Annotated in this window: 90 protein-coding genes, 1 other RNA gene and 1 riboswitch; of the genes, 57 read left to right on the top strand and 34 right to left on the bottom strand. The window is 44.9% G+C overall.

The window, feature by feature from the left end:
• Window positions 1–314 precede the first annotated feature (314 nt).
• From rpoN to V8G47_RS07780, 15 genes are all read left to right on the top strand, one after another.
• Window positions 315–1,655, top strand: a complete 1,341-nt coding sequence (gene rpoN, locus V8G47_RS07850) for an RNA polymerase factor sigma-54 (RefSeq protein ID WP_336199616.1) — start codon at window positions 315–317, stop codon at window positions 1,653–1,655.
• Between the two features lie 158 nt (window positions 1,656–1,813).
• Window positions 1,814–2,059 carry a glutaredoxin family protein gene (locus V8G47_RS07845; RefSeq protein ID WP_336199615.1) on the top strand — a complete coding sequence of 82 codons (246 nt, stop codon included), beginning with the start codon at window positions 1,814–1,816 and terminating at the stop codon, window positions 2,057–2,059.
• Window positions 2,060–2,208: 149 nt separating this feature from the next.
• Complete coding sequence (locus V8G47_RS07840) at window positions 2,209–3,228, top strand: sugar-binding transcriptional regulator (RefSeq protein ID WP_034764220.1); 1,020 nt, start codon at window positions 2,209–2,211, stop codon at window positions 3,226–3,228.
• Between the two features lie 55 nt (window positions 3,229–3,283).
• Window positions 3,284–4,291: a type I glyceraldehyde-3-phosphate dehydrogenase gene (gap, locus tag V8G47_RS07835; RefSeq protein ID WP_044338275.1), complete on the top strand. Its 1,008-nt coding sequence runs from the start codon at window positions 3,284–3,286 to the stop codon at window positions 4,289–4,291.
• 182 nt (window positions 4,292–4,473) lie between these two features.
• Complete coding sequence (locus tag V8G47_RS07830) at window positions 4,474–5,658, top strand: phosphoglycerate kinase (RefSeq protein WP_336199613.1); 1,185 nt, start codon at window positions 4,474–4,476, stop codon at window positions 5,656–5,658.
• Window positions 5,659–5,719: 61 nt separating this feature from the next.
• Window positions 5,720–6,484: a triose-phosphate isomerase gene (gene tpiA / locus V8G47_RS07825; protein ID WP_336199612.1), complete on the top strand. Its 765-nt coding sequence runs from the start codon at window positions 5,720–5,722 to the stop codon at window positions 6,482–6,484.
• On the top strand, window positions 6,477–8,012 hold the full coding sequence (gpmI, locus tag V8G47_RS07820) for a 2,3-bisphosphoglycerate-independent phosphoglycerate mutase (RefSeq protein ID WP_336199611.1): 1,536 nt from the start codon (window positions 6,477–6,479) through the stop codon (window positions 8,010–8,012). Before tpiA ends, gpmI begins: the two co-directional genes overlap by 8 nt.
• 13 nt (window positions 8,013–8,025) lie before the next feature.
• Complete coding sequence (gene eno, locus V8G47_RS07815; RefSeq protein ID WP_034764211.1) at window positions 8,026–9,318, top strand: phosphopyruvate hydratase; 1,293 nt, start codon at window positions 8,026–8,028, stop codon at window positions 9,316–9,318.
• Between the two features lie 139 nt (window positions 9,319–9,457).
• On the top strand, window positions 9,458–9,592 hold the full coding sequence (locus V8G47_RS07810; protein ID WP_336199610.1) for a hypothetical protein: 135 nt from the start codon (window positions 9,458–9,460) through the stop codon (window positions 9,590–9,592).
• 137 nt (window positions 9,593–9,729) lie between these two features.
• A complete protein-coding gene (secG, locus tag V8G47_RS07805) occupies window positions 9,730–9,957 on the top strand; it encodes a preprotein translocase subunit SecG (RefSeq protein ID WP_060672588.1) in 228 nt (75 codons plus the stop codon).
• Window positions 9,958–10,274: 317 nt separating this feature from the next.
• Window positions 10,275–11,021, top strand: coding sequence for an alpha/beta hydrolase (locus V8G47_RS07800; protein WP_336199609.1), 747 nt, complete (start codon window positions 10,275–10,277; stop codon window positions 11,019–11,021).
• 27 nt (window positions 11,022–11,048) lie between these two features.
• Window positions 11,049–13,388 (top strand): ribonuclease R, encoded by a 2,340-nt coding sequence (rnr, locus tag V8G47_RS07795; RefSeq protein WP_336199608.1) that lies wholly within the window; start codon window positions 11,049–11,051, stop codon window positions 13,386–13,388.
• A gap of 121 nt (window positions 13,389–13,509) precedes the next feature.
• Window positions 13,510–13,980, top strand: coding sequence for an SsrA-binding protein SmpB (smpB, locus tag V8G47_RS07790; RefSeq protein ID WP_336199607.1), 471 nt, complete (start codon window positions 13,510–13,512; stop codon window positions 13,978–13,980).
• Between the two features lie 150 nt (window positions 13,981–14,130).
• Window positions 14,131–14,494: a transfer-messenger RNA gene (ssrA, locus tag V8G47_RS07785) on the top strand.
• Window positions 14,495–14,811: 317 nt separating this feature from the next.
• Window positions 14,812–15,138 carry a four-helix bundle copper-binding protein gene (locus V8G47_RS07780; RefSeq protein ID WP_336199606.1) on the top strand — a complete coding sequence of 109 codons (327 nt, stop codon included), beginning with the start codon at window positions 14,812–14,814 and terminating at the stop codon, window positions 15,136–15,138.
• A 51-nt stretch (window positions 15,139–15,189) separates the two neighbouring features.
• Here V8G47_RS07780 and V8G47_RS07775 read toward each other — a convergent pair whose 3' ends face one another.
• Both V8G47_RS07775 and V8G47_RS07770 read right to left on the bottom strand, forming a co-directional pair.
• Entirely contained in the window at window positions 15,190–15,876 is a 687-nt protein-coding gene (locus tag V8G47_RS07775; protein ID WP_336199605.1) for a response regulator transcription factor, read from the bottom strand.
• Window positions 15,877–15,893: 17 nt separating this feature from the next.
• Window positions 15,894–17,255 carry a sensor histidine kinase gene (locus V8G47_RS07770; RefSeq protein ID WP_336199604.1) on the bottom strand — a complete coding sequence of 454 codons (1,362 nt, stop codon included), beginning with the start codon at window positions 17,253–17,255 and terminating at the stop codon, window positions 15,894–15,896.
• Between the two features lie 208 nt (window positions 17,256–17,463).
• On the opposite strand from V8G47_RS07770, the gene V8G47_RS07765 reads away from it, so the two are divergent.
• From V8G47_RS07765 to qoxD, 8 genes are all read left to right on the top strand, one after another.
• Window positions 17,464–18,054, top strand: coding sequence for a YdhK family protein (locus tag V8G47_RS07765; RefSeq protein ID WP_336199603.1), 591 nt, complete (start codon window positions 17,464–17,466; stop codon window positions 18,052–18,054).
• A gap of 237 nt (window positions 18,055–18,291) precedes the next feature.
• Window positions 18,292–18,750 carry a CopY/TcrY family copper transport repressor gene (locus V8G47_RS07760; protein WP_336199602.1) on the top strand — a complete coding sequence of 153 codons (459 nt, stop codon included), beginning with the start codon at window positions 18,292–18,294 and terminating at the stop codon, window positions 18,748–18,750.
• A gap of 24 nt (window positions 18,751–18,774) precedes the next feature.
• A complete protein-coding gene (locus tag V8G47_RS07755) occupies window positions 18,775–18,990 on the top strand; it encodes a heavy-metal-associated domain-containing protein (RefSeq protein WP_219166046.1) in 216 nt (71 codons plus the stop codon).
• 14 nt (window positions 18,991–19,004) lie between these two features.
• Window positions 19,005–21,461, top strand: coding sequence for a heavy metal translocating P-type ATPase (locus V8G47_RS07750; RefSeq protein WP_336199601.1), 2,457 nt, complete (start codon window positions 19,005–19,007; stop codon window positions 21,459–21,461).
• Between the two features lie 346 nt (window positions 21,462–21,807).
• The gene (qoxA, locus tag V8G47_RS07745) at window positions 21,808–22,830 is read left to right on the top strand and encodes a cytochrome aa3 quinol oxidase subunit II (protein ID WP_336199600.1); all 1,023 of its coding nucleotides are present in this window, start codon (window positions 21,808–21,810) and stop codon (window positions 22,828–22,830) included.
• Window positions 22,831–22,846: 16 nt separating this feature from the next.
• The gene (gene qoxB / locus V8G47_RS07740; protein ID WP_336199599.1) at window positions 22,847–24,808 is read left to right on the top strand and encodes a cytochrome aa3 quinol oxidase subunit I; all 1,962 of its coding nucleotides are present in this window, start codon (window positions 22,847–22,849) and stop codon (window positions 24,806–24,808) included.
• Between the two features lie 2 nt (window positions 24,809–24,810).
• On the top strand, window positions 24,811–25,422 hold the full coding sequence (gene qoxC / locus V8G47_RS07735; RefSeq protein ID WP_034764176.1) for a cytochrome aa3 quinol oxidase subunit III: 612 nt from the start codon (window positions 24,811–24,813) through the stop codon (window positions 25,420–25,422).
• Complete coding sequence (gene qoxD, locus V8G47_RS07730) at window positions 25,422–25,718, top strand: cytochrome aa3 quinol oxidase subunit IV (RefSeq protein ID WP_061809773.1); 297 nt, start codon at window positions 25,422–25,424, stop codon at window positions 25,716–25,718. Before qoxC ends, qoxD begins: the two co-directional genes overlap by 1 nt.
• Window positions 25,719–25,774: 56 nt before the next feature.
• Here the strand turns inward: qoxD and V8G47_RS07725 are convergent, their stop codons facing one another.
• Window positions 25,775–26,197, bottom strand: a complete 423-nt coding sequence (locus V8G47_RS07725; protein ID WP_336199598.1) for a VOC family protein — start codon at window positions 26,195–26,197, stop codon at window positions 25,775–25,777.
• A 149-nt stretch (window positions 26,198–26,346) separates the two neighbouring features.
• The gene (locus V8G47_RS07720) at window positions 26,347–26,712 is read right to left on the bottom strand and encodes a cytochrome-c oxidase (RefSeq protein WP_336199597.1); all 366 of its coding nucleotides are present in this window, start codon (window positions 26,710–26,712) and stop codon (window positions 26,347–26,349) included.
• A gap of 248 nt (window positions 26,713–26,960) precedes the next feature.
• Here V8G47_RS07720 and aspA point away from each other — a divergent pair, with 248 nt between their 5' ends.
• Window positions 26,961–28,391 (top strand): aspartate ammonia-lyase, encoded by a 1,431-nt coding sequence (gene aspA / locus V8G47_RS07715; RefSeq protein WP_336199596.1) that lies wholly within the window; start codon window positions 26,961–26,963, stop codon window positions 28,389–28,391.
• A 132-nt stretch (window positions 28,392–28,523) separates the two neighbouring features.
• Here the strand turns inward: aspA and V8G47_RS07710 are convergent, their stop codons facing one another.
• On the bottom strand, window positions 28,524–29,864 hold the full coding sequence (locus V8G47_RS07710; protein WP_336199595.1) for a DUF2254 domain-containing protein: 1,341 nt from the start codon (window positions 29,862–29,864) through the stop codon (window positions 28,524–28,526).
• A gap of 293 nt (window positions 29,865–30,157) precedes the next feature.
• Window positions 30,158–30,268: riboswitch (SAM riboswitch) on the top strand.
• Window positions 30,269–30,395: 127 nt separating this feature from the next.
• On the opposite strand from V8G47_RS07710, the gene V8G47_RS07705 reads away from it, so the two are divergent.
• Window positions 30,396–31,643 carry a homoserine dehydrogenase gene (locus V8G47_RS07705; RefSeq protein WP_336199594.1) on the top strand — a complete coding sequence of 416 codons (1,248 nt, stop codon included), beginning with the start codon at window positions 30,396–30,398 and terminating at the stop codon, window positions 31,641–31,643.
• 50 nt (window positions 31,644–31,693) lie between these two features.
• The gene (locus V8G47_RS07700) at window positions 31,694–32,890 is read left to right on the top strand and encodes an aspartate kinase (RefSeq protein WP_336199593.1); all 1,197 of its coding nucleotides are present in this window, start codon (window positions 31,694–31,696) and stop codon (window positions 32,888–32,890) included.
• A gap of 39 nt (window positions 32,891–32,929) precedes the next feature.
• Here V8G47_RS07700 and V8G47_RS07695 read toward each other — a convergent pair whose 3' ends face one another.
• Window positions 32,930–33,424 (bottom strand): L,D-transpeptidase family protein, encoded by a 495-nt coding sequence (locus V8G47_RS07695; protein WP_336199592.1) that lies wholly within the window; start codon window positions 33,422–33,424, stop codon window positions 32,930–32,932.
• A 120-nt stretch (window positions 33,425–33,544) separates the two neighbouring features.
• Complete coding sequence (locus V8G47_RS07690; protein WP_442970808.1) at window positions 33,545–34,183, bottom strand: spore coat protein; 639 nt, start codon at window positions 34,181–34,183, stop codon at window positions 33,545–33,547.
• Window positions 34,184–34,322: 139 nt separating this feature from the next.
• Here V8G47_RS07690 and V8G47_RS07685 point away from each other — a divergent pair, with 139 nt between their 5' ends.
• Window positions 34,323–34,952: a LysE family transporter gene (locus V8G47_RS07685; protein ID WP_336199591.1), complete on the top strand. Its 630-nt coding sequence runs from the start codon at window positions 34,323–34,325 to the stop codon at window positions 34,950–34,952.
• A 64-nt stretch (window positions 34,953–35,016) separates the two neighbouring features.
• Window positions 35,017–35,754, top strand: a complete 738-nt coding sequence (locus V8G47_RS07680) for a YqcI/YcgG family protein (protein WP_336199590.1) — start codon at window positions 35,017–35,019, stop codon at window positions 35,752–35,754.
• Window positions 35,755–35,758: 4 nt separating this feature from the next.
• Here V8G47_RS07680 and V8G47_RS07675 read toward each other — a convergent pair whose 3' ends face one another.
• Entirely contained in the window at window positions 35,759–37,069 is a 1,311-nt protein-coding gene (locus V8G47_RS07675) for an amino acid permease (protein ID WP_336199589.1), read from the bottom strand.
• 128 nt (window positions 37,070–37,197) lie between these two features.
• Here V8G47_RS07675 and V8G47_RS07670 point away from each other — a divergent pair, with 128 nt between their 5' ends.
• On the top strand, window positions 37,198–38,145 hold the full coding sequence (locus tag V8G47_RS07670; protein ID WP_336199588.1) for an arginine deiminase family protein: 948 nt from the start codon (window positions 37,198–37,200) through the stop codon (window positions 38,143–38,145).
• A gap of 70 nt (window positions 38,146–38,215) precedes the next feature.
• On the opposite strand, the gene V8G47_RS07665 is transcribed toward V8G47_RS07670, so the two are convergent.
• Both V8G47_RS07665 and V8G47_RS07660 read right to left on the bottom strand, forming a co-directional pair.
• On the bottom strand, window positions 38,216–39,304 hold the full coding sequence (locus V8G47_RS07665) for a GGDEF domain-containing protein (RefSeq protein WP_336199587.1): 1,089 nt from the start codon (window positions 39,302–39,304) through the stop codon (window positions 38,216–38,218).
• Window positions 39,305–39,464: 160 nt separating this feature from the next.
• The gene (locus V8G47_RS07660) at window positions 39,465–41,108 is read right to left on the bottom strand and encodes a M4 family metallopeptidase (protein ID WP_336199586.1); all 1,644 of its coding nucleotides are present in this window, start codon (window positions 41,106–41,108) and stop codon (window positions 39,465–39,467) included.
• Window positions 41,109–41,453: 345 nt separating this feature from the next.
• Here V8G47_RS07660 and V8G47_RS07655 point away from each other — a divergent pair, with 345 nt between their 5' ends.
• Window positions 41,454–42,344, top strand: a complete 891-nt coding sequence (locus V8G47_RS07655; protein ID WP_336199625.1) for a TIGR01777 family oxidoreductase — start codon at window positions 41,454–41,456, stop codon at window positions 42,342–42,344.
• A gap of 35 nt (window positions 42,345–42,379) precedes the next feature.
• Here V8G47_RS07655 and V8G47_RS07650 read toward each other — a convergent pair whose 3' ends face one another.
• Window positions 42,380–42,757 (bottom strand): winged helix-turn-helix transcriptional regulator, encoded by a 378-nt coding sequence (locus V8G47_RS07650; RefSeq protein ID WP_336199585.1) that lies wholly within the window; start codon window positions 42,755–42,757, stop codon window positions 42,380–42,382.
• A 279-nt stretch (window positions 42,758–43,036) separates the two neighbouring features.
• Here V8G47_RS07650 and V8G47_RS07645 point away from each other — a divergent pair, with 279 nt between their 5' ends.
• Window positions 43,037–44,017: a zinc-binding dehydrogenase gene (locus V8G47_RS07645; protein WP_336199584.1), complete on the top strand. Its 981-nt coding sequence runs from the start codon at window positions 43,037–43,039 to the stop codon at window positions 44,015–44,017.
• A gap of 42 nt (window positions 44,018–44,059) precedes the next feature.
• Here the strand turns inward: V8G47_RS07645 and V8G47_RS07640 are convergent, their stop codons facing one another.
• Together V8G47_RS07640 and V8G47_RS07635 are read right to left on the bottom strand one after the other, a co-directional pair.
• Window positions 44,060–44,818 (bottom strand): sugar phosphate isomerase/epimerase family protein, encoded by a 759-nt coding sequence (locus V8G47_RS07640; protein WP_336199583.1) that lies wholly within the window; start codon window positions 44,816–44,818, stop codon window positions 44,060–44,062.
• 10 nt (window positions 44,819–44,828) lie between these two features.
• The gene (locus tag V8G47_RS07635) at window positions 44,829–45,257 is read right to left on the bottom strand and encodes a MarR family winged helix-turn-helix transcriptional regulator (RefSeq protein WP_336199582.1); all 429 of its coding nucleotides are present in this window, start codon (window positions 45,255–45,257) and stop codon (window positions 44,829–44,831) included.
• 198 nt (window positions 45,258–45,455) lie between these two features.
• Here V8G47_RS07635 and V8G47_RS07630 point away from each other — a divergent pair, with 198 nt between their 5' ends.
• From V8G47_RS07630 to V8G47_RS07620, 3 genes are all read left to right on the top strand, one after another.
• Window positions 45,456–46,613 carry an MFS transporter gene (locus V8G47_RS07630; protein ID WP_442970810.1) on the top strand — a complete coding sequence of 386 codons (1,158 nt, stop codon included), beginning with the start codon at window positions 45,456–45,458 and terminating at the stop codon, window positions 46,611–46,613.
• Between the two features lie 117 nt (window positions 46,614–46,730).
• Window positions 46,731–46,886 carry a DUF1540 domain-containing protein gene (locus V8G47_RS07625; protein WP_079532121.1) on the top strand — a complete coding sequence of 52 codons (156 nt, stop codon included), beginning with the start codon at window positions 46,731–46,733 and terminating at the stop codon, window positions 46,884–46,886.
• Between the two features lie 226 nt (window positions 46,887–47,112).
• Window positions 47,113–48,567 (top strand): IS1182 family transposase, encoded by a 1,455-nt coding sequence (locus V8G47_RS07620; RefSeq protein WP_336199580.1) that lies wholly within the window; start codon window positions 47,113–47,115, stop codon window positions 48,565–48,567.
• A 136-nt stretch (window positions 48,568–48,703) separates the two neighbouring features.
• Here V8G47_RS07620 and V8G47_RS07615 read toward each other — a convergent pair whose 3' ends face one another.
• Entirely contained in the window at window positions 48,704–49,375 is a 672-nt protein-coding gene (locus V8G47_RS07615) for a 5'-methylthioadenosine/S-adenosylhomocysteine nucleosidase family protein (RefSeq protein ID WP_336199579.1), read from the bottom strand.
• A 76-nt stretch (window positions 49,376–49,451) separates the two neighbouring features.
• On the bottom strand, window positions 49,452–49,766 hold the full coding sequence (locus tag V8G47_RS07610; RefSeq protein ID WP_336199578.1) for a winged helix-turn-helix transcriptional regulator: 315 nt from the start codon (window positions 49,764–49,766) through the stop codon (window positions 49,452–49,454).
• Between the two features lie 161 nt (window positions 49,767–49,927).
• On the opposite strand from V8G47_RS07610, the gene V8G47_RS07605 reads away from it, so the two are divergent.
• Complete coding sequence (locus tag V8G47_RS07605) at window positions 49,928–50,776, top strand: VOC family protein (protein WP_336199577.1); 849 nt, start codon at window positions 49,928–49,930, stop codon at window positions 50,774–50,776.
• Between the two features lie 224 nt (window positions 50,777–51,000).
• Window positions 51,001–51,978 (top strand): LLM class flavin-dependent oxidoreductase, encoded by a 978-nt coding sequence (locus V8G47_RS07600; RefSeq protein ID WP_336199576.1) that lies wholly within the window; start codon window positions 51,001–51,003, stop codon window positions 51,976–51,978.
• A 95-nt stretch (window positions 51,979–52,073) separates the two neighbouring features.
• Here the strand turns inward: V8G47_RS07600 and V8G47_RS07595 are convergent, their stop codons facing one another.
• The 3 genes from V8G47_RS07595 to V8G47_RS07585 form a co-directional block, all read right to left on the bottom strand.
• Window positions 52,074–52,364 carry a hypothetical protein gene (locus tag V8G47_RS07595; RefSeq protein ID WP_336199575.1) on the bottom strand — a complete coding sequence of 97 codons (291 nt, stop codon included), beginning with the start codon at window positions 52,362–52,364 and terminating at the stop codon, window positions 52,074–52,076.
• A 203-nt stretch (window positions 52,365–52,567) separates the two neighbouring features.
• Window positions 52,568–53,110, bottom strand: a complete 543-nt coding sequence (locus tag V8G47_RS07590) for a DUF6944 family repetitive protein (protein WP_336199574.1) — start codon at window positions 53,108–53,110, stop codon at window positions 52,568–52,570.
• Between the two features lie 57 nt (window positions 53,111–53,167).
• Window positions 53,168–54,250, bottom strand: coding sequence for an MBL fold metallo-hydrolase (locus tag V8G47_RS07585; RefSeq protein ID WP_336199573.1), 1,083 nt, complete (start codon window positions 54,248–54,250; stop codon window positions 53,168–53,170).
• Between the two features lie 157 nt (window positions 54,251–54,407).
• Between V8G47_RS07585 and msrA the strand changes: the two genes are divergently transcribed.
• Window positions 54,408–55,526, top strand: coding sequence for a peptide-methionine (S)-S-oxide reductase MsrA (gene msrA, locus V8G47_RS07580; protein ID WP_336199572.1), 1,119 nt, complete (start codon window positions 54,408–54,410; stop codon window positions 55,524–55,526).
• Between the two features lie 46 nt (window positions 55,527–55,572).
• Here the strand turns inward: msrA and V8G47_RS07575 are convergent, their stop codons facing one another.
• Window positions 55,573–56,763, bottom strand: a complete 1,191-nt coding sequence (locus V8G47_RS07575) for an NAD(P)/FAD-dependent oxidoreductase (protein ID WP_336199571.1) — start codon at window positions 56,761–56,763, stop codon at window positions 55,573–55,575.
• A gap of 115 nt (window positions 56,764–56,878) precedes the next feature.
• A complete protein-coding gene (locus V8G47_RS07570; protein ID WP_336199570.1) occupies window positions 56,879–57,301 on the bottom strand; it encodes an organic hydroperoxide resistance protein in 423 nt (140 codons plus the stop codon).
• Window positions 57,302–57,471: 170 nt separating this feature from the next.
• Between V8G47_RS07570 and V8G47_RS07565 the strand changes: the two genes are divergently transcribed.
• Both V8G47_RS07565 and V8G47_RS07560 read left to right on the top strand, forming a co-directional pair.
• A complete protein-coding gene (locus V8G47_RS07565; RefSeq protein ID WP_336199569.1) occupies window positions 57,472–57,900 on the top strand; it encodes a MarR family winged helix-turn-helix transcriptional regulator in 429 nt (142 codons plus the stop codon).
• Window positions 57,901–57,921: 21 nt separating this feature from the next.
• Window positions 57,922–59,211 (top strand): nuclease-related domain-containing protein, encoded by a 1,290-nt coding sequence (locus V8G47_RS07560; protein WP_336199567.1) that lies wholly within the window; start codon window positions 57,922–57,924, stop codon window positions 59,209–59,211.
• Here the strand turns inward: V8G47_RS07560 and V8G47_RS07555 are convergent.
• Window positions 59,114–59,401 (bottom strand): hypothetical protein, encoded by a 288-nt coding sequence (locus V8G47_RS07555; RefSeq protein WP_336199566.1) that lies wholly within the window; start codon window positions 59,399–59,401, stop codon window positions 59,114–59,116. The two genes, V8G47_RS07560 and V8G47_RS07555, sit on opposite strands and share 98 nt — an antisense overlap.
• A 73-nt stretch (window positions 59,402–59,474) precedes the next feature.
• Window positions 59,475–60,026 carry a flavodoxin family protein gene (locus tag V8G47_RS07550; RefSeq protein WP_336199565.1) on the bottom strand — a complete coding sequence of 184 codons (552 nt, stop codon included), beginning with the start codon at window positions 60,024–60,026 and terminating at the stop codon, window positions 59,475–59,477.
• 149 nt (window positions 60,027–60,175) lie between these two features.
• Here V8G47_RS07550 and V8G47_RS07545 point away from each other — a divergent pair, with 149 nt between their 5' ends.
• Window positions 60,176–61,054, top strand: a complete 879-nt coding sequence (locus V8G47_RS07545) for a LysR family transcriptional regulator (RefSeq protein ID WP_336199564.1) — start codon at window positions 60,176–60,178, stop codon at window positions 61,052–61,054.
• A gap of 271 nt (window positions 61,055–61,325) precedes the next feature.
• Here the strand turns inward: V8G47_RS07545 and V8G47_RS07540 are convergent, their stop codons facing one another.
• Window positions 61,326–61,778: a hypothetical protein gene (locus V8G47_RS07540; RefSeq protein ID WP_336199563.1), complete on the bottom strand. Its 453-nt coding sequence runs from the start codon at window positions 61,776–61,778 to the stop codon at window positions 61,326–61,328.
• Between the two features lie 91 nt (window positions 61,779–61,869).
• On the opposite strand from V8G47_RS07540, the gene V8G47_RS07535 reads away from it, so the two are divergent.
• From V8G47_RS07535 to V8G47_RS07520, 4 genes are all read left to right on the top strand, one after another.
• Window positions 61,870–63,309 (top strand): DEAD/DEAH box helicase, encoded by a 1,440-nt coding sequence (locus V8G47_RS07535; RefSeq protein ID WP_336199624.1) that lies wholly within the window; start codon window positions 61,870–61,872, stop codon window positions 63,307–63,309.
• A 133-nt stretch (window positions 63,310–63,442) separates the two neighbouring features.
• A complete protein-coding gene (locus tag V8G47_RS07530; protein ID WP_336199562.1) occupies window positions 63,443–65,023 on the top strand; it encodes a long-chain-fatty-acid--CoA ligase in 1,581 nt (526 codons plus the stop codon).
• Window positions 65,024–65,207: 184 nt separating this feature from the next.
• Entirely contained in the window at window positions 65,208–66,065 is an 858-nt protein-coding gene (locus tag V8G47_RS07525) for a dimethylarginine dimethylaminohydrolase family protein (RefSeq protein ID WP_336199561.1), read from the top strand.
• Between the two features lie 143 nt (window positions 66,066–66,208).
• Window positions 66,209–67,588, top strand: a complete 1,380-nt coding sequence (locus tag V8G47_RS07520; protein ID WP_336199560.1) for an alkaline phosphatase — start codon at window positions 66,209–66,211, stop codon at window positions 67,586–67,588.
• 51 nt (window positions 67,589–67,639) lie between these two features.
• Here V8G47_RS07520 and V8G47_RS07515 read toward each other — a convergent pair whose 3' ends face one another.
• Entirely contained in the window at window positions 67,640–67,819 is a 180-nt protein-coding gene (locus V8G47_RS07515; RefSeq protein WP_336199559.1) for an H-type small acid-soluble spore protein, read from the bottom strand.
• A gap of 110 nt (window positions 67,820–67,929) precedes the next feature.
• Between V8G47_RS07515 and V8G47_RS07510 the strand changes: the two genes are divergently transcribed.
• Window positions 67,930–68,082 (top strand): hypothetical protein, encoded by a 153-nt coding sequence (locus V8G47_RS07510; RefSeq protein WP_336199558.1) that lies wholly within the window; start codon window positions 67,930–67,932, stop codon window positions 68,080–68,082.
• A gap of 51 nt (window positions 68,083–68,133) precedes the next feature.
• Here the strand turns inward: V8G47_RS07510 and V8G47_RS07505 are convergent, their stop codons facing one another.
• Window positions 68,134–68,274, bottom strand: coding sequence for a hypothetical protein (locus tag V8G47_RS07505; RefSeq protein WP_179126082.1), 141 nt, complete (start codon window positions 68,272–68,274; stop codon window positions 68,134–68,136).
• A 195-nt stretch (window positions 68,275–68,469) separates the two neighbouring features.
• Between V8G47_RS07505 and V8G47_RS07500 the strand changes: the two genes are divergently transcribed.
• Window positions 68,470–69,837, top strand: a complete 1,368-nt coding sequence (locus V8G47_RS07500; RefSeq protein WP_336199557.1) for an esterase/lipase family protein — start codon at window positions 68,470–68,472, stop codon at window positions 69,835–69,837.
• Window positions 69,838–69,888: 51 nt separating this feature from the next.
• On the opposite strand, the gene V8G47_RS07495 is transcribed toward V8G47_RS07500, so the two are convergent.
• Entirely contained in the window at window positions 69,889–70,203 is a 315-nt protein-coding gene (locus V8G47_RS07495; RefSeq protein ID WP_034764088.1) for a thioredoxin family protein, read from the bottom strand.
• Between the two features lie 103 nt (window positions 70,204–70,306).
• On the opposite strand from V8G47_RS07495, the gene V8G47_RS07490 reads away from it, so the two are divergent.
• Window positions 70,307–71,368, top strand: a complete 1,062-nt coding sequence (locus V8G47_RS07490; protein ID WP_336199555.1) for an oxidoreductase — start codon at window positions 70,307–70,309, stop codon at window positions 71,366–71,368.
• 42 nt (window positions 71,369–71,410) lie between these two features.
• Here the strand turns inward: V8G47_RS07490 and V8G47_RS07485 are convergent, their stop codons facing one another.
• From V8G47_RS07485 to V8G47_RS07470, 4 genes are all read right to left on the bottom strand, one after another.
• Window positions 71,411–72,517 (bottom strand): Ger(x)C family spore germination protein, encoded by a 1,107-nt coding sequence (locus tag V8G47_RS07485; protein ID WP_336199554.1) that lies wholly within the window; start codon window positions 72,515–72,517, stop codon window positions 71,411–71,413.
• The gene (locus tag V8G47_RS07480; protein WP_336199553.1) at window positions 72,514–73,620 is read right to left on the bottom strand and encodes a GerAB/ArcD/ProY family transporter; all 1,107 of its coding nucleotides are present in this window, start codon (window positions 73,618–73,620) and stop codon (window positions 72,514–72,516) included. Before V8G47_RS07480 ends, V8G47_RS07485 begins: the two co-directional genes overlap by 4 nt.
• Window positions 73,620–75,125, bottom strand: a complete 1,506-nt coding sequence (locus tag V8G47_RS07475; protein ID WP_336199552.1) for a spore germination protein — start codon at window positions 75,123–75,125, stop codon at window positions 73,620–73,622. Before V8G47_RS07475 ends, V8G47_RS07480 begins: the two co-directional genes overlap by 1 nt.
• Before the next feature lie 171 nt (window positions 75,126–75,296).
• Complete coding sequence (locus V8G47_RS07470) at window positions 75,297–76,256, bottom strand: ABC transporter substrate-binding protein (protein ID WP_336199551.1); 960 nt, start codon at window positions 76,254–76,256, stop codon at window positions 75,297–75,299.
• Between the two features lie 217 nt (window positions 76,257–76,473).
• Between V8G47_RS07470 and V8G47_RS07465 the strand changes: the two genes are divergently transcribed.
• From V8G47_RS07465 to V8G47_RS07445, 5 genes are read left to right on the top strand one after another with little or no spacing between them, the layout of a single operon-like run.
• On the top strand, window positions 76,474–77,460 hold the full coding sequence (locus V8G47_RS07465) for a FecCD family ABC transporter permease (protein ID WP_336199550.1): 987 nt from the start codon (window positions 76,474–76,476) through the stop codon (window positions 77,458–77,460).
• Window positions 77,461–77,463: 3 nt separating this feature from the next.
• Entirely contained in the window at window positions 77,464–78,519 is a 1,056-nt protein-coding gene (locus tag V8G47_RS07460; RefSeq protein ID WP_336199549.1) for a FecCD family ABC transporter permease, read from the top strand.
• A 15-nt stretch (window positions 78,520–78,534) separates the two neighbouring features.
• Window positions 78,535–79,353: an ABC transporter ATP-binding protein gene (locus V8G47_RS07455; protein WP_336199548.1), complete on the top strand. Its 819-nt coding sequence runs from the start codon at window positions 78,535–78,537 to the stop codon at window positions 79,351–79,353.
• The gene (locus V8G47_RS07450) at window positions 79,350–80,105 is read left to right on the top strand and encodes an IucA/IucC family C-terminal-domain containing protein (protein WP_336199547.1); all 756 of its coding nucleotides are present in this window, start codon (window positions 79,350–79,352) and stop codon (window positions 80,103–80,105) included. Before V8G47_RS07455 ends, V8G47_RS07450 begins: the two co-directional genes overlap by 4 nt.
• A 27-nt stretch (window positions 80,106–80,132) precedes the next feature.
• The gene (locus V8G47_RS07445) at window positions 80,133–80,396 is read left to right on the top strand and encodes a DUF2573 family protein (protein ID WP_336199546.1); all 264 of its coding nucleotides are present in this window, start codon (window positions 80,133–80,135) and stop codon (window positions 80,394–80,396) included.
• A gap of 139 nt (window positions 80,397–80,535) precedes the next feature.
• Here the strand turns inward: V8G47_RS07445 and V8G47_RS07440 are convergent, their stop codons facing one another.
• Both V8G47_RS07440 and V8G47_RS07435 read right to left on the bottom strand, forming a co-directional pair.
• A complete protein-coding gene (locus tag V8G47_RS07440; protein ID WP_336199545.1) occupies window positions 80,536–80,883 on the bottom strand; it encodes a spore coat protein in 348 nt (115 codons plus the stop codon).
• A gap of 17 nt (window positions 80,884–80,900) precedes the next feature.
• Entirely contained in the window at window positions 80,901–81,158 is a 258-nt protein-coding gene (locus tag V8G47_RS07435; protein ID WP_034764614.1) for a hypothetical protein, read from the bottom strand.
• A 325-nt stretch (window positions 81,159–81,483) separates the two neighbouring features.
• Between V8G47_RS07435 and V8G47_RS07430 the strand changes: the two genes are divergently transcribed.
• The 3 genes from V8G47_RS07430 (at window position 81,484) to V8G47_RS07420 (ending at window position 84,522) form a co-directional block, all read left to right on the top strand.
• A complete protein-coding gene (locus V8G47_RS07430) occupies window positions 81,484–82,401 on the top strand; it encodes a proline dehydrogenase (protein WP_336199544.1) in 918 nt (305 codons plus the stop codon).
• Between the two features lie 72 nt (window positions 82,402–82,473).
• Window positions 82,474–82,968: a GNAT family N-acetyltransferase gene (locus V8G47_RS07425; protein ID WP_336199543.1), complete on the top strand. Its 495-nt coding sequence runs from the start codon at window positions 82,474–82,476 to the stop codon at window positions 82,966–82,968.
• A 90-nt stretch (window positions 82,969–83,058) separates the two neighbouring features.
• Window positions 83,059–84,522 carry a potassium/proton antiporter gene (locus tag V8G47_RS07420; protein ID WP_336199542.1) on the top strand — a complete coding sequence of 488 codons (1,464 nt, stop codon included), beginning with the start codon at window positions 83,059–83,061 and terminating at the stop codon, window positions 84,520–84,522.
• Between the two features lie 68 nt (window positions 84,523–84,590).
• Here the strand turns inward: V8G47_RS07420 and V8G47_RS07415 are convergent, their stop codons facing one another.
• Together V8G47_RS07415 and V8G47_RS07410 are read right to left on the bottom strand one after the other, a co-directional pair.
• Window positions 84,591–85,217: a YczE/YyaS/YitT family protein gene (locus tag V8G47_RS07415; protein WP_336199541.1), complete on the bottom strand. Its 627-nt coding sequence runs from the start codon at window positions 85,215–85,217 to the stop codon at window positions 84,591–84,593.
• Between the two features lie 231 nt (window positions 85,218–85,448).
• Window positions 85,449–85,586 carry a YuzL family protein gene (locus tag V8G47_RS07410; protein WP_336199540.1) on the bottom strand — a complete coding sequence of 46 codons (138 nt, stop codon included), beginning with the start codon at window positions 85,584–85,586 and terminating at the stop codon, window positions 85,449–85,451.
• 432 nt (window positions 85,587–86,018) lie between these two features.
• Here V8G47_RS07410 and V8G47_RS07405 point away from each other — a divergent pair, with 432 nt between their 5' ends.
• Together V8G47_RS07405 and V8G47_RS07400 are read left to right on the top strand one after the other, a co-directional pair.
• Complete coding sequence (locus V8G47_RS07405; protein ID WP_336199539.1) at window positions 86,019–88,403, top strand: 3-hydroxyacyl-CoA dehydrogenase/enoyl-CoA hydratase family protein; 2,385 nt, start codon at window positions 86,019–86,021, stop codon at window positions 88,401–88,403.
• A 37-nt stretch (window positions 88,404–88,440) separates the two neighbouring features.
• Window positions 88,441–89,619 carry an acetyl-CoA C-acetyltransferase gene (locus V8G47_RS07400; protein ID WP_336199538.1) on the top strand — a complete coding sequence of 393 codons (1,179 nt, stop codon included), beginning with the start codon at window positions 88,441–88,443 and terminating at the stop codon, window positions 89,617–89,619.
• Window positions 89,620–89,668 lie beyond the last annotated feature (49 nt).

Here is an 89,668-nt window from a genome sequence, read left to right as displayed (position 1 = left end):
GTGAAGATCCTCCTTAGTTATGAGCGATTGGTTAGCACCTGCATCATAACGGAGGGTCTTTTTTTATGCAATAGATGAATTCTCATCTCACAGGAATAGCTCCTGCGGGAAACGCGTGAAAGTTGAGACCCCGCAGGGCAAGCCCGAGGAGGCTCAACTCACGCCCCGCGGAAAGCGAGCACCTGCAGCGGAAATCAACTACCACATTCTCTGTGAAATTTTTGGAGAATATCATATATATAATACTACCAACGAATTCCCATTAACGAACACCCAATTTTATTGTAGAATAGATAAATGGGAGGTTAGTAATCATGAATTTGAAAGCAGGACTTTTTCAAAATCAACAACTCAAACTTCAAATGACTCAACAGCTTTCTCAAGCCATCACCATCCTCCAATATTCTACGATGGAACTGAATGCTTATTTAGAAGCTAAGCAATTAGAGAATCCCCTTATACAAGTAGAACCGCCTAAACAAGACTCCCTCTATCAACGAGAACCTTATACGTATAAACGAAATGCCGGCAATCCCGAGCATACGGTGGACTGGTATGAATATGTTTCCGTGCCGACGAATACCCTTGCGGATGCTTTATCTGTTCAAATAAATTTGAAATCGCTTACTTCCTTCGATCGGAAGATACTTGATGAATTAATATGCAGCTTGGATGACAACGGTTATTTAAGGGTGGATGAACCATCCTTCATGCAAAAACATGGTTTGGAATGGGCTCAACTGGAAACCTATATTAAGAGGATTCAGGAGTTGGAACCGGCTGGGATAGGGGCGAGATCCCTGCAGGAGTGCATTTCCCTTCAGTTACAGCGAAAAGCAGATGTTCCCCCTTTGGTGAAGCAGATTGTAACCGATCATTTTCAAGCCTTTGGGGAAAAGAAGTGGAAGGCGATCGGCAAGGAGCTTGGGGTTGAACTGAAAGACATCCAGCAGGCTGCCGATTTCATCCAACAGTGCAACCCGAGGCCGGGATCGAAATACTCCCAGCATATCGCTGAATACATTATTCCCGAGCTTGTGGTGAACGTGATCGACGGGCATACCGTGACCGTATCGTTACATGATGGGACAACCGTTAACGTCACTTATAATGAAGAGTACACGGATTTCCTGAAAAATCACCCGGATAAGGAAGTCCAAACCTATCTTCAAGAGAAGGAGCAGGATTTCCGGTGGCTCCTGCAAAGTTTACGTCAGCGGAAACAGACGATCCTGAAAGTGGGGAAGATGCTTGCTGAGAAGCAGAAGTCGTTCTTTTTGGAAGGACCATCTGCAATCCAGCCCCTGACGTTAAAGCAGGTCGCCGATGAAATCGATGTACATGAATCGACGATCAGCCGTGCCGTGAAGGGGAAGTATATGCAAACCCCTTTTGGGATCTTCGAGTTGAAGTACTTCTTTACCTCAGCGATCAAATCAGTCAAACTTGAGTATTCAGAAGCGGCGTCTGCCCGGACCGTGAAAAATGAGCTTCAGAAACTGATTGATGAAGAAGACAAGAAAAAGCCTCTATCTGACCAGAAGATTGTGAATCTATTATTGGATAAAGGCTATGATGTTTCCAGAAGGACCATCGCCAAATACCGTGATCAAATGGGGATCACTTCTTCTACGATGAGGAAGAGATATGAATAGAGGATTGCATGGAGAGTGTACCAGGTACACAATGGTTGGTTTGTACCTGGTACACCGAAGCCAATTTGTACCAGGTACACGAAAGCCCGAATGTACCTGGTACAAAAATAACAACCCAACCTGACACTCCCTACAACTAAACAAAGCGAGGCAATAATATGAAGCAAGTCATTTTCTACACCCGCACACAATGTGGACTTTGTAAAGACGCAAAAATCACCCTGAAACTCCTTCAGGATGAGATGGGCTTTTCCATTGAAGAAGAGGACATCGATAAAAGCGATGACCTCACGGAACGTTTCGGACTGATGATCCCGGTCGTGGAACTGGACGGGGAAATCCTTCAGTATGGGCAGATTGATTATTTTACGCTCAGCAAGCGTTTACATGAAAAAACCCGATAGTTTCTAGTTGAATTACGATTCATACCCTGATAAAATGAAACTTGTAAGCAGGGATGAATTTTTTTTGGAGGTAGTGGGACATAATATGTCTATGTGGGACTTAATGAGTCCAACGCATCCGCGCACTTCATTTGAAGGAGCTTTTAACTATGGAATCTTTAATTGACATACAAAAGCGATTATTACCTGACCTGCTTGAAATTATGCAAAAAAGGCATCAGATTCTACGTTCCATCCGGTTCATGCAGCCTGTCGGACGCAGAAGTCTTGCTCAGAATATGGGCCTGACGGAACGCGTACTGAGAAGTGAAGTGGAGTTCCTGAATAATCAAGATCTCATTGATATCAAGACTTCCGGGATGATCATGACGGAAGATGGTATCCAGCTTTTAGAGAACCTTGAAAGCATGATGAGAGAGATTTCCGGGATCAATGTAATGGAACAGGAATTAAAATCGTTACTTAATCTTCATGAAATTGTAATCGTTCCGGGGAATAGTGATGAGTCTCCTTGGGTAAAAGAAGAATTAGGGCGTGCTTCAGCTGCTAGTATGAAACGCCGACTTAAGGGGAATACTATCATCGCTGTGACTGGAGGTTCGACGATGGCAGCCGTAGCAGAAAGGCTGACACCTGATTTCTCTGACGAAACCTTGTTCGTTCCTGCTCGGGGTGGAATCGGGGAAGATGTAAAGAACCAGGCCAACACCATATGTGCCAAGATGGCAGAGCACACAGGGACGCGTCATCGTGTTTTATATGTGCCGGATCAGGTTAGTAAAGAAGTATATAAGTCCTTCTTGAAGGAACCGATGATCAAAGAAGTCCTAAATTTGATCAAATCGGCCAACATGGTTCTCCATGGAATTGGGGATGCTATCACAATGGCAGAAAGACGAAAGACCACGGAAGAAGATTTCGAGAAAATCACCGGGGGTCACGCCGTCGGGGAAGCATTTGGTTACTATTTTGACGAAGCAGGTGAAGTGGTACATAAGGTGCCGACGATCGGCCTGCAATTAGAAGACTTAAGTCACATCGAAAACGTCATTGCCGTCGCTGGCGGCAGTTCGAAGGCAAAAGCGATTCGGGCGTATATGAAGGGTGCTCCTCATAAAACCGTGCTCATCACGGATGAAGGAGCAGCGAGAGAGCTTTTAAAAGGGTAAGCCCTTTTGAAATATAAAAAAATCATCCTTAACTATCTAAAGGAGGAAATTATTCATGGCAACAAAAATTGGTATTAACGGATTTGGACGTATCGGACGTAATGTATTCCGTGCAGCACTTAAAAATAACGACGTAGAGGTAGTAGCAGTTAATGACTTAACTGATGCAAACATGCTTGCTCACCTTTTACAATATGATACAGTTCACGGAACTCTTCAAGAGAAAGTAACTGTTGACGGTGACTACCTTGTAGTTGGCGGTAAGAAAGTAAAAGTATTGGCAGAGCGCGATCCTGCTCAACTTGGTTGGGGAGATCTTGGTGTAGATATCGTTGTTGAATCTACTGGCCGTTTCACAAAGCGTGCTGACGCTGCGAAACATATCGAAGCCGGTGCGAAGAAAGTAATCATTTCTGCTCCTGCATCTGATGAAGATATCACAGTTGTTATGGGTGTAAACGAAGATAAATACGACGCGGCCAGCCACGACGTTATCTCTAACGCATCTTGTACTACAAACTGCTTAGCGCCATTCGCGAAAGTTCTTAACGATAAATTCGGAATCAAGCGTGGAATGATGACAACCATCCACTCTTACACAAACGACCAACAAATCTTAGACTTACCACATAAAGATTACCGTCGTGCACGTGCAGCTGCTGAGAACATGATTCCAACAACTACAGGTGCTGCGAAGGCTGTATCTCTAGTTCTTCCTGAGCTTAAAGGGAAACTGAACGGTGGAGCGGTTCGTGTTCCAACTCCAAACGTTTCTCTAGTAGACTTAGTTGCTGAACTTGATAAGAACGTAACGGCTGAAGATGTGAATGCAGCTCTTAAAGAAGCTGCTGAAGGCGATCTTAAAGGAATCCTTGCTTACAGCGAAGAGCCTTTAGTATCAACTGACTACAACGGTAGCCCGGCTTCTTCTACAATCGATGCACTTTCTACAATGGTTCTAGAAGACAACATGGTAAAAGTTATCTCTTGGTACGATAACGAGAGCGGATACTCTAACCGTGTAGTAGACCTAGCTGGTTATATCGCTTCAAAAGGACTTTAATCCATAAAGTTTTGTAAATTGACATCATTAGCATGGTGATTGATGGATAAATTTTGTCCCACCATCTATAATGAAGATGTGATGAAGGGGAGCGGGGAAGATTCCCCTCTCCCTTTTCTTATTGTTGTTTCTATTTTTTTGAAAAAGATGTAGAAATTGAAAACTAAAGGAGGCCTTTTACGATGAACAAAAAGTCGATTAAAGATGTCGATGTAAGAGGGAAACGCGTATTTTGCCGTGTGGACTTCAACGTACCGATGTCTGAAGGCAAGATCACAGATGAAACCCGCATTCAAGCTGCTCTCCCTACGATCAAGTACTTGGTTGATGGCGGAGCAAAGGTCATTCTGGCTAGTCACTTAGGCCGTCCGAAAGGTGAAGTGGTGGAAGAGCTGCGTTTAACACCTGTGGCTGAAAGACTTTCCGAACTTCTGGGGAAAAACGTAGCCAAAGCAGATGAGGCATATGGTGAAGCTGTTCAATCAAAGATCAGTGACATGGTTGAAGGTGACGTTCTTGTACTGGAAAACGTTCGCTTCTACCCTGGGGAAACAAAGAATGACCCTGAGCTTGCAAAAGAATTCGCAGCGCTTGCTGACCTTTATGTGAACGATGCATTCGGTGCTGCTCACCGTGCACATGCTTCTACTGAAGGAGTGGCAAAGCACCTTCCGGCTGTAGCAGGACTACTGATGGAGAAAGAGCTTGACGTATTAGGAAAAGCCCTATCCAATCCGGAGCGCCCATTCACAGCCATCGTCGGTGGAGCAAAGGTAAAAGACAAAATCGGTGTCATTGACAACTTATTAGATAAAGTGGACAACCTGATCATCGGCGGAGGACTTGCTTACACATTCGTGAAAGCCCAAGGCCATGAGGTAGGGAAATCCCTTCTTGAAGAAGATAAAATTGATTTAGCGAAGCAATTCATGAAAAAAGCAGAAGACAAAGGCGTTAAATTCCTTATGCCTGTTGATGTAGTCGTTGCTGATGACTTCTCAAATGATGCAAATACGAAAGAAGTGGATATCGATTCAATCCCTTCAGATTGGGAAGCACTTGATATCGGACCTAAGACGAGAGCTCTATTCCAGGATACAATCAAAGATTCTAAGCTTGTGATCTGGAACGGACCGATGGGTGTATTCGAATTAGAAACATTTGCAAATGGAACGAAAGCCGTAGCGGAGGCGTTAGCCGATGCAACAGATACATATTCTGTTATCGGTGGCGGTGACTCTGCAGCAGCCGTAGAAAAATTCGGTTATGCTGACAAGATGAGTCATATTTCTACAGGTGGTGGAGCATCACTCGAATTCATGGAAGGAAAAGACCTTCCGGGAGTAGTGGCTCTTAACGATAAGTAATCGCTTCATCAAAGACCAACATCTTGCTGAACCGATATGAAAAACAGAAAGGATGAGGACAATGCGTAAACCGATTATTGCAGGTAACTGGAAAATGAACAAAACGCTTGGAGAAGCTAAATCCTTCACTGAAGAAGTAAAAGGACTTGTGCCTGATCAGGAAGTATTGGACTCTGTCATTTGTTCACCAGCCCTATTTTTAGAAACCCTGGTGACCTTGACGAAAGATTCTAAAGTGGCTGTAGGTGCTCAAAATATGCACTTTGAAGAAAACGGAGCATTCACAGGAGAAGTTAGCCCTGTAGCCCTTTCTGACTTGGGTGTACAATATGTCATCCTTGGACACTCTGAACGTCGTGAAATGTTCAACGAAACAGATGAGTCAGTGAACAAGAAGACTCTTGCTGCATTCAAACACGGTTTAACACCGATCGTTTGTGTAGGTGAAACACTTGAACAACGCGAAAACAACGAAACAAAGGAACTTGTCGGGACTCAAGTGAAAAAAGCACTTGCAGGTCTTTCTGAAGATCAAGTGAAACAAACGGTCATTGCTTATGAGCCAATCTGGGCAATCGGTACTGGTAAATCTTCTACAGCGGAAGATGCGAACGAAGTATGTTCCCACATCCGTCAAGTGGTTGCAGGAGAATTCTCTGAAACAGCTGCAGACGCCGTGCGCATTCAATACGGCGGTAGTGTAAAGCCTGCTAACATCAAGGAATACATGGCTCAATCTGATATCGATGGTGCCCTTGTAGGTGGAGCAAGCCTTGAACCACAAAGCTTCCTGCAATTGTTGGAAGGTGCTAGCAACAATGAGTAAGTCACCAGTAGCATTAATCATCCTGGACGGCTTTGCCTTCCGTGATGTGAAAGAAGGAAATGCGGTCGCTCAGGCAAACAAGCCGAACTTTGACCGCCTGTGGAATCAATATCCACATAGTCAACTGACAGCGAGTGGCGAAGCTGTGGGACTCCCTGAAGGTCAAATGGGGAACTCAGAAGTGGGTCACTTGAATATCGGTGCAGGACGTATCGTGTACCAGAGCTTGACGCGTGTGAATTTGGCCATCCGTGAAGGGGAATTCGAACAGAATACCACGTTCCTGGATGCCATCAATCATGCAAAAGAAAAAGGCACGAATCTTCATATCTTCGGACTGCTTTCGGATGGCGGAGTGCACAGCCATATCGAGCATCTTTATGCCCTTCTTGGTTTAGCGGCCAAAGAAGGAATGAAAGATGTCTATGTCCATGCCTTCCTTGACGGTCGAGACGTCGGCCCTCAAACGGCGAAGAAGTATATTGAAGACGCGGAAGCAAAAATGAAGGAAATCGGCGTAGGACAATTCGCGACGATTTCAGGTCGTTACTATTCAATGGACCGCGATAAGCGTTGGGAACGGGTGGAGAAATCCTACCGTGCCATGGTGTATGGTGAAGGCCCAAGCTATCAGGATCCAATCGAACTTGTAAACGATTCGTATGAAAATGGAATCCATGATGAATTCGTCATTCCATCTGTCATTACAAAAGAAAACGGAGAGCCGGTCGCAACGATCAAAGACGAAGATGCAGTCATTTTCTACAACTTCCGTCCGGACCGTGCCATCCAAATCTCGAATACATTTGCGAATGCAGATTTCCGTTCATTCGACCGCGGGGACAAATTCCCCAAAGATCTTCACTTTGTGTGCCTGACACGTTTCAGTGAAACGGTTGACGGTTTTGTAGCATTCAAACCGACAAACCTTGATAACACGCTTGGCGAGGTCCTTTCACAAAACGGACTGAAGCAATTGCGCATCGCTGAAACAGAGAAATATCCACACGTCACGTTCTTTATGAGCGGTGGACGTGAAGCGGAATTCCCTGGTGAGAAACGGATCCTGATCGATTCTCCTAAAGTGGCAACGTATGACTTGAAGCCTGAAATGAGTGCTTATGAAGTCACGGACGCTTTACTGGAAGAAATTCGTGAAGATCGTCAGGACGCCATCATCCTGAATTTTGCCAACCCGGATATGGTCGGTCACTCAGGTATGCTTGAGCCAACCATCAAGGCAATCGAAACGGTGGATGAGTGTCTTGGCAAGATCATTGATCTCATCACGGAAAAAGGCGGTACAGCCATCATCACTGCAGACCATGGGAATGCTGATGAAGTGGTGACGGAAGAAGGCCAACCAATGACCGCCCACACGACGAACCCAGTCCCTGTCATCGTGACAAAAGAAGGCGTGGAGCTTCGTGACGGTGGGATCCTTGGAGACCTTGCCCCGACCATGTTAGATCTATTGAATGTAAACCAACCAGACGAAATGACTGGAACATCATTAATTAAAAAATAAGGAGAGATTCTAAATGCCATTTATTACAGACGTATATGCACGTGAAGTATTGGATTCACGCGGAAACCCAACAATCGAAGTAGAAGTTTACACACAATCAGGTGCTTTCGGGCGCGCGCTTGTTCCATCTGGAGCATCAACTGGTGAATACGAAGCAGTTGAACTTCGTGACGGAGAAAAAGACCGCTACCTTGGTAAAGGGGTACAAAAAGCAGTCGATAACGTAAACAATGAAATCGCTGAAGAAATCATCGGTTACGATGTTACTGAACAAGTAGCAATCGACCAGGCGATGATCGCTCTTGACGGTACAGAAAACAAAGGTAAATTAGGTGCCAACGCAATCCTTGGTGTATCCATGGCTGTTGCACGCGCAGCTGCTGACTTCTTCGGAGTGGAATTATACCAATACCTTGGTGGATTCAACGCGAAGCAGCTTCCAGTACCAATGATGAACATCGTAAATGGTGGAGAGCATGCTGATAACAACGTAGACATCCAGGAATTCATGGTCATGCCTGTAGGAGCGCCTACTTTCAAAGAAGGTCTTCGCATGGGTGCTGAAATTTTCCATAGCCTGAAATCAGTTCTTAAATCAAAAGGCTACAACACGGCTGTTGGTGACGAAGGTGGATTCGCTCCAAACCTTAAATCCAATGAAGAAGCTCTTTCTACCATCATCGAAGCAATCGAAAAAGCAGGCTACAAGCCAGGTGAAGAAGTTCTTCTTGCAATGGACGTAGCAGCTTCTGAAATCTACAATAAAGAAGATGGTAAATATCATCTTTCTGGCGAAGGCGTTGTTCGTACGTCAGCAGAAATGGTTGATTGGTACGAAGAAATGTGTAATAAATACCCAATCATCTCAATCGAAGATGGTCTTGACGAAAATGACTGGGATGGTTTCAAACTACTGACTGACCGTATCGGTAACAAGGTTCAATTAGTAGGGGATGACCTATTCGTTACAAACACGACTAAGCTTTCTCAAGGTATCGAGCAAGGTATCGGTAACTCGATCCTGATTAAAGTGAACCAAATCGGTACACTGACTGAAACATTCGACGCGATCGAAATGGCGAAACGCGCTGGTTACACAGCCGTCATCTCTCACCGTTCTGGTGAAACAGAAGACAGCACAATCGCTGACATCGCTGTTGCAACAAACGCTGGTCAAATCAAGACAGGTGCACCATCACGTACAGACCGCGTAGCGAAATACAACCAACTTCTTCGCATCGAAGATCAATTGGCACACACAGCTCAATATCTTGGAGCGAAAACATTCTATAACGTTAATCGCTAATTAGCGATTGAAGAGATGCAGTCCCGTCTTTGACGGGGCTGTTTTTTGATATGTGTGGAGCATATTGGAGAGAATTTAGAGTGGTGTTCAGCCGTTGAGTGTTGATTTGGGGGTTATCGGAGGGTGGGAGTTTCCGGTTTTGAGTGTAATCCAGCCGGTTTGGGTGGAAATCCAGCCGTTTTCGAGGAGAATCCAGCGGGTTCAGGAGAAAATCCAGCCGATCCAGCGTCAAATCCGGCCAAAACCTCCAGAAATCCAGCTGATTAACATTTAATCCCAATATCAAGAATCGATAACCCCGACATTCCAAACCCAACTCTTTCCACAATTCAAACAATATTACCTTGTCCACTTCATCTTCCCTATGGTAAACTAGAGATAATGTTATGTTCGTATCAGGAGGTGGGACTCATGCACACAATACTCGTCACTTTACTTATTATTGTATCAATTGCACTTATTGCTCTTGTATTACTTCAGTCAGGTAAAAGTGCTGGACTTTCAGGGGCCATCTCTGGTGGTGCAGAACAACTTTTCGGGAAACAAAAAGCTCGTGGGATTGACTTAGTACTGCACAGAATCACAATCGTATTATCGGTACTATTCTTCGTACTAACCATCGCCATCGTAGCTATCTAATACGAACCAAAACCTGATCATTAAGGTCAGGTTTTTTTATTTAAACAGACAGTTCAAGCGAAATATTGGATTGTCTGCCTAATGTTTGCTAAAAATAAAGGTGAAGAGTCGTCTAAACGATCGTTTAATAGAACGAAGCCTGTAATAGCAAGCTTCCCAGCAATTAAACAAACGTTTGTATAACAAAAAATCTCGGGAAATCCGATTACATAACATAATCGTTTAAACAACTGTTTAATAGAATGGAGCCCGTTAAATCAAGGTTTCTGTCTCTTAATCAAACGTTTGTTTAAAATGAGATAAAAGGAGTCATAAAGATGAAAACAGTATTACCAAAACCATTTACATTCGAAGCGGGTCCAAGAGCTGTATTGCTGCTTCATGGATTCACTGGAAATTCAGCTGATGTCCGGATGCTAGGACGCTTCTTGGAAAAGAAGGGCTATTCATCCCACGCACCCCACTACAAAGGACACGGTGTCCCACCGGAGGAATTGGTCCATACAGGCCCTGAAGATTGGTGGCAGGATGTCATGAATGGCTATGAGCATTTAAAGAGTAAAGGATACGAAGAGATTGCGGTTGCCGGCCTTTCTCTGGGAGGGGTATTTTCTCTTAAATTAGGTTACACTGTACCTGTAAAGGGTATTGTCCCTATGTGTGCGCCAATGTATATAAAAAGTGAAGACGTGATGTATAAAGGGGTTGTCGATTACGCCCGTGAATTTAAAAAGTTTGAAGGAAAACCGGAAGACCAAATTGAAAAAGAAGTAGAAGAGTTTAAGAAAACGCCGATGAATACATTGAAGTCCCTGCAGGAATTGATTGCAGATGTGCGTGAAAACGTGGACATGATCTATTCACCGACGTTTGTGGTACAGGCAAGGCATGATCATATGATCAATACGGATTCTGCGAATATCATTTACGACAATGTGGAGTCGGATGAGAAAGAGATCAAGTGGTACGAAGAGTCCGGTCATGTCATTACATTGGATAAAGAAAAAGAGCAGCTTCATGAAGACGTCTACAATTTCCTTGAGAAATTGGATTGGACGGTTTGATGAATTCGATGATCAGGAGGGATTGTCATGGACGAAAATATTAAAGTGCATGTGGATAGGCTCCTTTCCTATATGAAGGAAGAAGCATACAAGCCATTGACGGTGCAGGAGCTTGAAGAGGCATTCGGAATTGAAGGGTCCACGAACTTCAAGGATTTTGTCAAAGCACTTGTCGTAATGGAAGAAAAGGGGCTCGTCGTACGTACAAGAAGCAACCGCTACGGCCTGCCTGAAAAAATGAATCTGGTCAGGGGGAAAATATCCGCCCATGCAAAAGGATTTGCGTTTGTGATACCGGAAGAATCCGGTATGGATGATATCTTCATCCCTCCGAACGAAACGAATAACGCCATGCATGGCGATATTGTATTAGTAAGGGTGTCAACCTCTTCTTCAGGTTCAAGAAGAGAAGGGACCGTCGTCCGGATCGTCGAACGCGGTGTCGATCAAATGGTCGGTACGTTCACGGAGAGCAAGCATTTCGGTTTTGTCATCCCCGATGATAAGAAGTTTGCCAGTGACATCTTCATCCCGAAATCTGCCCAGATGGGAGCGGCGGAAGGTCATAAGGTCGTTGTAAAGTTGACGGCATATCCTGAGGGACGAAAGAGTGCTGAAGGGGAAGTCATCGAAATCCTCGGTCATAAAAATGATCCTGGGGTCGATATTCTGTCGATCATCCATAAGCACGGAATTGACGTTGAATTTCCTGAAGAGGTCATGGATCAGGCGAATAAAGTGCCAAGTGAAATCGACGAATCGGAAATTCCGAACCGGAAAGATCTCCGCGATCAAACCATCGTCACGATCGATGGCGCAGATGCCAAGGATCTCGATGATGCCGTAACCGTGACGAAACTGGATAACGGGAACTACAAGCTTGGAGTACATATCGCAGACGTCACGTACTATGTCAAAGAGAGCTCCCCGATTGACCAGGAAGCATTCGATAGAGGAACGTCTGTCTATCTTGTAGACCGGGTCATCCCGATGATTCCGCATCGATTATCCAACGGGATTTGTTCCCTTAATCCAAAGGTTGATCGTTTAACGTTATCATGTGACATGGAAATTTCACCTGAAGGCGATGTCGTCAAACATGAAATCTTCCAGAGTGTCATTAAGACAACCGAGCGAATGACTTATTCAGATGTAAACAAGATCCTTGTCGATAAAGACGAAGAGCTCCGCACGAAATATGAGCCTTTGGTGCCGATGTTCGAAGAGATGGAGGACCTGGCACAGGTTCTACGTACCAAACGGATGAAGCGTGGAGCCATCGACTTTGATTTCAAAGAAGCGAAAGTGCTGGTGAATGAGGAAGGGGAACCGACGGATGTCGTCCTTCGTGAACGTTCAGTGGCAGAGAAGCTGATCGAAGAATTCATGCTGGTCGCCAATGAGACGGTTGCCGAGCATTTCCACTGGATGGAAGTGCCGTTCATCTACCGTATCCATGAAGATCCGAAAGAAGATAAGCTTCAACGCTTCTTCGAGTTCATCACCAATTTCGGATTGATCGTGAAAGGAACAGCTAATAGCATCCATCCCCGTGCCCTTCAGGAAATAGTCGAAGACGTACAGGGTGAACCGGAAGAAATGGTTGTTTCGACGATGATGCTTCGTTCCATGCAGCAGGCGAAATACGATCCTGAAAGTCTTGGGCACTTCGGACTCGCAACTGAGTTCTATACTCATTTCACATCGCCAATCCGTCGTTACCCTGACTTGATCGTTCACCGTTTGATCAGAACGTACTTGATCGAAGGGAAAGTGGATCAGGCCACCCGGGATAAATGGGGTGCGCAAATGGGTCATATCGCTGAGCATACATCGAGCCGTGAGCGCCGAGCAGTGGATGCTGAGCGTGAAACCGACGAATTGAAAAAAGCAGAGTACATGGAAGACAAAGTGGGAGAGGAATACGACGGAATCATCAGCTCCGTTACGAATTTCGGACTGTTTGTCGAATTGCCGAACACCATCGAAGGACTTGTCCATGTGAGTTATATGACAGACGACTACTACCGATTTGATGAGCGTCATCTCGCCATGATTGGCGAAAGGACGGCTAATGTATTCCGGATCGGTGATGAAATCACGGTGCGTGTCGTAAGCGTCAATAAAGATGAGCGCGCCATCGATTTTGAAATCGTAGGCATGAAGGGCACCCGTAAAGAGCGCGAAAACCGTGTCCGTTCGATCCGTTCCGATAATGAAAAATCGGATCGTTCGAAATCGAATCGATCTTCATCCCGTAAAAAGGACGGGGAATGGTCAACGCGTAAACCGAACAATAAGAAGAAAAAGACGAATAAGAAACACTTTGAAAATGCACCTCGAAGCAAACGTAAAAAGAAGAAATAAATGGTTCAGGAGCAATGGGATCACCTTTGCTCCTTTTCTTTTCGGAGTGTAACGATACAATTTTTGTTGAAAATATGAGATAATAATGAGTAAACTGACGGAAATGACTAGGGGGATTCCAATGCCAAAGGGAGAAGGCAAGCTTATTGCCCAAAATAATAAAGCGAGGCATGACTATGCCGTAGAAGAAACATACGAAGCGGGACTCGTGCTCCAGGGGACAGAGATCAAAGCGATCCGCGGTGGCCGGGTGAACTTAAAAGATTCCTTTGCCCGTGTGCAAAATGGGGAAATCTTTATTCACAATATGCATATCAGCCCATATGAGCAGGGAAACCGATTCAATCACGAACCGCTCAGAACACGTAAGTTACTGCTTCACAAAAAGCAAATCAATAAACTGATCGGGGATTCCAAAGAAGCAGGCTACTCGATCGTTCCTTTAAAACTGTACATCAAAAATGGTGTAGCGAAGCTTCTGATCGGGCTGGCACGTGGTAAGAAGAAGTATGATAAACGCGAAGACTTGAAACGCAAAGAAGCGAATCGTTCCATCCAGAGAGAACTGGCTCAGCGCCAAAAAGGCATGTAATACTACAGATTTCCGGAATCTGGCATTTGCAATTATCTCAGGATTTGTTATACTAGTAGATGTCGCAAGGTAATCAAGCGGCAGTAAGAACAATTGAATAAGTGACTTACACGCTGAACTTATTCTTTCCCGTTCTTCCCTTTCTATCATGGGGACGTTACGGATTCGACAGGGATAGTTCGAGCTTAGGTCGCGAGCCGTAGGGGTCGTCTACGTTAAAACGCCAAAGCCAATAATAACTGGCAAAACTAACAATAACCTAGCTTTAGCTGCGTAATAGCACTTTAGCTGTTCCTCCCTCCATCGCCTATGTGGTAGGGTAAGGGACTCACTCTTAGTAGGCTACGCCGGAGTCCACCGTCTGAGGACAAAGGAAGAGATTAATCAGACTAGCTGCACGGACGCCCGTCGATAGGCAGAAGCTGTAGCGAACTTGCGAATATATCGACTACGCTCGTAGACGCTTAAGTGGCGATGTTTCTGGACGTGGGTTCGATTCCCACCGTCTCCACCAAATACATATTTGGTGGTTTTTTATTTGTATTTTTTTTGGTGTTTATTACCTCCTCATATATATAGATATACAAGTTAAAGCCATGTTCCTTATAATCAAAAGGAACATGGCTTTTTGAGTTAACATTTTAATAAAGGGGGTTAAAACAAATAGTTCAATCCCTTAAATTTTCTTATTTACCCACTACTTTTGCAGAATTTATGCAGTTTGAACTATATCTGTTACAACCAATAAAAACATGGATTATCCGTTTAATGACATTCTTAGGGGATATAGTATAGGTGTAGAAACTAACTTATCTCAAGGAGGAGAATAACATGTCACATGAAAAGTATCAATCTGCCATCAAAGCACTACACGAGTGTATGGAAGCCTGTAACCACTGTTTCGATTCCTGTTTACAAGAAGAGGATATTAACATGATGAAAGAGTGTATCCGTTTGGATCGTGAATGTGCGGATATGTGTTCATACTTAGAACAGTCCTTGGTGAGAGGAACGCCATTTGCGGCTGAACTCGCCCAATTGTGTGCGAAGATTTGTGAAACATGCGGAGAAGAATGTAAGAAGCATGATCACGATCATTGTCAAAAATGTGCCGATGCATGCTTCAATTGTGCAGAAGAATGTAAAAAAATCGCGTAATTAAAAAGAAGTGTAGACAATCAAATTGTCTACACCTTTTTTTATGTACGTCTATATTTTCCACTGATATCCGATGCCCCAGATTGTTTTCAAATGATTTTCGATTGGGAATCCGGCTTTTTTTAATTTATCCCTCAGATTCCTGATATGTGAATCGACGGTTCTGATGTCGGTTTTGGAGTTGATATCCCACACCATCAGAAGGAGTTGTTCCCTCGTATATACGCGGTCAGTATTTTTCATCAGGGAATGCAGGATATTGTATTCTTTTAAGGTTAAGGAAAGAATTTGATTTTCATACTTTAACGTATAGGTATGTCCATCTAATGTGAAAGCTCCCCTGGTTAGTTGTTCCGAATCTTCTATTTGCTCATAACAGGTTTTTCTTCTGAAGAGGGCATTTACCCGTGCGACAAGTTCATCTTCGTCAAAAGGCTTGGTAATGTAGTCATCCGCCCCAGCATTTAACCCCTTCACGATGTCATCCTTCTCTCCCCTGGCAGTTAACATGATGATGGGAACAGTGGAAAACTTCCTGATTTTTTCACATGTATGAAAGCCATTCAGTTCCGGCATCATAATGTCTAAAATGATTAGGTCTACGGGATGGTTTTTCATATATTGAATCGCATCATAGCCATTATTCTTCTTTATACACGAATAATCGTGAGGAGTGAGATAAAGTTCCAATAGATTCAACATCTTTGTTTCGTCATCTATTAATAAAATGGTGTTCATCGTTCAACCTCCAGGAATTACATTATGATATTGATTGACGTCCCCTTTTCCGGTTCACTCTCGATCGAGATGTTTCCGCCGTGAGCTTCCACGAGCTCCTTTACGATGGATAAACCGAGACCGGAGCCTCCAAATTCCCTTGAGCGTGATTTCTCTACCCGGTGTAGTCTGTTAAATACCTTTGGAAGCTCATCAGCTGGAATCCCTATGCCTTGATCGTTGATTGTAAGAGCCAACTTGCCAGTTCCATGTTGTCGGACGATGACAGTAGTCGTTGAACCGGGCTTTGAATATTTCAAGGAGTTATCTAATAGATTCATGATGATTTGTTCCAGGCGGATCGGATCCGCCTGGAATACAAACGGGTCCTTGGCAGATAGGATTAAATCCATTTCCCGACTTTTAAAAGCAGGAGTGATCTTTTTAATGATTTTTTTGAAGAATGGGGATGATTGTATCTCTTCCAAATGAATGGAAAAGTTATTCTCATCGATTTTGGCCAATTCAAATAGGTTATCGATTAAAGTGACAATGGTTTTTGATTCTTCCTGTATGATCGTTAAATACTCTTTTCTTTCAGATTCCGGGATTTCGTCGCGAAGAGAGACATTCGTATATCCAAGAACATACGTCAACGGGGTTCTCAGCTCGTGAGAAATAGTGGCCAGAAATTCAGATCGGTCGTGTTGAATGGTCTCTAAATCATTGGCTAGAGTTTTGATGGATGTTGCCAGTTCTCCTAGTTCATCTTTCCCAAGGTGGGGCAGCTTGACCTCGAAGTTCCCTTTGCTCAATTCTTCAGTGGCTTGCTTCATTCTAATTAGTGGCCGTGTCAACATTTTGGATAGAAGAAAATGGATACCGGCTAATATGATAAGACTCATGATTCCTGCAAGAAGAAAGTGTCCATTTAGTTTACTGATTAAGTTCCGCAATGGAGAGGCGCTTTTAAACATAAAAACATAACCTTCGTTGCCATCCTTCTCAAAAGCCGTAACCGTAGCTAAATAATTCATGTCTTTCCAATTTGCTTCAATCACCCTTCCTTCGCGGGGCAAAGATCGGGGGCTATCATTAATGAGTTCTCTCATTCCTTTTGTTAGCTTCTTCGAACTGATAATAACTTGATGATGTTTATCTGTAATCACAACTTCGGTTTCGGTTTTTGATTCCATAAGCGCAATATGGTGCAAGGTATTATTTGAATAACGATCCTCTAATACATCCCGATGGCTGTTCCCCCGGGAAAGGATGGATTGAAATTCCTCCTGGATCCGGACATCAATAATATTGTCATGGAGGTATAACATTAATAAACCTTCCATGATGAATACGGCGATCGTAAAGTAAGCGGCTAACTTGATTGAAATTTTATTCATATTGGCAACCTCATTTATACATTTCTTTGTTTAGTTTAGGGGGAAAATATGAAAAAAGTGTGCACATTATCCCTTTTACTTAAATTCGCTTAATTGAGTACTCAATACGATACCCTAAAAAAGCTGTCTTGAAAATGATTGTTCTCCATATAATTTGCATATTTGCTGGGTAAAATTTTAATAGAAATGACTAGAGGAGGTACTACCTATGATACAACGTAGAAGAAAATGGTTCCTATTGATCGTTACAGCTCTGTTTCTCATGTTGAGTGCTTGTTCAAATAATCAAGATGAGAATAAAACTAACAATGGTAAAGAGACGGAGAAGTCCGAAGAAATGGATGGTATGGAACATGGTGACATGAATCACTCTGGTTCGGAAGAGGTACCAGAAGGGTTGAAAGAATCAACAACCCCCAAATATGAAGTGGGAAGCAAAGCCATCATGAAGGCTGATCATATGAAAGGGATGAAGGGTGCAGAAGCAACCATTAAAGGTGCTTACGATACGGTTGTTTACAGCGTTACCTATACACCAACCACTGGTGGAGAGACAGTGGAGGACCATAAATGGGTCATTCATGAAGAACTGAAAGACTATGGTGATCAACCGTATAAACCTGGAGAAGAGGTTGTCTTGAATGCCGATCATATGAAGGGGATGAAAGGGGCAACGGCTACCATTGACTCTGCTGAGAAAATGACGGTTTACATGGTAGACTACACACCCATTACAGGTGGAGAAGAAGTAAAGAATCATAAATGGGTGAGCGAGGACGAATTATCACCAGTTGAATAAAAAAATTAAGAGATGTCCGAATGAAAAAGGATCATCTCTTTTTTTATACGACAACTTTCGTCTTTGTACTTGATGGAAGGTTTATAGAATACCTCCAGTGGTACAGAATAAAACATTGGGCATGAGCAACAGCACATTTTAATGAATATCCAGATCAATTTTGTTGACTAAAATCGATTACAGTTGTAAACTATAAATATAAATCGATTACAGTTGTAAACGGATGGAGGGATATTATTGCCCGAAGAAAAACCGGAAATCACGGATTCTGAATGGGAAGTCATGAGGGTCGTCTGGACGCTTAAAGAAGTAACCAGCAAGGAAATAAGTTCTGTCCTGCAGGAAAAGAAAGAGTGGAAGCCGGCAACAACCAAAACATTTATTGGGCGCCTGGTCAAAAAAGGGATGCTGACAACCGAAAAAATCGGCAACCGGTTCATCTACAGGGCAGGTGTCAGTGAGGAAGATAGCCTGAAAACACTGAAGTCAGGATTATTCACTCATATATGCAGCAGGGCAGTCGGAAAGACGATTGCTGATCTGATTGAAGAAGCAACGCTGAGTCATGACGACATATCGCTGTTGGAAGCAGCTTTAAAGAAGAAGAAACAGGATGCTGTTGACGACATCGCATGCAATTGCGTTCCCGGCCAGTGTACTTGTAAGAAAGATCACGGCATGAACTGCCAACATTAAAAATATCCTAAGGAGTGTTCAAAAATGGAAAAAACGTTATTGAATGTATCAGGAATGACATGTGGAAACTGTGTGAAAAAGGTAGAAGGCGTATTAAATGAATTGGACGGAGTCGAAAAAGCGAAAGTGGATCTTGAAAATGGTGCCGCAAAGGTCAAGTATGATGAAACGAAGCAGACTCCGGACAGTTTAAGTAAAGCGGTCTCTGATGCGGGGTACGAAACAGAACCAGCGAAGTAAAGGTGGTTGGGACAATGACGGAAAAAACAGTAAGCATCGAAGGGATGACATGTGCCTCGTGTTCCCAGGCGGTTGAGAAAGCAACGATGAAACTTTCTGGTGTTCAACAAGCAAGTGTGAACCTTGCAACGGAGAAACTGAATATTGTCTATGATGAGAATGAACTCTCCCTTGAAGACATTAAAAAAGCAGTGGATGACGCAGGTTATAAAGCGGTCACGGAATTGGAAAAGAAGACCTTCAGCGTCACGGGCATGACCTGCGCATCCTGTGTGCAATCCGTGGAAAAGGCGACAGGAAAGCTCGAGGGAGTCAAGGAATCGACTGTCAATATGGCGACGGAGAAAATGGTCATAGAGTACGATCCTGCTGTCGTCACCGTGTCCGATATCAAGGGTGCGGTTTCAGATGCCGGGTACGAAGCGCATGAGGACGCTGACACAGAAGATTCTGTGGACGAAGACAGGGATAAGAAAGAAGAGCACATCCAGACGATGTGGAAACGCTTCTGGGTTTCAGCCGTCTTCACCGTTCCCCTGCTCCTGGTTTCCATGGGGCATATGCTCGGCATGCCGCTGCCCGATGCAATCGATCCGATGGTGAACCCCACTGGATTTGCATTGATACAACTTGTGCTTACCATTCCTGTCGTAGCAATGGGGAAACCATTTTTCACCGTAGGGTTTAAGACGCTTTCCAAACGCCATCCCAATATGGATTCATTGGTGGCGCTCGGAACTGGCGCTGCGTTCTTCTACAGTCTGTTTGCAAGCATCATGATCATATCAGGCAGTGAAGGCTATGCCCAGAACCTCTATTTCGAATCGGCAGCCGTCATCCTCACCCTCATTACATTGGGTAAATATTTTGAGGCTCTTTCGAAAGGGAAAACGTCTGAAGCCATCAAGAAGCTGATGGGGCTCGCCCCTAAAACGGCGACTGTCGTAAGAGATGGAGTAGAAGTCGAGATCTCAGTGGAAGAAGTGGCAGTCGGAGAGATCATCATTGTTAAGCCGGGTGAAAAAATCCCCGTCGATGGAGTGGTGACAGAAGGAAAGACCTCTGTCGATGAAGCGATGCTGACAGGGGAAAGTATCCCGGTTGAGAAATCCAGAGGTTCGAACGTGATCGGAGCAAGCATCAATAAAAATGGTACTATCCGATATGAGGCAACGAAAGTCGGGAAGGATACCGCATTATCACAGATCATCAAGCTGGTCGAAGATGCCCAGGGCTCAAAGGCTCCTATTGCTAAGATGGCAGATGTGATTTCAGGATATTTTGTACCCATCGTCATCGTTATTGCCATCCTATCCGGTCTCGCCTGGTATGTTTCAGGAGAATCAGGCCTCTTTGCCTTTACGATTGCCATTTCGATTCTAGTCATCGCCTGCCCTTGTGCCCTTGGACTCGCGACACCTACGGCGATCATGGTCGGTACTGGAAAAGGCGCTGAAAATGGCGTCCTGATTAAAAGCGGCGGAGCCCTTGAGACGACCCACAAAATAGACACCATCGTATTTGATAAAACCGGTACCATCACGGAAGGAAAGCCTGTCGTGACGGATATCGTGATGGCGGAAGGTTTTTTAGAAGAAGAACTCCTGATCCTTGCCGCTTCAGCTGAAAAGGGATCTGAACATCCTCTTGGCGAAGCGATTGTCCGGGAGGCAGAAGAGAGAGGACTGATCCTGCGTAAAACTGACTTTTTTGACGCCATTACGGGACTGGGAATTGAAGTGACGGTCGAAGGAGACGACCTCCTCCTCGGAAACCGCAAGCTGATGGACGAAAATGATGTCGATGTCGGTGAATTGGCAGAAGTATCAGATCGGCTCGCTGCCGAGGGGAAAACGCCGATGTACATTGCCGTCGAAGAAGAGATTGCCGGCATCATCGCAGTCGCCGATACGGTGAAAGAAACGAGTTTCAAAGCCATTGAAAAGCTTCACAGGATGGGACTCCAAGTGGCAATGATCACGGGAGACAACAAGCGGACAGCAGAAGCGATTGCAAGAGAAATAGGGATCGACCGCGTACTGAGTGAAGTACTGCCGGAGGACAAAGCAAATGAAGTCAAGAAGCTTCAGGAAGAAGGCAGGAAAGTGGCGATGGTCGGGGATGGAATCAACGATGCTCCGGCACTTGCACAAGCGGATATAGGAATCGCCATCGGTTCCGGTACGGATGTGGCCATGGAGTCGGCAGACATCGTCCTCATGAGAAGTGACCTCATGGATGTACCGACAGCCGTTGAATTGAGTAAAGCAACCATACGGAACATTAAACAGAACCTGTTCTGGGCCTTTGGCTATAACATTCTCGGCATACCTATTGCTATGGGGCTCCTGTATCTGTTCGGCGGACCGTTACTGAATCCTATGATCGCAGGGGCAGCCATGAGTTTCAGTTCCGTTTCGGTGTTGCTGAACGCCCTTCGCCTGAAAGGATTCAAACCATCAAATGTTTGATGTTTTATTACCAGACACGATTGTTCACTTGTGGTACATTTTTTGAAAAATATCTTATTCTTAGATAATTTTTTGTTCATATTTTCTACAGTTTTGTGAAATGAAATTGTAAAATATTCTAAATAATCAACCTATGAACCGCTCTCAACGTTATTCTCAGATAACTTTGAGAGTTATTTTTTTGTCCATTGAGCAATTCTTTCCAACATTGTTACCGTTCTGTGAATAAAATGCGTCGAAATTTCGAAAATCTGTTTAAAAATGCAGTTATGAAGGGTACCTGATTAGAGAATTTGATAGTATAGGTCTACGAGAGTAAATTCTACATAAAGGAAGGTGATTTCTTTTGTTTAATAAATTTAAACCGTATTTAATTGTTTTAATAAGTCTTATTTCGTTATTTTTCATCATTATTTTCAGTACGGACAGCGAATTGATCATCCTTGATCCCAAAGGACCGGTGGGAGCCGTTCAAAAAGATCTGATTATGTTGTCCATCTACTATATGATTGCCATTATGGTTGTTGTACTTGGATTCTTTACAATCATATTATTCAAGTATCGAAGCAGTAAAAAGAATAGTGACTATAAACCGGATATGCACGGAAGTACATTCCTTGAGATCATTTGGACGTTGATTCCTGTCCTGATCGTCATCGCATTATCCATCCCGAATACAAAGGCCCTTTATGAATTGAAGGAAGCGCCGGAAGCGACCTCTCATAAAGACCCGATCGTGATCCATGCGACGGCTGTCGATTGGAAATGGATCTTCAGTTATCCTGAAGAAGGAATTGAAACGGTAAACTATGTGAACGTTCCTGAGGATCATCCGATTCTCTTCAAAGTAACCGCGGCAGACTCCATGGCTTCCTTCTGGGTACCGCAAATCGGCGGTCAGATCTATGGTATGCCTGGAATGGTCAATGACTTATATCTGCAGGCAGATGAGCCAGGAACATATGATGGAAGAAATTCAAACTTCACTGGTGAAGGAATGACTCACCAAACGTTTGATTTTGTTGCGATGAAGCAAGGCAAATATGAAGATTGGGTAGAAGATGCTCAATCGAACGAACCGAAACTGACGGAAGATACGTATGAAAAACTGATGCTTCCTGAAACGGTTGATAAGATGACCTTTTCATCTACTCACTTAGCCTTCGTTGATCATGGTAAGAACTCCGAGTATGCCATGGCGATCCGCCAGAAGTACGGACTGGATACCACGGTAGGTGGAGCAGATAAAGATGCTGAGTCCGTTCATGGCAATATGGATATGGAAGGCCATGAAGGCATGGACCATGGCGATATGAAGAAAAAAGATGAAGATGACGACCATAAGGACGAAGGTAGTCATGAGCACTAAGAGAGGAGGACTTTAAATGTTTGAATTTATTAAGGATAATCTGATCCTTAACGATCCGTTGATTCTGGGAGCCAACATTTCGATCGTTTTCACCGTAATCGGAATCGTTGCAGTCCTCACTTATTTTAAAAAGTGGAAATGGTTGTGGAACGACTGGATCACAAGCGTTGATCATAAAAAAATCGGGATTATGTATATCCTGGCTGCACTTGTCATGCTCTTCCGCGGAGGGGTCGATGCACTCTTGATGAGGGCACAATTGACGGTGCCGAATAATTCATTTTTAACATCCGAGCATTACAATGAAATTTTTACGACTCACGGTACGATCATGATCCTGTTCATGGCGATGCCATTCTTACTTGGATTGATGAATGTGGTCGTTCCTTTGCAGATCGGTGCAAGGGACGTAGCCTTCCCTTATTTGAATAACCTGAGTTTCTGGGCATTCATGTTCGGGGCGATCCTTTTCAATATCTCATTCGTATTCGGTGGTTCACCGAATGCAGGTTGGACGAACTACGCACCGCTTGCGATTGAAGGTAGTCCTGGACCGGGTATCAACTATTACCTGCTGGGCTTACAGATATCGGGGATCGGTACGTTACTGACAGGTATCAACTTTGTCGTCACCATCATCAAGATGCGTGCACCTGGCATGACGCTTCTTCGTATGCCGATGTTCACATGGACGACGTTGATCACGGCTTTCATCATCGTGTTTGCTTTCCCGATTTTGACTGTCACATTAGCACTGATGACATTTGACCGCTTATTCGGTTCCCATTTCTTCACGCTTACGAATGGCGGCGACCCGATGCTATGGTCAAACCTTTTCTGGCTATGGGGACACCCGGAAGTATATATCGTTATTTTGCCGGCTTTCGGTATTTTCTCAGAAATCATTGCTACATTTGCAAGAAAAACATTATTTGGCTATAAATCTATGATTATCTCACTTGTAGCGATCTCAGGTTTAAGCTTCGTTGTGTGGGTCCATCACTTCTTTACGATGGGTGGAAGCGCAGCAGTGAACAGTGTATTCTCGATCTCGACGATGGCGATTGCCATACCGACGGGAATCAAGATATTCAACTGGCTGGGTACCTTATTTAAAGGTAGGATTGAATTTACGGTACCGATGTTATGGTCTGTTGCGTTCATCCCGACATTCCTGATCGGTGGGGTGACAGGGGTTATGCTTGGAATGGCTGCCGCCGATTTCCAATATCACAATAACTACTTCCTGGTTGCTCACTTCCATTACACGTTGATTGCCGGTGTCGTATTTGCCTGCTTTGCAGGACTTACTTACTGGTATCCTAAGATGTTTGGTCACAAGATGAATGAACGGATCGGCAGATGGGCTTTCTGGTTCTTCTCCATCGGTTTCAACCTTTGTTTCTTACCTCAGTTCGTATTAGGATTCGCAGGTATGCCAAGACGTGTGTACACGTATGGACCTGAAGACGGCTGGACCTCCCTGAATGTCATCTCTTCCGTCGGAGCTTTCGGAATGGGAGTCGGATTCATGATTCTCGTTTACGGTATCTATTACAGCTTCCGATTTGCCAAGAGAGAAACAACAGGTGACGCATGGGATGGACGTACCCTTGAGTGGGCGACCAGCTCAGCGATCCCGCCTCATTACAACTTTGCACATGTACCTGAAGTGAAGAGTCATGATGCATATTATGATATGAAGCAAGAAGGAAGAAAGATGGTTCCTGATAATTTTGAATACCAACCGATTCACATGCCAAGCAATGCAGGAACACCTTTCATCATGTCCGCACTATTCTTTGTCGCAGGATTTGGTTTAGTGTTCGAACTGTTCTGGATGGCGATCATAGCGCTTGTCGGTATCTTCGGATGCATGGCATTCCGTTCACTGATGTCACACAAGCAGGATGAAGGTTATTATGTAAGTGTGGAAGAAATCGAAAAGACTGAAAATCCGTATAAGAGGGAGGCGTGAGCATGGCACATAGTACGAATATAGATCCAAACACGCCGCTTGAATATCAATCCGATATCGGTAAGCTGAACATCTTCGGATTCTGGGTTTTCCTTGGCGCGGAAATCGCATTGTTTGCCACTATTTTCGCAACATTCTTCGCTCTGAAAGCCGGAACGATGGGTGGCCCGCTTCCAAGTGAAGTGTTTGATATGAAGAATACGATCATCATGACGCTTTTACTATTAATCAGTAGTTTCACGTCTGGTTTATCAATAAATGAATTAAGAAAGAGAAATGTCAAATCCATGATGGTTTGGCTGATCATCACATTATTATTTGGACTCGGATTCCTTTACATGGAAATCACCGAGTTCATCCATCTGGTCCATGAAGGAGCAGCAATGGGCACGAACGCATTCTGGTCATCCTTCTATTTACTGACCGGGACGCATGGTCTCCACGTATCAGTGGGTATCCTGTGGATTCTTCTCGTCATGTTCCAAGTGAAGAAGCGGGGATTGAATCCTGATACCGCTAAAAAACTATTTGTATCCAGCTTGTATTGGCACTTTCTGGACTTTGTCTGGATCTTCGTGTTCACAAGCGTGTACTTATTAGGGATGGTGGGATAATGTCACAACATACGAATCATAGTGGATTACCTTGGACTCAGATCATTGGATTTATCTTATCGATTGCGTTGACGTTCTTAGCCGTCTGGTTTGGACTGTATACGAATCTGGCATATGAACTGATCGTAGCGATCGTGTTCGTCCTTGCCTTCATACAGGCTGCGATCCAGCTCTTCATGTTCATGCACGTAACGGAAGGTGAAGGAAGATGGCAGGTAGGTAAGATGATGTCTGCGGCATTTATCGCCATTGTCATCGTGGCCGGATCTGTCTGGGTATTGAGCAGTATGCATTAAAATAGAAAAGAAGCTGTTGGGATTCCAGCAGCTTCTTTTTTTACGTTTGTGGATTGTTATATTTCGTGACCTTCGTAATTAAACTGCCATTGAATGCCGAATTTATCGGTGACTTGACCGTACAGCTTGCTCCAGAATGTTTCCTGAAGCTCCATATCAACCTTACCGCCTTCTTTCAACTTGTGGAAACGGTACATCAATTTTTCAGGATCATCGCTTACCAGGGCAAGGGTAATATTGTTTCCTTCTACAAAAGGCATATTTGGAAATACATCGGAAAACATGACATGACTGCCGTCGATGGTGAGTCGTGTATGTAGGACCAGGTCTTTTGCTTCTTCGGGCAGGGGGTAGTCAGGATGTGGGGGTGCCTCAGCGAACGTCATGATCTGTGGTGGTTCAGTTTCAAATACTTCAGCATAATACTCTGCCGCTGCCCGGCAATTGCCATTGAAATTCAGGTAAACATTGACCGACATGTACATCACTCCTAAAATTGAAATGGGTATTCTTCTGTATTTTACCATCTTTTACTCATATGAAATGACAAAAGATAGAAAAATCAAAAAAATAAAACTGCAAAAAAACCCCATCCTGCCAACTGGCAAAAGGGGTTTCAAGAATCGTATTAAACTTTTAATTCCCTCAGGATATTGATGCCAAACAACAATATACCGACTGTCGTCAGGACCCCGCCTGTTGCAATGACCGGCACGACCGCTTCATTGCCAAGTACCAACAGGAATAATCCGATCATCATCAGCGGCAAACCGACATTATGGAGCCAGAAATGAGCTTTGGCCAGTTTGGTGGTTGATACAGCCGGGAATAAGTGATAAATGAGACCTGCAAGCGTCAGTGCCGTCCAGCCCAATAAGTTAATGTGAACGTGAACCGGGGTCAGGCTGTAGTCATGGACCATGGACATATATAACCCGATACATACACCGATCATAAAGTATACGACTGAGATTTTAATCAGTTTGATACCCATTCAAATCCTCCTCCTTTCATTGGTAATATATGAGTAAATAGACCCGTGTAGAACGTTCTGTCATTGTGTATTGACATTAAATTTAATATATTCGTTTTCTGACAAAAGGGAGGGTCATACCAAAGCTCTGAAAGCGCTTTTTTGGAATTTTTGAAATTAATGGTTTTACCCCTAAATCGTTGCCTACTCCCTCTCTAATTGATAGAATCATCAATTAGAGAGACAATCCAAATATGGGGAGTAGAGAAATGATAAACGTCACTAGTGGATTTAGAATAGAAAAAGATTTCCTCGGGGAAAAAGAAGTACCTGAAGATGTGTATTATGGAATACAAACGTTACGGGCAGTGGAAAACTTTCCGATTACGGGATATAAAATTCATAAAGAGATGATCAATGCCCTGGCAGTCGTAAAGAAAGCGGCTGCACTTGCAAACATGGAAACGACACGTCTGTATGACGGGATCGGGCAGGCCATCGTTCAGGCATGCGATGAAATCCTGGAAGGCAAGTTTCATGAATTCTTCATCGTGGATCCAATCCAGGGAGGTGCAGGTACGTCGATCAACATGAACGCCAATGAGGTCATCGCCAATCGTGCCCTGGAACTCATGTCCCATCGTAAAGGGGAATATGGGAAGGTGAGCCCGAACAGCCATGTGAATATGTCACAGTCGACCAATGACGTATTCCCTACGGTCATCCATATTTCCACTTTGAAACTAGTAGAGAAGCTCCTCGACACGATGGAGCATATGCTGAGTGCCTTTAGACAGAAAGCCCGGGAGTTCGATCACGTCATTAAAATGGGGCGTACCCATCTTCAGGATGCTGTGCCCATTCGCCTCGGGCAGGAGTTTGAAGCTTACAGCAGAGTAGTGGAACGGGATATCAAGCGCATCGGACGCACCCGTGATCATCTTTATGAAGTGAATATGGGGGCGACGGCTGTAGGAACCGGTTTGAATGCGGACCCTGTGTATATCAAGAGTGTGGTGAAGCACCTTGCTGATATCAGCGGGCTGCCATTGACAGGGGCTGAACATCTGGTCGATGCGACCCAGAACACGGACGCGTACACAGAGGTTTCGGCAGCATTGAAGGTATGTATGACCAATATGTCCAAGATCGCCAATGATCTGCGTCTGATGGCTTCAGGACCGCGTGCCGGACTTGGTGAAATTTCACTGCCGGCAAGACAGCCGGGATCTTCCATCATGCCGGGTAAAGTGAATCCCGTCATGCCGGAACTGATCAACCAGGTAGCCTTCCAGGTGATGGGGAATGATCAGACCATTTCCCTTGCATCTGAAGCCGGTCAGCTTGAACTGAACGTGATGGAGCCTGTGCTTGTATTCAATCTTCTTCAATCCATCAGCATCATGAACAATGCGTTCAGAAGCTTTACGGACAACTGCCTTGTCGGGATAGAAGCGAATGAGACACGAATGAAAGAGTATGTGGAAAACAGCGTAGGAATCATCACGGCGGTCAATCCTCACCTGGGATATGAAGTCGTTTCCCGGATTGCCAGGGAAGCGATCCTGAAAGGGAAGTCTGTGAGAGAGCTTTGTCTCGAATATGATGTACTGACGGAAGAAGAGCTTGATCTGATCTTGAACCCATATGAAATGACGAACCCCGGTATAGCGGGTAGAGTGCTTTTTGATCGGGAATAAGGAATACGAAAAACGTTCCGTTATGAATGACGGGGCGTTTTTTTGTAGTAACTTGCCCAAGAAGAAAACACCTCCATGATCGACATTATGCAAAGAAAAAACTTCCTCCCAGAAAGAAAGGGAAGAAGCTTTTTACGTATTTTCGTTGGCTGCCGGGTAGAATTTAGCTTTGATTTTCTCATACTCCCCAAGGTTGCGGGTAAGCCGTGCCAGCTTATGGACTTCTTGCAGGAGAAAGCTTTTATCCAGTTTATAGATGATCTCTCTTTCAATATGATCAATGGTATTACAGGCGAATTCCCACAGATCCTTATGCTTCGACGGTTGAATGGATTCAGCGAGAAGGGCCAGTGCCCCCACGATTTCCGTTATGATTAAATGATTGTCTTTAGCGTAGTGTCGAATATAACCGAATCCCCGGTAAAGGTAGTAGTCGAACGGCTCTGATTGAAGAATGACGCGAATCCTGTTGTGATGATCGATCAGATAGGGACTGAAGGATAATTGATCCTCCACCGTCAGCATCAGATCGGCCATTTGGTGGATGGTGTTAGAAGCGGTTTTGGGATCGTCATTCCCCAGTGATTTAATCGCCACTTCTGCAAGTTTGTGGATCCCCATCTGCAGATCCTGGATTTCGGTCTCTTTGTGACCCATCTCAATGAATGAAAGGTATGAATCAGTGGAGATATGGTCCGTTTCGGGCCCCCATATGCTCATCAGTTCATTCCCGGCGAGTACGAAATCCCCGACTTTGTAATGAAGCTGAAGGACAACATTTTCTTCGTGTGCACGTCGGATCATCCCCTGAAAATCGACCAATTGTATATATCCAGAGCCTCTGGAAGTCACGTGAATGATATTCCTTTTCTCTTCCTCCATGATATCCCCACTATCAGCGGTACGGTGAGCTTCCAAGTCCTTCTTCAGCGTCTGGTTGATCATCACTTCCGAAACCTGCTTCATATTGTACGTAATATTATGGACCTGCATCCACGTCGATGCATGGTTAATGAAAAAGATGAACGTAAGGGCTGACAGGAACGCCAGTGCGATCGTCATGACCGGGGCAGCGACAAACATTTCCTTCTTTGAACTTCCGATAAAAAGGAAAAGGAGGAGCACATAAACGAAACTTCCGTTGAAAATGCCGAGGGCGTGCTGCGTCTGTTTGTCCGAAATGAAATCCAATAGCATCCTGGGTGAAAACTGCCCGCTGAACATCGTCAGCACGACGAGCAGGGAATTGAGAGTAAAAGCACTGAGTGTCAAGATGCCCCCTATGAGCGTGCTGACCAGTATGCGGGTGACCGAAGCATCCATACTTAACATATCAAACGTATACTGTGACACTTCCAGATAGAGATCTAAATAGAGGGTAATGGCGACCATGAGCAAGGACAGGCATATGTATATAAAGGGCATATACCAAATGGTGAGCCGGATTTCATGCATGCGCTGCCGTTTTGACATGAGCAAATATTTTTGAATGGATAAGGGGAGGATCTTTTTCAACATGATCGAAACGTGTCCTTTCTAGTAAATGGATATGGGTTAGTTTTCCCTCTCTACCTCGGTTAAAACTTCCTTTAACCAAAAAGATTAATAGAAATAGGAGTATTCCAAACTAAACCCATCGGAAATGTCCCATCAGGTTTTAGTAGAAAGAATTTTTAAAAAATAACAAAAATTCTATTGACGAGGGAGTGAATCCCCTATATAATCCAATTCATACTCAAATATCAAGTGAAAACATAACGTTATATCTCTTATCAAGAGCGGCGGAGGGATAGGCCCGATGAAGCCCGGCAACCTGCAGGATCAGTCTGTAAAGGTGCCAATTCCTACAGATTCCAAGTGGATCTGGAAGATAAGGGGAGGAGCATGATCCATTAGCCCTCTTCTTACAAGAAGAGGGCTTTTCTGTATACCCTCTTTCTTTCCACCACGCCTTCAGAAAGGAATCGTATGTGCAGGTAAAACGGGAAAAAAGGAGGCTGAATGATGTCAGCGATAAATGTTGCGCTTCTGGGCTTTGGAACAGTTGGTCAAGGGGTCTATGAAGCCATTGATACTCATCAGGAAAGATTGAAAGAAGTACTCGGTAAAGAGGTGAAAATAAGGGCAATCCTCATCAAGGATCCCTCTAAGCAAAGGGAAATCGATCCGTCCATAAGGATTACGACCGATTATAAAGACATTCTCGACATACCTGACCTTCATGCGATCTTTGAAGCCATAGTAGGAGAAGAACCGACTTATACGTATGTAACACAAGCAATCGAGAAAGGGATTCACGTCATAACGGCCAATAAAGCCATGTTCGCAAAATACGGCCCCGAGCTTCTGAAGAAAGCTTCCAATAATGGGGTGTCCCTTGGTTTCGAAGCGACCACGGCTGGAGGGATCCCGGTCATCGGCACCATCCGTCAGCTCCTGAAGGTAAATGGAATCAGAAGCATTCAAGGAATATTGAATGGGACATCCAACTTCATTCTATCCCAAATGAGGAAAAAGGGGCTTTCCTTTGACACTGCTCTAAAGCAGGCTCAAGAGAAGGGATATGCCGAAGCGGATCCGACCAGCGACATAGAGGGATATGATGCCTTTTATAAGCTTCTGATTTTAAGTCAGACCGCCTTTGGCAGGCAGCCGGACTGGAAGGATATCAGGCGGAAAGGGATCACACACTTGACGGCTGAATGGCTGCAGGCAGCCGAGTCCTTCCGTTTGCGCTTTAAGCATGTGGGATCACTGGAACGGGACGGATTCAATCGCATCAAAGGGGGAGTGGAACCGATCCTTGTCCACGACAGCCATCCCTTTTACGGGGTGGAGGATGTGGAAAATGCGATTTCACTGAAAGGGAGTCTGGTAGGGAGGATCACACTGCTGGGTCCTGGAGCGGGGAAATTTCCGACGGGAAGTGCCATGGTGGAGGATTTTCTCTCCCTGATAGAGGGGAAATACACCGTTTCTCCTGAAAAGACGGTGACGAGCGAAGATACCCAAGGAGAAAGCATCAGGCAATGGGTCCTGCGCTTCAAGGAAAAGGAGGAGTATCAAAGCTGGATTACACCGTTCACCTTAAAGGACCGCATTCAGCTTGGAAATGACCTTTACGTCTTTGTCGAAGGAAGAAAAGAAGAATTGGATTCCCTTCTTCAATCACATGAACACATTCAGGCTGTATCGATTCTAAACGAAATTCCTCTTGAAAATGAAGTGAAGGAAGGAATAGCTGTTTCATGACGCATTTAGGGAAAGCAGAAAATAGATCTGATAGAAAGTAGGGGGATCACTTGGGTATCATTGTTCAGAAATTTGGTGGAACCTCTGTAGGTTCTACGGATCGCATGAAGCGGGTGGCCGGTCAAATCTTGAAGGAAAAAGAAAAGGGGAATGATGTCGTGGTTGTCGTATCCGCGATGGCCAATACGACGGACACCCTTGTGAAACTGGCGGGGGAACTTTCTGATTATCCCGGTAAAAGAGAAATGGATATGCTCCTCGCTACAGGGGAGCAGGTCACGATTTCCCTTCTGACCATGGCCCTTCACTACAGAGGGATGGAGGCCGTGTCCCTGACAGGTCGGCAGGCGGGGATCCGGACCGATGCAGTGTTCGGCAATGCAAAGATCTCTTCCATTGATACAGGGAGGATAAAAGAGGAGTTATCCGCTGGGCGAATCGTTGTGGTGGCCGGGTTTCAAGGGGTCACCGAAGAGGGGGAGCTCACCACTTTAGGCAGGGGTGGATCAGATACGTCGGCTGCTGCACTGGCTTCAGCCCTGAATGCGGATCGATGCGACATTTATACGGATGTGGATGGGGTGTATACCTCCGATCCGAGAGTGGTCCCCCGGGCTGCCAAGATCGATGGCCTGTCCTATACTGACATGCTCCGGTTTGCCATGATGGGAGCCAATGTCCTCCATCCGAGAGCGATTAAACACGCCAAGGAACATGGAGTACCTATGATCGTCCGTTCCAGTCTAAAAGAGGGGCGGGGAACCGTCATCAGCGGGAAAGTCCAAAGAAATGATAGCATCGTGGGAGTAGCCCTCCAGGAAGAGATCTCCGTCCTTACGATCCATGGCTGTGATGGAGGGGAATCCTTGATCCTTTATGATCTTGATTCCCACCATATCGAAACAGAAAGAATCAGACACCGACAAGGGCTGGTCCTTATCATCAAAGATCAGGATGTTCCCCAGGTGAAAAAAATCGTCAGGAAATATAACCAGGCTTACTCCCATTTTGACATTAGGGAAGATGTATCGAAGGTGTGTGTGATTGGAACTATCCAGTCTTCAGGGGAAGTAAAAGAAAAGGTCACGAATGTCTTCCATGATTACCATATAGGGAAGGTGTCCGTATGGGAATCATCAGTGGGACTGAGCGCCATTGTCGATCGCACCGATGTCGAAAAGGCTGCAAGAATCCTTCATATGCACTTCGGGTTGGATTATATCGAATCCAAAAGGGCGATTTTATAATGGGAAGAAGTGTATAGTTCGCTCTATACACTTTTTTCTTTATGGGGTGATGGATACCGGGGTCCCGATCGGTACGATGTTTGACAGCTCTTCCACGTCTTTATTGTACATCCGGATGCATCCTTTGGACACGGCATTTCCTATGGAAGCGGGGTTATTCGTCCCGTGGATCCCATAGCTTTCTTTGGATAAACTCATCCACATCGTGCCAAAGGGTCCCCCTGGGTCCGGTGCTTTATTGATGATGATGAATTCGCCAATGGGCGTTTCGAAAAGGATCCTTCCGACTGCAATGGGGAACTCTTTCACTTGAGAACCATCTTTAAATAATCGGAGAATCCGATTGTTGACAGACACTTGAATTCTGTACGGATTCCCGGTAGTATCGGGAATTCCGGGGATGGTGATCGTCTGTCCCGGGTATAGCTGATCCGGATCGATGCCGGGATTGGCTTTCAGGATGTCAGGCAGTGGGGTCCTGAAATCCCTTGATATCTGATTAAGAGTTTCTCCAGTCTTGACGGTGTGGATCATTGGTATCAGACCTCCTATTTTCACCTTATCATTCTATTCTATGGTGCCAGGGGAAAAGTGGTTCAATGAGGTCACATCAAGAAAGCCTGCATCCATGAAGATGCAGGCTGTGAATTAAGATCATTGAGGCAGGTTTTGCTGCGGGACAGTCGTATAGCTCTGCAGCATGAGGGTCATATCCTGCCCATTCAATTGAGGAACCTGATAATACCCGTGCTTATTTTGGTAAAGGAAAATTTCATAACTCATTTCAATGAAATTCGGTACACTGTCTGCAACAACTCGGCGCAGCACGGGGTTCGTCATCTCAAGAGCCGTCATGGCAAGGAGTGTGGCCAGTGATTTCGTCTGACCCAGCATATATGCGGACAAGCCCTTATCCGAAAGCTCCTGGACGGATTGATTCGGTTTTTTGGGTGCACCGGGTTTGATACCATAAGTGGTCGTATGGCTTTGGGTCATTTGGTATTGTTGCGTCGGGATGATGGGGTCCTGTCCGGTCGAGAAACTTCCTACAATGGTATTATACATAGTCGTCACGAAGTCGGTCTGGCGCTTGACGATATCCTTCAATTCCGGATCCTGAATGTGTTGATCATACATTTGATATTGATCCAGCATGCTGATGATCCCTGCGATGACTTCATGTGCATCAAATAGCTCATGCCCCCCATGGTTCTGACTTTGGGTGTTCATCATATTCGGTGGCATTTGAGCGCCGGGCTGCGGCCTCCCATTGGATTGACCTTGGTTATTCATACATATTCCTCCTCTATTGGCTTCGATGATTAGAATAACCCCTCAAAATAAAATTATGTATGCCTCATTGTGATTGGCCTAATACTTCCCCGCCTGTCCGAATACAATAGGGAGAAGTCAATTTGAAGGTGGTACGGTTATGAGTATATTTATTAGCTATATCGTTTTAGGGTTATCCCTTTCTGCCCCTATGGGACCGATCAATGCCGCTCAATTGGACAAGGGGATCCGCTTCGGTTTCATACATGCCTGGCTTGTTGGAGTCGGGGGGATGGTGGCGGACGGGATCTTTATGCTCCTGATTTATTTTGGACTGGCTCAATTCATTGATATACCGTTCATTAAATTAGGTTTATGGATCTTTGGCTTTTTTATTTTGACGTATACGGGGATTGAAAGCATACAAAAGTCGGGAACCCTCACATCCTCTTCACCTCAATCGCAGAATGAGTCGAAAGGGAAATCGTTCCGTACGGGTTTCTTTATGGCGATTTCAAATCCGTTAAGCATTTTGTTCTGGCTTGGAATTTATGGATCGATTCTTGCACAGACGTCCAGGTCATATGAATCCTCGCAGCTTTTCTTGTATAGTCTGGGGATATTCCTGGGCATCACCCTGTGGGATGTGACAATGGCTTTTGTCGCGACGGGGGCAAGGAAGCTGGTGAGTCCCCTCATCCTGAGGATCATTTCCATCGTATCGGGTATCGTCCTGATGGGATTTGGGATTTATTTCGGCGTAGAGGCCTGTCGTATATTGTTTGGTTAGACAGACACCCAATGGGCGCCCTCCTAATAGGATAGATGAGTAATCGTTAGGAGGGATCGGCTACATGTTATATACAAAAAGTTGGATCGATCAACACCTGGAGGAACTTACTCCCTGGCAGCAATCTGCCTATCTCCACTTCTCGGACCTGATGTGTGATGAAGAGCACCCGTATCCGTGCGTACCGGGTAAACAAGGCTTTCAAACAGATACTTTGCGCTTCGGTTTTGCAGAAGATCCGAGAAAGGATGAAGCGACGGATAAGCTGGTCTCTTTATTAAAGCAATACGGAGGTATTTCAAGGGATACAGGGAAGTATGCATCTCTTGTCGTGTTCTTTCAATCAGAGGATATCGAGGGTTCCGTTGAATCGTATCAACAGATTTTCTGGGACTTGTTAAATCGGGTACACAGACTCGATGATACCCCTTGGCCAGATGATATCGGAAAGGATCCCCATGATCATACTTGGGAGTTTTGCTTTGACGGGGAACCTTATTTTTCCTTCTGCGCGACTCCTGCTCACATCGTCCGAAAGAGTCGTCACTTTCCTTATTTTCTTCTCGCCTTTCAGCCCCGGTGGGTATTTGACGAAATCAATTCATCTACGACATTCGGTCAGAAATTAAAGAAGGTCATACGAAAGCGGCTCGTTGAATATGATGAGGTCGATCCTCATCCCAGCCTGAAATGGTACGGACAGGAAGACAATTATGAGTGGAAGCAATATTATCTCAGCGACGATGATTCTTCCATGAGCAAATGTCCCTTTTCCCATATGCATAAGAAGATCAAGAGTTAAGGCATCAGGCTTTAACTCTTTTTTCTTTTATGAAGGCAGCCACTGCAATCAAGAAGATGAATCCAAGACTGACAAAAAAACCGACTCGGCTCACTCCGTCAAGAAGAGTGCCGCTGATGGCAAACAGAATGAGAAGCAGGGCAATGAGAGATCTAGTCAGATCCCAGGCTGTCCGGCTCATAAGTTTATGAAAGGAAGCAAGAATGAAAAGCCACGTATAAAGAAGCATCAGCCCTGCAGCGGTTGTGATATATTCAAAGAGTTTATCCGGAAGCAGCATGGCGACGACAATGGATAGAGCAACGACGAGAGTAGTCAAGCCGAATGCGGGGAGCGGGACCTCCGTTTTTCCTTTTTTGGCGAAAATACGGGGGGCATCGCCTTCTTCGGCCAGAGCCACAAGCATCGTGGTGACGGCGTATAAAGAAGCGACCATGGTAGAAAACCCGGCAATGATCAACACGGCATTGAATAGGTGGGGGACCCACGGAATGCTGTACTGATCAAGGGCGGTCAAAAAGGGACTCTCATTAGGATTGATCCTGTTTAGCGGTACCAGCTTTAAGACGAGATAGAAGGAAAGTATATAAAGGACCGTCAAAATCAAAAGCATGATGTTCCCTGACTTCGGAGCATCCTTAGGATCCTTCAGTTCCCTGGCCATCAGACCCATCACTTCAATTCCCCCAAATCCATAGAAGGCAAAAAGAAGGGCGAGCCATAAGCCTTTCCCCTCATGAGGAAGAATTTCCTTTAAGGGGGAAGGAAGACCCCGCCCCGAAGACCCGTCCCCGAGCCAGCCAAACAAGGCGGCACCGGCAATGATAATGAACATGATGATGGCAGCGGCTTTCATCACTCCGAACACATTCTCCATTTGTTCCACTTTCCGGACTCCCATCAGGATGATGACCAACCCAAGGCAGGCAAATCCGGCTGTGAATATCCAAAGAGGGATCTGTGGGAACCAAAATTGAGCGAAGAGGGCGAGAGCGGTTAACTGGCTTCCCATGATCAACATTTCTGCCGACCAATACACCCATCCATTACTGAATCCTGCCCAGGAACCGTAAGCTTGTTTAGCATATGTCCGGAATGAACCTTTTTCCGGGTGCTGTGCCGTCAGTTTAGCAAGTGCCTGGAACACCATCCAAGTTCCGATCCCGGCAACTAAATAGGCAATGAGCACAGAGGCTCCCGCTTTTTGAATCGGAATGGCAGAGCCCAGGAAATAACCGGTTCCGATGATGCAGCCCACCCCGATGAAAGAGAGCTGCCACCACGTGAGATTTGTCTGATTCGTACATTTGCTCATATCTTTTCACCTGACCTTTATCCTTCATAGTTTGACGTTGAACCTTCTGAAATATGTGAATGGGCACGGAATGATTTTTTATGAGAAAGGAGAAAGTAAGGGAGAATGAAGTGGAGGAGGCTCAGCTGATGGAAAAGATTCATCCGAATTGCTGGAACGAACATGGAGAATTGAAGACGGTGATGGTATGCTCGCCTTCATCAGTGGATGTACCGGATCAAAGAACGGCGGATTATGTTGGGTGGGAGAAGCCGGTAAACCAGGAGAAAGCAAAGGAAAACCATGAAGAGATGAAGAGAGCCATGGAGAACGTGGGGGTAACGGTCATTGATTACTCCGATCACCTTACAGATGAGGTGGGGGACTTGAATCAACAGCTCATCAACCGTGTTTTTGTAAGGGATCTCGCCTGTGTGTACGGAAATACGGTGATTCCGGGTGATGCGGGCACGACGATGAGGGCCCCCGAGTATGTTCACAGTCATGAACTATTTCAAACCTGGTTCGATGAGAAGACGTTTTCCATTGGGGATAATAACCGATTGAAGGCATTGGAGAATGGGGATGTATTTGTGTTGAACAGGGACACTGTTTTCATTAATACAGGCCTTAGATCAAGCATCGAAAGCATAGAAGCATTGAAGGGGAGGATCTTTCAGGCGGGGTTTTCGGAAATCGGGATCATCGACTTACCCCGGACGGGTGAAACGATGCATTTGGATATGAATTGCAATGTTGCAGGGGGTAATCTCCTCATTGCCAAAAGCTATATGAGGCTGTTCCCTGTCCAGATCGTCTCTGAAAAGGGGGGACGGTACGTGATGATGGAGGAGTTCATCAAGCGTCAGGGTTTTGACGTATTATGGACAGATGACATAAAGCATACGGTCGCGGATATCAATTTTCTGAATCTGGACCCGGAAACCCTCTTGATCAGCACGAAGGCCAATAAGAGCATATTAAAGGATCATCCGTCTTTAAAAGGAAAGAGATTGATTGAAGTGGATGTGAATGAACTTGAAAAAGGCGGGGGCGGGATCAGGTGTATGACGCTGCCGTTTGAACGGAGGGAATAGCTGAAATATGGTTATTGACAGGATTCAACATCTTTTCCCAGGAAATGATGTTGAATCCTGTCGATTATGATCATGGAACGGCTTGAACCATGTTGAAATCGCAAACTTTATTCCGACCTGTACGCTTAGCGAGGTAGAGGGCTTTATCTGCTTGTTCAAAAATCTCTTCCCCCGCAGGTGAAACAGTATCCGGGTAGGTGGATACTCCAACGGATATCGTAATGTGTATCGACTGCTCTTCAGTAATCATAAAGGAGTGTCGTTCCACTGCTTCCCGAAGTCTTTCCGCAATGACCATCCCGTGGCTGTGTGGACAGTCGATCAAAAGGATACTGAATTCTTCCCCTCCATTTCTGGATACGATATCGAAAGACCTGGAATGGTGGGACAATACCTTTCCGAGTCCTTTTAGCACTTCATCCCCTGCGTGGTGACCAAACGTATCATTCACATTTTTGAAATGATCAATATCGATGAGCAGCAGGGACAGTTTTTCATGTCTTTCCTGGGCATGCTTCAAAGCTTGATTATAACTTGCATCGAATTGTCGGACGTTATTGAGACTGGTGAGGAAATCTTTCGTCGCGTTCTGTTCCAGTTGATGATATTGTTCATTTGAACGTTTGATCTGCTCGGCAATAAAATAAGCGATAAAGCCGACCAGGATAGAAGTAATCGTATGATAGGGAATGATCTTCAATGTATTCAAGAACCCCATGTTGTTTTGTAACGAGATGAATATGATCATCAGGGCGGCCAGGTTCAGAATCTGAATCTTTACTAATCTCCGGTAAGGGAGAAAGCTTAATACGCTGCAGGTGATCCCGGTAACCAACATACCCATTGCAGCCACAATCGCTTCCTGCGTTACACCGAACATGATTGTTCTGGCCACTGTGATGATGAAGGCTGAAAGAAGGGCAGGAATCCAGCCGATATAGACGGCTGTGGTCACGATGGCTAAATGCCTCAGGTCCACTATACTATTGTGATCCAAGGGAATGGCAAAATACATGAGAGCCAACCCAAGAACCCCGGAGAAGGATCCAATCAATACATTCATTGGAATCGGTGATTTCCGTGGATTTCTCAACACAATCCCGGCAAAATATAAAAAGGATATTAAGATACATACGTTGATGAATAAAAGCTCTAACATGTTCATCCCTCCTTCATAAAGGACCGACACTATGACATATTACCTATATTCATTATATCGGATGAAAGGGGAGGTTGGTGAAGTATTTTCTGAGATTCGTATAAAGGACAAAAAGCCGTCCCGGGTAGGACGGCTTTTTGTCTGCTAACTGGATAGGGTCTTAATAAACCCCGACAGCATCCCATGCTGCTTTAACGGAGTTGTAAGTGGAGCTTCCACTTCCGTACAGGTCAGCTGCTGATTGAAGAAGGGCGGCACGTGCATAACTGAAATTACTAGTTGGTGTTAAGTAAACAGTCAGTGCACGATAGTAGATTTTTTCTGCTTTGGCTTTCCCGATGCTTGAGATCGTGTTATAAGCCGCTTTATTCGGGATACCGGAGTTTGTATGAACACCACCGTTATCGGAAGAAGTGTTCACATAGTTATTCATATGTTCCGGTTGTCCGTATTTAGATGGGTTTGAAAGACTGCGCAGAGCATCTCCCGAGGTACCAGGGGTGTACACATCTTCACCCATCAGGTAATCGCCGGGATCCAAGAAGTATCCAAACACATCAGAGAATGATTCGTTCAGGGCCCCGGATTGATATTGATATTGTAATCCGGCAGTGCGTTCCGTCACGGCATGTGTCAGCTCATGGGCCACGACATCCAATGCGCCTGATAGGGAAGTGAAAGTAGATCCATCCCCGTCACCATAGACCATTTGGGAACCATTCCAGAAAGCGTTATTGTAATTGTACCCATAGTGGACAGTGGAACGGATGGTCGCTCCGTTGTTGTCGAAACTGTTTCGGTTATGTGTGTTTTTATAATAGTCATAGACTTTACCCGCATATGCATGGGCATCAACGTCAGCCGCCTGCGAATAAGCAGTCCATGAGTTATTGCTGTCAACGGAATAGTACCCTGGAAGACTTGATCCATTTTGAGCCGTAAAGGTTTCAATGACACCGTTCATAGGCTTCGTCACATCAAATAAGTAATAAGTTCCGTTTGAAGAATAAGTATTAAGCGTTTTATAGTCATCTAAAACCCCGTAACCGCTTCCAGTTGTCGCTGCATCTGTCACAGCATTGAAAGCTTCGACAATCGATCCGTCTTTGGCATCCACATAAATCTGCCAGTTCGCTCCATAAGGCTCGATGAATTGAAGTTGCACTTTATAAGCAAGCGTGAACTTTCCATCCTTCTCATGAATCACGAGATCATTTTTTTCAGTTGTGTTTTCAACTTTACTGTCTTTCTTCGCATCAATGGCGAACTCGTTTTGAGCACCTTTCAAGGTGTCGGCTTTTGATAGGCCGATATGCTTCCATGCAAGATCTGTCGCGGATTTTTGATTGATTTTTGATTTTGTCTTGGTTACTTTTTTAGAAGCTTCTTTAAAAAGCTGACCCGTCGTAGCGGTCACTTCATTGTTTTTATTTGTATGGACAATGAAGATGGCTCCTTCAACAGGAACACCGTCCACTGATTGAGTGAACCGATAGTGAGACATTCCAAGATCATCTGTCGTCTTTTCAAGTAATGTCAGTTCAGAATGTGGATCGATGGCGAATAGCTCTTTATTTTCCTTCAAGAACGCTTTCACGTCTTTGTCGTTCTTTACAATACCTTTTGATAGTTTCCCAGATAAGAAGCTCGGCCCTTTTTTATCTATGTTCATGACCTTTTGATGGATGTCCATTTTCGAAGTAATAGAATCTGATGACTGGGCGAATGCGGAAGCACCCGTAAAGGAGGCGCTGAATACAAGAGAAGTACCTAGTGCTAAACTGACTAATTTCTTTTTCGACATAATTACAATTTCCCCTTTTGATCATAGATTTTGGAAATAGCTATTTCTTTTGGCCCCGGCGGCTAATTAGTAGTCTAGTAAAAAAAAGGAAGCTTGACAATGAAAAAAATGGTAATTATCAGTAAATTTGAAATATTTAGTGTTTAATAATGTCGATATATACAAAATTAGAGGTGAATTTCTACCCTTATCTATGTCATTCGCAGAAAAATATTTTTCTAGGAATATTCCACTATTTTTTGTATAAAGGGGAAACAGACAAAAAATGGTTGAATTCGTTACAGAATTTGGTATAATTAATGTGAAATAATTCACATACTTACACAAAAGAAATGAGTGGATACCGTGGAAAAGAAAATCGTCATAGCAGGGGGAACTGGCTTCATCGGCCAGTATCTTCAGAAGAAATTTCTTGAGAACGGCGATAAAGTGATCATCATTTCAAGACAGACTCCCCATGTTTCCTGGGACCGGCCCGATGAAATCGTTCAGTCATTAGAGGGTGCGGATATGCTCATCAATCTTGCAGGGAAGTCAGTCGACTGTCGGTACAATGAAAAGAATAAAGCGGACATTTTCAAATCCAGGACGGACACGACGAATATATTGGGGAAGGCCATTTTACAATGTCAGAATCCACCTCCCTTATGGATCAATTCCAGTACGGCTACGATCTATCGACATGCAGAGGACCGGCCGATGACGGAGGAAGCCGGCGATATCGGCACAGGCTTTTCCGTTGAAGTGGCAAAAGAATGGGAGAAAGCATTCTTCTCCTTTTCGTTACCCGGGACGCGACAGGCAGCTTTACGGATCGCGATCGTCCTGGGGCCGGATGGCGGTGTGATGACACCGTACAAAAATCTGGTCCGATTTGGTCTCGGAGGGGTGCAGGGACCGGGTACCCAGAAATTTAGCTGGATCCATGTAGAAGACCTGTACCGGATCATTCTTTTTTTGAATGAAGAGAAGGAGTTAAGGGGAGTGTTCAACTGTTCCTCGCCAGATACAGTCACCAATCGTGAATTCATGGCTCACCTAAGGAACGTGATGAATAAGAAGATAGGGCTCCCGACCCCGAAATGGATGCTTGAAGCAGGTGCGGTGTTCATCAAAACGGAAACCGAACTGGTCCTGAAAAGCAGATGGGTCATCCCGGAACGGTTGGAGAAAGCAGGATTTGTCTTCCAATATGATACGCTTGAAAAGGCACTGGGTCAGATCCTGGCGGAATGACGAGATGAAAGGGCTTGTGACAAGTCCTTTTCGCCTTACTGATCATTCTCCATGAAATCATACGTCGTCCAGCAGCGGTTCATCCCGATCCCTTTCTGCTCGGCATATTCATCTCCCCATTTACACATCTCAAATAACGTGCCCTGGAGTTTCTTTCCCATCTCAGTCGTCGAATATTCGACTTTCGGCGGGACTTCCTGATAAACCGTCCGCTCGACCAGTCCGTGTTCTTCCAACTCCCTTAGCTGCTGGGTAAGCATCTTCTGGGTGATATTCGGCAGGGACCGCTTCAATTCATTGAATCTCTTTACACCTTCGTTCAAATTCCATAGTATAAGAACCTTCCATTTTCCTCCGATAACATCGATCACGAGGTCGATGGCGCATTGGTATTCGGTGTTGAGTTGTTTCATATGGGTACCTCCTGGTTTATTTGTGATGTTCATTTGTGGATTCAGCTGTTGAATATAGAAGTTTTTTCAGCAGGTGAATAATCAAAGTTATTCAGCAGTTGAAATACGGATGATATTCAGCAGCTGAACTCAAACCTATCCACCCGACGCAGGCACCTCCCAGGTTTCCAAACGGTAACCAGGATACTAAATAGTGCCTACTTGTTTATCTCATTTATAGTATATATTATATACCATGTAAGCAAAATAATCATAACGCTCTTTAAGGAGATGAATATAATGAAAGCTTTATTATTGAAAGATAAAGGTTTATGGAAAGATATGCAGGTGGAGGAAACCGAAACACCTTCACCGAAAAAGGGAGAACTTCTCGTAGAGGTCCATGCCGTCGGATTGAACCCCGTTGACTACAAGACAGCCACGAATGGGATGCCTGTCTGGTCCTATCCGCATATTCTCGGTTTGGATGTGGCGGGAGTGGTGGCACAAGTCGGTGAGGGAGTAACGGATTTTAAAGAAGGAGACCGTGTCGTTTACCACGGAGATTTCACGAAAAAAGGCGGATATGCAGAATACGCAATCATCACAGCACACACGGTTTCACGCATCCCTGACAGTGTTTCCTTTGAGGATGCTGCAGCCCTTCCGACTGCGGGTTATACGGCTTACCAGGCCATTCACCGTAAACTGCCCCTAGACAACGTCGATACGATTTTGATTCATGGCGGGGCCGGTGGAGTAGGCGGGTTTGGTGTACAGCTTGCGAAACTTGCAGGGAAGACCGTCATATCGACTGCGTCCCGTCACAATCATGACTATGTGAAATCACTTGGAGCAGACTATTGTATCGACTACCGGGAAGAAGATGTTACAGCGAAGGTGATGGAAATCACAGATGGACGTGGTGTTGACGCCGTCGTGGATGCGGTCAGCAGACAGAGTGCGACAGACTCCCTGGATGCCCTGGCCTATATGGGTCACATGGTGTACATCGCCGGTGCTCCTGATTTCACCAAAATCAAATTATTCACGAAAGTCGTTTCCTATCATGAAATCGCCCTTGCAGCGGCGCATCAAACGGAAGACTTCAAAGCCCAAAAGGATTTTGCGGTTATCGGGGATGAGATGCTGGACCTGTTGGAAAAAGGGAAGCTGGACGCCATGCTGAAGGAGACGGTGACACTTGAAGAAGTGCCGGAAGCCCTCAGCCGCTTATCCGAGCGCCACGTGAAAGGCAAGATTGTAGCGAAACTTAAATAATGTGAGAAAGGAGAGCCAATTTACCCGGCTCTCCTTTTTATCTCATCGAACTTGGTTATGTCGTAAGTACTCAAGACTTTTTCGAACGCTGTCGATTGGCGGGATCTTGGAGTCGTCCTGTTCGACAATCCACCAGTCCACATCGCTGTGCATACCGAATTCCAGGATAGGTTCCAGGTCCACTCCACCCGATCCAAGCTCCGCGAAAAATCGTTCGCCATCCGTTGTCATATCTTTTAAATGGACAAGGGGAGTCCGACCCTGGTAACGCTTCAGCCATTCAACAGGATTTTCCCCTGCATACGTCAACCAATAGATATCAAATTCAGCTTTGACCATATGGGGATTCGTTTCAGTCAGAATCGTTTCGAGAGCCGTTTTCCCGTTGGAAAGAGTCCTTAATTCGAAGTCATGGTGATGATAGCAGAGGGTGATACCCGCTTCAAAGCATTTTGCACCAATGGTGTTCAGGTCATCGATCAATCGGAAATAATCTTCCTCTGTTCGTTCTTCAGGGGGTAAATATGGGCACACGATGTAGGTACTGCCCAGCTCAAGCTGATCCTCGATCACCTGATCCACATTGCTCCTTAGATCAGATAAAGAAATATGACTGGAGACGGCACGAAGATTGAGCTTGCCTAATAAATCTTTCAGCTCTTTGACGGATAAACCTCCATAACCGGCAAGTTCTACCCCTTCATAGCCTAAATCAGCCACTTTTTGAAGAGTACCGATGTAATCCTTTTCCGCCTCGTTTCGCAATGTATACATCTGTAGGGCTACAGGAATTTCTTTCATACGCTCACTCCTATCCTTTGGTCATGTTCGCGTTGATTTGAGAAAGAACGCTCTTATATACTTCTAATTCCTCTTCTGAAATCCCTTTAAGAATCGTATCTTCATACAATTTCTCTATAAAGGGGGAAAGCTCTTCCTTCGCTTTCATTCCTTTTTCTGTGATGAAAATAAGAAAAGATCGTCTGTCTACTGCATTTTTCTGTTTGTAAATCAGTTCTTTCCTTTCCAGAATATCCAATATTCTGGTTACGGTCGGCTGGTCTTTTTCAGACCTCATGGCAAGCTGTTTTTGACTGATTCCATCCTTCTCGGCGAGTCTCTTCAAAACCGTCCACTGCTCAGGTGTCACATCGAAATCTTTCAGATGGAGGGTGAGGAATCGAATGATGTTTTTGACTGTGTGGCTCGTATATAAGCCGATGGATTCATCTCGGGACATTGTCACTGGTTTCACCTTCTACATGAGTTTCTTCCCTTTATCATACATGAAAACCGGAAGAAATTGAATTAATTGTCACAACAACTATATTTACAAATATACATGTTGTAGATATAATTAGTATAACAACTAATTGCGCGAAGGAGAATAATAGTGGAGCATTCAACAAAACAAAATATCTGGACACGGCCATTTTTTATGGCGTTACTGAATAATTTTTTTCTGTTTTTAGTTTTTTACTCATTGTTGACCATCCTGCCTCTGTATGTGCTTGATGAGTTACACGGAACAGAAGGTCAGGCAGGACTAGCTACAACGGTCTTCTTACTATCGGCGATCATTGTACGTCCCTTTTCGGGAAAAATCATTGAGCTGTTAGGGAAGAAAAGGACACTCATCCTCAGTGTTTTAATGTTCGGGATTTCCTCATTCATTTACTTTTGGGTAAATGGTTTTTATTTTTTGATGGGGCTCCGTTTTTTTCATGGAATCTGGTTTAGTATCGGTTCAACGGTCATGGTGGCAATTGCGGCAGACATGATCCCGGCAAACAGGAAGGGGGAGGGACTCGGTTACTTTGCCATGTCGATGAACCTGGCAGTTGTAGTAGGTCCATTTCTTTCCCTGGCCCTACTACAGTGGATTCCGTACACGACGTTGTTTATGGGTCTTGCATGGATCATTGTCATAGGCTTTCTTTGCTCATTTGGCATTCAGGTGACAGAGAACGATGTGGTGGAACAGGTAGTGAGCAGACGCCTGACCCTTAAGGACTTAATAGAAGTGAAGGCAATCCCGATTGCCTTGGTAGGGTTCCTGACCTCATTTGCTTACTCCGGCATCATGTCGTTTATCTCCGTTTATGCGAAGTCTGTCGGATTATTCGAATCCGTCAGTTTATTCTTCGTCGTATTTGCAGCTGCGATGCTGCTGTCTCGGCCATATACAGGGCGACTATTTGATCGGTCGGGACCCAACGCGGTCATCTACCCGTCCCTGGTCATCTTTGCCTTTGGACTGATTCTCTTGAGCTTCACTCATTCCGTCGTTTTCTTATTGATATCAGGAACGCTGATCGGACTCGGGTATGGTGCTTTGCTTCCAAGTTTCCAGACCATGTCGATACAGGCTGCACCGAAGAGGAGAACGGGGCATGCGACGGCTACGTTCTTCATTTTTTATGACCTTGGGATTGCGGTCGGGTCGTTTGTGCTGGGGCTTGTTTCATCGCAGCTCGGTTTTTCGGCTTTATATATCATCTGCAGTGGAGTGGTATTGGTCACAGTCGCGGCATATAAAATCGTGACGAAACGAAGAACAATGGCTGTACATCAAGAGGAAGCATTGGAGTTATAAAATGAACAGGGGCTTACCTTTCGGAGGTGAGTCCTTTTTTCATGATCAGGGGTCAATGTGAAGGTATGAACCTGAAACGAAACGTACACTCTAATGGTACAGGGGAGGTGTAAAACCATGGCACAAGACGTACTATGTGAAGTGAGCAACTGCAGGTACAACAGTGAAGGAAAGAAGTGTTCTGCAGACCAGATTTTCGTTGTCAGTCATAAAGGGAACAAAGCGCATAACAGCGAAGAAACGGACTGCAAAACATTCGAACCGGGTATGTAATAGGGGAGAAGGCAACCATAGGCGTGGTTGTCTTCTTATACAGTATTGATAATAATTCTCAATGTTATACAAAATCCCACCATTAAAGTAAAAAAACCCAGAGCCAATGACGAGGCCACTGAAAAAGTCCCTAATTCACTAAACAGCGTATCTTTCTTCGAGAAATCGAAGAAAGATACGCTGTTTTCTTGTAAAATGGAGGTACTACATAAAAGTGAGGGATTGGATGCTTGACCATCAGTTATCAATGAACGTAAGCCAATTTGAAGGATTGTATGATATTGTTGTGCCCAAAGATCATCTTCTACGAAAGATCAATCAACTCGTGGACTTCAGCTTCGTCTATGATGAATTAAAGGATAAATATTGTCATACCAATGGTCGGAATGCCATCCATCCCATTCGGATTTTTAAATATCTCCTTCTTAAAACCATCTACACTTTATCCGATGTTGACCTTATTGAAAGAACCAAGGTAGACATGTCGTTTAAGTTCTTTTTAGAAATGGCCCCTGAAGATGATGTAATTGATCCCAGCTTGTTGGCTTATTTTCGACGGAAACGTTTGAAAGATGAAGATTTATTGGACTTATTGATCATGAAAACAGTTGAAATCGCACTTGAAAAAGGGGTGATCAAATCCCAGTCTGTCATCTTAGACGCTACTCACACGAAAGCTCGATATAATCAGACCTCTCCCCAAGAAGTATTGCGTAATCAGTCAAAAAAGGTGAGGAAATTGGTGTATTCTATTGATGAAACCATGAAAGAAAAGTTCCCGAGTAAACCAACTGAGGACACGATTGAAGCCGAGTTGGATTACACACAAAAGCTTGTGGAAATCATGGAGAATGAGCCAAAGTTAACCGAAATCCCAAAAGTAAAAGAACCATTAAATCTACTCAAAGAAACTGTTGAAGATGATTTGGTCTATCTTCAAGAATCGGCAGATCCAGACGCTCGAATCGGCCATAAAACAGCAGATTCATCCTTTTTCGGATACAAAACACACTTAGCAATGGTCCAAGAGCGAATCATTACCGCCGCAACGATTACAACGGGTGAAAAAACAGATGGTAAAGAGTTACCAACGTTAGTAGAAAAAAGCAAAGAAGCAGGCATTGAGGTGAAAGAGGTCATTGGCGATGCAGCCTATTCAGGAAGCCAAAACCTCAAATATGCCAACGAACATGAATTTGAATTGATCTCCAAGCTGAACCCCCATGTATCTTATGGTGCTCGAAAAAAAGAAGAAAAATTTGAGTTCAATAAAGATGCAGGTATGTACTTTTGTCCTGCAGGGCATATGGCCGTAAGGAAGGCTCGCCAAGGGAAAAAGAACCAGTCTAAGAACCAAGTGAATACGTATTATTTTGACGTGGAGAAGTGTAAACGTTGCCCTTTACAAGAAGGGTGTTATAAATCTGGAGCCAAAACCAAATCTTACTCTGTCAGTATGAAATCAGAAGAACACACGAAACAAATCGAATTTCAAAATAGTGAACGATTTAAGGAGAGAGCAAAAGAACGGTACAAAATCGAAGCGAAAAATAGTGAACTGAAGCATAGACACGGATATGAGGTCGCCTCATCTTCGGGTCTCGAAGGCATGCGCATACAAGGAGCCATGGCCATATTTACCGCAAACTTAAAACGAATACTTAAGTTAATGGAACAATAGAAGGGGCAAAACCCCTTTTTCACTTAAAAAACGGCTCGTTTGGAAAAACTCATTCCAAACGAGCCGTTTTTTATTTAACTCTCTTTGAGAGGCGATAGTTCTTCAGTGGCCTCCCAATGACTCCGGGTTTTTATGGTTATATAAATCTATTTAAATATTCGCCAAATATTTTGTTCATCACTTTGGGTGTGTTTTCTAAATAAACACTAATCTGTTCAGTGTTTGATTCGAATTTGTCAGAGCTACTTTCATCTGTTGGAAAATCAGATATTCCTTTAATGATAATGCATTTAACATCATTCTTCTTACAGATATACGCAATGGCACCCGCTTCTGTATCGGCTATTGTTATTTCGTTTTCTTTAAGTTCTAAATAGTCCTTCCACATCACTACTGCTTTATCAGCGGTGGCAATTGTTCCGGTATGAAACTCATTTCCGTATTTTGATAAATCGATATCGACTATGAAGGATTGTTTAATAAGAGGCTCGATTTCTTTTACTGTGCAGTCATATTGAACGGCTCTGTCAGGTACAAAAATATCCAAATTACTGAACTTATCATCTATTCCTGCACAGGTTCCAGCAACGATAACTTTCGTTAAATGAAAGGTAGAAATCATATACTGATTACCACCGACACCATTTACTTTTCTTACACCGGTACTATAAAAAACAAGTTCGGTATCATTAACTGTTTTTATGAAATACTCGCCATAAGGATAACTGAAACGTTCATGATCTTTTATGCCGAAATATACCAATGTCGCTTCATATTCCCACTTCGTTGCTATACTGATTCCTATCATCGACTTATCACCCTGCAAAGATAGCTATTTTTATTTTTCTCTCCCAAAACGGAGCCCCTAAATAATAAACGGGCTCTCATTCCTTTTCAATCCACTCCTGGGACCATTTCTCTATATTTTTCATTAAAGGCTCTAACGAATAACCTTTCTCCGTTAACGAATATTCAATCCGCACCGGTGTCTCGGGATAGACGGTCCGCGTAACGATTCCTTCTTGTTCAAGATCCTTTAACCGCTCGGATAGAAGTCTGCCGCTGATGCCGATTGCGTCTTTGATGGTGCAGTTCCGTTGGGGGCCGGACAGCAGCTGATAAATGATGAGCCCCGTCCATCGCTGACTTAAGATGCCGATCGCTTTTTCAAATCTTGGACATATTTCAGATTGGTTCATCTTCAATGCCTCCTTTATTCATGGAAATTCTATTTTGTAGTATACCATATAACGGGTAATCGGGTAATTTAATTACTTGACGGAATATAGTTATTAAATTAAAATTAGTTACATAAAGTAACTTAATGACATATGTCTAAAAATAAATCGGAGGAACCATAATGAACTTTCATAAAGAACCCCATACATTTGTTGGGGAAGTGAGCCTAATCGTGCAGGATTTGAAGCGATCTCTTTCTTTTTACAAGGAAGTGATCGGGTTTAAAGTGCTGGAGCAGTCAGAAAAACGGGCCACTTTAACGGCGGACGGTATTCATTCCCTGTTATCCATTGAAGAGCTTGAAGAAACATTTCCTAAAGAGCCGCGGACGACGGGGTTATATCATTTTGCTTTATTGCTTCCAAGTAGAGAAGACCTTGGTAAGGTGCTGGCCCATCTGATCAAGCTGAATATACAGCTCGGATCTTCTGACCACCTTGTCAGTGAAGCAATCTATTTATCCGATCCTGATGGGAATGGAATCGAGATCTACAGGGACCGTCAAGCCTCCGCCTGGACATGGCATGGTGACCAAGTCGAAATGACCGTCGATCCCCTCGACGCACGGGGGATATTAGCCGAGGCCGGAGGGGAAGCGTGGAATGGACTTCCTGCCGGTACAGTGATGGGGCACATTCATCTCCACGTGTCGGATTTGAAGTCGACGGAAGAATTCTACGGGAAAGGTCTTGGCTTTAACGTGGTGAGCCGTTTCGGGAATCAGGCACTCTTCATTTCGACTGGAGGGTACCATCATCACATAGGATTGAATACGTGGAATGGCGTAGGCGCACCGACTCCTTCTGTAAACAGTGCAGGCCTCAACTGGTTCACCCTCCACTTCCCGAATGAAGAAAAGCGCAGCATCATCATCCATAGTCTCAAATCCATGGGAGCCGCAATACAGGAATATGACGGTAAAATCCTCACCGTCGACCCATCCGGCAACCACATCTATTTAAGCTTGTAAAGGGGAGGGACGGACCTCGAAAAACGAGGTCCGTCCCTTTTCTGTATTCTTCATACATGTTGATACAGAGGGATTCATCTGGAATTATTGAGAGTGTTTCCCGTGATATTCCAACGAAAAGTGAGGTCCGTCCCTCTAAGCATTTTTTTTGGTCCTGCAGATTTTAGTGGGATAATGTAAGTATATACTAATGGAAATTCGGTTTGCGAAGGGAAGTGACATGGATGAAGTTGAGTGTATTGGAGCAGTCTGTGATTGTGAGGGGAGGGGACGCAGGTACTGCGTTTCGGAATACAGTGGAGCTTGCACAGTATACAGAAGAGTTAGGGTACACACGATTCTGGGTGGCGGAGCATCATAATACGAATGGTCTTGCAGGTTCGGCTCCCCAGGTACTGATTTCACATATTGCGTCCATGACGCATACGATCCGGGTCGGATCTGGGGGTGTCCTTCTTCCTCAATACAGTTCTTACAAAATTGCGGAGGACTTCAAGGTGTTGGAAACCCTATTTCCCAATCGGATCGATCTTGGAATCGGCCGTTCCCCCGGTGGATCATATGAAACACGGATGGCTCTTACGGATGGGTTGAAAAAGAGTATGAATGAGTTTCCGGATCAGGTAGAGGCACTTCAGAATTACTTGCATCTTTCACCTGAACAATCCGTGAAGGCATATCCCGACGCAGCGTCTCCTCCACTTCCATGGATATTGGGCATCACACACCGTGGTGCCAGGGTGGCAGCTGAAAAAGGCACGGCTTTTACCTTTGGTCACTTCATCAATCCGGTCAATGGGAAGCGGGCGATGGATTATTATCAATCCCAATTTCAGCCTTCAGCCTCATTAACCCGACCCTTGAGCAATGTGTGTATCTTTGTCGTTTGCGCTCCAACTGAGGAGAAAGCAGAAGAAATAGCCCTTACACAAGACTTGTGGTTATTGGCTGTAGAGAAGGGGATTGATACTGAAATTCCTTCCATCGAAGAAGCAAAGACAAGAGTGCTGACACTTAAAGAGAAAGCAAAAGTAATGGAAAACAGAAAAAGAGCGATCGTCGGAACCCCTCAAAAAGTGAAGGAAGAACTCCAGATGCTAAGTGAAGTATATCAAACCGATGAATTTATGATCATCACCAATGTGTCCCAATTTGAAGACAAAGTAAGGTCGTATGAGTTGATCGCTGAGGCGATTCTCTAATTCAATAGGGATAAAAGAGGCATGAAAACCTCTGAAAATAAGAAAGGGAACCTATTGCGCTTTAACGCCAGGGTTCCCTTTCGATTTATATGAAATTAGTAATAATAAGGATATGGCGGATAACCATAATAAGGTGGTGGATATCCGTACCCGTAACCATACCCATAACCTGGACTCAATAATGCTGCACCTAATAATCCACCGGCAAGTCCTCCCACAAACGGACTGAAGCCGAATCCAAATCCTGGTCTTCCGAATCCGCCATAACCGAACCCTGGTCTCCCGAACCCTCCAAATCCCGGTCTTCCGAAGCCTACCCGTCCGATTGGCCGGCGGTAATCACTATAGTCTACAAACGTTTCATTGCCTGTTTGAAAATCATTCATAGCATAAACCTCCTCTCTATCTAGGTTATGAGTATTCGTTTTGAGTGGGATTGGTATAGGCGTTTACCCAGATAAAGAGATTTTATGAAAAAGGACCCAGGGAGCAGTCAGGAGAAGGTTTGAATATCCAATAGGATTCGATTGTTTTTATACCGAATCCATCCGCTCAGCATGTTCGTATTAAGAGTACACGTAGAGAAGCATCAGGTGGAGGACTTTTTTGATTGGGCCAGTGCAGAAATAATGGCTCCGATCGCCTGGATCCAGCTTCCTATAGCGTAGAGGTTTCCGCTGTCTCGATTGTTTAATTCCAGGATGATGGCTATGGCTTGAAGGGAGTTCCCGATGGCTTTCAAAAGGTTCCCGTATATTGAAAATAGTACTTCTACTGTGTGCTCTTCATTGAAGGAATCTGCCAGGGCAGTGGATGCCCCCAATGCCTGCACCAGGTTTCCCTTGATAACAAGCTCCTGCTCGATAATGTCATTGTAACCCCTGACAAGGCCTGCAATGACGATGACGTTCCCAACAGCCTGAAGTCCATTCCCCACTTTTGTCAAGGTGAATTCCCTAATGGCATCTGCACTAAGGGCGCTCCCTGTTGCCTGAAGTTCATTTCCTATGAGATTAAAAGAATTGAGCGTTTCCATTGGAATCCTTTTAAAGGGTGTACTCCCGATAGCGGCGATGACGGTCCCGGTAGCCGCAACCCATGCACCGAATGTGGCTTTTTGCTCATTTCCCATAGTTGATCGCCCACTTTTTCGTTCTTAGATAGTGTATACATACGGGCGATTGTTTGTTCATTCCCACCATCTAGAAGATGGGAATGAATCTCCTTCCACAAGAAACGTTTCTCCGATTTTAGGCGTTGCAATGGGAACATTCCGTTCTTTTCCGCATTTTGTGAGGCGTTCAATCGGATCGGTCCATTCATGGAAAGATAATGTGAAAGCCCCCCAATGGATGGGCATCAGCCATTTCCCTTTCACGTCAATATGGGCTTGGACAGTCTCTTCAGGGAGCATATGAATCGGGGCCCATCTGGGGTCATACTGGCCACATTCCATCAGGGTCAAATCGAAAGGACCATACAGCTCCCCGATCTCTTTAAAATGCGGACCATACCCACTATCCCCACTGAAAAAGATATTGGACGATATTCCGCTGATACACCACGAGCACCATAAGGAAGCGTTCCGGTCATTCAGGCTTCTGCCGGAGAAGTGCCTGGCAGGAGTACAGGCAAATGTAAGGCCGGCCCATTCTCTTTCCTCCCACCAATCAAGCTCCACTATGTGATCAGGATGGATCCCCCAATGTTCCAAATGACTGCCTACCCCTATGGGAACGAAGAATTGCTTCACTTTGGTGCGAAGCTTTCGAACCGTACCGTAATCAAGATGGTCATAGTGATCATGGGAAAAAATCACAGCATCGATGGAAGGCAATTCATCGAGTTGAAAGGGAAGTTCCTTGCTGTATCTTTTTCCACCTATCCATGGAAATGGGGATGGGGCCCTGCCAAACATGGGATCAAGCAGAAGTCTCTTCCCGTCCATTTCAAGCATGGCTGCAGAATGTCCGAACCACGTAACATTCGTCACGGGATGGGGGTGGGAGATAGAAGGAAAAGCCACTCGTGGAATATCGTTTCCAGGTTTGCGTTTAGCGTCACGTTTTACGAGATCGCGGATCATGGAAACGGATGAAGAAAAGCTCGTGTCCATAGAAGTCGGCGTAGGGTTTTGAAAGGAACCTTGTGAGTATTGAGGGGATGAATGAACCCGTTCACCTGTAGGTTTTTTACCAAATGCGGGGTAGTACTTTACAATCAGGAAGGCGGTCAATAGGATAGCGGATAGCACTATAAGAATAATGGACATGGATTTTCTCCTTTTAGCTATTACTATCGCAGATTCATACGTTTCTGTCCAAACGCAAGGTGGTCAACGGTCATTGGAGAAAACCGATTCATCTTCGCAAGAGGAACAGCTACACGGTACAATGAAGGTAAGAGAAAAATGGAGGGGAGGAGATACGATGAAGAAGATCATGATGGGGATTGGGCTGATACTCATAGTAGGTCTGGGGGCATTTTTCGGACCGAAACTGTATGCAAGCCTAACCCAGAAATCGTTAGGAAGTGAAGCGGTGAAATCGGAGACGATCGATGAAGACCATGAACTTGCGACCTTTGCGGGTGGATGCTTCTGGTGCATGGAACCTCCTTTTGAAAAACTGGACGGCGTATACTCGGTCATTTCAGGATACACAGGCGGCGAAGAAAAAAATCCGACCTATGACGAAGTATCCTCCGAACAGACGGGACATGTGGAAGCTGTTCAAATCGAATACGACCCTGACGTGATCACCTATGAACAATTACTGAAAGTCTTCTGGAGGCAAATCGACCCGACGGATGCCGGTGGACAGTTCGTCGACCGGGGACCCCAGTACGTGAGCGGGATTTACTATCATAATGAAGAACAAATGAAGGCAGCTCAGAAATCAAAAAAGGAATTGGAAGATTCGGGCCGTTTTGATGGGGAAATTGTAACGGAGATCCAACCGGCCAAAACCTTTTACAAAGCCGAAGAGTACCACCAGGATTATTATAAGAAAAATAAATTAAGCTACAAATTTTACAGAAGCAATTCAGGCAGGGATGATTTTCTCGATGAGGCGTGGGGAGAGGATCGACATATCGAACTCCAGACCAATTCTATTTATCCTTCTTTTACAGATGACGAATTAAAAGAAAAATTGACGGATATCCAATACAAAGTCACTCAGGAAGATGGAACGGAGGAAGCATTCAAGAATGAATATTGGGACAACAAGGAAGAAGGCATCTATGTAGATGTCGTCTCGGGTGAACCTCTATTCAGCTCGAAGGATAAATACAAAAGTGGAACAGGGTGGCCAAGTTTCACAAAGCCCCTTGTGGAAGATAATATTGTGGAAGTGGAAGACCGGTCGTGGTTCACGGTACGGACGGAAGTCAGGAGTAAACATGCGGATTCCCACCTGGGTCATGTATTTGATGATGGCCCGAAACCTACAGGACTAAGATATTGCATGAATTCGGCCGCTCTTCGTTTTGTTCCGAAGAATGAGTTGGAGGAGCAGGGATACGGTGAATTCTTGTCTCAATTCTAAATGGAAGTGGGGGACGGACCTTTATTAAAGGTCCGTCCCCGATCATTTATCTATCCAATTTGACGATCTCTGCATCCGGGTTGGGGCGGCCCGAGATAAGGTCCCGCAGGATGTTGGCTCCGAGCATGCTGTAGACAGTGCCGTTTCCGCCATAACCGAGCAGATAATAAATCCTGTCTTTGTCGGGATGTTTCCCGATATAGGGAAGGTTGTCCAGTGACTCCCCGAAGCTTGCCCCCCATGCATAATCCATCTTGATCTTCAGGTCGGGAAACAGTTTCTGAACTTCTTTTTCAATCCGCTTTCCGCGTTTTTCAATTTTCTTCTCACTTTGAGGCGCCTCTGCAGGGTCTTCGTCTAATCCGCCGGCAATAATCCGGTTATCTATCGTAGTGCGCATGTATAAATAAGGCCGCTTTGTCTCCCAGATGAGCGCTCTGTCATCCCATTGAGATAAGTCTTCAATCGGTTCTGTCGCAATGGCATAAGACCTGTTGATGTCTGAACCGATTTTCTTATTCAGGGGAGGCGTTTCATAGCCTGTTGCATGGATCAGGTGCGTTGCTTGAATGATCCCGTCAGGAGTATGGATGTTAACACCTGTAGAATGTTCTTCTATGTTAGTTGCTTCCAGTTTTTCAAATATCGTTGTTTGCTTTCCTTCTTTTAAATAATCAAATATCCCATTCACGAATTTGTATGGATTCACTTCTGCGTCACCATGCGTGATCAACGCTCCGGACTTTGAAAAAGGCAAGCGGTCTTTCATCTCTTTACGAGACCAATATTCCACAGGGAAGCCGTGCTCATTCAAGGTTTTATATTCTTTCTTTAACTTTGGAACATGTCGGGATGTGCTTGCATAGTAAATGCTTTTCCTGCGGATGAAGTCAGGAGAAACCGGTAGATTCATCGCTACCTTCTCCAGATTCTCTACTGCTTCCATACATAAGGAATAAAAACGAACCGCCTTGTCTTCTCCGATCTGGTCCATCAATTCATGAAGCATGACGTCATTGGAAAATTGAAGCAGCCCTGTATTGGCGGATGAACTGCCGGCAGCAAGTGTCCGTTTTTCAATGATGGCGACATTCAAGCCTTCCTGGACGAGTGAATAGGCGCATAATGCCCCGGACATGCCACCTCCTATGATGACTGCATCATACTTTTTATCAAAATCTTCTTTTCTATTTTTTAATGTGGTCGGCCAAAACAATTGACCATTGTGTAATTTCATCCTGGTGCCCCCATTGAATAATGAATTTATTCCTATTCCATTCCCTTGAAAAGGGGAGATTAAAACATTTGAAATCTAAAAAAAGGATGGGCATTCATTTGCCCATCCTGATCCGTTAAAATAATTCAGTATGCAATTCTACATCGATATTTCCGTTTGTCGCTTTGGAGTAAGGACATACACCATGTGCTTTTTCCACCAGTTGTTTGGCTTCATCCAGTTCTACACCATTGACGGCAACTGAAAGGACAACGCCTAATTTAAATCCTCCGTCTGTATCCTTACCGATTGAAACTTCAGCCGTTACATTGGATTGGATTTTTTTCTTTTCCTGGCGGGCCACTAAATTAAGAGCGCTGTCGAAACAAGCCGCATATCCAGCCGCAAATAGTTGTTCAGGATTTGTTTCCCCGTCTGCCCCGGAACCACCAAGTGCTTTTGGCATGCCCAAAGCCACATCCAATACTCCGTCACTGCTGGTTACTCTTCCGTCACGGCCACCTTTAGCCGTTGCTTTTGCTGTGTATAATGCATTCATTTCTTTCACTCCTCTTTATTAGTTGTGTACAATTAAATATTACAAAACTAAATATAATAGATTTTAACTTAGTTGTCAACTATTTAATTGCGCGCAATTAAATTTGATAAATGATACTTTTTTTTGTATGATAATCTCAATTAGTATGTACAAGAAAGGAATCGACATGTATGAAGGACCCACTTTTATTGGAAAATCAAATCTGCTTTAAAATATATACAGCTGAGAGGGAAATCACGAAGCTTTACCGGAGCCTCCTGGAGGAAATCGGTGTCACGTATCCTCAATACTTGGCTTTGCTTGTGTTATGGGAAGAAAAAACGATATCGGTAAAGGAACTCGGCAGGAAGTTATTCCTGGACTCCGGCACGTTGACTCCCATGCTGAAAAGGATGGAAGCGAACGGACTCGTGGAGCGGAAGCGTTCATCAGAGGATGAGAGAAGTGTCATCATCAGTCTTACAACTAAAGGACGGGAAATGAAAGAGAAAGCAGAATGCGTCCCGACCCGTCTATTGGATAGGCTTGAGATGGATGGTGACGAGCTTTCGAAGTTGGATCAGACGCTGACGACGATTTTGGGGAAACTACAGGGATAAAAATTATTATCATTTCTGGACATGTATTGCTATAATTTGGATATCGGCTGGTTTCTTTGCAGTTTTGGCTGGATATTGTTACATAACGGCCGGATTCTCCTTGTTTCTGGCTGGATTTTCTCCCATAACGGCTGGATTTCCATCACAATCGGCTGGATTTTTGCTGTCTGGACCGAACTCTCATCAAAAATTGATGAAAATCATCCCCTGAGACCATCCCAACACCCTACTTATCTTAAAGGAGTGATCTTATTGATCGTAAAAAAGCATGAACCCCCTGGTATCATCGTAAACCTTGAGGTGTTATTACGGCGCTTACCCAAATCCTTCAGCGGAAGAAATGAGATTGAGCATCAGTTGGGAAATTTCAAGGCAGGATACCATGGGGAGTTGTCTTTGGACTATTATTTGAATCGACTCCCAGAAAAAGAATATGTGATTCTCCACGATCTCCGCTTATTTATTCAATCCGCCTTTTTCCAAATTGATACTTTAATCCTTCATAGGAATTTCATTCTCATTTTAGAAGTGAAGAACATTGCAGGAGAAATTTATATTGATACAACCTATAACCAAATGATCCGGAACCTTAATGGTAAAATAGAGGTATTTCAGGATCCTATCCTCCAGTCTCACAGACAAAAAAAGGACCTTGAAAGGTGGCTGGTGGAAAGAAATTACCCGTCCATACCTGTCGAGAACATTGTAGTCTTTACCAACCCACATTCCCATATAAAAAATTCTTCGCAAGATCATTCCGTCTATCAAAGGGTGATAAGAAGTGCAAAACTTCTATTCCAAATTGAAAACTATTTCCAATCTCATCAAAATCCATCATTATCCCCTCAACAAGTAACCAAATTGACGAAAGCACTTTTGAATCATCACACACCACAATCTTATGATCTCTTAAAACAGTTCAATATTTCAAAATCGGTTATTCTTCATGGAGTGAACTGTGTTCAATGTCAGTCCGGATCTATGGAGAGAATAAATGGTACATGGAGATGCGGGCGCTGTTTATCCGTTCAAAAGGATGCCCATACTCATGCATTGAGAGATTATGCGTTTCTGATCAATACCTTGATTACCAACAGGCAAGCGCGGGAATTCTTAAAACTGGAGTCCACTTCAACTGCGCGCAAACTCCTGCAAAAATTGGGCCTGCCGTCGACGGGATCCACAAGAGACCGGGCATACGACTTGTCACCACTTATGGAGACTCCTCCTTCTCCCCACGAAACGCCAGCACCGAAGTCTTCAAAGAAGCGTAATTCCCAATCGCCGCATAACCGTAAAAAAGGCCCATGAATATGCCCGTGACAAGATGCCCCCTGTGGCTGATGAAAATGGAAATGAGCAAGCCAAGAATGACGGCCATATTCGGTACCAGAAAAGCCCGCGGTTTAAAGAAGACTTTGATTAGCTGGGTTAACAGGATGATGACGGGAATGGCGATGACGGCATCCCAGAAGTTTGTGTGAATCGTTGGGAAATCCATATAAAGCCTCCAATAAGGGTTTTGTTCATACTATTTCCTTATTATCTGAGGTTTAACAAAAAAAGATGACCCCTTAAGAGGGATCATCCATTTTAAATCGTGCGTTCCAGCGGTCTGCCTTCTCCAGGGCGGCAGGATCGTTCACGATTTCACCAGGTTTGACGCCGGCACCGATCAGATAATCTGTGAATTCCATATGGACGAATTCAAAAATGTAATTGAATTGCTGTACAAGGGGAAGTCCTTTTATGTTGGCGGAGCTTCCTCCGGTAATCACCACGTACGCCTTTTTCTTTGTAAGCTCTTCTTTCAGGTTGAAGCGCTCGTCGCGCAAATACTGACTCCAACGGTCGAAGAAATTCTTCATCGGACCGCTCATTCCATACCAGTAAAGGGGAGTTGCGAATAATAATACATCATGCTCCTCCATCATCCGGACCAGCTGTTCGTAATCATCCTCCACAGGGAGAAATCCTCCTTCAGAATGGCGCAGGTCTTCAATCGGCTCGATATGCAGATCGGAAAGGGAAACGATGGTATGGTCGGTACCTTCGACGATTTTTTTCGCAAGATATTCGGAGTTCCCGTTTTTTCGTGTGCTACCTAAAAGGGCCAATACTTTCATTGATGAACACTCCTTTATCCATTTCATTATATTTAGCTTTAACCGCTAACGGGATTCTTAATGGTTAAGAGTATACCATTGATGGGGAGATTAAAGTTATCTATAATTATCGATACTAATTATTGTAATTAATGATGGGGAGGGAGAAAATGGATCTGAACTATTTTTATACATTTAAAGAAGTGGTTAAATGGGGGAGTTACACAAAGACCGGAGAGGAACTCGGGTATGCCCAGTCCAGTGTGACAACCCAGATCAGGAAGCTGGAAGAGCATTATCAGATAAAATTATTCGAACGGGTCGGCGGGAAAATGAGGCTCACACAGTCAGGGGAAGAGCTATACTACTACGTGGAAAAAATAGTGTCCCTTCTGGATGAAGCGGAAGAACGGATCTCCCAGGAAAGCAACCTGCGGGGGACACTGCGGATCGGGACCGTGGAATCCCTCGCAGCATATTTCATCACGCCTTATATCAAGGAATTAAAAGGGAAGCACCCTGAATTGAAGATCCTCCTTGAATCCGGACTTTGTCCGAACTTAAAGGAAGGCATCCTTGAAGGGAAGTACGATATGGCTATCCTGCTTGACCGTTTTTCAGAACATCCCGACTTAACGACGATTCCCATCCGCCAGGAGAAATTGGTCATGATTGCGCCACGGGGTCACCGCTTGCATTCTCTGAAAAGAATGAACGTAAGGGAGCTTGAATCGGAAACCCTGATTTTAACAGAGAAAGGTTGTTCGTATCGGGTCTTATTGGAGCAACTTTTAAAAGAGAACGATGTGCAGGCAAAATCTATTATCTCCTTCAGTAGCTTAGAGGCCATCAAACAGTGTGTGGCCGACGACTTGGGTCTGGCCATCCTGCCTGAAATAGCCGTGCAAAAGGAGATTGAGAGCGGAAAGGTCGTCGTCAAGATTCCATTTGATCATGAAAAAAGCCCCCTCTATACACAAATTATTTATCTAGAAAAAAAGTGGCTGACGCCTCCACTTACACAATTGATTGAAGCACTGACCTCTTAGCTATCAAAATGGTTGTTGGATATAAAAGTAAAACGGCTGGATTCTTCTCGAAATCGGCTGGATTTCAGGTCATTCTGGCTGGATTTTCACCCAAACCGGCCGGATTAAGGCTGGAATCGGCTGGATTTTCTCGAAAATCGGCTGGATTCTTGGTCATTCCGGCATCGTCCGGACCGGATCCCCCCACACCCACGCTGCTGAAAGTCAAAAAGGACGAATCGACACACCGATTCGCCCTTTTTTCATCCTTCTGTCACCCCGAAGATATATATTACCGTCTCCGGAATCCTTCTTCACGCAGATACAACGCTGCTTCATCATACCCGCCGAAGCTGTCTTCCAGGTTATCACCGGCATAGATATTCCAGCGGTCATCTTCTTCAATCAGCATGAGGGAATGCCCTTCTGTATCTTTCCATAACTGTTCCACAGGAGGGGCGACTTCTTCTTCCGTTGCCAGGTGGTCAATGGAAGCACGGATGATGTCCCGCAGTTCGTCCCGATTGAAATCACGGATATTTACGAGTCCTTTTTTGGCTTCATATTCAGGCAGACTGCCTGTGTAAACAAAACCGTTCCCGTTCGGGTGCAGGTGATAGACGACGGTCGTTTTTTCATAGAGACTGTCTTCAAAGTGGAAGTTCACCCGGTTCAGTGAAACGTCCTTTCGTGTAAGCTCGGGAAATTCTTCTATGAGAGCTAATTTATCTTCAAATGTCAGCAATGTGATTCCTCATTTCATTTTACGATTTTCCCATTATAACATAGTGCCCTATTTTCTATAGAGGATTACGGGTATAATGAGTATCAAAGAGGTGACCCCATTGAATGATTTTACTTCCTTAGGAATTCAACCTAAGTACGTCAATGCATTAAAAGAACAATCCATAACAGTACCGACGCCGATTCAGAGCGAAACCATCCCAGTATTATTAAATGGTGATGACGTGATCGGACAGGCGCAGACAGGTACGGGAAAAACGATGGCGTTTCTCCTGCCCATGCTTGCGAAAATCGATCCGGAAAAAGATGAGATCCAGTCTCTTATCGTGACTCCGACGAGGGAGCTTGCGATTCAGGTAACCGCTGAATTGAATCAAATCCTTTCTTCTGTGGAAGATGATATACATGTATTAGCCGTGTACGGTGGTCAAGATGTTGAGAAACAGATTAAGCGACTGAAGAATAAGGCGATTCATATTGTGATCGGAACACCTGGGCGACTGCTTGACCATGTGCGCCGCGAGACGGTCGATTTTTCAAATGTTAGGTTCCTCGTATTGGATGAAGCGGATCAGATGCTTCATATCGGCTTTTTCGATGAAGTGGAGTCGATCATCCGCGAGACGCCGTTCACCCGTCAGACCGCCCTGTTTTCAGCGACGATGTCCAAGGATATCCGTAAGATCGGGAAGCGCTATATGAATCAACCTCATAATGTGCAGATCCGTGAAAAAGAAAAAATTGTACAGGAAATTCAGCAGGAAATCGTGGAAACGACGGATCGAGAGAAGCTGGATGCCCTCAGTCAAACGATTCACGACGTCCAGCCTTTCCTCGGCATCATTTTCTGCCGGACGAAGAGGAGGGTAAGCAAGCTGCTTGGAGACCTTAAAGCGAGGGGCTTTCTTGTAGATGAACTCCACGGTGATTTGTCCCAGGCGAAGCGGGAAAACGTGATGAAGAAGTTCCGGGACGCGAAGCTCCAGCTTCTTATCGCAACGGACGTGGCGGCCAGGGGTCTTGACGTGGAGGGCGTGACCCATGTGTTCAACTATGATATCCCTCAAGATGTGGAAAGCTACATCCATCGAATCGGGCGTACGGGCCGTGCCGGGAAAGACGGACTTGCCATCACCTTTGTTGCACTGAAGGATAAGCAGGATCTGGAAATGATCGAGAAAGGCGTCGGACGTTCATTGCCCCGCCGAGTGGTGGAGGTCGTTTCTACTAAAGAAATCTCCAAAAGCCCTAAAGGATCCAGTGAAAGTGCAAAGGATCGCCGCGAAAAGAATATACAAGCGAGTAAGGAGAGAAAAGCAAGGTCTCCACGGGGTGGCAGATCCAGGACGGGTGACACGGAAAGTCCGTCCCGCAGTCGAAGATCCAAGAGTGAAGACACGAATCCCCGCCGCGGCGGTGGTGAATCATCGGGTGCATCCCGTGGTAAGCGAACCGGCTCGACTGGAAGAAACAACAACGGTAATCAACGAAATAGTGGCAGCAGATCCTCTTCGAATCGAAGAGGGCGCTGATTTCTAAAGCATGGTGACGAGAGGGTCATCATGCTTTTTTAGGCGTCATAAATATCTGAATATTCCCAAAAATAGTCCGAATCTGTTAATATAGTCCATATAAGATTTATTAATAGAGGGGATGGATGTACATATGCACGTACCATTGGTGTTAACGGATTTTCTGGATCGAGCAGTGGAGTTATACGGGGAAAAGGTAGCGATCATTGATGATGAAAAGCGCTTGACGTATAGACAGCTCGGTGACCGTGTGAATCAACTGGCAAGGGGACTGAAGGCATTCGGGATAGAAAAAGGGGATAAGGTGGCGTATCTTGCTCCCAACACGACGGAGATGCTGGAAGGATTTTATGGCGTGTATTCTGTCGGAGGGGTCATGACGCCTTTGAATACAAGATTAAAGCCTGCCGATTATCACTTTATCCTCACCCACAGTGAAAGTAAGGCACTGTTTGTCGATGAGGAGCTCTATCCGTTGGTTCAGCCGATTCTAGCAGACGTCCCCCACTTGAAGCATGTGGTCATTCACGGTAAAACGCTGGACGGTCATCTTGGCTATGAAGAGTGGCGTGGCTCCTTCAGCCGCGAGCCTTTCTCCCGTACAGAACTGGAAGAGACGGATATCGCGTCCCTTCTTTATACAAGCGGGACGACGGGGGATCCGAAGGGAGTGCTCCTCACACACAGGTCCAATTATTTGCATGCCCTGTCTTCCATGCATCATTTGCGGGTGACGGATCAGGATACGCTTCTTCACGTCCTGCCCATGTTCCATGTGAACGGTTGGGGGTCACCATTTTATTATACGGCCAACGGTGCGACCCAGGTGATGCTTAGAAAAGTAGATCCGGAAGTGATACTGGATAAGGTGGAGAAGCATAATGTTACCGTTATGCATATGGCACCGACCGTTCTCAACATGCTCCTTGAGTCCTATCCGGACAGGGATCGTTCCATCGGGCAACATGTAAGGGTTGTCATTGCCGGGTCTGCCCCTCCACCGGCATTCGTCCGGAAAGTGGAGGAGAATCTAAAGTGGGAATTCATCCAGGTATACGGGATGACGGAAATCTCACCCCTTATCACGACTTCTATATTAAGATCTTCGGAACAGGACCGGCCTAAGGAAGAAACATACCGCCTGAAGGCGAAAGCGGGATATAGCATGATCGGGAGTAAGGTGAAGGTGGTCAATGAACTCGAGGAAGCGGTTTCTCCTGATGGAAAAGCGATTGGTGAAATCGTGACGAGGACCAATACGGTGATGGAAGGATATTATAAAAATCCGGAAGCCACCAATCAAACGATCAGGGAAGGATGGCTGCATACGGGAGATATGGCGACGGTCGATGAAGACGGCTACATCGAAATTGTCGACAGGATGAAAGACGTCATCATAAGCGGCGGGGAAAACATTTCTTCCATAGAGGTGGAGGGAGCCCTTTACGAGCATGATGGTGTCCTCGAAGCAGCGGTCGTGGCCATTCCACATGAACGATGGGGGGAAGTTCCCCATGCAGTGGTGGTTCTAAGAGACGGTCACGCATTGACAGAACAGGATCTGATCGATTTCACAAGAGAAAAGCTTGCCCACTTCAAGGCACCAAAGAGCATTACTTTCGCGAAAGAATTACCTAAAACAGCATCAGGAAAGATCCAAAAAGTGGTGATCCGAAAAGAGTTTTGGAAGGATCATGACCGGATGGTTCATTAAGACAAGAAGCATGCGATCCGCATGCTTTTTTTCTTTATAATGGACAAATGCCCTTATTTTATCCAACAAGGCTGCTTGTCGTCCCTGTTCATCCTCAGACAGCATAAGTTATAAAAAGGACGTTTTGTCTTCATAATAACAGGGAAAAGCAGTTTTTAAGAGCAGATAATTGGAGGGCGTAAAGATGAGTTTAAATTCCCCGTTGGTTCCTAAATCAAAAACACATTGTACCAATGAGTATGGAAAGTTAAAGAAAGTGGTCGTGGTTTCACCTGAAAATATGCGAATCAATGAAATCATAAATGAAACACAAAAGCATTTTTTGAAAGAAAATATTGATATAGATAAAGCCGTTTCCCAACATAAAGCATTTGTCGAAGAATTGGAAGAAAATGGTTCCGAGGTGATTCATCTTCAACCATCACCTGAATTCAATGAGCAAGTCTTCACGAGAGATATCGGTTTCACGATTCATGATCAGTTTTTCGTCGCATCGATGAATACGGATGTCAGGCGGGGAGAAGTGAAAACCCTCAAACACTGGCTGGATGAAAATGAGGTGCCCCATAACGAACTTCTTCATTCCATTGAAGGTGGGGATGTCCTTGTTGATGAGGATAATATCTGGATCGGTGTGAGCGGTCGAACGAATCAGCTGGCGATCCAATCCCTGAGGAATCAGCTCACACCCTATACCGTACATGAACTCCCATTAAGGGAAGACATTCTCCATTTGGATTGTGTGTTCACCATCATTTCCAGTGAATGGGCACTTGTGTATCCGCCGGCTTTTTCTAAAGAGGATCTTGAGACCATCAAGAAGCACTACAACATCATCACGGTGACGGATGAAGAACAATTTCAAATGGGGCCGAATGTATTGGCAATCGGAGATAAGAAAATCATCAGTCTTACCCAGAACCAAGCCTTGAATGAGAGGATCAGGGCGGAAGGATTTGACGTGATCGAGCTGGACTTATCGGAAATCATTAAGTCAGGCGGATCATTCCGCTGCTGTACCCTTCCCCTTATAAGAGAATAATGATATTGAAAAAAACAGGTGACTTTTTGCCTGTTTTTTTCAATTTACATAAGCTTTACTCTCCTGTATTCGTTTCGTAAATGGTTCTTCATATTTACCCTTTATTCTTCTACATGTACCACGAATTATAGGAGGTAGGGAAAATGAAGAAATCAATGAAGAAGATCCTTCCGTTGGCGGTCGTATCCACATTAGCTCTTGGAAGCGTCATAGGGATGAATCAGGACAACACAGAAGCGAAAGCCAAGGAATCTAAAAACGGCAAAGCCAAGAACGTCATCTTTATGATCGGTGATGGAATGGGTAATCCATATACAACGGCTCTCCGCTATATGAACGATAATCCGGATACAATGGAAATGGAGAAGACGGCATTTGATCCTTACCTTGTCGGACTACAAACGACGTACCCGGAAGATGAAAAAGAAAACGTAACAGATTCAGCGGCTGCCGCAACGGCGATGAGCGGCGGAGTGAAAACATATAATAACGCGATTGCAGTAGATAATGATAAATCAGATGTAAAAACGGTTCTCGAGCAGGCGAAGGAAAATAACATGTCTACAGGAATTGTCTCTACATCAGAAATCACCCATGCAACACCTGCATCTTACGGAGCTCATGAAGAGTCACGCAAGAGTGAAGATGCGATTGCCAATGATTATTATGATGAAATGATCAACGGTAAGCATAAGATTGATGTCATGCTTGGTGGGGGAACGGATTTCTTTGAACGTGATGACCGCAATATTGCAGAACAGTTCAAGAAAGATGGTTACAGCTATGTGAAATCTGCCGAGGAGCTTAAGAAGGATGATAATGAACAGGTTCTTGGCCTCTTTTCGGAAGTCGGAATGGACAAGATGATCGACCGTGATGAGAAACAGCCAAGCTTGGCTGACATGACAACATCTGCCCTTGACCGTTTGAAAGGCGATAAAGATGGGTTCTTCCTGATGGTGGAAGGCAGTCAAATCGATTGGGCAGGTCATGATAATGATGTAGTCAGTGCCATGAGTGAAATGAGGGACTTTGAACAAGCGTTTGAAAAAGTAAGGGATTTTGCGAAAGAAAATGGTGAAACATTGGTCATCGTGACGGCTGACCATTCAACGGGTGGTATCTCAATCGGTTCTGACGGTGAATACAACTGGGATCCGGCTCCAATCCAGGCGGCAAAGCATACACCTGACTATATGGCAGAACAGATCGTGAATGGTGCACCGGTTGAAGAAACGTTAGCGAACAATATCGACCTTGAATTGACTGGGGAAGAAATTGATTCTGTGAAAACCGCTGCTGAAAAAGGAGATCAAACGGAAATCGATAATGCGATCGAGAAGATTTTTGATAAACGTTCAGGTACCGGCTGGACAACGGACGGACATACAGGTGACGACGTTCCAGTGTACGCTTTCGGTCCTCAAAAAGAGAAATTTGCAGGCCTGATTGATAATACGGATCAAGCAAATATGATCTTTGAATTGTTGAAGAATAAAGGCAAAATCAAAGAAAAGAAGTAATACGAATGAAGACCACGCCGGGGGAAAGTCCCCCGGCGTGGTCTTTTTTTATTATACTTCTTCTAAATCAGAAATACTGACTTCGGAACGTTCTTCCAGTGGCCCGCGAAGGTGCACTACGGCTGTTTTTCCGTCTTCATTGACGGAGTCGATCCAGACCGACGCATCCCGGTACTTGACTTCGATGTCGGCTGAAGAAGATAAGATTTGTTTGACCCGATTTTGATCCATATTCATTCCTCCTAACGTTTTTTCACTGATTAGTGTGTCCCAATTCTGATGAACCATGACCGCATAATTCCATCGGGGAATTGATATTCTATTAGGGAAAGGATGATGATATGAAAAAGCAGGATGAGAGGCTGTCTCCAACAGAAGCCAATATGGAGTTAAATGAACGATTAAATGGTGGCTCTGAAAGGGAAGCCGACCCGAGTCACATACATGTCGAATCCAATATGATCCCAGTGAATATTTCTAAGGAAGAAGAGTGACTCCTTTTCCAAATCAAAAACCTGCCTGAAACGAATCAGGCAGGTTTTTTACTATTTCGTTTTGTTTTTCTGATCTTTATTATGCTTATTCCCCTTGCTGTTGTCACCGCTTGTGATTTCATTTGCGAACTCTGTCGTACCTCGTTTTGGTGAGTTTTGGTTTGCACTGCCCTTGTTGTTTTTCTTTGTCAAAGGAATCCCTCCAATGTAGTGTGATGATTATTAGTTTTCGATAAGGACATGGGGACTATTCAATCATTTAGAGGATATATGTCTTTCTTCCTGTATTTAACAATCATGATGAAAAATGATCACGACTAAACGATAATGAAGAAAACGTCTTTTTTAAGGGAGATAAGGGCTGTGGAGGAAAAAGGGGGAAGACAGATGGAGACAGGAAAACCCGGCAATTGGTTTATTGACGAAGAAGCAGCGAATACAGATGGATTTCCGATTTTATTTATACATGGAATTAATACGACCTCAGAGACATGGATCAAAGAGAACGATATGCTTCCCATCACCCGCGGAGCCGGTTATCAATCAGTGTTCATCGAGTTACATCCGGATGAAGATATGTGGAGGAACGGGGAAATATTAGCTGAGAGGCTCCGGGAGATGTATGAGTTTTTCAATAAGAAGATTATAGTCGTCACCCATAGCAAAGGCGGGATCGATGCCCAAACCGCACTGGTTCATTATGGCGCTTCCTCCTATGTTGAAAGGGTCATCACACTTTCGACGCCCCATCACGGTTCAGAGCTTGCAGACCTTGCCTTCAGTAAATGGGCGGGATGGCTGACCGATGCATTGAAAAGTAAGACAAATGCCGTCTTCTCATTGCAAACCGCGTATATGAAAGGATTCCGGGCAGAGACAGACGGATCTCCTCTTACGCAGAAAAACCCCATCTATACATTTGGGGGCACAGGCTGGGGCGCGGCCTATTCTGAATTGTTTTGGGGAGGTTTGTATTTAAGCCGGTTCGGTCAAAGTGATGGCGCTGTGCTCGTGAAAAGCTCCCGTCTCTCATATGCGAAGGAAGTGGCGGTGGGGGACTGGACTCATACAACGATTAAACAAGGCAGTGAGGTTTTCCCATATTTGAAGGGTCTTTATAAAGAAGACGTGACGGACGTGGTGTATGGGGAGCTGAGCGAACTGGCACTGGAAGGGGAAACGTCGGTCCTACACAGGGGCGGGGAATTTGAAGGGATCGGGTTGGAACGATTCTTCGTAGAGGAAGGAGTGGAGAAAATCACGGTAAACTGGATCAGTGATCAAAAAAGTACGGTCTATGAGCTTATCGGCCCCGACGGCAAGGAATATAAGAACTGGAGTGTCGCTTTAGATGCCACAGGCTATTTCCCCGGGGCGTATCATCATTCCATCCTTCTTTCAGCACCCGTTCCAGGGAAATGGGAAGTGAAGGCTGCATCCCTTCAAAAAGAACATTATATGCTGAGCATTCTGTTTCACAAAAAGAGGGAAGGAGCTCTTCTTGTCAATGCACTGAATGAGGTTGCCCCTTCAGTTAAGAAGACCTATACCATCCACCACTTACCGATGAAAAGTAAAAAGCAACATTCGAAAATCATCACTTCAGAAGATCTGTCCTCTTTGCCGCTCGCGGACTTTGAAGAAGGAATCCACAACATCACCACAGATCTGGAAGGGAAAACGGAGCAGGGGAACGACTTCCAACGGACAACGATTCAGACCGTCTATGTAGATGGAAAGGGTAATATCTATTAAATGAAAAACAAAGGTCCGTCCCTATGCATAAAGAGGGACGGACCTTTACCATTATAAAGTGTTCAGGAATTCTGTCACTTGTTCTGGTGATTTGGCGTTGGCGCTGTGCAGGTGGGCTTGTTTTTCGCCGTTTTTGTAGACGAGCAGGCTTGGGATGCCCATGACGTCATATTTCTCGGCGATTTCCGGGAATTCGTCCTTATTGATGTCATACCATTTATATTGATTGAATTCTTCCATGATTTCATCAATGAACATATCCATACGACGGCAGTCAGGACACCAGTCTGCATGGAATTTTACGATGACAGGCTCTGTTGATGTAATAAGATCGTCAAAGGTTTCTTTGTTTTTGATTGATTGCATGATGATAACCTCCCTTTCCCACTTATTTTATACAAAACAGAGACTGATTGTAAAACGAATCATTTTTCGTCTCATCTTGTACATGATAATATGAGAATACATTTTGAAAGAAAAAGGTGACATTATGCAGCCCATTAAAGTTGGTTTAGCAGGATACGGTTTTTCAGGACAAAGCTTTCATCGTCCTTTACTCTCTCATTTAGAGGATTTTCACATAGAAGCGGTCATGTCTTCCAATGAAGAAAAAGTATTAAACGATATAGAGGGGACGACCGTCGTGTCATCTCTCGAAGACCTGCTTCGGGAAGACATCGAATTAGTCGTCATCACAACTCCCAATCACCTTCACTATAGTATGATCAAGCAATCTTTATTAGCCGATAAGCATGTGATCGTTGAGAAGCCATTTGTAACGGATAGCCGGGAAGGTAAGGAGCTATTGGCACTGGCGAAAGAAAGAGGACTTCACCTCTCTGTTTTCCACAACCGGCGCTGGGATGCGGACTTTCTGACGATTCAGCAATTGGTGAAAGAAGGGACGCTGGGGCCGATTTTTACATACGAAGCGCATTTTGACCGGTACCGCCCGGCCATCAAGGACAGGTGGAAAGAGAATAAGATTGAAGGGGCAGGCGTCCTTTATGATCTTGGCTCTCATCTGTTGGATCAGGTACTCACTCTGTTCGGGAAACCTAAATGGGTCCAGGCGGATGTGTTTCCGCAACGAAATCCGGAAAAGGCCGAGGACTACTTCCTCATCACCCTCGGATATGACGTCATGAGGGTTCAGCTGTATTCACGTTCCATCGTATTGGATCCCGGGCCACGCTATCAGGTTCATGGGCTGAAAGGCAGCTTTGTGAAGCATGGTATGGATCGTCAGGAAGATGACCTTAAGGCAGGAAAGAATCCTGTTTCTGAAGAATGGGGAATCGAAGACGAGGAAAATTGGGGTGTCCTTACGACCATAACAGGTGAAGAGGTGACATCTGAAGTCATTCCATCAGAAAAAGGGGACTACACTCAATTTTACCTGGGTGTGTACGGGGCGATAAGAGAAAATCATCCTCTCCCCGTCGACCCGGAAGATGCTTTGGAAGTCATCACCATCATCGAAGCATGTAAAGAAAGTGCAGCATCCGGACGAGTCATCAATATGAAATGAAAAAAAGGGCTCCCTGACATGATGGGAGCCCTTTTCCATATCTTATTCCACCGTCCCGGCTTCTAAAATCTGAATCCTGGCGTCAACATTGAATTTCACACGCGGATATATGCTGTCTTCCCATTCCTTGAAATCAAATCCCCGTACGCCGTGCTTTTGGATTTGTCCGATGCCGACTGGATCGATGCCAAGTTCCTGGAATTCTTTCAGCATTTTCATCCCATTTTTTTCAATATCTTTTTTCATTTGTTTCTCCACTTGGATCACTTTATCGGGAGTCAATCTCTTACCGGTATACTCACGGATGATCCCTCTGATTTTGATCCGGATCGTCACTTCCACAGGATCGGCATGGTGCTTGACGATGATTTTATTCTTGGAGATGAGACTGGTCACAGAGGCCTCGATGGACTTTTCCACATGACCACTGCTCTTTTCTTGTCCCATCTTGATGACGTGACTACCTTCAGCATACTTATCCACTAGCAGTTTGAAGAAAAACATATCCTTGGCAGGAATCTTTTTGACCATTTTGTCTTTGTCGAATAAAGCGACGCCCGTGATACCCACACTTTCATTGGACAGTTGTTTCAAGATTGGCAGATAGGGTGTCTGACCTTCCTGGAAATAGTCATAGATGAACATATGAAGATTGGTTTCGGGCAGTTCTCTCCGGGTGATATTGTGATGAATCAGATTGGAGAGGTATGTCCCGTTCCCTCGCAATCCGTAATTCCCTTTTATGAGCTCACCGGCTTCCCCTTCCGTCACAGTCAGATATAGCCTGGCCCCCACACTCGCATCCCTTTGAAGGGAGTCACCGATATCGATGATTCCTTTTCTGGCAAGATCCTCCCCAACCAAAACGACGTCCAGGCTTCCGCGGACCAGAGGCTGCTGTGATCTTCTTTCCAATTTCTCGAGCACTTCCCTCGTAGAGGAGGCTTCTGCAGACAGCGTCCCGTTTTGAATCGATTTATCGGCTAAGTAAATCGGGAAGAGGGCCGTTCCCCTGATCCTATCCTCTCCCACATAGTCGTAGGCTTTCCCTGTTTCGATATATAGGTCGTCCAGGATTTCCTTCTCCACACACCCTGTCAGAAAAAAGAAACAAATGAGAATAGCTGTGAGCAAACATGTACGTTTCATTGTTTATTCCTCACTTTCTTCATGATGATCACAAGCAACAGAAGAGCAGGAATGTAAAAATAGTTAATGTAAAACCCAATCTGCCCTGATACCGTATTCAGGAAATTCACTTGTTTCCTGTCAGCGAAAAAGGTGAGGGCGGATAAGCATAGCAGGCAGATGATCCATAACGAATGCCTGTGCTTCAGTGGAGTCATCCGTTTTAGGATCCTGCTGGCACACCAGATCGCAATACATACGTTTGGAAGGATGATCAAGCACCAATTGGCAATGCCGATATACTCAAATCGTTCCACGAACGGCATTTCGACGATCTTCCACATGGAGAGGGTCGCCCAAACGGTCTTTTCCAGCTGTTTCTGACTGAAAAACGCAAAAGAAACAATGGCTAGAATGGTATAAAGGGTAGTGGTCGTAAATAGCGCCCAGTGGGCATATTTCTGAGATTTTTTAGCATCTTTCACAAAAGGATAAAGAAGTAAAATGGATTCATAGCCTAAATACGTCAGGGACATGTTCTTGGTGGAAATCAATAGATCCTTCACCGTATGGTCAAAGACAGGCAGGATATTCCGGAAGTCTGCATATTTAAAGGTGAAGGCAAACGTTAATATGAGATAACTGGGGAGAAAGATCCCGAAAAAGGCCGTTCCGGTCACGGTCCTTACCCCGCCGTTGACAATATAATAAACAAGGACAAGAAAGAGCAATGAAAAGAAGAACGTACTCAATCTTGGGTACATCCACACCTGTAATACCTCGATATACGTACGCATAATGGTAATCACCAGTAAACTGAAATAGATGACGAAGAAGAGACTGAATATTTTTCCGATCCACTTTCCGAATACAAGAGTGTGGGCAGATACAAGGTCTCCATCCACCCTATTTAAAATCTGATACATGAAAAACATGATAACGTGAGTGAATATACCTGCAAGAATGACAGAAATCCATCCATCATAGCCAGCATTTTTTGAAATGATACGTTGGAATCCGAGGACCCCTGCCCCTACTTGAATGGCGTGAATGAGAAAGAAGACCATGAACGGCGATATTTTTCTTCTATCCGGAATCGGCAGCATTTGATCACCTCCAACCATTATTCGTCGATATCAAGCTTTTTCTTCCCTTCAGAGGGACGGAACCTGAACGGTTTCTTGGTGCGCAGATATTCCGGACGGCCACCTTGTCTGCTGAAGGGAAGGCGAATGAGTGCATCTTTCAAGTCTTTTACCCGTGGTGGGAAAAGAGGTTCCAAAAACGGTCTGCCGAGAGACGTCAATTGCAGGAGATGTCCCATCAGAAGGCAGAAACAGTAAACGATCCCAAGCAGTCCCCAGAGTTGTGCGAACAATAAGAAGGGAAAACGAAGTAGACGGATCGTATTACTCATCCGGTAAACCGGAGTGGTAAAAGAAGCAAGGGCAGCAAGCGCCACCAATATGAGCAGTACATTACTCGTGATCCCCGCTTCAACGGATGCCGTCCCGATGACGATACCTCCAACGATACCGATAGTCTGACCGACCTTGGTCGGAAGGCGTGCCCCTGCTTCCCGGAGCAGCTCAATCGTCAACTCAAGAAACAATGCCTCGAGAATAGGAGGCAGAGGGATCTCTTGTCTTGAAGTGATGAGTGTCGCCATTAAATCCTTCGGGATGAGCTCATAATGATAGGTCAAGGCCGCTACATAAATGGGTGTGATCAAGATGGAGAATGCCACGGCAAATACACGAACCAGACGCAGGAAAGAAGAAATGAAGAAATTCAAGAAATAATCCTCATATGCGTTAAAAAACTCTACGAGAGTGGTTGGTCCGATCAGAGCATGCGGCGATCCATCCACCATGATGGCAACTTTGCCCTCGGCAAGCACGGACGCTACCCGGTCAGGTCGTTCCGAGTCCAATAGCTGGGGGAAGGGGGACTTGCCATTATCGGCAATCAGCTGTTCAATGAATGAACTGTCCATGATTTGATCAAAGTCGATATCCCGTAATCGTTGCCGGACCGTATTGACGTTTGCTTCATCTGCAAGTCCATCAATATACAGCAACACAACCCGGGTATGGGTGAGTGTTCCGAGATTGAATTCTTCCACTAGCAGTTCCTTGATGGGCAGCCGCTTTCTTAGCAGGTTCAGGTTATCACTGAGAGACTCTACGAATGCCTCCTTGGGTCCGACCACACTGAACTCCACTTCCGGCTGAGAGACTTTCCTGCCCATTTCGTTCTTCGTCGCGATGAAGGCGAATTTTCGGTTGGAAGCATCCATTGTCAGGAGGGTATATCCGTTATACAGCTTCTGTTCGATTTGAGTTTCATCTGTGGAAATTTGAATATCCAATACAGGGACCAGGGTTTTTAAATCATCGAAAGAGTGGAAATCCTTTGAAAGCAAGGAAGGAAGGACATCCTCCTGCAGGATCTTTCCATCAATCAACGTCGTGACGAAGTGCAGACTGAACTTCACCCCTGTATGTGGATTCTGGTAAAAGGCCTGTTTATAATCGGCAGATTTCTCCGCTTCCTTTTTCAGACTTTCATATGATTGCTTTTTACTGTTCTTATCGCTGTTTTTCTTGTTCTTAAAGAATGAAAACATACTAATCCCTCATGTCCGATGTATGGTCTATCCTGTAGTGTTACCTGAAAAAAGGAGAATTATGAGAAAGGAAGGGTGGAGAGGAAAAATACGTAAAGCGATCCCCGAAAATCAGGAAATAAAAAAAGCCGGAAAGGGACATGCCCTTTTCGGCTCTTTAATATATGTCGTTCATTCCTGTTCCAAGAAATACTTTTCAATATCATCAAGCATCGCATTCGCTGCCAGGACTCCGCCTGCCGTGTTCCAAATCGCGTCACTTACTTCATATACCTTGTCTTGTTTTGCTACTTCAAGATTTTTGAACAACGGATCGTTCAGCCATTCTTCCGCAAGTTTGTTCGCTTCGCCATCGCCGGTTTCATATGTGAAGTAGAATAGGACATCTCCGTCCATTGCCGGGATGCGTTCTTTCGTGACACCCTTTTCTGCAAAGTCATCTACATCCTGACCTTCAGGACGTGCGAACCCTAATTGATCCAAAATCACACCAGAGAATGAATCTTTATGATAAATTCTTACATCTCCAGCTAAAAAGCGGACCATGGAAACTTCTTGGTTCAGTTTGTCTCCGAGTTTCCCTTTCAGATCTTCAATTCGCTGATCGTACTCCGCCAATACTTCCTGACCCTTTTCTTCCTTATTCAGTGCTTTGGCATATAACTCGAAATTTTCTTTCCAGTTACCGCGTAATGTTTCAGCCATGACGGTTGGAGCGATGTCTTTCAACTGATTGTACTGCTCTTCCTGCCGCATCTTGTTCCCGATAATCAGGTCCGGTTGAAGCTTTGCGATCGCTTCCATGTTTAATTCGCTCTCTGTCCCGACGACTTCAACGTCTTTCATCTTGTCGGCGATGTGGTCATACCAAGGATCACCTGTCCACGATTGAACGGCACCGACAGGAGTGACACCCATGGCAAGGAGGGCCTCTGTTCCTTCATTTGTGAGGATGACAACTTTCTTTGGCGTTCCTTTGATTTCCGTCGTACCCATTGCATGTTTCACTGTATACGTTTCTTCATTCTTATCACTTCCTGCAGACTCATCTTTTTCTTCTTTATTTCCGCAGGCAGCAAGAAAGAGAAGCGTAGAAATCAGCAGTAAAGATAGTAAGCTTTTTAATTTCATATGTAGATCCCCCTGATATGGTTTTTATCGATGATAATGATTATCATTTACACTCATAATGGTAGTTGAGAAGGTTTTCATTGTCAATACCTAAATGATAATGATTTTCAAAATCATTGACGCTCCTTTTATTCTTCTTTAAAATAGAAAGGGAAGAACAGTACGTAATTGTTTAATTGATTTCCTTTCCTTTAAGGAAAAGAAAGGTTAGCACATAATGAACATTCAAAAAAAGCTTCTTTTATTTATAGGAACACTTCTTTTTCTTATCCTGTGCATCGGGATCAGTATTGTATACGGATACACGGATACAAGTTGGCAAACAGCGGTCGAGGCTTTTTCCAACCCGACTGGATCGACGGAGCATATCGTGCTTCAGACCATCCGGTTACCAAGGGCGCTGATTGCGGCGGCAGTCGGTGCATCCCTTGCGATTTCAGGGGTTTTGATGCAAACATTGACCAATAACCCTCTCGCATCTCCAGGGATTTTCGGAATCAATGCAGGAGGAGCTTTTATGGTGGTCGTAGCGGTTACGCTTTTTGGCATAACCAACCTGCAATCCTTTACGTGGCTCGCGTTTCTTGGTGCGGCCATTGCAGCGGTCGGCGTATTCATCATCAGTTCTGCAGGGAATAAAGGCTTGACGCCGATGAAGCTGACACTTGCTGGAGCGGCGATCACTGCTATGTTTTCCTCCTTTACACAGGGATTGCTTGTCTTGAATGAAGCGGCACTCGAGCAGGTGTTATTCTGGCTCGCGGGATCTGTCCAGGGAAGAAGTTTGGATATATTGAGCGGGGTCTTTCCATATATAGTGGCTGGATGGATTCTTGCTCTCTTTATTGCCGGCAAGATGAATATCCTTGCCATGGGGGAAGATGTGGCGAAAGGACTCGGGCTGAAAACGAACTTGATTAAATTTCTTGCTTTGATGGTTGTCGTCCTCTTGGCGGGTGGTTCCGTTGCCGTTGCCGGTCCCATCGGTTTTATCGGGATTGTCATCCCGCATGTAGCAAGGAAGATCATCGGGGTAGACCACAGGTGGCTGATTCCTTTCTCGGGACTTCTCGGAGCGATCTTATTACTGGTTGCTGACATTGGAGCACGGTACATCATCATGCCCCAGGAAGTGCCCGTCGGTGTCATGACCGCCATCATCGGCGCACCATTCTTCGTGTATGTGGCAAGGAAGGGGTTTTAACCGATGAATCGATTTATAGGAAAACGATGGCTTCAGGACCGTATTTCGATGCTTGTGGATCTTTCAGCACTCAAAAAAATAACCATCCTGGGTTTGATTACATTTCTCGTTCTGATCATGAGTACAGGGATAGGGGACTTGAAGATTGCCCCATGGAAGGTGATAAGTGTCTTCTTTGGAGGGGGGACGAGCCTGGAGCACCTCGTGGTGACGTCATTCCGCCTGCCGCGTATCCTCATTGCACTGCTTGCCGGGATGGCGCTGGCCGTTGCCGGTGGAATCCTTCAAGGGATGATACGCAACCCTCTTGCTTCACCGGACATCATTGGAATCACAGGCGGAGCGGGAGCGGCTGTCGTAGCGTTTCTTACCCTTTTCAGCAATGATGATAATACGTTGATGGTCAGCATTAAATGGCTGCCGGTTGCTGCATTCATCGGCGCGACAGTCATTGCCTTTCTGGTTTACTTTTTAGCCTGGCGAAAAGGGGTATCACCTGTCAGACTCGTTCTGATCGGTATTGGTATCTCAGCTTTGACTCAAGCCTTGACCACACTTCTTATGATACTCGGCCCGATCTACAGGGCCAGTCAGGCAAATATCTGGATCACGGGTACAGTGAACGGTTCTGACTGGCAGGATGTGTGGATCCTGCTTCCTTGGAGCCTGGTCTTTATCCTGTTAAGCTTCTTTATTACCCGTCAGCTGAATATACAGGAACTAGGTGAAGAAATCGCCACTAGTGTTGGAGGGAATGTTCAACGTCAGCGGTTCTTTCTCCTTCTTATGTCAACAGCGTTAGTGGGGGGAGCGGTCGCATTTGCCGGTGGAATCGGCTTTGTAGGCTTGATGGCTCCCCATATGGCAAGGAGGATGGTCGGTTCTTCTTTCGGGGCGCTGCTTCCGACTGCAGCCCTGATCGGAGGGATCCTCGTCATGGTGGCAGACTTGATCGGCAGGACACTCTTCCTGCCCCTAGAAGTCCCGGCCGGTGTCTTTACGGCAGCGATTGGCGCACCGTATTTTATCTATCTTTTATTCAAAACAAGAAATTCTTAAAGGAGTTGGCCATAGATGAGTGACGTACTACAAACGAAGGATTTGACTCTATCTTACGGGGAACGGACGATCATCGATGAATTGAATATTGACATTCCACAAGGGGAAATCTCGGTCTTCATCGGCGGAAATGGCTGTGGGAAATCCACGCTTCTCCGTTCCATCGCCCGTCTGCTTAAGCCGAAGCAGGGATCGGTCCTGTTGGATGGGGAGGCAATCTCACGTTTATCAACGAAGGAAGTCGCTCGTAAAATGGCCATCCTTCCTCAATCCCCAACGGCTCCAGAAGGGCTGACCGTCCTCCAGCTCGTCAAGCAGGGGCGCTACCCTCATCAAACCTGGCTCAAGCAATGGTCACAGAAAGATGAAGAAATCGTCCAGGACGCGTTGAAAGCAACCAAGATGGAGGAGCTGCAGCACCGGAAAGTGGATGAACTATCGGGAGGGCAGAGGCAGCGCGCGTGGATCGCCTTGACACTTGCCCAGGATACAGACATCATCCTGTTGGATGAGCCAACGACATATCTTGATATGACCCACCAGATTGAGATCCTGGACTTATTATTCGAACTGAATGAGAAAGAGCAGCGCACCATCGTCATGGTTCTTCATGACCTGAACCTTGCCTGCAGATACGCCCATAATATCGTGGCGATCCGGGATAAACAGATCTATGCTCAAGGAAAACCTGAAGAAGTGATCAGCTGTGAGCTCGTGAAAAACGTATTCGATATGGACTGTCAGGTGTCCCGGGACCCATTATTCGGTACGCCTCTATGCATCCCGTTCGGTAAAGGACGCTGCATCTTGAAAGACGCAGTGGAAACAGGATGAACACCCTCACAGAACAGCAGTGGGAATTCTTAAGGAAATACCGCTTTCATGCGACCGCCCCTGATTTAATAGGGGAAGAGGCAACCTCATTCCTGGATGGTGGAAAGATGAAAGCCTATTTATCTCATCGTCGCTCCCTGATCGGGACGGACGACCTTAAAGTGGCAGCATCCATATTTATGAAGCGCTATGCGTTTGTAGCCGCAATGGGTTTAATGACCATGACATACTGGAATAAGAAATTGAATCTCAATCCTGAAAACCTGATCATGGTCGATGGGGAGAAAAATGGATTATGGATGCCTCAATTTCACTTGAAGGATGCATCGGTGACGGAGTTTACATCCCTTGAGGAAAGGAACACGTTCATTCAATCCATTTTCCGGGATCATCTCGATCAAGTGATTCAGTCGATTAAAAATGCCACAAAGCTATCCAATCTGATTCTTTGGGAAAACATCGCCATATATGTATTCTGGATATTTGAGAACGATGATTTTCTTTTGAACGAAGGGAAGGGGAGCGGGCGTGATAACCATTTATGGATGCTCCTTTCAGATGAAAACAGCTTATGGTTCGGAAACTACCATAGCAATCCACTGGCCAGATATTATAGCAGGAAAGTAAATGTAGAGGGAAAAACGGAAAAAATGCGTGTCAGAAAAACTTGCTGCTTCTCCTACAGACTAGAGAACGGGGAACAATATCGCTGTAAAACTTGTCCACAGACCTGTATGGTTAAAAAGACCTGATTCATCATTCGTAAGGAGGCTAACGCAATGAAGGAATTCCCTGAACAATTTGATGCTTTGCTTGAAAAGTACACGGAACTATTGGTGGGTGAAACCGACGCCGTCAAGAAAGAAATGGTGACACAATACGCTCTTTACTCATTCATCGCCAAAAACATGCCGGCACTGGTGAAACATTGGAATTCTCTCTATCCGGAGGGGAAAGATGAAATGAAACGGATCGTCGGGGAGATCAAAGAGATGAATGAAGCACATCGGGCGGAAATGAGCAGGAAGAAAAAAGATGAATGACAATACTGATTGAAAAAGTACCCTTTTGATGTGAAGAGGGTGCTTTTTTATTGGATTCTGGTGGGCAGCAGATTCAATCTTCCCTCACGCACTTTTACCTCCAACAAAAAAAGGCAGACCAGGGTCTGCCTTCCGTTCATTACTGGACCTGACCGCCATACCCATATGGGAACTGAGAAGCATATTGCTGATGCTGCTGATAGGACTGCTGGATTTTTTGACTGTCGGCAGCCTCCAGCTTGTACCAGCCTTTGCGGAACATTTCATTGTATAATTCTCGTTGGGCATTTTGCGTTTCGTTGAAAATCGTCAGGAGATCCTGATATAAAGCTTGATGGCTTGCTTCATTCAAAGCCGTACAATAAGAAGCCGTCATATATTTTTCATGGGACAGGACATCCGTAATGAAGTCGCGATCATTCATTTGTGGCGTTTCAGGCACTTGCGTTTGAGGGTTTTGGATTTTTTGCTGATTCTGTTGATTCATGGTTTAAGGACTCCTTTCTACATCATATTTTGGTTGGTCGTATTTAGATGGGCAAGCAGCTGCTGGTAATGGCGCTGATGCATTTGGCCGCATTTATCGAGCTCCGCTTTAATCTCCGTATCCTGACAGTGAGCAGCTGCAAAATGACATTTCTTCATGGCAGTCAGATTCCAGGCAAGCATGTCATTTAAATAAAGTGAATCCTTCGTAGTGAGCATATGCGGCGGCTGTGTGTACGTTTGCTGCTGGCTCCCTTGTTGAGGTTGTTGTTGCATATTCCATTCCTCCGTTTCCTTTTTTAGTCTTCGATACCCTTTATTAGTTGCTTTCGGATAGGTAAAATTACCCTGTATACGGCGCGGTAAGAAAGCGGTATCATCAGAAGGCAAAGGTTATTTTTCCTACTATCCAACATACTTATTCACGTATTTACAAATTTCGATAATATTCTACTAAGAAAGTATTGAAAGTATATTCAAAACGTTTAAAAGGTGATAAAATATTGGTAAATATACTAATAGTGTGAACCTTCTCTTTTTTAGCAATAAAGAAAACGGTTTCATAGTAGCATATATATGTTTTTTTCAGGGGGTAAGCAACATGGAGCAAGCAATGCGTAATTTCTTTTTATTCCTTTCAAAAAATAAGCCGATGACGAAACTTGCCAAAAAGTATGGCCTGCGCTTTGGTGCCGGTCGATTTGTTGCGGGGTCTTCCATCCTGCAGGCAGTTGAAGTTATTCGCGAGCTGAATAGTCAGAATCTTGTTGTCACGATCGACTATTTGGGAGAGTTTGTGGACAATGAGCGTGAAGCAAACGAAATGGCCCTTGAATGTGTAGAGGCGATTCGTGCCATCGGGAGAGAGAAACTCGACTCTCAGCTATCCCTTAAAATGACTTCAATGGGACTGGATATCTCTGAAGAGGTTGTCATGAAGAATATGAGATTGATTCTTGATGAAGCAACCAAACAGAACGTATTCGTAACCATTGACATGGAAGACTACTCCCGTTGTGGAAAGACCATTGATATATTCAAACGTCTGAAGTCGGAATATGATAATATCGGAACGGTCATCCAAGCCTATTTATATAGAACAGAAAAGGATATCGATGATTTGAATGCGTATTCCCCCAATCTGCGTCTTGTAAAAGGGGCTTATAAAGAGTCATCTGAAGTTGCGTTCCCGGAAAAGAAGGACGTGGACGAGAATTTTAAAAAAATCATCAAGACTCATCTGTTGAACGGGAATTATACGGCAATCGCCACCCATGATGATGAGATGATCGAATATACCAAGAGACTTGTAGAAGAATACAAGATCCCGCGTGATCAATTCGAGTTCCAGATGCTTTTCGGAATCCGTGTGGAACGTCAGCATGAACTGGTCAAGGAAGACTACAAAATGCGCGTCTATGTCCCATACGGCACGGACTGGTATGGATACTTTATGAGAAGACTGGCTGAAAGACCAGCCAACGTCGCCTTTGTTCTAAAAGGGGTCATGAAGAAATAATAGTAAGTAAGATGAAGACTCTATGGATCTCATAGGGTCTTATTTATTTATAGGCGATGGGAGGCAGGGAGAATGAAGATCGTTCCTTTTCGGGTGGAAGGAAAGTATTTCAAGAAAATGATTTCGTTATATTGCAGGCTGTTTCAGGTGGATCCGAGAGGCATGGAAGACCAATTCAAACGGCATTCCACGTATCCCCATTTTGAAGGATACCTCGCCATTATTGACGAACAAGTGGCAGGATACATTTATGGTTATTCTTCAAAAAAGGGTCAATACTATCATGGATTGTTGGCACGTCATTTACATTCCGAGCGTGAATGGATGAAAGATTGCATGGAGCTGGTGGAACTGGGTGTCGACCCGGCATACAGAGGCAGGGGAATCGGGAAGCTATTGGTAGAGCAATTATTGCAAAATCGAAAAGAAAAACGGGTCCTCCTCACGACTCGCAAAGACAATCACACGGCCATCGCCTTTTATCATGCCGGGGGATTTAAGATCATCCGGGAAGGTTTTTATCCGAACGTCCCACATGAATACATCATTATGGGTAAACATTTATAATAGCTGGTGAGTAAGGTGTAATATTTGTTACGTAATTCACAATGTTATATAATGAAAGGGAATAATCTTCATGAAATCAGAGGCGATAATATGGAAATTACCATTGATAATTTGACCCTGCTCCTTGGCCTCTTGCTACTGGTCGGTGTGATCACCGCTAAATTCTCCACACGATTAGGCGTCCCCTCATTGATTCTGTTCATCATCGTGGGAATGGTCTTAAATACATACTTTTTCTTCGATAACGCCCCTATGACTCAATTTATCGGTACGCTTGCACTCATCATCATTTTGTTCGAGGGTGGTCTTCAAACGGAATGGGGGAATGTGAAAAAGGTGTATAAGCCCGCCCTTTCACTGGCAACCATCGGGGTGGTGGCAACCACCGTATCCATCGGGGTGGCAGCCAAGTATATACTTGGAGTGAGCTGGCTGGAAGGAATGTTATTTGGGGCGATCGTTGGTTCAACCGACGCTGCAGCGGTGTTCTCCGTACTTGGGAACAAGAACATCAAACCGAAGATATCTTCCACACTGGAAGCAGAGTCCGGCAGTAACGACCCCATGGCCATTTTCTTAACTGTAGCATTTTTACAATTGATTCAATTCCCTGGATTGAACCCCGCTTCCCTGATCCTGAGCTTCTTTTGGCAGATGGGAATGGGCTTGGTACTTGGTCTGGTACTGGGTCTGGCATCCGTATGGATCATCAATCGAATCAACCTTGATTCATCCGGACTGTATCCGGTCCTGTCCATCTCCCTTGCCATTTTTACTTATGCCTTCACAAGCATCCTGGAGGCGAGTGGTCTCCTGGCCGTGTATATCATGGCAATCGTCGTCGGGAATAAGGAGCTCACCTACCGCCATTCCATTGTCCGTTTCAATGAAGGATTCGCGTGGATGATGCAGATCGTCATGTTCATCCTCCTTGGATTGCTGGTCTTCCCACAGCACCTGCCGGGAATTGCGTGGCAGGGTATCATACTTGCGATTCTGTTGATTGTGGTAGCGAGACCTCTCGGAGTCTATTTGAGCTTAGCGCTGGAAAGGAACTTCACCATTAAAGAGAAGTTCTTCATTTCCTGGGCAGGCTTAAAGGGAGCGGTCCCGATCGTATTGGCAACGTATCCGATGGTAGCAGGCATTGAAAACAGCGAAGTCATCTTCAACGTTGTGTTTTTCGTCGTTCTGCTCTCTGCTCTCATCCAGGGAACGACGATCTCCCCTCTGGCAAACTATCTTAAGCTTGCGGGAGAAGAAAAACCGCCGATCGCCCACAGCATCGAACTCGTTTCCATCGGGAAAACAAATAATGAAATGCTTGAAGTACTCATTAATGACGATGCCTATATTACGAATAGGATGATCAAAGACATCGATCTCCCTGAAAAAACGTTGATTTCTGCGGTCATACGATACAATGAATTGATCACTCCCACAGGGGACACCATGATTAAAGCAGGCGATACACTTTATGTAATGGCTGATAAAAGTCAAAGAAAGCGTGTCAATAAACTGTTGAATGAAAAAGGAAAAGTAAGCCCCTCATGAGAAAATGATCCGGCATGATAGAAAAAAGCAATCTTCCCTTTTGGAAAGATTGCTTTTTTGGATTAAGATCAGTCAGCAGAAACGGCTGCTTTTCCTATTGTTTTTTTCTCGAAGAGCTGTTCGAATATCGGGAAGCTGTATTGAACGACGAATCCTAATGTAAGGGTGACAATGATTGTCCCGATTCCGATATCCCCTTTAAAGAGGAATGCCAGGGAAAGGGCAAATCCTTCACTGATGATCCGGGAGTTACGAAGGTTTAACCCGAAACGTGTATGGATGGCAACCATAAGGGTATCCATCGGACTTGCCGGGAACTTCGCCTGAAGGTAAATCGCAATTCCAAGCCCCATCGTCAAAATTCCGGAAGCAAGGGCAACCAGTTGATTCCAAATAATCCCAGGTGCATAATTGTTAAAGACAACGAGCAGCCAAAAATCGATTAACAGGCCAATGACAAGAATCGATCCTGCCGCGAGGATATCGGGTTTCTTTTTCATAATGAGAGCATTGAGACCGATCAACACAATCCCGTTGATAAAAATGGCCGTCCCTACGGTAAATCCGAACATATTCGACTCCCCAACCGCAAGGGCATCCCACGCAGAGGCTCCGAGCCCCGACTTAATGATCAGGGCAACCCCCATTGTTAAAATGAAAAGTCCAATCGTAAAAAACAAAAATCTGCGCTTCATTCACATAATCTCCTTATCTGTAAACGTTATCATTCGTGTGCTTAAAAAAACAGACGTGCTACTTTGTTCATGATGTTGTTGGCGAAGTAGGAGGTCTGACGTCTTTAAATTGATAGTAATAGTTTACTTTAAAATGGACGGGAAGGCAAAGTTAATTTTTGTATGGGAGAGGGGAGAACGCCCCATAAAAAACAGCACCCGATCATATTAATCAGGTGCCATCTCCAATTCCTATGGTTGCTTCTTAAATTGATTGTTTTGACTATTACGCTTGCCGCCGCCATCCATCTCAACCGTCGGACCGGCATCCCCCTTCACACTCGCTGCACTAACCCCAGCCTTAGAAGGATCCTTCTTCTGCTTCGCCATCTCGAACACCTCCACTCCTAACATTCCCGGATCGTAAAAAAAATATGAGGGACGGACCTCCGATTTTCAGTGGAAACGAAGACGCCAGAACCTAAAAATCCTTTGAAAGCGGGCTTTCAATAAAAAAATGGGAGCAGAAATGGTTGTCTACCCAAGGTCCGTCCCTCCAAAATTTCATATATATAATAGGAGAGAATAGGTTGGCGCTTGTGTGCAGGCACGTGGACTTGGGTGGATGAATAGGTTGATTTAGACGATTGCCCATGTAGGTGTGGGAGACAATAGCGAATTTTTTGTAAATTTAACTCTTTAAATATTGCGATATTTTAGAAAATCCGATATATTAGATGTAACAGGAACTCATTCGAGTCTTTTTTTTAAGTGAAAAATGAATGAGTATTCATTCAAAGTGTGAATAAGGGGGAAATACCATTGGTTCGTAGAATTCAGAAAGCCGCAGTGTTAGGATCAGGAGTCATGGGTTCAGGAATAGCCGCGCATCTTGCAAATATCGGCATCCCGACAATGTTATTAGATATCGTACCAAGAGAATTGACAGACGAACATAAAGCAAAGGGATTGACAGAAGAGAGCAAAGCGTTTCGTAATCAGTTTAGTGAAAACGCTTTAAAAAAGCTCTTTAAACAAAAACCGGCACCACTCACCTCAAAACAGAATGCTTCACTTATTACGGCAGGTAACTTCGAGGATGACCTTCAATATATCAGTGATTGTGACTGGGTCATCGAAGTAGTCGTTGAGAATTTAGATATTAAGAAGAAAGTATTCGAACAAGTGGAACGCTACCGCAAACCGGGAAGCATCATCAGTTCCAATACGTCAGGGATTTCAATCGAGGCGATGTCGGAAGGACGGTCAGAAGACTTCCAGAAGAATTTCCTTGGCACACATTTCTTCAATCCGCCACGTTACTTGAAGCTTCTTGAAGTGATCCCGACGAAAAAGACGGATCCGGAAGTCGTAAGTTTCATGAAGACATTTGGTGAAGACGTCCTCGGTAAGGGTGTCGTCATGGCAAAGGATACGCCAAACTTCATTGCGAACCGTATCGGAACGTATGGCTTACTGATCACGGTGCAGGAAATGTTAAAAGGCGGCTACTCTGTAGGGGAAGTCGACTCCATTACAGGACCGACGATCGGAAGACCGAAAAGCGCCACTTTCCGTACACTTGATGTCGTAGGACTTGATACATTCGCACATGTTGCAAAGAATGTGTATGACCAAGTGGAAGGCGAAGAACAGAAGGTGTTTGAAGTACCTGCATTCATGCAGAAAATGCTTGAGAACGGCTGGCTTGGAAGTAAGAGCGGGCAAGGCTTCTTCCTTAAGAAAGGGAAAGAAATCCTGGAGCTTAATCCTGAAACGATGGACTATCAGCCCCGCCAAAAGCTGAAAACAGCTTCACTTGAAATGGCGAAAAATGAAAAGGGCTTAAAAAATAAAATCAAATCACTTGTCTATGCAAAAGATCAGGCAGGGTCACTACTGTGGAATATCGTGTCTCCGGTCTTAACGTATTCAGCCGAGCTGCATGGTGAAATTGCAGATGACATCGTGGGCATCGACCAAGCCATGAAATGGGGCTTCGGATGGGAAATGGGACCATTTGAAACATGGGATAGCATCGGAGTTGAAAAATCAGTAACCCGTATGAAGGAAGAAGGCCGCACTGTACCACAATGGGTGGAGACGATGCTTTCAGAAGGCAACTCCACATTCTATAAAGAGGAAAATGGTGAGCGTTACTTCTATCACAATGGCGACTATCGACTTGTAGAACGTAACCCGAAGGCGATCGACTTAAAGGCGCTGAAGAACTCAGGAAAGCTCATCAAAAAGAATTCCGGGGCGAGCCTGATCGACATCGGGGACGGAATTGCCCTTCTTGAATTCCATTCCCCAAATAACGCCATCGGCATGGATATCACTCAAATGATCAATTTTGCCGTTGATGAAGTAGAGAAGAACTACAAAGGACTCGTCATTGGGAACCAGGGCAAGAACTTCTGTGTGGGGGCAAACCTTGCCATGATCCTCATGGAAGCGCAGGATGACAATGTCTTTGAAATCGACATGGTTGTACGGCACTTCCAGCAGGCGATGATGAAGATCAAATATTCTTCTAAACCGGTTGTGGCGGCACCATTCGGTATGACATTAGGCGGAGGAAGCGAAGTCTGCTTACCGGCTGCCCACATCCAGGCGTCGATGGAAACCTACATGGGCTTAGTCGAAGTCGGTGTTGGATTGATCCCTGGAGGCGGTGGAAATAAAGAGCTTTATATGAAGCACTTAGCCAACCTTCCAAACGGAGTGGAATTCGATCTTCAGAAAGTGGCCAATAAAGTATTCGAAACGATTGCCATGGCGAAGGTTTCCACATCCGGGGATGAAGCAAGGGATAATAACTTCTTGAATAAAGCCGATGGAGTAAGCGTAAACAATGATCATTTACTATACGATGCAAAACAGGCAGCATTAAGCCTATCAGAAGCCGGTTACTCGGCTCCGATCCGTAAAAAGGTTCCGGTCGTAGGTGAGCCGGGATATGCAACTCTTCTTCTTGGAGCTCAGTCCATGTTCCAGTCAGGCTTCATTTCAGACCACGATTTGATGATTGCGAAGAAGCTTGCTTATGTGATTGCAGGCGGAAAAGTACCATACGGAACAGAAGTCGACGAACAGTATCTGTTGGATCTTGAAAGAGAAGCGTTCCTAAGCCTTGTTGCACAGCCTAAGTCTCAGCAAAGAATGCAGCACATGCTTGTAAAAGGAAAACCATTACGCAACTAATCAGCGTTTCAATCATAGGAGAAAGCGGGGGAATATTATGCGCGAAGCAGTCATTGTCGCTGGTGCAAGAACACCAGTCGGAAAATCTCGAAAAGGATCATTGGCTCAGGTAAGACCGGATGATCTTGGAGCACTAGTAGTGAAAGAAACCCTTAAGCGAGCAGGTAATTATGAAGGGAACATCGATGACTTGATTATCGGGTGTGCGATGCCGGAAGCAGAGCAAGGGTTGAATATGGCACGGAATATCGGAGGACTTGCAGGTCTTCCTGATTCCGTACCGGCAATCACCATCAACCGTTACTGTTCATCAGGATTACAATCCATTGCCTATGCGGCAGAAAAAATCATGCTCGGTCACTCTGATACGGCGATCGCCGGTGGAGCGGAATCCATGAGTCTTGTCCCGATGATGGGCCATGTGGTTCGTCCGAACTCGAAGCTTGCTGAAAACGCTCCTCAATATTACATGAGCATGGGTCATACAGCTGAGCAGGTTGCAACAAAGTTCGGCGTATCCCGTGAAGATCAGGATGCCTTTGCCGTACGAAGCCACCAAAAAGCGGCCAAGGCGATTTCTGAAGGGAAGTTTGACGATGAGATCGTCCCAGTCGATGTGCTTCATCGTTCAGTAAGCGGTGACAATAAGCTTGTCGAAAAATCCTTCCAATTTTCAAAAGATGAAGGGGTCCGGGCAGAAACAAGCTCTGAGGTTCTCGCTAAATTACGACCGGCTTTCAATGTAAAGGGCTCTGTAACGGCAGGGAACTCATCACAAACGAGTGACGGAGCAGCGGCCGTCATGGTGATGGACCGTGAAAAGGCAGGATCATTAGGTCTGCAGCCGATGGCGAAATTCAGAAGTTTCGCAGTAGCGGGCGTACCGCCTGAAATCATGGGGATCGGCCCTGTGAAAGCAATCCCGCGGGCACTTAAGATGGCAGGACTTGAGCTTTCGGATATCGGATTATTTGAACTGAATGAAGCATTCGCTTCCCAGTCCATCCAGGTCATCCGTCAGCTGGGGTTGGATGAAGAACGAGTAAACGTGAATGGCGGGGCCATCGCTCTCGGTCACCCACTGGGCTGTACCGGCGCGAAGCTGACCCTTTCACTGGTACATGAAATGAAACGCAGAAACCAGCAATTCGGTATCGTCACCATGTGTATCGGCGGCGGAATGGGAGCAGCCGGCGTATTTGAATTAATCGGTTAATCGGAGGGACGGACCTCGAATCTCGAGGCCCTCTACTCTTTCAAAATAT

Origin of the sequence: Rossellomorea sp. LJF3 (genome assembly GCF_037046045.1) — a bacterium.
GTDB lineage: Bacteria > Bacillota > Bacilli > Bacillales > Bacillaceae_B > Rossellomorea.
This window is presented reverse-complemented; position numbering and strand designations above follow the sequence as displayed.

Excerpts from the sequence above, each read along its gene's own strand:
- qoxD (WP_061809773.1), top strand. The coding sequence starts at position 25,422 with ATGTCACAACATACGAATCATAGTGGATTACCTTGGACTCAGATCATT.
- V8G47_RS07525 (WP_336199561.1), top strand. The coding sequence starts at position 65,208 with ATGAGTTTAAATTCCCCGTTGGTTCCTAAATCAAAAACACATTGTACC.
- qoxB (WP_336199599.1), top strand. The coding sequence starts at position 22,847 with ATGTTTGAATTTATTAAGGATAATCTGATCCTTAACGATCCGTTGATT.
- gap (WP_044338275.1), top strand. The coding sequence starts at position 3,284 with ATGGCAACAAAAATTGGTATTAACGGATTTGGACGTATCGGACGTAAT.
- V8G47_RS07640 (WP_336199583.1), bottom strand. The coding sequence starts at position 44,818 with ATGAAAGAAATTCCTGTAGCCCTACAGATGTATACATTGCGAAACGAG.
- V8G47_RS07420 (WP_336199542.1), top strand. The coding sequence starts at position 83,059 with ATGGAAATTACCATTGATAATTTGACCCTGCTCCTTGGCCTCTTGCTA.
- V8G47_RS07830 (WP_336199613.1), top strand. The coding sequence starts at position 4,474 with ATGAACAAAAAGTCGATTAAAGATGTCGATGTAAGAGGGAAACGCGTA.
- V8G47_RS07460 (WP_336199549.1), top strand. The coding sequence starts at position 77,464 with ATGAATCGATTTATAGGAAAACGATGGCTTCAGGACCGTATTTCGATG.
- V8G47_RS07595 (WP_336199575.1), bottom strand. The coding sequence starts at position 52,364 with ATGAATGATTTTCAAACAGGCAATGAAACGTTTGTAGACTATAGTGAT.
- V8G47_RS07710 (WP_336199595.1), bottom strand. The coding sequence starts at position 29,864 with ATGTCAAAACGGCAGCGCATGCATGAAATCCGGCTCACCATTTGGTAT.
- V8G47_RS07570 (WP_336199570.1), bottom strand. The coding sequence starts at position 57,301 with ATGAATGCATTATACACAGCAAAAGCAACGGCTAAAGGTGGCCGTGAC.
- V8G47_RS07565 (WP_336199569.1), top strand. The coding sequence starts at position 57,472 with ATGAAGGACCCACTTTTATTGGAAAATCAAATCTGCTTTAAAATATAT.
- V8G47_RS07470 (WP_336199551.1), bottom strand. The coding sequence starts at position 76,256 with ATGAAATTAAAAAGCTTACTATCTTTACTGCTGATTTCTACGCTTCTC.
- smpB (WP_336199607.1), top strand. The coding sequence starts at position 13,510 with ATGCCAAAGGGAGAAGGCAAGCTTATTGCCCAAAATAATAAAGCGAGG.
- V8G47_RS07635 (WP_336199582.1), bottom strand. The coding sequence starts at position 45,257 with ATGTCCCGAGATGAATCCATCGGCTTATATACGAGCCACACAGTCAAA.
- V8G47_RS07425 (WP_336199543.1), top strand. The coding sequence starts at position 82,474 with ATGAAGATCGTTCCTTTTCGGGTGGAAGGAAAGTATTTCAAGAAAATG.
- V8G47_RS07845 (WP_336199615.1), top strand. The coding sequence starts at position 1,814 with ATGAAGCAAGTCATTTTCTACACCCGCACACAATGTGGACTTTGTAAA.
- V8G47_RS07485 (WP_336199554.1), bottom strand. The coding sequence starts at position 72,517 with ATGAAACGTACATGTTTGCTCACAGCTATTCTCATTTGTTTCTTTTTT.
- V8G47_RS07765 (WP_336199603.1), top strand. The coding sequence starts at position 17,464 with ATGATACAACGTAGAAGAAAATGGTTCCTATTGATCGTTACAGCTCTG.
- V8G47_RS07650 (WP_336199585.1), bottom strand. The coding sequence starts at position 42,757 with ATGAAACAACTCAACACCGAATACCAATGCGCCATCGACCTCGTGATC.
- V8G47_RS07510 (WP_336199558.1), top strand. The coding sequence starts at position 67,930 with ATGAAAAAGCAGGATGAGAGGCTGTCTCCAACAGAAGCCAATATGGAG.
- rpoN (WP_336199616.1), top strand. The coding sequence starts at position 315 with ATGAATTTGAAAGCAGGACTTTTTCAAAATCAACAACTCAAACTTCAA.
- V8G47_RS07560 (WP_336199567.1), top strand. The coding sequence starts at position 57,922 with ATGTATTGCTATAATTTGGATATCGGCTGGTTTCTTTGCAGTTTTGGC.
- V8G47_RS07590 (WP_336199574.1), bottom strand. The coding sequence starts at position 53,110 with ATGGGAAATGAGCAAAAAGCCACATTCGGTGCATGGGTTGCGGCTACC.
- V8G47_RS07625 (WP_079532121.1), top strand. The coding sequence starts at position 46,731 with ATGGCACAAGACGTACTATGTGAAGTGAGCAACTGCAGGTACAACAGT.
- gpmI (WP_336199611.1), top strand. The coding sequence starts at position 6,477 with ATGAGTAAGTCACCAGTAGCATTAATCATCCTGGACGGCTTTGCCTTC.
- V8G47_RS07530 (WP_336199562.1), top strand. The coding sequence starts at position 63,443 with ATGCACGTACCATTGGTGTTAACGGATTTTCTGGATCGAGCAGTGGAG.
- V8G47_RS07695 (WP_336199592.1), bottom strand. The coding sequence starts at position 33,424 with ATGATCCACACCGTCAAGACTGGAGAAACTCTTAATCAGATATCAAGG.
- V8G47_RS07475 (WP_336199552.1), bottom strand. The coding sequence starts at position 75,125 with ATGTTTTCATTCTTTAAGAACAAGAAAAACAGCGATAAGAACAGTAAA.
- V8G47_RS07770 (WP_336199604.1), bottom strand. The coding sequence starts at position 17,255 with ATGAATAAAATTTCAATCAAGTTAGCCGCTTACTTTACGATCGCCGTA.
- V8G47_RS07480 (WP_336199553.1), bottom strand. The coding sequence starts at position 73,620 with ATGGTTGGAGGTGATCAAATGCTGCCGATTCCGGATAGAAGAAAAATA.
- V8G47_RS07620 (WP_336199580.1), top strand. The coding sequence starts at position 47,113 with ATGCTTGACCATCAGTTATCAATGAACGTAAGCCAATTTGAAGGATTG.
- V8G47_RS07415 (WP_336199541.1), bottom strand. The coding sequence starts at position 85,217 with ATGAAGCGCAGATTTTTGTTTTTTACGATTGGACTTTTCATTTTAACA.
- V8G47_RS07660 (WP_336199586.1), bottom strand. The coding sequence starts at position 41,108 with ATGTCGAAAAAGAAATTAGTCAGTTTAGCACTAGGTACTTCTCTTGTA.
- V8G47_RS07600 (WP_336199576.1), top strand. The coding sequence starts at position 51,001 with ATGAAGTTGAGTGTATTGGAGCAGTCTGTGATTGTGAGGGGAGGGGAC.
- V8G47_RS07440 (WP_336199545.1), bottom strand. The coding sequence starts at position 80,883 with ATGAATCAACAGAATCAGCAAAAAATCCAAAACCCTCAAACGCAAGTG.
- V8G47_RS07680 (WP_336199590.1), top strand. The coding sequence starts at position 35,017 with ATGTTATATACAAAAAGTTGGATCGATCAACACCTGGAGGAACTTACT.
- V8G47_RS07400 (WP_336199538.1), top strand. The coding sequence starts at position 88,441 with ATGCGCGAAGCAGTCATTGTCGCTGGTGCAAGAACACCAGTCGGAAAA.
- V8G47_RS07610 (WP_336199578.1), bottom strand. The coding sequence starts at position 49,766 with ATGAACCAATCTGAAATATGTCCAAGATTTGAAAAAGCGATCGGCATC.
- V8G47_RS07495 (WP_034764088.1), bottom strand. The coding sequence starts at position 70,203 with ATGCAATCAATCAAAAACAAAGAAACCTTTGACGATCTTATTACATCA.
- V8G47_RS07645 (WP_336199584.1), top strand. The coding sequence starts at position 43,037 with ATGAAAGCTTTATTATTGAAAGATAAAGGTTTATGGAAAGATATGCAG.
- V8G47_RS07720 (WP_336199597.1), bottom strand. The coding sequence starts at position 26,712 with ATGGGTATCAAACTGATTAAAATCTCAGTCGTATACTTTATGATCGGT.
- V8G47_RS07410 (WP_336199540.1), bottom strand. The coding sequence starts at position 85,586 with ATGGCGAAGCAGAAGAAGGATCCTTCTAAGGCTGGGGTTAGTGCAGCG.
- V8G47_RS07800 (WP_336199609.1), top strand. The coding sequence starts at position 10,275 with ATGAAAACAGTATTACCAAAACCATTTACATTCGAAGCGGGTCCAAGA.
- V8G47_RS07685 (WP_336199591.1), top strand. The coding sequence starts at position 34,323 with ATGAGTATATTTATTAGCTATATCGTTTTAGGGTTATCCCTTTCTGCC.
- V8G47_RS07585 (WP_336199573.1), bottom strand. The coding sequence starts at position 54,250 with ATGTCCATTATTCTTATAGTGCTATCCGCTATCCTATTGACCGCCTTC.
- secG (WP_060672588.1), top strand. The coding sequence starts at position 9,730 with ATGCACACAATACTCGTCACTTTACTTATTATTGTATCAATTGCACTT.
- V8G47_RS07755 (WP_219166046.1), top strand. The coding sequence starts at position 18,775 with ATGGAAAAAACGTTATTGAATGTATCAGGAATGACATGTGGAAACTGT.
- V8G47_RS07550 (WP_336199565.1), bottom strand. The coding sequence starts at position 60,026 with ATGAAAGTATTGGCCCTTTTAGGTAGCACACGAAAAAACGGGAACTCC.
- V8G47_RS07690 (WP_442970808.1), bottom strand. The coding sequence starts at position 34,183 with ATGAATAACCAAGGTCAATCCAATGGGAGGCCGCAGCCCGGCGCTCAA.
- V8G47_RS07665 (WP_336199587.1), bottom strand. The coding sequence starts at position 39,304 with ATGTTAGAGCTTTTATTCATCAACGTATGTATCTTAATATCCTTTTTA.
- V8G47_RS07465 (WP_336199550.1), top strand. The coding sequence starts at position 76,474 with ATGAACATTCAAAAAAAGCTTCTTTTATTTATAGGAACACTTCTTTTT.
- V8G47_RS07705 (WP_336199594.1), top strand. The coding sequence starts at position 30,396 with ATGTCAGCGATAAATGTTGCGCTTCTGGGCTTTGGAACAGTTGGTCAA.
- rnr (WP_336199608.1), top strand. The coding sequence starts at position 11,049 with ATGGACGAAAATATTAAAGTGCATGTGGATAGGCTCCTTTCCTATATG.
- V8G47_RS07445 (WP_336199546.1), top strand. The coding sequence starts at position 80,133 with ATGAAGGAATTCCCTGAACAATTTGATGCTTTGCTTGAAAAGTACACG.
- V8G47_RS07500 (WP_336199557.1), top strand. The coding sequence starts at position 68,470 with ATGGAGACAGGAAAACCCGGCAATTGGTTTATTGACGAAGAAGCAGCG.
- V8G47_RS07615 (WP_336199579.1), bottom strand. The coding sequence starts at position 49,375 with ATGATAGGAATCAGTATAGCAACGAAGTGGGAATATGAAGCGACATTG.
- V8G47_RS07775 (WP_336199605.1), bottom strand. The coding sequence starts at position 15,876 with ATGAACACCATTTTATTAATAGATGACGAAACAAAGATGTTGAATCTA.
- msrA (WP_336199572.1), top strand. The coding sequence starts at position 54,408 with ATGAAGAAGATCATGATGGGGATTGGGCTGATACTCATAGTAGGTCTG.
- tpiA (WP_336199612.1), top strand. The coding sequence starts at position 5,720 with ATGCGTAAACCGATTATTGCAGGTAACTGGAAAATGAACAAAACGCTT.
- V8G47_RS07630 (WP_442970810.1), top strand. The coding sequence starts at position 45,456 with ATGGCGTTACTGAATAATTTTTTTCTGTTTTTAGTTTTTTACTCATTG.
- V8G47_RS07435 (WP_034764614.1), bottom strand. The coding sequence starts at position 81,158 with ATGCAACAACAACCTCAACAAGGGAGCCAGCAGCAAACGTACACACAG.
- V8G47_RS07545 (WP_336199564.1), top strand. The coding sequence starts at position 60,176 with ATGGATCTGAACTATTTTTATACATTTAAAGAAGTGGTTAAATGGGGG.
- V8G47_RS07450 (WP_336199547.1), top strand. The coding sequence starts at position 79,350 with ATGAACACCCTCACAGAACAGCAGTGGGAATTCTTAAGGAAATACCGC.
- V8G47_RS07455 (WP_336199548.1), top strand. The coding sequence starts at position 78,535 with ATGAGTGACGTACTACAAACGAAGGATTTGACTCTATCTTACGGGGAA.
- V8G47_RS07555 (WP_336199566.1), bottom strand. The coding sequence starts at position 59,401 with ATGGATTTCCCAACGATTCACACAAACTTCTGGGATGCCGTCATCGCC.
- V8G47_RS07725 (WP_336199598.1), bottom strand. The coding sequence starts at position 26,197 with ATGTCGGTCAATGTTTACCTGAATTTCAATGGCAATTGCCGGGCAGCG.
- V8G47_RS07520 (WP_336199560.1), top strand. The coding sequence starts at position 66,209 with ATGAAGAAATCAATGAAGAAGATCCTTCCGTTGGCGGTCGTATCCACA.
- aspA (WP_336199596.1), top strand. The coding sequence starts at position 26,961 with ATGATAAACGTCACTAGTGGATTTAGAATAGAAAAAGATTTCCTCGGG.
- V8G47_RS07780 (WP_336199606.1), top strand. The coding sequence starts at position 14,812 with ATGTCACATGAAAAGTATCAATCTGCCATCAAAGCACTACACGAGTGT.
- V8G47_RS07840 (WP_034764220.1), top strand. The coding sequence starts at position 2,209 with ATGGAATCTTTAATTGACATACAAAAGCGATTATTACCTGACCTGCTT.
- V8G47_RS07750 (WP_336199601.1), top strand. The coding sequence starts at position 19,005 with ATGACGGAAAAAACAGTAAGCATCGAAGGGATGACATGTGCCTCGTGT.
- eno (WP_034764211.1), top strand. The coding sequence starts at position 8,026 with ATGCCATTTATTACAGACGTATATGCACGTGAAGTATTGGATTCACGC.
- V8G47_RS07605 (WP_336199577.1), top strand. The coding sequence starts at position 49,928 with ATGAACTTTCATAAAGAACCCCATACATTTGTTGGGGAAGTGAGCCTA.
- V8G47_RS07575 (WP_336199571.1), bottom strand. The coding sequence starts at position 56,763 with ATGAAATTACACAATGGTCAATTGTTTTGGCCGACCACATTAAAAAAT.
- V8G47_RS07675 (WP_336199589.1), bottom strand. The coding sequence starts at position 37,069 with ATGAGCAAATGTACGAATCAGACAAATCTCACGTGGTGGCAGCTCTCT.
- V8G47_RS07670 (WP_336199588.1), top strand. The coding sequence starts at position 37,198 with ATGGAAAAGATTCATCCGAATTGCTGGAACGAACATGGAGAATTGAAG.
- V8G47_RS07515 (WP_336199559.1), bottom strand. The coding sequence starts at position 67,819 with ATGGATCAAAATCGGGTCAAACAAATCTTATCTTCTTCAGCCGACATC.
- V8G47_RS07430 (WP_336199544.1), top strand. The coding sequence starts at position 81,484 with ATGGAGCAAGCAATGCGTAATTTCTTTTTATTCCTTTCAAAAAATAAG.
- qoxC (WP_034764176.1), top strand. The coding sequence starts at position 24,811 with ATGGCACATAGTACGAATATAGATCCAAACACGCCGCTTGAATATCAA.